The sequence below is a fragment of the Pseudomonas sp. Hp2 genome (assembly GCF_006386585.1).
Taxonomy (GTDB): domain Bacteria; phylum Pseudomonadota; class Gammaproteobacteria; order Xanthomonadales; family Xanthomonadaceae; genus Pseudomonas_S; species Pseudomonas_S boreopolis.
Genome location: NZ_VAHJ01000002.1, coordinates 113552 through 227034, shown reverse-complemented (window position 1 = coordinate 227034; position 113483 = coordinate 113552). Strand labels below are relative to the sequence as shown.

99 protein-coding genes, 1 other RNA gene and 2 pseudogenes (2 of these 102 running past the window's edge) are annotated in these 113483 nt (G+C 68.7%); 54 read left to right on the top strand and 48 right to left on the bottom strand.

Annotated features, from left to right (window positions below; all coding sequences use genetic code 11):
* From FD678_RS05985 to FD678_RS05975, 3 genes and pseudogenes are all read left to right on the top strand, one after another.
* Positions 1-14, top strand: partial view of a short chain dehydrogenase gene (locus FD678_RS05985; RefSeq protein WP_140720392.1) — the final stretch only. 586 nt of this gene lie to the left of the window's left edge; 14 of the gene's 600 nt are visible here — the last part of the coding sequence; the start codon falls outside the window, past its left edge; it ends in the stop codon at positions 12-14.
* A gap of 17 nt (positions 15-31) precedes the next feature.
* A pseudogene (gene metH, locus FD678_RS05980) lies at positions 32-2782 on the top strand (methionine synthase); the annotation flags it as partial.
* A 5-nt stretch (positions 2783-2787) separates the two neighbouring features.
* Entirely contained in the window at positions 2788-3684 is an 897-nt protein-coding gene (locus FD678_RS05975; RefSeq protein ID WP_140720387.1) for an NAD-dependent epimerase/dehydratase family protein, read from the top strand.
* 55 nt (positions 3685-3739) lie between these two features.
* Here FD678_RS05975 and FD678_RS05970 read toward each other — a convergent pair whose 3' ends face one another.
* The 8 genes and pseudogenes from FD678_RS05970 to FD678_RS05935 form a co-directional block, all read right to left on the bottom strand.
* Positions 3740-4981 (bottom strand): AGE family epimerase/isomerase, encoded by a 1242-nt coding sequence (locus FD678_RS05970; protein WP_140720385.1) that lies wholly within the window; start codon positions 4979-4981, stop codon positions 3740-3742.
* Positions 4978-5970, bottom strand: coding sequence for a carbohydrate kinase family protein (locus tag FD678_RS05965; RefSeq protein ID WP_218569543.1), 993 nt, complete (start codon positions 5968-5970; stop codon positions 4978-4980). The genes FD678_RS05970 and FD678_RS05965 overlap by 4 nt, the downstream gene beginning before the upstream one ends.
* Positions 5967-7253 carry an L-fucose:H+ symporter permease gene (fucP, locus tag FD678_RS05960; protein ID WP_140720381.1) on the bottom strand — a complete coding sequence of 429 codons (1287 nt, stop codon included), beginning with the start codon at positions 7251-7253 and terminating at the stop codon, positions 5967-5969. The genes FD678_RS05965 and fucP overlap by 4 nt, the downstream gene beginning before the upstream one ends.
* Positions 7254-7629: 376 nt before the next feature.
* Positions 7630-7791, bottom strand: a pseudogene (locus FD678_RS05955) (acyltransferase family protein); the annotation flags it as partial.
* A gap of 78 nt (positions 7792-7869) precedes the next feature.
* Positions 7870-8475 (bottom strand): DUF2058 domain-containing protein, encoded by a 606-nt coding sequence (locus tag FD678_RS05950; RefSeq protein ID WP_140720379.1) that lies wholly within the window; start codon positions 8473-8475, stop codon positions 7870-7872.
* 124 nt (positions 8476-8599) lie between these two features.
* Positions 8600-8836, bottom strand: a complete 237-nt coding sequence (locus tag FD678_RS05945) for a SlyX family protein (protein ID WP_140721874.1) — start codon at positions 8834-8836, stop codon at positions 8600-8602.
* Between the two features lie 189 nt (positions 8837-9025).
* Positions 9026-9868 carry an FKBP-type peptidyl-prolyl cis-trans isomerase gene (locus FD678_RS05940; protein ID WP_218569542.1) on the bottom strand — a complete coding sequence of 281 codons (843 nt, stop codon included), beginning with the start codon at positions 9866-9868 and terminating at the stop codon, positions 9026-9028.
* 271 nt (positions 9869-10139) lie between these two features.
* Positions 10140-10712, bottom strand: coding sequence for a glutathione peroxidase (locus tag FD678_RS05935; RefSeq protein ID WP_140720375.1), 573 nt, complete (start codon positions 10710-10712; stop codon positions 10140-10142).
* A gap of 378 nt (positions 10713-11090) precedes the next feature.
* Between FD678_RS05935 and FD678_RS05925 the strand changes: the two genes are divergently transcribed.
* From FD678_RS05925 to FD678_RS05895, 7 genes are all read left to right on the top strand, one after another.
* Positions 11091-11453: a GntR family transcriptional regulator gene (locus FD678_RS05925; protein WP_140720371.1), complete on the top strand. Its 363-nt coding sequence runs from the start codon at positions 11091-11093 to the stop codon at positions 11451-11453.
* Positions 11450-12322, top strand: a complete 873-nt coding sequence (locus tag FD678_RS05920) for an ABC transporter ATP-binding protein (protein ID WP_140720369.1) — start codon at positions 11450-11452, stop codon at positions 12320-12322. Before FD678_RS05925 ends, FD678_RS05920 begins: the two co-directional genes overlap by 4 nt.
* Positions 12319-13314: an ABC transporter permease gene (locus tag FD678_RS05915; protein WP_140720367.1), complete on the top strand. Its 996-nt coding sequence runs from the start codon at positions 12319-12321 to the stop codon at positions 13312-13314. Before FD678_RS05920 ends, FD678_RS05915 begins: the two co-directional genes overlap by 4 nt.
* A gap of 58 nt (positions 13315-13372) precedes the next feature.
* The gene (locus FD678_RS05910; protein WP_140720365.1) at positions 13373-14194 is read left to right on the top strand and encodes a DUF4097 family beta strand repeat-containing protein; all 822 of its coding nucleotides are present in this window, start codon (positions 13373-13375) and stop codon (positions 14192-14194) included.
* Between the two features lie 32 nt (positions 14195-14226).
* Entirely contained in the window at positions 14227-14766 is a 540-nt protein-coding gene (locus tag FD678_RS05905; protein WP_140720363.1) for a DUF2884 family protein, read from the top strand.
* Between the two features lie 92 nt (positions 14767-14858).
* Positions 14859-15698, top strand: a complete 840-nt coding sequence (locus FD678_RS05900) for a DUF5694 domain-containing protein (RefSeq protein ID WP_140720347.1) — start codon at positions 14859-14861, stop codon at positions 15696-15698.
* Positions 15699-15875: 177 nt separating this feature from the next.
* The gene (locus FD678_RS05895) at positions 15876-16301 is read left to right on the top strand and encodes a hypothetical protein (protein WP_140720344.1); all 426 of its coding nucleotides are present in this window, start codon (positions 15876-15878) and stop codon (positions 16299-16301) included.
* Between the two features lie 154 nt (positions 16302-16455).
* On the opposite strand, the gene FD678_RS05890 is transcribed toward FD678_RS05895, so the two are convergent.
* Complete coding sequence (locus tag FD678_RS05890; protein WP_140720342.1) at positions 16456-17871, bottom strand: class II fumarate hydratase; 1416 nt, start codon at positions 17869-17871, stop codon at positions 16456-16458.
* Between the two features lie 503 nt (positions 17872-18374).
* Between FD678_RS05890 and FD678_RS05885 the strand changes: the two genes are divergently transcribed.
* Complete coding sequence (locus tag FD678_RS05885; RefSeq protein ID WP_140720340.1) at positions 18375-19691, top strand: hemolysin family protein; 1317 nt, start codon at positions 18375-18377, stop codon at positions 19689-19691.
* 175 nt (positions 19692-19866) lie between these two features.
* On the opposite strand, the gene FD678_RS05880 is transcribed toward FD678_RS05885, so the two are convergent.
* Positions 19867-20802: a CAP domain-containing protein gene (locus FD678_RS05880; protein ID WP_140720337.1), complete on the bottom strand. Its 936-nt coding sequence runs from the start codon at positions 20800-20802 to the stop codon at positions 19867-19869.
* A 131-nt stretch (positions 20803-20933) separates the two neighbouring features.
* Between FD678_RS05880 and purB the strand changes: the two genes are divergently transcribed.
* From purB to FD678_RS05845, 7 genes are all read left to right on the top strand, one after another.
* Positions 20934-22301, top strand: coding sequence for an adenylosuccinate lyase (gene purB / locus FD678_RS05875; protein WP_140720335.1), 1368 nt, complete (start codon positions 20934-20936; stop codon positions 22299-22301).
* A gap of 80 nt (positions 22302-22381) precedes the next feature.
* Positions 22382-22786: a VOC family protein gene (locus FD678_RS05870; RefSeq protein ID WP_140721871.1), complete on the top strand. Its 405-nt coding sequence runs from the start codon at positions 22382-22384 to the stop codon at positions 22784-22786.
* Positions 22787-22873: 87 nt separating this feature from the next.
* Positions 22874-24094 carry a ribosomal protein uL16 3-hydroxylase gene (locus FD678_RS05865; RefSeq protein WP_140720333.1) on the top strand — a complete coding sequence of 407 codons (1221 nt, stop codon included), beginning with the start codon at positions 22874-22876 and terminating at the stop codon, positions 24092-24094.
* A gap of 388 nt (positions 24095-24482) precedes the next feature.
* Positions 24483-27317 (top strand): 2-oxoglutarate dehydrogenase E1 component, encoded by a 2835-nt coding sequence (locus tag FD678_RS05860; RefSeq protein WP_218569603.1) that lies wholly within the window; start codon positions 24483-24485, stop codon positions 27315-27317.
* Positions 27318-27369: 52 nt separating this feature from the next.
* Entirely contained in the window at positions 27370-28584 is a 1215-nt protein-coding gene (gene sucB, locus FD678_RS05855; protein ID WP_140720328.1) for a dihydrolipoyllysine-residue succinyltransferase, read from the top strand.
* A gap of 104 nt (positions 28585-28688) precedes the next feature.
* Entirely contained in the window at positions 28689-30131 is a 1443-nt protein-coding gene (lpdA, locus tag FD678_RS05850; RefSeq protein WP_140720326.1) for a dihydrolipoyl dehydrogenase, read from the top strand.
* A gap of 136 nt (positions 30132-30267) precedes the next feature.
* A complete protein-coding gene (locus FD678_RS05845; protein ID WP_140720324.1) occupies positions 30268-30861 on the top strand; it encodes a TIGR00730 family Rossman fold protein in 594 nt (197 codons plus the stop codon).
* Between the two features lie 413 nt (positions 30862-31274).
* On the opposite strand, the gene FD678_RS05840 is transcribed toward FD678_RS05845, so the two are convergent.
* On the bottom strand, positions 31275-34163 hold the full coding sequence (locus FD678_RS05840; RefSeq protein ID WP_140720322.1) for a bifunctional diguanylate cyclase/phosphodiesterase: 2889 nt from the start codon (positions 34161-34163) through the stop codon (positions 31275-31277).
* A 185-nt stretch (positions 34164-34348) separates the two neighbouring features.
* Between FD678_RS05840 and FD678_RS05835 the strand changes: the two genes are divergently transcribed.
* The 3 genes from FD678_RS05835 to FD678_RS05825 all read left to right on the top strand — a co-directional run bounded on the left by FD678_RS05835 (position 34349) and on the right by FD678_RS05825 (position 37062).
* Complete coding sequence (locus FD678_RS05835) at positions 34349-34945, top strand: IMPACT family protein (protein ID WP_140720320.1); 597 nt, start codon at positions 34349-34351, stop codon at positions 34943-34945.
* Complete coding sequence (locus FD678_RS05830; protein WP_140720318.1) at positions 34938-36704, top strand: ABC transporter transmembrane domain-containing protein; 1767 nt, start codon at positions 34938-34940, stop codon at positions 36702-36704. Before FD678_RS05835 ends, FD678_RS05830 begins: the two co-directional genes overlap by 8 nt.
* Before the next feature lie 166 nt (positions 36705-36870).
* Positions 36871-37062 carry a hypothetical protein gene (locus FD678_RS05825; RefSeq protein WP_140720316.1) on the top strand — a complete coding sequence of 64 codons (192 nt, stop codon included), beginning with the start codon at positions 36871-36873 and terminating at the stop codon, positions 37060-37062.
* A 181-nt stretch (positions 37063-37243) separates the two neighbouring features.
* Here FD678_RS05825 and FD678_RS05820 read toward each other — a convergent pair whose 3' ends face one another.
* The 6 genes from FD678_RS05820 to hrcA form a co-directional block, all read right to left on the bottom strand.
* Positions 37244-38356 (bottom strand): prephenate dehydrogenase, encoded by a 1113-nt coding sequence (locus tag FD678_RS05820; RefSeq protein ID WP_140720314.1) that lies wholly within the window; start codon positions 38354-38356, stop codon positions 37244-37246.
* Positions 38353-39261: a pyridoxal kinase gene (gene pdxY / locus FD678_RS05815; RefSeq protein WP_140720312.1), complete on the bottom strand. Its 909-nt coding sequence runs from the start codon at positions 39259-39261 to the stop codon at positions 38353-38355. The genes FD678_RS05820 and pdxY overlap by 4 nt, the downstream gene beginning before the upstream one ends.
* Before the next feature lie 327 nt (positions 39262-39588).
* The gene (dnaJ, locus tag FD678_RS05810) at positions 39589-40710 is read right to left on the bottom strand and encodes a molecular chaperone DnaJ (protein ID WP_140720310.1); all 1122 of its coding nucleotides are present in this window, start codon (positions 40708-40710) and stop codon (positions 39589-39591) included.
* Positions 40711-40839: 129 nt separating this feature from the next.
* Positions 40840-42762, bottom strand: coding sequence for a molecular chaperone DnaK (gene dnaK / locus FD678_RS05805; RefSeq protein WP_140720308.1), 1923 nt, complete (start codon positions 42760-42762; stop codon positions 40840-40842).
* A 132-nt stretch (positions 42763-42894) separates the two neighbouring features.
* Positions 42895-43416 carry a nucleotide exchange factor GrpE gene (grpE, locus tag FD678_RS05800; protein WP_140720306.1) on the bottom strand — a complete coding sequence of 174 codons (522 nt, stop codon included), beginning with the start codon at positions 43414-43416 and terminating at the stop codon, positions 42895-42897.
* A 96-nt stretch (positions 43417-43512) separates the two neighbouring features.
* Positions 43513-44562 (bottom strand): heat-inducible transcriptional repressor HrcA, encoded by a 1050-nt coding sequence (gene hrcA, locus FD678_RS05795; RefSeq protein WP_140720304.1) that lies wholly within the window; start codon positions 44560-44562, stop codon positions 43513-43515.
* 102 nt (positions 44563-44664) lie between these two features.
* Between hrcA and recN the strand changes: the two genes are divergently transcribed.
* A complete protein-coding gene (gene recN, locus FD678_RS05790; RefSeq protein WP_140720302.1) occupies positions 44665-46329 on the top strand; it encodes a DNA repair protein RecN in 1665 nt (554 codons plus the stop codon).
* A gap of 215 nt (positions 46330-46544) precedes the next feature.
* On the opposite strand, the gene fur is transcribed toward recN, so the two are convergent.
* Positions 46545-46955 (bottom strand): ferric iron uptake transcriptional regulator, encoded by a 411-nt coding sequence (gene fur / locus FD678_RS05785; protein ID WP_140720299.1) that lies wholly within the window; start codon positions 46953-46955, stop codon positions 46545-46547.
* Between the two features lie 112 nt (positions 46956-47067).
* Here fur and FD678_RS05780 point away from each other — a divergent pair, with 112 nt between their 5' ends.
* The gene (locus tag FD678_RS05780; RefSeq protein ID WP_140720296.1) at positions 47068-47457 is read left to right on the top strand and encodes an outer membrane protein assembly factor BamE; all 390 of its coding nucleotides are present in this window, start codon (positions 47068-47070) and stop codon (positions 47455-47457) included.
* Between the two features lie 13 nt (positions 47458-47470).
* Here the strand turns inward: FD678_RS05780 and FD678_RS05775 are convergent, their stop codons facing one another.
* Both FD678_RS05775 and FD678_RS05770 read right to left on the bottom strand, forming a co-directional pair.
* Positions 47471-47725, bottom strand: a complete 255-nt coding sequence (locus FD678_RS05775) for an RnfH family protein (protein WP_140720294.1) — start codon at positions 47723-47725, stop codon at positions 47471-47473.
* Positions 47726-47727: 2 nt separating this feature from the next.
* Positions 47728-48159, bottom strand: a complete 432-nt coding sequence (locus FD678_RS05770; protein WP_140720291.1) for a type II toxin-antitoxin system RatA family toxin — start codon at positions 48157-48159, stop codon at positions 47728-47730.
* A 50-nt stretch (positions 48160-48209) separates the two neighbouring features.
* Between FD678_RS05770 and smpB the strand changes: the two genes are divergently transcribed.
* Positions 48210-48713 carry an SsrA-binding protein SmpB gene (gene smpB, locus FD678_RS05765; protein ID WP_140720288.1) on the top strand — a complete coding sequence of 168 codons (504 nt, stop codon included), beginning with the start codon at positions 48210-48212 and terminating at the stop codon, positions 48711-48713.
* A 179-nt stretch (positions 48714-48892) separates the two neighbouring features.
* On the opposite strand, the gene FD678_RS05760 is transcribed toward smpB, so the two are convergent.
* Positions 48893-51259 carry a S8 family serine peptidase gene (locus tag FD678_RS05760; RefSeq protein WP_218569541.1) on the bottom strand — a complete coding sequence of 789 codons (2367 nt, stop codon included), beginning with the start codon at positions 51257-51259 and terminating at the stop codon, positions 48893-48895.
* Between the two features lie 242 nt (positions 51260-51501).
* Here FD678_RS05760 and ssrA point away from each other — a divergent pair.
* Positions 51502-51854: a transfer-messenger RNA gene (ssrA, locus tag FD678_RS05755) on the top strand.
* Positions 51855-52036: 182 nt separating this feature from the next.
* On the opposite strand, the gene FD678_RS05750 is transcribed toward ssrA, so the two are convergent.
* Entirely contained in the window at positions 52037-53398 is a 1362-nt protein-coding gene (locus FD678_RS05750; protein WP_218569540.1) for an alpha/beta hydrolase family protein, read from the bottom strand.
* Positions 53399-53838: 440 nt separating this feature from the next.
* Between FD678_RS05750 and FD678_RS05745 the strand changes: the two genes are divergently transcribed.
* On the top strand, positions 53839-54753 hold the full coding sequence (locus tag FD678_RS05745) for a GGDEF domain-containing protein (RefSeq protein ID WP_218569539.1): 915 nt from the start codon (positions 53839-53841) through the stop codon (positions 54751-54753).
* A gap of 47 nt (positions 54754-54800) precedes the next feature.
* A complete protein-coding gene (locus tag FD678_RS05740; RefSeq protein ID WP_140720281.1) occupies positions 54801-55091 on the top strand; it encodes a hypothetical protein in 291 nt (96 codons plus the stop codon).
* 66 nt (positions 55092-55157) lie between these two features.
* On the opposite strand, the gene FD678_RS05735 is transcribed toward FD678_RS05740, so the two are convergent.
* The 6 genes from FD678_RS05735 to FD678_RS05710 all read right to left on the bottom strand — a co-directional run bounded on the left by FD678_RS05735 (position 55158) and on the right by FD678_RS05710 (position 62873).
* Positions 55158-56579: an efflux transporter outer membrane subunit gene (locus FD678_RS05735; protein WP_218569538.1), complete on the bottom strand. Its 1422-nt coding sequence runs from the start codon at positions 56577-56579 to the stop codon at positions 55158-55160.
* On the bottom strand, positions 56579-57313 hold the full coding sequence (locus FD678_RS05730) for an SDR family oxidoreductase (RefSeq protein ID WP_140720277.1): 735 nt from the start codon (positions 57311-57313) through the stop codon (positions 56579-56581). The genes FD678_RS05735 and FD678_RS05730 overlap by 1 nt, the downstream gene beginning before the upstream one ends.
* 34 nt (positions 57314-57347) lie before the next feature.
* On the bottom strand, positions 57348-60512 hold the full coding sequence (locus tag FD678_RS05725) for an efflux RND transporter permease subunit (RefSeq protein ID WP_140720274.1): 3165 nt from the start codon (positions 60510-60512) through the stop codon (positions 57348-57350).
* Positions 60513-60691: 179 nt separating this feature from the next.
* Entirely contained in the window at positions 60692-61885 is a 1194-nt protein-coding gene (locus FD678_RS05720) for an efflux RND transporter periplasmic adaptor subunit (RefSeq protein WP_140720272.1), read from the bottom strand.
* Positions 61882-62649: an SDR family oxidoreductase gene (locus FD678_RS05715; protein ID WP_140720270.1), complete on the bottom strand. Its 768-nt coding sequence runs from the start codon at positions 62647-62649 to the stop codon at positions 61882-61884. Before FD678_RS05715 ends, FD678_RS05720 begins: the two co-directional genes overlap by 4 nt.
* The gene (locus tag FD678_RS05710) at positions 62646-62873 is read right to left on the bottom strand and encodes a hypothetical protein (RefSeq protein WP_140720268.1); all 228 of its coding nucleotides are present in this window, start codon (positions 62871-62873) and stop codon (positions 62646-62648) included. Before FD678_RS05710 ends, FD678_RS05715 begins: the two co-directional genes overlap by 4 nt.
* Before the next feature lie 139 nt (positions 62874-63012).
* Here FD678_RS05710 and FD678_RS05705 point away from each other — a divergent pair, with 139 nt between their 5' ends.
* Positions 63013-64065 carry a LysR family transcriptional regulator gene (locus FD678_RS05705; RefSeq protein ID WP_140720266.1) on the top strand — a complete coding sequence of 351 codons (1053 nt, stop codon included), beginning with the start codon at positions 63013-63015 and terminating at the stop codon, positions 64063-64065.
* A gap of 151 nt (positions 64066-64216) precedes the next feature.
* Here the strand turns inward: FD678_RS05705 and FD678_RS05700 are convergent, their stop codons facing one another.
* The 7 genes from FD678_RS05700 to FD678_RS05670 form a co-directional block, all read right to left on the bottom strand.
* Positions 64217-64936 carry an OmpA family protein gene (locus FD678_RS05700; RefSeq protein WP_140720264.1) on the bottom strand — a complete coding sequence of 240 codons (720 nt, stop codon included), beginning with the start codon at positions 64934-64936 and terminating at the stop codon, positions 64217-64219.
* A 117-nt stretch (positions 64937-65053) separates the two neighbouring features.
* Positions 65054-66484: a cryptochrome/photolyase family protein gene (locus FD678_RS05695; RefSeq protein ID WP_140720261.1), complete on the bottom strand. Its 1431-nt coding sequence runs from the start codon at positions 66482-66484 to the stop codon at positions 65054-65056.
* Positions 66485-66579: 95 nt separating this feature from the next.
* The gene (locus FD678_RS05690; protein ID WP_140720259.1) at positions 66580-67998 is read right to left on the bottom strand and encodes a replicative DNA helicase; all 1419 of its coding nucleotides are present in this window, start codon (positions 67996-67998) and stop codon (positions 66580-66582) included.
* A gap of 167 nt (positions 67999-68165) precedes the next feature.
* Entirely contained in the window at positions 68166-68720 is a 555-nt protein-coding gene (locus FD678_RS05685; protein ID WP_140720257.1) for an NADPH-dependent FMN reductase, read from the bottom strand.
* An 87-nt stretch (positions 68721-68807) separates the two neighbouring features.
* Complete coding sequence (locus tag FD678_RS05680; RefSeq protein ID WP_140720255.1) at positions 68808-69347, bottom strand: GNAT family N-acetyltransferase; 540 nt, start codon at positions 69345-69347, stop codon at positions 68808-68810.
* Between the two features lie 10 nt (positions 69348-69357).
* A complete protein-coding gene (locus FD678_RS05675; RefSeq protein ID WP_140720253.1) occupies positions 69358-70521 on the bottom strand; it encodes an acyl-CoA dehydrogenase family protein in 1164 nt (387 codons plus the stop codon).
* 128 nt (positions 70522-70649) lie between these two features.
* Entirely contained in the window at positions 70650-71483 is an 834-nt protein-coding gene (locus tag FD678_RS05670; RefSeq protein WP_140720251.1) for a glycine zipper 2TM domain-containing protein, read from the bottom strand.
* 155 nt (positions 71484-71638) lie between these two features.
* Between FD678_RS05670 and FD678_RS05665 the strand changes: the two genes are divergently transcribed.
* Together FD678_RS05665 and FD678_RS05660 are read left to right on the top strand one after the other, a co-directional pair.
* Positions 71639-71845 carry a DUF6116 family protein gene (locus tag FD678_RS05665; RefSeq protein WP_140720249.1) on the top strand — a complete coding sequence of 69 codons (207 nt, stop codon included), beginning with the start codon at positions 71639-71641 and terminating at the stop codon, positions 71843-71845.
* A 4-nt stretch (positions 71846-71849) separates the two neighbouring features.
* The gene (locus FD678_RS05660) at positions 71850-72626 is read left to right on the top strand and encodes a TatD family hydrolase (protein WP_140720247.1); all 777 of its coding nucleotides are present in this window, start codon (positions 71850-71852) and stop codon (positions 72624-72626) included.
* A 63-nt stretch (positions 72627-72689) separates the two neighbouring features.
* Here the strand turns inward: FD678_RS05660 and FD678_RS05655 are convergent, their stop codons facing one another.
* Positions 72690-73544 (bottom strand): tRNA threonylcarbamoyladenosine dehydratase, encoded by an 855-nt coding sequence (locus FD678_RS05655; protein WP_140720245.1) that lies wholly within the window; start codon positions 73542-73544, stop codon positions 72690-72692.
* A 63-nt stretch (positions 73545-73607) separates the two neighbouring features.
* Here FD678_RS05655 and FD678_RS05650 point away from each other — a divergent pair, with 63 nt between their 5' ends.
* Positions 73608-74039 carry a cytochrome c gene (locus FD678_RS05650; RefSeq protein ID WP_140720243.1) on the top strand — a complete coding sequence of 144 codons (432 nt, stop codon included), beginning with the start codon at positions 73608-73610 and terminating at the stop codon, positions 74037-74039.
* 96 nt (positions 74040-74135) lie between these two features.
* Positions 74136-74621 (top strand): glycine zipper 2TM domain-containing protein, encoded by a 486-nt coding sequence (locus FD678_RS05645; RefSeq protein WP_140720241.1) that lies wholly within the window; start codon positions 74136-74138, stop codon positions 74619-74621.
* A gap of 75 nt (positions 74622-74696) precedes the next feature.
* Here FD678_RS05645 and FD678_RS05640 read toward each other — a convergent pair whose 3' ends face one another.
* Positions 74697-74906, bottom strand: a complete 210-nt coding sequence (locus tag FD678_RS05640; protein WP_140720239.1) for a cold-shock protein — start codon at positions 74904-74906, stop codon at positions 74697-74699.
* Between the two features lie 244 nt (positions 74907-75150).
* On the opposite strand from FD678_RS05640, the gene FD678_RS05635 reads away from it, so the two are divergent.
* Positions 75151-75621 carry a DUF456 domain-containing protein gene (locus FD678_RS05635; RefSeq protein WP_218569537.1) on the top strand — a complete coding sequence of 157 codons (471 nt, stop codon included), beginning with the start codon at positions 75151-75153 and terminating at the stop codon, positions 75619-75621.
* Positions 75622-75689: 68 nt separating this feature from the next.
* The gene (locus FD678_RS05630) at positions 75690-76826 is read left to right on the top strand and encodes a phospholipase A (RefSeq protein ID WP_140720235.1); all 1137 of its coding nucleotides are present in this window, start codon (positions 75690-75692) and stop codon (positions 76824-76826) included.
* Between the two features lie 230 nt (positions 76827-77056).
* Here FD678_RS05630 and FD678_RS05625 read toward each other — a convergent pair whose 3' ends face one another.
* Both FD678_RS05625 and FD678_RS05620 read right to left on the bottom strand, forming a co-directional pair.
* Entirely contained in the window at positions 77057-77692 is a 636-nt protein-coding gene (locus FD678_RS05625; protein ID WP_140720233.1) for a glutathione S-transferase family protein, read from the bottom strand.
* A gap of 134 nt (positions 77693-77826) precedes the next feature.
* Complete coding sequence (locus FD678_RS05620) at positions 77827-79344, bottom strand: fumarate hydratase (RefSeq protein WP_177497594.1); 1518 nt, start codon at positions 79342-79344, stop codon at positions 77827-77829.
* A 127-nt stretch (positions 79345-79471) separates the two neighbouring features.
* Between FD678_RS05620 and FD678_RS05615 the strand changes: the two genes are divergently transcribed.
* From FD678_RS05615 to FD678_RS05590, 6 genes are all read left to right on the top strand, one after another.
* A complete protein-coding gene (locus FD678_RS05615) occupies positions 79472-80326 on the top strand; it encodes an RNA polymerase sigma-70 factor (protein WP_140720229.1) in 855 nt (284 codons plus the stop codon).
* Between the two features lie 333 nt (positions 80327-80659).
* Entirely contained in the window at positions 80660-81100 is a 441-nt protein-coding gene (locus FD678_RS05610; protein WP_140720227.1) for a carboxymuconolactone decarboxylase family protein, read from the top strand.
* A gap of 83 nt (positions 81101-81183) precedes the next feature.
* Positions 81184-82074, top strand: a complete 891-nt coding sequence (locus FD678_RS05605; protein ID WP_140720225.1) for a dimethylarginine dimethylaminohydrolase family protein — start codon at positions 81184-81186, stop codon at positions 82072-82074.
* Between the two features lie 188 nt (positions 82075-82262).
* Positions 82263-84125, top strand: coding sequence for an ABC transporter ATP-binding protein (locus FD678_RS05600; RefSeq protein WP_177497592.1), 1863 nt, complete (start codon positions 82263-82265; stop codon positions 84123-84125).
* A gap of 79 nt (positions 84126-84204) precedes the next feature.
* Complete coding sequence (locus FD678_RS05595) at positions 84205-85410, top strand: PQQ-dependent sugar dehydrogenase (protein WP_140720223.1); 1206 nt, start codon at positions 84205-84207, stop codon at positions 85408-85410.
* Positions 85411-85561: 151 nt separating this feature from the next.
* Complete coding sequence (locus FD678_RS05590) at positions 85562-86341, top strand: ferredoxin--NADP reductase (protein ID WP_140720221.1); 780 nt, start codon at positions 85562-85564, stop codon at positions 86339-86341.
* A gap of 122 nt (positions 86342-86463) precedes the next feature.
* Here the strand turns inward: FD678_RS05590 and FD678_RS05585 are convergent, their stop codons facing one another.
* Entirely contained in the window at positions 86464-86946 is a 483-nt protein-coding gene (locus FD678_RS05585; RefSeq protein ID WP_140720218.1) for a glutathione peroxidase, read from the bottom strand.
* A gap of 241 nt (positions 86947-87187) precedes the next feature.
* On the opposite strand from FD678_RS05585, the gene FD678_RS05580 reads away from it, so the two are divergent.
* From FD678_RS05580 to FD678_RS05535, 9 genes are all read left to right on the top strand, one after another.
* Positions 87188-87781, top strand: a complete 594-nt coding sequence (locus FD678_RS05580; protein WP_140720216.1) for a hypothetical protein — start codon at positions 87188-87190, stop codon at positions 87779-87781.
* Between the two features lie 103 nt (positions 87782-87884).
* Positions 87885-90053: a M3 family metallopeptidase gene (locus FD678_RS05575; protein ID WP_177497590.1), complete on the top strand. Its 2169-nt coding sequence runs from the start codon at positions 87885-87887 to the stop codon at positions 90051-90053.
* 225 nt (positions 90054-90278) lie between these two features.
* Complete coding sequence (locus FD678_RS05565; protein WP_140720214.1) at positions 90279-91472, top strand: tyrosine-type recombinase/integrase; 1194 nt, start codon at positions 90279-90281, stop codon at positions 91470-91472.
* A 369-nt stretch (positions 91473-91841) separates the two neighbouring features.
* The gene (locus tag FD678_RS05560) at positions 91842-92054 is read left to right on the top strand and encodes a helix-turn-helix domain-containing protein (RefSeq protein ID WP_140720212.1); all 213 of its coding nucleotides are present in this window, start codon (positions 91842-91844) and stop codon (positions 92052-92054) included.
* 14 nt (positions 92055-92068) lie between these two features.
* Positions 92069-93790: a site-specific DNA-methyltransferase gene (locus FD678_RS05555; protein WP_140720210.1), complete on the top strand. Its 1722-nt coding sequence runs from the start codon at positions 92069-92071 to the stop codon at positions 93788-93790.
* A 3-nt stretch (positions 93791-93793) separates the two neighbouring features.
* Positions 93794-96499: a DEAD/DEAH box helicase gene (locus FD678_RS05550; RefSeq protein WP_140720207.1), complete on the top strand. Its 2706-nt coding sequence runs from the start codon at positions 93794-93796 to the stop codon at positions 96497-96499.
* A 77-nt stretch (positions 96500-96576) separates the two neighbouring features.
* Entirely contained in the window at positions 96577-97653 is a 1077-nt protein-coding gene (locus FD678_RS05545) for an SIR2 family protein (RefSeq protein ID WP_177497588.1), read from the top strand.
* A 7-nt stretch (positions 97654-97660) separates the two neighbouring features.
* Complete coding sequence (locus FD678_RS05540; RefSeq protein ID WP_140720205.1) at positions 97661-99454, top strand: ATP-binding protein; 1794 nt, start codon at positions 97661-97663, stop codon at positions 99452-99454.
* Between the two features lie 38 nt (positions 99455-99492).
* Entirely contained in the window at positions 99493-101055 is a 1563-nt protein-coding gene (locus FD678_RS05535; RefSeq protein WP_140720203.1) for a Fic family protein, read from the top strand.
* 196 nt (positions 101056-101251) lie between these two features.
* Here the strand turns inward: FD678_RS05535 and FD678_RS05530 are convergent, their stop codons facing one another.
* Together FD678_RS05530 and FD678_RS05525 are read right to left on the bottom strand one after the other, a co-directional pair.
* On the bottom strand, positions 101252-101935 hold the full coding sequence (locus tag FD678_RS05530) for a hypothetical protein (RefSeq protein WP_140720201.1): 684 nt from the start codon (positions 101933-101935) through the stop codon (positions 101252-101254).
* 107 nt (positions 101936-102042) lie between these two features.
* On the bottom strand, positions 102043-103302 hold the full coding sequence (locus FD678_RS05525; RefSeq protein ID WP_218569536.1) for a S8 family serine peptidase: 1260 nt from the start codon (positions 103300-103302) through the stop codon (positions 102043-102045).
* A 153-nt stretch (positions 103303-103455) separates the two neighbouring features.
* Between FD678_RS05525 and FD678_RS05520 the strand changes: the two genes are divergently transcribed.
* Both FD678_RS05520 and FD678_RS05515 read left to right on the top strand, forming a co-directional pair.
* Entirely contained in the window at positions 103456-103971 is a 516-nt protein-coding gene (locus FD678_RS05520; protein WP_218569535.1) for an RNA polymerase sigma factor, read from the top strand.
* The gene (locus tag FD678_RS05515) at positions 103968-104693 is read left to right on the top strand and encodes an anti-sigma factor family protein (protein WP_140720199.1); all 726 of its coding nucleotides are present in this window, start codon (positions 103968-103970) and stop codon (positions 104691-104693) included. The genes FD678_RS05520 and FD678_RS05515 overlap by 4 nt, the downstream gene beginning before the upstream one ends.
* Positions 104694-104705: 12 nt before the next feature.
* On the opposite strand, the gene FD678_RS05510 is transcribed toward FD678_RS05515, so the two are convergent.
* The 4 genes from FD678_RS05510 to FD678_RS05495 are packed head-to-tail and all read right to left on the bottom strand — an operon-like array spanning position 104706 to position 107573.
* Positions 104706-105215 carry a MarR family winged helix-turn-helix transcriptional regulator gene (locus FD678_RS05510; protein ID WP_218569534.1) on the bottom strand — a complete coding sequence of 170 codons (510 nt, stop codon included), beginning with the start codon at positions 105213-105215 and terminating at the stop codon, positions 104706-104708.
* Between the two features lie 56 nt (positions 105216-105271).
* Positions 105272-106387 (bottom strand): cyclopropane fatty acyl phospholipid synthase, encoded by a 1116-nt coding sequence (cfa, locus tag FD678_RS05505; RefSeq protein WP_140720197.1) that lies wholly within the window; start codon positions 106385-106387, stop codon positions 105272-105274.
* Positions 106388-106408: 21 nt separating this feature from the next.
* A complete protein-coding gene (locus tag FD678_RS05500) occupies positions 106409-107248 on the bottom strand; it encodes a DUF3298 and DUF4163 domain-containing protein (protein ID WP_140720194.1) in 840 nt (279 codons plus the stop codon).
* Between the two features lie 37 nt (positions 107249-107285).
* On the bottom strand, positions 107286-107573 hold the full coding sequence (locus FD678_RS05495; protein WP_140720192.1) for a GNAT family N-acetyltransferase: 288 nt from the start codon (positions 107571-107573) through the stop codon (positions 107286-107288).
* 175 nt (positions 107574-107748) lie between these two features.
* Here FD678_RS05495 and FD678_RS05490 point away from each other — a divergent pair, with 175 nt between their 5' ends.
* A complete protein-coding gene (locus FD678_RS05490; protein WP_140720190.1) occupies positions 107749-107943 on the top strand; it encodes a hypothetical protein in 195 nt (64 codons plus the stop codon).
* Between the two features lie 16 nt (positions 107944-107959).
* Here FD678_RS05490 and FD678_RS05485 read toward each other — a convergent pair whose 3' ends face one another.
* On the bottom strand, positions 107960-108568 hold the full coding sequence (locus FD678_RS05485) for a rhomboid family intramembrane serine protease (RefSeq protein WP_140720187.1): 609 nt from the start codon (positions 108566-108568) through the stop codon (positions 107960-107962).
* A 15-nt stretch (positions 108569-108583) separates the two neighbouring features.
* Positions 108584-110152 carry a POT-type proton-dependent oligopeptide transporter gene (locus FD678_RS05480; RefSeq protein WP_140720185.1) on the bottom strand — a complete coding sequence of 523 codons (1569 nt, stop codon included), beginning with the start codon at positions 110150-110152 and terminating at the stop codon, positions 108584-108586.
* Positions 110153-110404: 252 nt separating this feature from the next.
* Between FD678_RS05480 and FD678_RS05475 the strand changes: the two genes are divergently transcribed.
* Entirely contained in the window at positions 110405-112177 is a 1773-nt protein-coding gene (locus tag FD678_RS05475; protein ID WP_140720183.1) for a M14 family metallopeptidase, read from the top strand.
* Positions 112178-112244: 67 nt separating this feature from the next.
* Positions 112245-113483, top strand: partial view of a beta-glucosidase family protein gene (locus FD678_RS05470; protein ID WP_140720181.1) — the 5' portion only. 996 nt of this gene lie beyond the right edge of the window; the window shows 1239 of its 2235 coding nt (coding positions 1-1239); it begins with the start codon at positions 112245-112247; the stop codon falls past the right edge of the window.

The window sequence follows — 113483 nt, the reverse complement described above, 5'->3', positions numbered from 1 at the left end:
TCAAGGTCTGGTGATGTCCTCCGCGAACGCCGTCCCCCGCTACACCCGCCTGTCCGGCCTGGAACCGCTGGTCATCACCCCGGACCTGCTGTTCGTCAACGTCGGCGAGCGCACCAACGTCACCGGCAGCGCGCAGTTCCGCAAGCTGATCAAGGAAGAACGCTACGAGGAAGCCGTGGAGGTGGCGCGCCAGCAGGTCGCCAACGGCGCGCAGATCCTCGACGTGAACATGGACGAGGGCCTGATCGATTCCGAGAAGGCGATGACGCGCTTCCTCAACCTGATCATGTCCGAGCCAGACATCGCCCGGATCCCGGTGATGGTCGACTCGTCCAAGTGGAGCGTGATCGAGGCCGGGCTGAAGTGCCTGCAGGGCAAGAGCGTGGTCAACTCGATCTCGCTCAAGGAAGGCGAGGACGTCTTCGTCGAACACGCGCGCAAGGTGCTGCGCTACGGCGCGGCGGCGGTGGTCATGGCGTTCGACGAGGCCGGCCAGGCCGACACCTGCGCGCGCAAGGTCGAGATCTGCACGCGCGCCTACCGCATCCTGACCGAGCGGGTCGGCTTCCCGCCGGAAGACATCATCTTCGACCCCAACATCTTCGCGGTCGCCACCGGCATCGAGGAGCACGACAACTACGCGGTGGACTTCATCGAGGCCACCCGCATCATCAAGCGCACGCTGCCGCACTGCCACGTTTCCGGCGGCGTCTCCAACGTCTCGTTCTCGTTCCGCGGCAACGAGCCGGTGCGCCAAGCGATCCACTCGGTGTTCCTGTACCACGCCATCGCCGCGGGCATGGACATGGGCATCGTCAACGCCGGCGCGATGCCGATCTACGACGAACTCGATCCGGAGCTGCGCGAGCGCGTGGAGGACGTGATCCTCAACCGCCGCAAGGACGCCACCGAGCGCCTGCTGGAGATCGCCGAGCGCTACAAGAAGGCAGGTTCTCGGGACTCGGGTTCCGGGGCCCGGGAAAAGCTGGCCTGGCGCGAGAAGCCGGTACGCGAGCGCCTGTCGCATGCGCTGGTGCACGGCATCGACGAGTTCATCGAGGCCGACACCGAGGAAGCGCGGCTGCAGGCCGCGCGCCCGCTCGACGTGATCGAGGGCCCGCTGATGGACGGCATGAACGTGGTCGGCGACCTGTTCGGCGCCGGCAAGATGTTCCTGCCGCAGGTGGTGAAGTCAGCGCGGGTGATGAAGAAGGCGGTGGCCTACCTGCTGCCGTTCATCGAGGCGGAGAAGCTGCGCACCGGCGATTCGGGCAAGTCCAACGGCAAGATCGTGATGGCCACGGTCAAGGGCGACGTGCACGACATCGGCAAGAACATCGTCGGCGTGGTGCTGGCCTGCAACAACTTCGAGGTGGTGGACCTGGGCGTGATGGTGCCGGCGCAGACCATCCTCGACCGGGCCCGCGCGGAGAACGCCGACATCGTCGGGCTGTCCGGGCTGATCACGCCGTCGCTGGAGGAAATGAGCCACGTCGCGCGCGAGATGCAGCGGCAGGGATTCGACATCCCGCTGATGATCGGTGGCGCCACCACCTCGCGCGCGCACACCGCGCTGAAGATCGACCCGCACTACGCCGCGCCCACTGTATGGGTGAAGGACGCCTCGCGCGCGGTCGGCGTGGCGCAGTCGCTGATCTCGCGCGACCTGCGCGAGGCCTTCGTCGCCGCCAACGATGCCGACTACGCCGAGATCCGCCAGCGCCACCGCAACCGGGGCGACGCCAAGCGGCTGGTGCCGCTGGCCCAGGCGCGCGCGCAGAAGTTCGACGGCGGCTGGGACGCCTACGTCCCGCCGGAGCCGAAACGCCCCGGCCTGCACGTGTTCGACGACTACCCCTTGCAAGAGCTGGTCGAGTACATCGACTGGACCCCGTTCTTCCAGGCCTGGGAGCTGGCCGGCAAGTTCCCGGCGATCCTGGACGACGAGATCGTCGGAACCCAGGCCAGCGAGCTGTACCGCGACGCGCGCACGATGCTGGAAAGGATCGTCGCGGAGAGATGGCTGACCGCGAAGGCGGTGTTCGGGATCTGGCCGGCGAACAGCGTCGGCGACGATGTGGAGGTGATCCTGGCGGATCACCGGGATTCGGGATTCGGGATGGGGGATTCTCAAAACCAGAATCCCGCCTCTCCCGGATCCCGGCTCCTCCTGCACTTCCTGCGCCAGCAGGTCGACAAGCCCGTCGACCGCCCGGACTTCTGCCTGGCCGACTTCATCGCGCCGAAGGATTCCGGCGTGCGGGACTGGATCGGCGCGTTCGCTGTCACCGCCGGCATCGGCATCGAGCCGCACGTTGCGCGCTTCGAGGCGGCCCACGACGACTACAACGCGATCCTGCTCAAGGCCCTGGCCGACCGCCTGGCCGAGGCATTGGCCGAGCGCCTGCACCAGCGCGTGCGTACCGAGTTCTGGGGCTACGCCGGCGACGAAGCGCTCGACAACGAAGCGCTGATCGCCGAGCGTTACCGTGGCATCCGCCCCGCCCCCGGTTATCCGGCCTGCCCCGAGCACAGCGAGAAGGCCACGCTGTTCCGCCTGCTCGACGCCGGGGCCAACGCCGGCATGAGCCTGACCGAGAGCTTCGCGATGCTGCCGACCGCGGCCGTGTCCGGCTACTACTTCAGCCATCCCAAGAGCCAGTACTTCGTGGTCGGCCGACTCTCCAAGGAACAGGTCGCCGACTACGCCCGCCGCAAGGGCGCGGACCTGGCCCAGGCCGAGCGCTGGCTGGCCTCGAACCTGGACTACGATCCGGAGTGACCGCGATGAAGATCCTGGTCACCGGCAGCGCCGGCCGGGTCGGGCGTGCCATCCACGTCCGGCTGTCTGCCGCGCACGAGGTCGTGGGGCTGGACACCACCCCGAGTTCCACCAGCGAGCTGGTCGGCGACTTCGCCGATCCGGCACTGCTGGCCAGGGCATTGGCGGGCGCGGACGCGGTGGTGCACACCGCCGCGCTGCATGCACCGCACGTCCCCTATGCGTCCGAAGCGACGTTCCGCCGGATCAACGTCGACGGCACCCGCCGCTTGCTCGATGCAGCGGCGACGGCCGGCGTGCGGCGCATCGTGTTCACCAGCACCACCGCGCTGTACGGTACCGCGGCGACGCCGGCCGGGCGCGCCGGCTGGGTCGACGAAAACCTGCCTCCGGAACCGCAGACGATCTACCACCGCACCAAGCTGGAAGCCGAGCGGCTGCTCGAGCAGGCCGCGCTCCAGGGCGGTCCTTCGCTGCGGATCGTCCGCATGTCGCGCTGCTTCCCCGAGCCGGTGCAGGTAATGGCGGCGTTCCGCCTGCACCGCGGCATCGACGTGCGCGACGTGGCCGCCGCCCATGCCGCTGCCGTCACGCACGCCGGCGCGGCGGCGGAGCGCTTCGTGGTCTCGGGCGCCACGCCGTTCCTGCCCGAGGACGCCGCGGAGCTGGCACGGGATGCGCCCAGCGTGCTGGCCAGGCGCGCGCCGGCGCTGGTGAGTCGCTACGCCGAGCGAGGCTGGGCGCTCCCGGCCGCCATCGACCGGGTCTACGATCCGGCCCGTGCCATCGTCCGGTTGGGCTGGCGTCCCCGCTTCGGCTTCGACGAGGTGTTGGCCCAGTACGATGCCGGCGTACCCGAGGTGCTGCCCTACCGCGCGGACGCGAACGTCGCGCGCGAGTGACGCCCCCCGGCGGCGGAGCCGGCAGGCCGCCGGCCCCGTCGCCCCTGCGGGTCGCTCAACCCTGCCGCGGCCGCACCACGTTCAGCACCTCGTGGCAGGCGCCCATGGTGTGGTAGTCGGTCTTGCCGGCCGGGCTCTTCTCGTCGCTGTACTTGCGGTTGTCGGCGTCGAGGATGCGGTACCACGCGCCGTGGCGGTGATCGACCATGTGCTTCCAGGAATAGTCCCAGAGCCGGTCGTACCACTGCCAGTAACGCTCATCGCCACTGCGCTCGGCCAGCAGCGCCGCCGCGGCCAGCGACTCGGCCTGCACCCAGAAATACTTGTCGTCGTCGCAGATTTCCGCGTTCGTCAGCGCGGCGCCGGCGCGCTCGGACGCGGTGGGCGCGAAGCCGTAGTACAGACCGCCGCGCTTGTCGTCCCACGAGCGCGCCACCGCGGTATCGAACAGGTGCCGCGCGACCGGCAGCAGCCAATCGGCGCGGGTGTAGCGGTCCAGGATCATCAGCAGCTTGGCCCACTCGGTCTGGTGGCCGGGCTGGAAACCCCACGGGCGGAACAGGTGCCTGGGGTTGTCGCGGTTGTAGTCCCAATCGATCTCCCATCGCGCGTCGTAGTGCTCCCACACCAGCCCGCCGGCCTTGGCGGCCTGGCGGCGGGTCATGTGGTCGGCCAGCAGCAGCGCGCGGTCGAGGTAGCGCTGCTCGCCGCTGGCCTCGTAGGCCGCCAGCATCGCCTCGCACATGTGCATGTTGGCGTTCTGGCCGCGGTAGCCGGTGAAGTTCCACTGCGCATCGGCCTCGTCCCTGTACAGGCCGTACGCCGGCTCCCAGAAGCGCTGCTCGAGCAGGTTCCAGGTCTCGTCCATCCACGTCCTCGCCTGCTCGATGCCGGCCTTGAGGCCGCACGAGTAGGCCAGCAGCACGAACGCCAGGCCGTAGCAGTGGTTCATGTCGTCCTCGACCTTGCCGTCGCGCAGGGTCCAGGCGTAGCCGCCGGTGGCGGGGTTGCGGTGCACGTCGCGCAGGTAGGCCAGGCCGTGGCCGACCGCGTCCAGGTATTCGGCATTGCCGAACTCGCGGTACGCCATCGCGTAGTTGAAGACGAAGCGCGTGCTGCTGACCAGGTGGCGGTGGCCGGCGTCGTAGACGCTGCCGTCGTCGCGGAAGTAGTGGAAGAAGCCGCCGGCCGGATCGATGCAGCGCGGGTGGTAGAACGCCATCGTGTCGGCGATGTGGCTGCGCAGGAAATCGGCCGAACGGAAGTCCGGCGCGGGATGCTCGGGAAGTGGGGTCATGGTTGTTCCTGGATCAAGGTATCGACATCGGCGAGCGTCGGCATCGCCGCGAAAGCGCCCTTGCGGGTGACCGCGAGGGCACCGACCGCGGCAGCGAAACGCAGCGCCTGCGCGATCGCCTCCCGGTCGGCGCAAAAGCCGTCCAGCGCCGCCGCGCCCTGCAGCCGCCGCGCGAGCTGGTAGAGCAAGCCACCGACGAAGGCGTCGCCGGCAGCCGTGGTGTCCTGCACCTTCACGCGGAAGGCCGGCACTTCGCCGCGTTCCGCGCGCGTGGCCCAGCGCAGCGCGCTGCCGCCGTCCGTCACCAGCAGCAGTCGTGCGCGGCCCTGCCAGAGCTTCCGCTCGACGGCCGCCGCATCGGCCCCGAGCGTGCCGGCCAGGTAGTCCAGTTCCTCGCGCGAGAGCTTGACCACGTCGGCCAGGGCCAGCGCCTGCCACAGCCACGGCGCCGGATCCACCCCGGCGGGCCACAGCATCGGCCGCAGGTTGAGATCGAAACTGACGATCGCGCCGGCCGCCTGCGCGCGTCGCATGCCTTCCAGCGTGACCTCGGCGATGCCCGGCTCGGTCATGCTGTTGGAACACACGTGCAGCACCGCCGCCCCTTCGAACAGGCCCGCGGCGAAATGCTCGGCGCGGAACAGCAGGTCAGCCGCCGGCGGCCGGTAGAAGCTGAAGCTGCGCTCGCCGTGCTCGTCGAGGGCGACGAACGCCAGCGCGGTCTTGGCCTCGCGGGTGCGCACCACGCCATCGGTGGCGACCCCGGCCTCGCGCAGGCTCTGCAGCAGGAAATCGCCGAACATGTCCTCGCCCAGCATGCCGGCGAAATGGCTGTCGCCGCCGAGCCGGGCGACGGCCACGGCGACGTTGGCCGGTGCCCCGCCGGCGAACTGCAGGAACGCGCGCGGCGCGTCGGCGGTGGCCGGCGACTGCGCCAGCATGTCGATCAGCGCCTCGCCGAAACAGACGATCTTGTTCGCTCCGCTCACGCGCCAGCCTCCTTGGCCAGCTCGCCGCGCAGGCGCGAACCCCATACGCCGTAGAACACGATGTACAGGTAGCACAGCGCCGGCAGCAGGAACGACGGATGCAGGCCGATGTGGTCGGCCAGCTGGCCCTGCAGGTACGGCACGATCGCGCCGCCGACGATGGCCATGACCAGCAGGCTCGATGCGCGCCCGGTCAGCGGGCCGAGCCGCTCGATGCCCAGCGCGAAGATGGTCGGGAACATGATCGAGTTGAACAGCCCGATCGCCACCAGCGAATACACCGCGACCATGCCGGTCGTGGACACCGAGACGATCAGCAGCAGCGCGTTGACCAGCGCGAACAGCGACAGCAGCAGGCGCGGCGAGATCTTCGCCAGCAACGCCGAACCGATGAAGCGGCCGATCATCGCCATGGTCCAGTACGCCGACACGTAATGGGTCGCCTGCGCTTCGCTGAAGCCGCCGATCTGCGGCATCGAGAAATAATTGACCATCAGGCTGCCGATCGACACCTCGGCCCCGACGTAGAAGAAGATCGCCAGCACGCCGAACGCCACGTGCGGATGCCTCAACGCCTCGCCCAGCGTGTGGTGGTGGCCGGCGTCGCCCTTCTCGGTGGCCTCGGTCAGCGACGGCAGGCGGAACAGGAAGACGAACACCGCCAGCAGGAACAGCACGACCGCCAGGCCCAGGTACGGCCCCTGCACCGATTGCGCCTCCTGCACGCGGTAGGCGACCTGCTCGGCCTGCGGCAGCTGCGCGAGCTGGTCGCCGCTCATCACCGTGTTGGACAGGATCAGCCAACCGCCGATCAGCGGCGCGATCGCGGTGCCCAGCGAGTTGAACGCCTGCGCCAGCGTCAGCCGGCTCGACGCGCTGCGCTCCGGCCCCAGCAGCGAGACGTACGGGTTGGCCGCCACCTGCAGCACGGTGATGCCGGTGGCCAGCACGAACAGCGCGCCGAGGAAGGCGCTGTAGACGCGCAGCTCCGCCGCCGGCCAGAAGCCCAGCGCGCCGATGCCGGCGATCGCCAGTCCGGCGACGATGCCGTTCTTGTAGCCCAGTCGCGCCACCAGCCGTTCGGCCGGCAACGCCATCAGGAAATAGGCGCCGAAGAAGGTGAACTGCACGAGCATCGCGCGCGCGAAGTTCAGCTCGAACACCGACTTCAGGTGCGGGATGAGGATGTCGTTGAGACAGGTCAGGAAGCCCCACATGAAGAAGATCGTGGTGACGACCGTCAGTGCGACGCGATGGGTGACGGAGCGTTGGGTGGTAGTCATCGGGATACCGGCCGGGTGGAAAGGACACCCGCACGAGGACGTGCGGCGCTGGGTGATGGAGTGGTTCGAGGTGGTCCGCCGCGGGCGCGCAGGCACGGAGCTGCCCTGGAAGGCAGCGTCCGGGACGGTACGGCGGGGACTTTCGGGCGCTGCAACAGGAATCCCGCCGCCCCACCCCGTCGGTCCAGGCCCCGACCCGTGCGGGTCATGCAGGATTACGCCACGGCGGGGGCAAGAAAATGGCACGGAGCATCGCGGTCGGCAGGCCTATCGTTTGGATCGATCCAATTAGACGGGTTCGCTCGCCCGGACGCATGCCGCACCGCACCATTTCATTGTATGGACGGCGCTCCCCCTCGAAACGCGGGCCTCAGCTTGCGCTGACCACGAAGCCGGAAATGACGAAGAACACGTCCACGCCGGTGAAGCCGCCGGGCAGCCAGCGGGCATCGAGGTGGTAGGCGACGACCGCCAGCACCGCGATCGCGCGCAAGCCGTCGATATGGGCGAAATAGCCATTCCCCTGGCGTGGGTTCATCCCTGCCTCGTCGATCAATGGGTCATCGTTCGGGCCGGACGAGGACGGCCGGCGATCGTTGCCTGGATGGGGCGGCGTCTACCAGACCAGATCGTCCGGTACCTGGTACTTGGGATCGGCGTACGGATCCTCCTCGGCCGGCGCGTCGGGATCCACCTTCAACGCGACCGCGGGCGCGAAGATCGCCTCGGCCTCGGCCAGCACCTGGGCGGTCACCAGCAGGTAGCGGCCATTGAGCTGCACCACGCCCAGCTCGCCGGCATTGAGCGCCTTGAGCTGGTCGGCAGTCACGTAGATGCGCTTAATCTTGCCGCCGTAGGGAAAGTGCCGGGCAATCTCGGCGTCCGCCTGGTTGAGGGCCTTGTCCTTGAGCATCGCTTCCAGCTTCGCGCGCGCCTCTCGGCGCTGGCGCGCCTCTTCCTGCTTGATGCGCTCGGCCTCGATGCGCTCGTCCTTTTCCTTCTGCGCGCGGATCGCATAGGCCTTGGCCAAGTCGATGTCCTCGCGCTCGCGCGGCTTGCCGCCGTGCGGGCGCTTGCCCTTCGCGTGCGCCGGATGCGGCTTGCCGCCTGCCGGCCTGGCGCCCTTGTCGGGGCGTGGACCGCGCTGTTCGGGTTTGCGTTCGGGCTTGGGGGCCGGCTTGAAGCCAAGGCCAAGCAACTGGTCGCGCAGGGAATTGCTCATGGGACGGACAACTCGATGGAACGTCGATGGGACTCGGCGGCCTGGCCGGCCGCGGCGGCCGGGCGGACCCGGTTGGGGCGCCATGGACACCGGGACGGATGCGCATCCCGAGCCCGCGGCGTGCCTAGTAATGCGGTGGCGGCGGCTCGTCCGCCGGATCGGAATACAGGGCCGAGCGCACCTTGCCGAGATCGTCCAGCAGGTGCCGGATCACCTCGGCGTTGCGCGCGCTGGCCATGCGCGCGTCGGCCAGCGCCTCGCTCAGCTCGGCCAGGGCCTGCTCCTGGAACGACAGGCGCATTTCCAGTTCCACCAGCCGCGCCTCGATGGCCTGCTCGCGCGGCGTCATTTCCTCGTGCATGCAGCGAACGACCTCGTCCAATTGCGTCTCGGGCCACGGGGCCCCGTCGATGTCCGGGCGGATCGTACCGATTGCCGCCGGCCAACACCATGCGGCCCCGGTACGCCCGGCCTCCCTGGGAGCCTGCACCGGCCACCGACGGGACCGTCGCCGGTCCCGTCGGTCGCGCGGACAGGGCCTCGCGCGGGATTACGGCAGGATGCCCAGCAGTTCCACGTCGAAGGTCAGGGTCGAATCCGGGCCGATCGGGCCGCCCGGCGTGCCATCGGGACCGTAGGCCAGGTTCGACGGGATCCAGAAGCGGTACTTGGAGCCCACCGGCATCAGCTGCAGGCCCTCGGTCCAGCCCTTGACCACTTGGCCGAGGCCGAACTCGGCCGGTTCGCCGCGCCCGTAGGAGCTGTCGAACACCGTGCCGTCGAGCAGCTTGCCCTCGTAGTTCACGCGCACCTTGCTGGTGGCGGTCGGGCGCTCGCCGCTGCCCTGGCGCAGCACCATGTACTGCAGGCCCGAGGCCGTGGTGATCACGCCCTTCTCGTTCTTGTTCTTGGCCAGGAAGGCATTGCCCTCCTCGCGATTCTTGCTGGCCGCCGCCGCTTGCTTGGCGGCGCCGAAGGCCTGCAGCGTCGCGGCCGCTTCCTGCTGGGTCAGCGCCGGCGTGCCCTTCTCGAACACGGTGCGCACCGCCTGCATCAGCACCGGCAGCTCGATGTCGTCCTGGATGCGCGCCAGCGACGGGCCGACCGCGCGGTCGCCCAGCATCAGGCCCACGTTCTCCTTGGACACCGCCGGCGGCTGGCTGCCCGGCGCCATGCCCGGGACCTGCTGGCCGTTGCGCACCGCGAGCGCGGTACGCAGCGCGGTGTCGGTGGCCTGGGTCTGCTCGTCCGAGAGCAGCGGCTTGCCGCCCTTGAAGGCGTTCTCGATCGCGCGCTGCATGGCGGCCAGGTCGATGTCCTGGGCGATCGGCTCGAACGAGCGCGCCACGTCCAGGCCAATGGCATAGCTGACCTTCTGTCGGTCGGTAGTCAAAGTCTGAGTCTCCTTGCTGGCCGCCGGGGCGGCGGGTTGTTGCGACATTGCAGGCATGGAAACCGACATTGCCACGATCATCAGCGACGCTGCCGCGCCGCGCATTGCCATCTTCATTCGCTGCGATTCCTGGGTGATGAGAACAGCGCCGCCGCCGGCGCAAGTCTGATGTAAATCCCGGCACAGGGATGTGCCGTGCTGTTGTGGGGGACCCACGTCATTGTCGCATGCAGGCGCGGCCGAAGTAGAGCGCCCGGCGCGATGCCGCGGCTCAGCGCGGGCGAGCGGGCGCCGGCGCCCTGAGCTCGCGCTCGATCGCGGCCAGCAAGGCCGGATCGTCGGGACGCACCTTGCTCGGGAACTGCGCCACGACCCGGCCGTCCCGCGCGATCAGGTACTTGTGGAAGTTCCAGCCCGGCACCACGCCGGTGTCGCGGGCCAGGGCCTTGTACAGCGGCGTGGCCTCGCCGCCGACCACGTGCACCTTTTCGAACATCGGGAACTTGACCCCGTAGGTGAGCGTGCAGAACTCCTGGATCTCCTTCTCCGACCCCGGCTCCTGGCCCTTGAAGTCGTTGGAAGGGAAGCCCAGCACCGAGAACCCCTGGGGGGCGAAGCGCTGCTGCAGCGCCTCCAGCCCCTCGTACTGCGGCGTGAAACCGCACTTGCTGGCGGTATTGACCACCAGCAGCACCTTGCCACCGTAACGGGCGTTCAGGTTGACCGGCGTCTTGCCGGCCAGCGGCCGGTAGTCCAGGTCGAGCAGCGTCGCGGCCGACGCCGTCCCGGCGATTGCGAAAAACCCTGCGAATACAACGCTCAACAGCTTCTTGAATACGCTCATGCGGACCCCGGTGCGGAGGTGGCGGGACCGGGCCGCCCCTGTCTTTGGTTGGGTATGACAGCGGGTTGACACCCTGCGTGTCGGTGTTATAGTCACATACAACACCAGTCATCCAGCGCAGGGGGCACCATGTACTCCAGGCTCTTCAAGCGACCGTTTCCGTTGTTGCTGTGTAGCGCCGTACTGCTTTCCGCGGGATACCTGGGAGCCGCTTCCGGTCGGGTCACGGACACCGGCGCCGATTATGGCGCCTCGGAAACGGATCAGGAAAACGCGACGCCCCCCGGGGCCCCGGAGCGGCCTGCACGCCGCCAGCGCGCCTCGATGTCGATGCCCTACTTCTCCTTCGCGCAGATCCTGCGCCCACGGAGCTGACCTATGAGTGACATCCAGTGGAGCGACGGCGCTCCGATCTACCGCCAACTGAAGGAACGCGTCATCGCGATGATGCTGGACGGCATCCTGAAGCCGGGCGATGCCCTGCCCTCGGTACGGCAGGTGGCCGCCGAGTACCAGCTCAATCCGATCACTGTCTCGCGCGCCTACCAGGAACTGGCCGACGAGAACCTGGTGGAAAAGCGCCGCGGGCTGGGCATGTTCATGACCGAGGAAGCGGCGCTCAAGCTGCGTGGCAGCGAGCGCGAGCGCTTCCTCAACGAGGAATGGCCGGCCGTGCTGGAGCGCATCCAGCGGCTGGGATTGAGTCTGGAAGAATTGCTGCCCCCGGGGAAATCCTCATGAACGCCGCACCCGAACACGTCGTATCCGCCCATGGCCTGCGCAAGGCCTACAAGAACAAGCTGGCCCTGGACGGCGCCTCGTTCCAGATCGGCGCCGGCCGCATCGTCGGCCTGATCGGCCCCAACGGCGCCGGCAAGACCACCGCGCTGAAGGCGATCCTGGGCCTGACCCCGTACGAGGGCGAACTGAGCGTGCTGGGCCTGGACCCGCACACCCATCGCGACCGGCTGATGAACGAGGTGTGCTTCATCGCCGACGTGGCGGTGCTGCCGCGCTGGCTGCGGGTCGGCGAGGCGATCGACTTCGTCGCCGGCGTGCACCCGCGCTTCGACCGCGCCAAGTGCGAGCGCTTCCTCGCCAACACCCAGCTCAACTCGAAGCTGCGCGTGCGCGAACTGTCCAAGGGCATGATCGTGCAGCTGCACCTGGCGCTGGTGATGGCGATCGACGCGCGCCTGCTGGTGCTGGACGAACCGACGCTCGGCCTGGACATCCTCTACCGCAAGCAGTTCTACCAGCGCCTGCTGGAGGACTACTTCGACGAGCAGAAGACCATCCTGGTCACCACCCACCAGGTCGAGGAGATCGAGCACATCCTCAGCGACGTGATGTTCATCCGCGACGGCAAGGTGGTGCTGTCGGCCGAGATGGAACACCTCTCCGACCGCTACACCGAGCTGCTGGTGGCCGGCGAGCGCGTGGACGAGGCCCGCGCGCTGCGCCCGATCGACGAGCGCGGCCTGCCCTTCGGCAAGACCGTGATGCTGTTCGACGGCGTCCCCAAGGACCGGCTCGCCGCCCTCGGCGAGACCCGCACGCCCGGCCTCGCCGACCTGTTCGTCGCCATCATGAAGGGGACCTACGCATGAACGCCGTTTCGCTGAAGACGTCCAAGGGCAGCACGTTCGCCTGGCTGCTCAGGCGCGAGTTCTGGGAGAACCGCGGCGGATTCCTCTGGGCGCAGGTGATCACCGGCGGCATCGCGGTGTTCTTCGCCGCGCTCGGCGCGGTGATCAGCGTGATCAGCGCAAGCCACAACATGGTCATCGAGGACGGCAAGGTCCGGATCGACGACGTGCAGGAGTACACCCGCACGCTGGGCTCGATCGGCGACGGCCTCCTGCTGGGCGGCATCGGCATCGCCTCGATCGTGCTCGCCTTCGTGGTGTTCTTCTACGCGCTGGGCAGCCTGTACGACGATCGCCGCGACCGCAGCATCCTGTTCTGGAAGTCGCTGCCGATCTCCGACACCCAGGCCGTGCTCGCCAAGGCCGCCTGGGCCTTGCTGCTCGCGCCGCTGATCGCGATCGTCATCGGCCTGTTGGTCGGCATCGCGCTGTGGCTGATCGCGATGCTGGGAGCGGCCGCCGCCGGCATGCCCAATCCGTGGGCGATGGCGACCCATTCGCATCCGTTCCGGGTGCTCGGACTGGTGGCGATGACCGTGCCGATGGGGCTGCTGTGGTCGCTGCCGACGGTTGGCTGGCTGATGTTCTGCTCGGCCTGGGCAGGCAGCAAGCCGTTCCTGTGGGCGGTCCTGGTGCCCTTGCTGGCCTGCGTGATGATCAGCATCCTCGCCGCGATGCCGGGCGTGCACCTGCCGCTGGGCTGGATCTGGTACATCGTCGCCTATCGCGGCCTGCTGAGCGTGTGGCCGGGTTCCTGGTCGCCGCGCGGCCTGCAGGGCAGTTCGATCGACAGCGACGCCCTCCATGGTCCGGCCGACCTGCTGAGCTGGGCCTTCCAGCACGGCAACCCGGCCAAGGTCTACGGCAGCCCCGATATCTGGATCGGCGCGGTCGTGGGCATCGCCTTCATCGCCGCCGCCATCTACCTGCGCCGCCGCAACGGCGAGATCTGATCCTCCTGCACCGAGATGCGGGGCCGTCGAAGGCCCCGCCACGACCAAGGACATGACCATGCGACTGTTGCTTACCGCTTCCCTGCTGATGCTGGCCGCACCGGCGATGGCCGAGGACCAGTGCAAGTTCAGCGAGCCGCGCTCGCTGGCCCTCGACCTGGCCGGCGCCAGGTCGGTGCTGTTCAAGGTCAACGCCAACGACCTGCACCTGCAGGCCGCCCCCGGCACCGGCAGCGCGCTGAAAGGCCGCGCCTGCGCCTCGAACGAGGACCTGCTGAAGGACCTCAAGGTGACGCAGAGGCGCGAGGGCGACCGCCTGGTCGTCGAGCTCGCCAACGACCGGCCGCTCAAGCTCACGTTGGGCCACAGCTATTCGTACCTCGACATCCAGGCCACCGTGCCGGAAGCGCTGCTGGTGCAGCTCGACGTCGGCTCCGGCGACGCCTGGTCCACCGGCGGCACCGTGCTGAGCGCGGACGTGGGCTCCGGCGACGTCGACATCCGCAACGTCAAGGGCATGGTCACCGCCAAGACCGGCTCGGGCGACCTGAAGCTGCAGGACATCGGCGGCCTCAAGCTGCTCGACGTCGGCTCCGGCGACGTCACCGCCCGCACCGTGCGCGGTCCGGTCGAGGTCGGCGAAGTCGGCTCCGGCGACGTGAAGATCTCCAGCGTCGCAGGCTCGGTCCGCATCGGCCGGATCGGTTCCGGCGACATCGAGCTCGCCGACGTCGACGGCAGCGTCACCGTCGATTCGATCGGATCGGGCGACCTGGGCGTGCGCAACGTATCCGGGAACCTGGAGCTGAGGCGCAAGGGCAGCGGCGACGTGCACCACAGCGGCGTGCGCGGCAGCGTGTCGCTTCCGCGCAAGGATTGAGCGTTCCCACGAACCCACAAGGCATCGTCCCCATGAAACTCCATCGACTCGTCCCGCTCCTGGTACTGACCGTCGCGCTCGCCACCGCCTGCAACCAGTCCGAGACCGCCCGCGTGCAAAGCAAGGACGGCGGCCACAGCATCCTGTTCCGCGACGGCAGCCTCGTGCTCGATGCCGACGGCCTGCCTTCGGCCACGATCACCGCCAGCGGCGACCTGCTGATCGACGGCAAGGCGGTGACGCTGACCGACGCGCAGCGCCAGCTGGCCCTGGACTATCGCAGCCAGCTCGGCGCGATCGCCCAGCAGGGCGTCGAAATCGGCAAGCAGGGCGCCCTGCTCGGCGTGCAGGCCGCCGGCGATGCGCTGAAGGGCGTGCTCAGCGGCGACACCGACAAGATCGGCGAGAAGGTCGAAGCCCAGGCCGACAGGATCAAGGAGCAGGCGCTGAAGATCTGCGACCACCTCGACCGGCTGAAGGCCGCGCAGGACGCCCTCGCCGTCCAGGTACCGGCGTTCAAGCCGTACGCCCACCTCGACACGGACAGCGCCACGGACTGCCGCAAAGGCTGAGCCAGGACCGGGCGACCGCTCCCCACGAAGCCCGCGCGGCTGGGTGTGCGCCGGCGGCGGACTTGCCACCCCCTCATCTCATGGAGATAGAGATGCGTTCGAAGCTCCTCGCCATCCTGTTCGCCGCTTTCGCGGCTTCCGCCATCACCCAGGCCAACGCCCAGTCGGTCACGCCGTATGCCGACTACCTGTTCATCGGCAGCTACCACATGAACAACCCCGGGCGCGACGTGCACAACACCCAGGCGGACGACGTGCTGTCGGAGCGGCGGCAACGCGAGATTGCGGAGGCCGCCAGCCTGATCGAACGCTACCGGCCGACCAGGATCATGCTTGAGGTGGATGGCGAGCAGCAGGAGAAGATCCGCCAGAACTATGCCGAGTCCTGCAAGGGCTCGCGCCCGCTGGGCAGGAGCGAAGCCGAACAGCTCGGGTTCCGGATCGCCTGCAGCCAGGGGCTCGAGCCCGACAAGATCTACGCCGTCGATTCGGACGGCATGGGTGCCATCAAGGACGAGGAGAGCATCAACTACCCGAAGGCCATCGAACGCCATCAGCAGCAGAAACAATACGAGGCGTTTCTGGCGGAAGGAAAAATCTGGGCTGACAACGATCAACGCGTTCTCAACCAGGGTTCCATCCTGGACATGCTGAAGAACCTCAACTCGGACCAATGGCTCCGCAAGAACGCCAGGAGCTACTACCTCGTCGGCCTGTTCGGCACGCCTGACGACCCGATCGGCGCGAATTGGGTGCAGTACTGGTTCGGAAGAAACCTGGCGATCTTCAACAACATCGCCAGGAATACCGCCGAGGGCGACCGCATCCTGGTCATCTACGGGGCCGGACACGGCAACTACTTGCGACAAATGGCCGCAGAATCCGGCATCTATCGCATCCACGAGCCGCTGGACTTGCTTTCGGCCCAGTGAGGCAACCGGCGTGGGCCGGCGACATGCCAGCCCCTGAACGCAGGAGCGGCTTTTGTGGGGAGCGGCTTTAGCCGCGATGGGGCGTTGCCGGTAACGCCCCATCGCGGCTAAAGCCGCTCCCACAAAAAACGGACGGGACCCATAGAATGGCGCAATCTTCCTCCGCGCCGTTCTCCCATGAAGAAACTCCTCCTTCTTTGCCTGGCCGCGCTCCTGCTGCCCGCGCTGGTCGCCTGCGGCCGTTCGTCCTCCGACCGCGCCGAGCGCTCCAAGCCGCGCGTCTCGATCAGCAGCGGCGCCGTGCTGCTGCGCCGCGCGCCGGCCGCCAATGCGCAGATCAGCCCCGACGGCACCCTGCGCATCGACGACATCGTGCTGCCGCAGCAGGCGCCCAACCGCGCCAAGCTGCAATTGCTGTTCGGCCACCTGCAGATGCTGCGCCAGCAAGCGCTGGCCGAGGCCAAGCCCGATCCGGACTATCGCGCGATCCCGGTGCGGTCCACGCCCGAGATCGACCAGCTCAGCGGCGAGTTGCTGCAGGCGATCCCGCCGTTGCAGCCGTACCGCGAGAGTTTCGGCAACCTGCAGGCCGAGCGGCATTGAGGCAGCGCCTGCTCCCCTCCCGGGGAGCGCAGTTCCTTCTCTCACCGGGAGAAGGTGGCGCGAAGCGCCGGATGAGGGTGCGGACGCCGCTTCGCCCGTACCCCTACCCCAACCCCTCTCCCTGAGGGAGAGGGGCCTCAATCGGAGCGCAGCCTCAACCGCCGCCGCCGGCGCCTGCGTGGATGCCGCCTTCCGTCAGCGCGGCCGGATCCAGCAGCCGGCGCAGTTCGGCCTCGGACAGGCCGCTGTCCTCCTTGGCCACGTCCAGCACCGGCCGGTTCTCCTTGTAGGCGCGCTTGGCGATCGCCGCGGCCTTCTCGTAGCCGATCACCGGGTTCAACGCGGTCACCAGGATCGGATTGCGATCCAGCGCGCGCTTGACGTTGTCCTCGCGCACCTTCAGCCCGGCGATCGCCTTGTCGGCCAGCAGCGTCGAGACGTTCGCCAGCAGCCGGATCGAATCCAGCAGGTTGGCGGCGATCAGCGGCAGCGCCACGTTGAGCTGGAAGTTGCCGGTCTGCCCCGCCACGGTGATCGCGGCGTGGTGGCCGATCACCTGCGCGGCGGCCATCACCGTCGCTTCCGGGATCACCGGGTTGACCTTGCCCGGCATGATCGACGAGCCCGGCTGCAACGCGGGCAGCTCGATCTCGCCGAGGCCGGCGAGCGGCCCGGAATTCATCCAGCGCAGGTCGTTCGCGATCTTGATCAGGGCCACCGCCAGCGCGTTGAGCTGGCCGGACAACTCGACCGCGTCGTCCTGCGCGGCCAGCCCTTCGAACTTGTTCCCGGCGCTCTCGAACTTGGTTCCGGCCAGCGCGGTCAGCGCCTTGGCGACCTTGCCGCCGAAGCGCGGGTCGGCATTGATGCCGGTGCCGATCGCAGTGCCGCCCAGCGGCAGCCGGCGCAGGCGCTTGAGGCTGTCCTCGATGCGCTCCTGCGCCGACGCCAGCTGCGCCGACCAGGCGCGGAACTCCTGCCCGAAGGTCAGCGGCATCGCGTCCATCAGGTGGGTGCGGCCGGTCTTGACCACCTTGTCCAGGCTCCTGGCGCGCTTGTCGATGGTCTTGCGCAGGTGCTTGAGCGCCGGCAGCAGCTGTTCCACCACGCCCAGCTGCGCGGAGACGCGGATCGCCGTCGGCACCACGTCGTTGGAGCTCTGGCCCAGGTTGACGTGGTCGTTGGGATGGATGCCGCCCTTGCCCGCGTCCTTGGACGATCGCGACGCCAGCGTCGCGATCACCTCGTTGGCGTTCATGTTCGACGAGGTGCCCGAACCGGTCTGGTAGATGTCGATCGGGAAATGCGCGTCGTGGCGGCCTTCCGCCACGTCCAGCGCGGCGGCCTGGATCGCCTTGGACGCCGCCTTCGGCAACAGGCCGAGTTCGGCGTTGACCTGCGCGGCGGCGGCCTTGATCAGGCCCAGCGCACGGATGAAGCCGCGCGGCATCGGCTGGCCGGACACGGGGAAGTTCTGCACGGCGCGCTGGGTCTGCGCGCCCCACAGCGCATCGGCGGGCACCTGCAGCTCGCCCATGCTGTCGTGTTCGGTCCGGAAACGTTCTTTCATCGGAAACTCCCAGGTTGCGGAATGACGGGACTCGAACCGGAACGATCCTCCCTACGCCCCAATGCTTGGTGAAACGGGGCTCGGGCGTCCGGCAAGGTCGCGGCTGGCGAAGGGCGGGCGTGACCTGCGAAGCATAGCGCCGGGGCGTCCGGTAGGGCGTGTCGTTATGTCCGAGCAGGTCGCGCCGTCGCTGCGCGTGCCGGGTGCGCGCAGCGGCTGCCCCGTGGGTTGGGCCTGGAAAGCCGCCATCCGGCGCCGCGCGGCTTGACCTGACGGCCAGTCAGGCGCCGCGCCATGCAACACCGGCTGACGGCTTTCCAGACCCAACGCGGCCTACTCGGGACATGACGACACGCCCTACAATCGGGATTCCGCACGATTCCATCCCCTTGCATGGACGACGACCCCGACTGTCGATACCGACGACGCAACTCCTCCCGCTTCCGCCCTCGCACCGCTTGCGACGCGCCCCTCGGAACCGCCCCGGCACGAGGTGACGCGCGATGATCGGCAACCTGCTTCTCCTGCTGCTGGCCCTGCTGCTGGTGGCGCTCAACGGCTTCTTCGTCGCCGCCGAATTCGCCCTGGTCAAACTGCGCCATACCCAGGCCGTCGGCCTGGCGCGCGACCAGGGCTGGCGCGGCCGCCTGCTGCTCAGCGTGCACGGCCACCTGGACGCCTACCTATCGGCCTGCCAGCTCGGCATCACGCTCGCTTCGCTCGGCCTGGGCTGGGTCGGCGAGCCCGCCTTCGCCCACCTGCTGCAACCGCTGTTCGACGCGATCGGGCTGGCGCCGGAAACCGCGAGCATGGTCGCCTTCGTGGTCGCCTTCGGCACGATCTCGTTCCTGCACATCGTGCTCGGCGAACTGGCGCCCAAGTCGATGGCGATCCGCCGCCCCGACCAGATGTCGCTGTGGACCGCGGCGCCGCTGTACCTGTTCTACTGGCTGATGTACCCGGCGATCCAGCTGCTCAATGCCAGCGCAAACGGGTTGCTGCGCGCGCTCGGCTGGGAACGGCCCGGCCACCAATCGCACCGCTACAGCCGCGAGGAACTCAAGCTGATCGTCGGCCGCCAGCAGCCGGACCAGCCGCACGACGACGGCCTGTCGCTGATGAGCTCGGCGCTGGAACTGCCCGACCTGGTCGCCGGCGACCTGATGCGCAGCCGCGACCACCTGCGCGCGTTGCGCGAAGGCATGGACTTGCCGCAGGTGCTGGCCGAGTTCGCCGAATCCCGCTACAGCCGTTATCCGTGGTTCGCGCGCGACGGCGAGGACGTGCTCGGCGTGCTGCACACCAAGGACCTGCTGGTGGCGATGGCGGCCGGCAATCAAGCGCCGGAACCGGCCGGCCTGCTGCGCGCACCCACGCTGGTGCCCGTGCAGGCGCCGGTGCCGCAGGTGCTGGAACGCTTCCGTAGCGGCGCCACGCATCTGGCGCTGTGCACCGACGAGCATGGCCGGGTGATGGGTTTCTTCACCCTGGAAGACCTGCTGGAAGTGGTGGTCGGCGAGATCGAGGACGAGCACCTGCACGCCAGCACCGACGCCCCGACCCGCACCGGCGACGGCTCGTTGCGGGTGGCCGGCAGCATTTCGCTGTTCCGGCTGGAGCGGCTGCTCGGCCAGGACATCGCGGCGCCTGACCACATCAACTCGGTCGGCGGCTTGATCGTGCACACCCTGCAGCGCCTGCCCGAGCAGGACGAGAGCGTGGAACTGGACGGCCTGCGGCTGACCGTGCGCCGGCTGGCCGGGCACCGCATCCAGGCCGTGGACGTGGCCCGGCAAGCAGCGTTGGACCTCGCCGAGTAGCGGCACCGTCGTGCCGGAAGGCGGCTCGGCAAGACGCGGTTCTTCCGGCTCGCGTTTTTCGCCATCGGCATACCCACCGTCGTCCCCGCGCAGGCGGGGACGACGAAGTTGGAGATTGCCCGAACCGATGCCGGCCCGGTCCGGCCCGATCGAAACCGCCGCTTCCGCACGCCCCTTACGGCACGACCCGGAACCCGTAGCGGAATTCGCGCAGCTCACCGGCCACGCCCACCCCATCGACCACCACGTCGTAACGGATACCCGGGCGCAGCCCGGCCACGCGGAACTGCAGGTTGTTCGGCAGGCCGTAGTACTCGTTGTCGTAGCGCAGGGCCAGCAGCGGCAGCACGTTGCCGTCCGGATCGCGCACCTGCACCCGGGCCTGCCGGTAGTCCACCTCGTGGTTGGCGCCGCCGGGACGGCTGGGATCGACCAGCAGCGAGAACGAGAGCCAGGCGTTCGGATCGAAGTAGCGCCCCGGGTAATCGCCGACCGGCCAGGCCACCACCTCGCCGCCCCCGCGCAGGGGTTCGGCATTGGAGCCGCGTTCCAGTCGCAGCGCCGCCGCTCCGCTCTGCATGCCGTTGGCGAGCGGCCCGGCCACCCAGGCGAAGGCGACCTCGCGCAGGAACGGATCGAGCAGCCAGCGCCGGTGGCCCAGTCCGTCGGCGACCAGGTTGTTGGTATCGCTCAGCCAGCGGGCGACGATGTCGTCCGCGCTCCCCATCGCCGGCAGCGGGGACACGGCGCCGCCGTAGAGCAGGCTGGTACGCGCGCCCTGCTGGGCCAGCGGCGATGCGCAGCGCCAGTCCGGCGCGGGCATGTGGCTGAGGGCGCCATTGGCGGCCATCACCAGGGCCGCGGCGTCGGCCTGGGCCTGCAGCTGGGGCGCATAGGCCACCGGGGCCAGGCCGTGCAGGGTGCGCAGCTGGTTGACCAGGTCCAGCACCCGCTGCCGGGTCGCCTCGCTCAGCCGGCCGGGCTCGCAGGTGGGGATATCGGGACGGACCTGGTATGGCAGGGCGATCGCCGCCGGTACGGCGGCCTGGAGCGGGGAAATCAGGAACGACGCGGACAGCAACGGCAAACGGACGAATACGTGGCGGTACATGGAAGGACATGGAGGGGAATGCGGGCACCACGCACGACGGGCGCCGCGCCATGCCGGTATCCGCCGGCACGGCCGCCGCCCGCGCCGGGCGGCGTAGAATACGCGCCCCGCCCGTTTCCAGCTCCTGCCCCATGTCGGATTCCGCCCTGCTCGCCCTGTCCCCGCTCGACGGCCGCTACGCCACCAAGGTCGACGCCCTGCGCCCGATCTTTTCCGAGTACGGCCTGATCCGCGCCCGCGTGAAGGTCGAGATCGAATGGCTGCTGGCGCTGGCCGCCGAGCCCGGCATCGCCGAGCTGAAGGACTTCAGCGAGGCCGGCAAGGCCAGGCTGCGCGCCCTGGCCTCCGGCTTTTCCGTCGAGCACGCCGCCCGCGTGAAGCAGATCGAGCGCACCACCAACCACGACGTCAAGGCGGTGGAGTACTTCATCAAGGAGCAGCTCAAGGACGATGCCGAGCTCGGCCCGGCGCTGGAGTTCGTGCACTTCGCCTGCACCAGCGAGGACATCAACAACCTGTCCTACGGGCTGATGCTGGACCAGGCCCGCCGCGAGGTGCTGGTGCCGGCGCTGCAAGGCATCGCCGCCTCGCTGCGCGCCCTCGCCCACGCCCAGGCCGGCCAGCCGATGCTCTCGCGCACCCACGGCCAGACCGCCTCGCCGACCACGCTCGGCAAGGAGATCGCCAACGTCGTGGCGCGCCTGGAACGCCAGGTCGGGCAGATCGGCGCGGTCGAGCTGACCGGCAAGATCAACGGCGCGGTCGGCAACTACAACGCGCACGTCGCCAGCTACCCGGACGTGGACTGGCCGGCCTTCGCGCAGCGCTTCGTCGAAGGCCTGGGCCTGGTGTTCAACCCGTACACCACCCAGATCGAGCCGCACGACAACGTCGCCGAGATCGGCGACGCGACCCGTCGCGCCAACACCATCCTGGTCGACCTGGCGCGCGACATCTGGGGCTACATCTCGCTGGGCTACTTCAAGCAGAAGCTCAAGGAAGGCGAAGTCGGCTCCTCGACCATGCCGCACAAGGTCAACCCGATCGACTTCGAGAACGCCGAGGGCAACTTCGGCCTGGCCAACGCCCTGTTCGAGCATTTCTCGGCCAAGCTGCCGATCAGCCGCTGGCAGCGCGACCTCACCGACTCGACCGTGCTGCGCGCGCTCGGCACCGCGTTCGGCCACACCCAGGTGGCGCTGGAATCGCTGGCCAAGGGCCTGGGCAAGCTGGAAGTGAACCCGCAGCGCCTGGACGCCGACCTCGACGCCGCCTGGGAAGTGCTGGCCGAGGCGGTGCAGACCGTCATGCGCCGCCACGGCCTGCCCAATCCGTACGAACAGCTCAAGGCCCTGACCCGCGGCCAGGGCATCACCGCCGAATCGATGCGCGCCTTCGTCGAGTCGCTTGAACTGCCCGCGGCCGACAAGCAGCGCCTGCGCGAACTGACGCCCGGCGCCTACACCGGCCTGGCCGAGCGACTGGCGCGCGCGATCTGAATCCACGGCATGGCCCGCCCGCGCGGGCCATGCCGTTTCCCGGGCACGCCGGTCCCGGCCACGACCGCGAGGAAGCGAAGATGCAGTTGCTGGTCAACCTCGACGTCCCCGACCTGGCCCGGGCCGAAGCCGTCTATCGGCAGGCCTTCGGCCTGGCCACCGGCCGCCGCCTCGGGAGCGGGTGCCTGGAACTGCTCGGCGCCGCCGTGCCGGTCTACCTGCTGGAGCAGCCGCCCGGCACCATCGCCGCCATGGACCGGCCGCGCGACTACGCCCGCCACTGGACGCCGCTGCATCTGGACGTGGTCGTGGACGATCTCGACGCCGTCCTGGACCGCGCGCTACGCGCCGGCTTCATCCAGGAAGGCGGCATCCGCGAGGCGGCCTGGGGCCGGCTCGTGCGGCTCGCCGATCCGTTCGGCCACGGCTGGTGCCTGCTGCAGTTCCTCGGCCGCGGCTACGACGAGATCGCCGATCCCGCCTGACGGCGGCGCCCACGGCGCAAGCCAGGCCGCCTCGTGCTGGGCGACAATGGCGCCCCCATGGCGCCGCGCGCCTTCCGCGACCTTGCAATGAAGAAGACTTCCAATCCTCTGCCCTTCGAGATCCAGGCCACCCGCCAGCACCCGCTGGGCATGCCCGCCGACCGCTTCCTGCGCGACTACTGGCACAAGCGGCCGCTGCTGGTCCGCAATGCCTTCCCGGATTTCCGGACCCCGGTGACGCCCGAGGACCTGGCCGGCCTGGCCTGCGAGGACGGCGTGCTCGCCCGCCTGATCCGCCACGACCGGGGCAGCGACGACTGGAGCGTGCGCAGCGGCCCGTTCCAGGAAGAGGATTTCCCGGGCCTGCCCGACCACGACTGGACCCTGCTGGTGCAGGACGTCGACAAGTGGGACCCGGACGTGCGCATCCTGCTGGAGCAGTTCCGCTTCCTGCCGCGCTGGCGCATCGACGACGTCATGATCAGCTTCGCCGCCACCGGCGGCTCGGTCGGCGCGCACGTGGACCACTACGACGTGTTCCTGCTGCAGGCCCACGGCCACCGCCGCTGGCAGATCGACGCGAGCGCCGCGATGGGCCGCAAGGCACCCGACCTGGCCTTCCGCGACGACGTGGACATCAAGCTGCTGCGCACGTTCCGCCCGACCCACGACTGGGTGCTGGCGCCCGGCGACATGCTCTACCTGCCGCCGCTGGTGCCGCACCACGGCGTCGCCGAGGATCCGTGCCTGACCTTCTCGATCGGCATGCGCGCGCCCTCGTCGGCGGAGCTGATCGGCGACTACCTGGACACCCTCGTCGCCGAAGCGGACGAGGCCGTCCGCTACCACGACGAGGACCTCGCCGTGCCGGCCGACCCCTGGGAAATCGACACCGCGGCGATGGGCCGGGCGATCGCGGCGCTCAATGCGCTGCGCATGAACGATCCGGACAAGCTCGGCGACTGGTTCGGCCGCTTCATCACCACCTACCGCGCCTCGGGCGAGGTGATGCCCGCGCCGGACGCGCCCGACCGCGCCGCGCTCGAGCGGGCCCTGGCCGAAGGCTTGTCGCTGCACCGCCATCCCTGGTCGCGCGTGGCCTGGCGCCGGGCCAAACGCGGGGCCACGCTGTTCTGCACGGGCCTGTCGTACCCGCTCACCGTCGCCGATGCGCAACTGCTGGCGGAGCGGGAGACCCTCGACGCCGGCGACTACGCGCGGCTCTCGGAGAAGGGCCGGGCCGCGCTCGCGGACCTGGTCGCGGCCGGGCACTACCAGCCTGCCGGCACCGAAGACGAGGCCGGTTGACCGTCGCCCGGATGCCGCCGCCGTTCCCGCGAAGCGCCTCCGCGGGAACGGCGCCGCTCGAGCCCGCTCGCCTGTCTGCCTCCTGACCGGGCGGATTACTACTTTGGTCCAACGCACCCGGATTCCTGCCGCATCCCGTGCAGGCCAGCGGCGCGACCCGGGCCGCCATCCGCTCCCGGCGAAGCGAAAAAAGCAGGGTTATCCGCGCGTTTCCCGCCGGCTGCGTCCGGTCTGGCCGCGCCTTCCACGATATCCGCGCCATATCGCCCCATACCTGTTCCACACATCTGCGCTGTAGATGCGGGGGTATACTTTTTCGGCTTCATCCAGGCCCGGCGCGTGCCGTACCGGGCGCAGACCGCATCCAAGCCATCCCACCCGACCTACGATCGTGGACAATCTACTAAAGCAGTTCGCGCAGTCTTCGCAGCTCGCCGGCGGCAATGCCGCCTATATCGAGGACCTCTACGAGCAGTACCTCGTCTCCCCCGACAGCATCGATCCCAAGTGGAAAGCCTACTTCGACGGTTTCAAGGGCCGCGAAGCCGGCGACATCCCGCACTCGGCGGTCGTCGCCCACATCGCCGAAGCGGCCAAGCAGGCCCTGAACGACGGCATCGGCGGGGGGAGCGGTCCGAGCGACGAACGCGAACGCAACGTCGGTCGCCTGATCACCGCCTACCGCTCGCGCGGCCACCTCGGCGCCCGCCTGGACCCCCTCGGCCTGACCCCGCCGCTCAACCCGCCGGACCTGGACCTGCCCTTCCATAACCTGTCGCAGTCGGACCTGGACACCGAGTTCAGCACCGGCGGCGTCGGCGGCCAGCCGCGCATGAAGCTGCGCGACCTGTTCGCGCGCCTGAAGAGCACCTACAACGGCAGCATCGGCTCGGAGTTCATGTACATCTCCGACGTCGAGCAGCGCCAGTGGATCTACCAGCGCCTGGAGCAGGACGGCGGCAGGTACAAGGCCAGCGCCGAGACCCGCAAGCGCATGCTCGAGCGGCTCACCGCCGCCGAGGGTCTGGAGCGCTACCTGCACACCAAGTACGTCGGCCAGAAGCGCTTCTCGCTGGAAGGCGGCGACTCGCTGATCCCGATGATGGACGTGCTGGTGCGCCGCGCCGGCGAGGAGCGCGTGCGCGACGTGGTGATCGGCATGGCCCACCGCGGCCGCCTGAACGTGCTGATCAACACGCTCGGCAAGAACCCGCGCAAGCTGTTCGACGAGTTCGAGGGCAAGTTCGAGCACGCCCACGACGACCGTGCCCACACCGGCGACGTGAAGTACCACATGGGCTTCTCCGCCGACGTGGCCACCCCGGGCGGCCCGCTGCACCTGGCGCTGGCGTTCAACCCCTCGCACCTGGAGATCGTCGACCCGGTCGTCGCCGGTTCGGTGCGCTCGCGCCAGGAGCGCTACGGCGATGCCGACCGCAGCCGCGTGCTGCCGATCCTGATCCACGGCGACGCCGCCCTGGCCGGCCAGGGCGTGGTGATGGAACTGCTGCAGATGTCGCAGGCGCGCGGTTTCGCCATCGGCGGCACCTTGCACATCGTGATCAACAACCAGGTCGGCTTCACCACCAGCCGCGTCGACGACGCGCGCTCGACCCTGTACTGCACCGACGTGGCCAAGATGGTCGAAGCGCCGGTGTTCCATGTCAACGGCGACGACCCGGACGCGGTGGCCTACGTCACCGAGCTGGCCTACGACTTCCGCCAGAAGTTCAAGAAGGACGTCTTCATCGACCTGGTCTGCTACCGCCGCTGGGGCCACAACGAGGCCGACGAGCCGGCGGTCACGCAGCCGGTGATGTACCAGATCATCCGCAAGCACCAGACCACCCGCGAGCTGTACGCGGCGCAACTGGAGAAGGACGGCGTGATCCAGCCGGGCGAGGCCCAGGCGCTGGTCGACGCCTACCGCGGCAAGCTCGATTCGGGCGAGTACACCACCGAGCTGGCGCCGCGCCGCGAGGACGAGTTCGCGATCGACTGGTCCAAGTACCTGACCGGCAGCCTGAAGGACAAGATCGACACCGGCTACGACAAGTCCAAGCTGGTCAAGCTGGCCGAGGTCATCAACACGATCCCGGCCGGGATCGAGATGCACAACCGCGTCAAGAAGATCTACGAAGACCGCGCCAAGATGAGCACCGGCGACCTGCCGGCCGACTGGGGCTTCGCCGAGAACCTGGCCTACGCCACCCTGCTCGAGGAAGGCCACCGCCTGCGCCTGGTGGGCGAGGACGCCGGCCGCGGCACGTTCTTCCACCGCCACGCGATCATCCACGACCAGAAGACCGACGAGTACTACCTGCCGCTGCGCCAGCTGGTGCAGAACCCGGACGACGCCACCGTGATCGACTCGCTGCTCAGCGAGGAGGCGGTGATGGGCTTCGAGTACGGCTACTCGACCACCGACCCGAACACGCTGTGCATCTGGGAAGCGCAGTTCGGCGACTTCGCCAACGGCGCCCAGGTCGTGATCGACCAGTTCATCGCCGCCGGCGAGGCCAAGTGGAGCCGCCTCAGCGGCCTGGTGCTGCTGCTGCCGCACGGCTACGAAGGCCAGGGTCCGGAGCACAGCTCGGCGCGCCTGGAGCGCTTCCTGCAGTTGTGCGCGATGGAGAACATGCTGGTCTGCACCCCGACCACGCCGGCCCAGTGCTTCCACATGCTGCGCCGCCAGCTGTGCATGACCACCCGCAAGCCGCTGGTGGTGATGTCGCCCAAGTCGCTGCTGCGCCACAAGCTGGCCGTGTCCACCCTGGACGAGCTGGCCACCGGCGAGTTCCAGCACATCATCGGCGACGCCGTGGCCGATCCGGCCAAGGTCAAGCGCGTGGTGGTCTGCTCGGGCAAGGTCTACTACGACCTGCTGGAAGACGCCCAGAAGCGCGGCCAGGACGACGTGGCGATCATCCGCGTGGAGCAGCTGTACCCGTTCCCGCGCGCCCTGCTCGCCGCCGAGCTGGCCAAGTACGGCAACGCCACCGACGTGGTGTGGGCGCAGGAAGAGCCCCAGAACCAGGGCGCCTGGTACCAGATCAAGCACCACCTGCAGGCCGTCCTGCCGAAGGGCCGCGAGCTGCACTACGCCGGCCGCGCGCGCTCGGCCTCCCCGGCCGCCGGCCACATGGCCGAGCACGTCGAGGAGCTCAAGCAGCTGCTGGCCGACGCGCTGGTCAATCCGTTCAACGACCAGGTCGCTGAATAAGAATCCCCCTTCACCTTTCCCAAGAAACAAGAAACCCTAGGACGCCCCGCAAATGGCCACCGAAGTCAAAGTCCCGGTACTGCCCGAATCCGTCTCCGACGCCACCATCGCCAGCTGGCACAAGAAGGCCGGCGAAGCGGTCAAGCGCGACGAGAACCTGGTCGACCTGGAGACCGACAAGGTCGTTCTGGAAGTCCCGTCGCCCGTCGACGGCGTGCTGAAGGAAATCAAGTTCGACACCGGCAGCACCGTGACCAGCAACACCGTGCTGGCGATCATCGAGGAAGGCGCCACTGCCGCCGCGGCCCCGGCCGCGCCGGCCGCCGAGGAGAAGAAGGCCGAGGCCCCGGCTCCTGCCGCGGCCCCCGCTCCGGCCAAGGCGGCCGCCGCCCCGGCCCCGGCCGCCAAGTCGGCCGCCGACGGCCTGCCGCCGGGCGCCCGCTTCACCGCGATCACCGAGGGCGTGGACCCGGCCGAGGTCGAAGGCACCGGCCGCCGCGGCGCGGTGACCAAGGAGGACATCGTCAACTACGCCCGCAACGGCGGGGCCGGCAAGGCCGCCGGCGCGCGCCCGGAAGAGCGCGTGCCGATGACCCGCATCCGCAAGCGCATCGCCGAGCGCCTGATGCAGTCGAAGAACTCGACCGCGATGCTGACCACCTTCAACGAGGTCAACCTCGCCAAGGTCTCGGCCGCGCGCAAGGAACTGCAGGAAGAGTTCCAGAAGGCGCACGGCATCAAGCTCGGCTTCATGAGCTTCTTCGTGAAGGCCGCCGCCAACGCCCTGCAGCGCTTCCCGCTGGTCAACGCCTCGATCGACGGCGACGACATCATCTACCACGGCTACAGCGACATCTCCATCGCCGTGTCGACCGACAAGGGCCTGGTGACGCCGGTGCTGCGCAACGTCGAGCGCATGTCCTTCGCCGACATCGAGAAGGGCATCGCCGACTACGCCAAGAAGGCGCGCGAAGGCAAGCTGAGCCTGGAGGAACTGCAGGGCGGCACCTTCACCGTCACCAACGGCGGCACCTTCGGCTCGCTGCTGTCGACCCCGATCGTCAACCCGCCGCAGAGCGCGATCCTGGGCATGCACGCGATCAAGGAGCGCCCGATCGCCGAGAACGGCCAGGTCGTGATCGCCCCGATGATGTACCTGGCGCTGTCCTACGACCACCGCATCATCGACGGCAAGGACTCGGTGCAGTTCCTGGTCGACATCAAGAACCAGCTGGAGAACCCGGGCCGGATGCTGTTCGGCCTGTGATAAAGCCGTGATTCGTGATTCGTGAATGGTGATTCGCAAAGGCGACGCCATTCCCGCTTCAACGAATCACGAATCACGAATCACGAATCACGTGAGCCAATGAAATGAGCGAACAACAGCAATACGACGTCATCGTCATCGGTGCCGGCCCGGCCGGCTACCACGCCGCCATCCGCGCCGCCCAGCTGGGCATGAAGGTCGCCTGCGTCGACGCGGCGCTCGGCAAGGACGGCAAGCCCGCCCTCGGCGGTACCTGCCTGCGCGTGGGCTGCATCCCGTCCAAGGCGCTGCTGGATTCCTCGCGCCAGTACTGGAACATGGGCCACCTGTTCGGCGAGCACGGCATCACCTTCAAGGACGCCAAGATCGACGTGGCGGCGATGGTCGGCCGCAAGGACAAGATCGTGAAGCAGTTCACCGGCGGCATCGCGATGCTGTTCAAGGCGAACAAGGTCACGCCGTACTACGGCTTCGCCCAGCTGCAGCCGGGCAACGTGGTCAAGGTCAAGCAGCACGAAGGTGGCGAGGTCGAGCTGAAGGCCGCCAACGTGATCCTGGCCGCCGGCTCGGATTCGATCGAGCTGCCGTTCGCCAAGTTCGACGGCGAGACCATCGTCGACAACGTCGGCGCGCTGGACTTCACCGAAGTGCCCAAGCGCCTGGCGGTGATCGGCGCCGGCGTGATCGGCCTGGAGCTGGGCAGCGTGTGGAAGCGCCTGGGCGCCGAGGTCACCATCCTCGAGGCGCTGCCGGACTTCCTGGCCGCCGCCGACGCCGAGGTCGCCAAGACCGCGGCCAAGGAGTTCAAGAAGCAGGGCCTGGACATCAAGCTGGGCGCCAAGGTCAGCAAGACCGAGGTCACCGGCAAGGGGGCCAACAAGGAAGTGGTCGTCACCTACGCCGACGCCGAGGGCGAGAAGACCCTGACCGTGGACAAGCTGCTGGTGGCCGTCGGCCGCCGCGCCGCCACCAAGGGCCTGCTGGCCGAAGGCACCGGCGTCAAGCTCAACGAGCGCGGCCAGATCGAGGTCGACGAGCACTGCCACACCGGCGTCGACGGGGTCTGGGCGATCGGCGACTGCGTGCGCGGCCCGATGCTGGCGCACAAGGGCTTCGAGGAAGGCATCGCCGTGGCCGAGCTGATCGCCGGCCTGCCTGGCCACGTCAACTTCGACACGATCCCGTGGGTGATCTACACCGAGCCGGAAATCGCCTGGGTCGGCAAGACCGAGCAGCAGCTCAAGGCCGAAGGCGTGCCGTACAAGGCCGGCAGCTTCCCGTTCGCGGCCGTCGGCCGTGCGGTGGCGATGGCCGAGCCGGCCGGCTTCGTGAAGGTGCTGGCGCATGCCGAGACCGACCGCGTGCTGGGCCTGCACCTGGTCGGCGTCAACGTCTCCGAGCTGGTCCACGAGGGCGTGCTGACGATGGAGTTCAGCGGCTCGGCCGACGACCTGGCGCGCATCTGCCACGCCCACCCGACCCTGTCGGAGGCGATCCACGATGCCGCGATGGCGGTGTCCAAGCGCGCCATCCACAAGGCGAACTGAAGCCGGGATCCGTGTTTCGGGATTGGGGATTCGCCAGAGCCCCCATTCCCGGATCGCCCTCCCGGACTTCCCCGACGCCGGGCCCAGGCCCGGCGTCCGCTTTTACGAATCCCCTATCCCCAACCCCGAATCCCCGATGAAAAGCATCTGCGTCTACTGCGGCTCCAACGCCGGCAACAAGCCCATCTACGCCGAGCGAGCCATCGCGCTGGGCCAGCGCATCGCCCGCGACGGCCTGCGGCTGGTCTATGGCGGCGGCAACGTCGGCTTGATGGGGCTCGTCGCCAACGCGGTGCTCGAAGCCGGCGGCGAAGTCACCGGCGTGATCCCTCAGCAGCTCGCCGACTGGGAAGTCGCGCACCGCGGGCTGACCGAACTGCAGGTCGTCGGCTCGATGCACGAGCGCAAGATGCGCATGTTCGACCTGTCCGACGCGTTCGTCGCCCTGCCCGGCGGCTTCGGCACGATGGACGAGATGTTCGAGATGCTGACCTGGCGCCAGCTCGGCATCGGCAACAAGCCCTGCGCGTTCCTGGACGTGGAGGATTTCTATGCGCCGCTGATCGGCATGATCGACCGCATGGTCGAAGAACGCTTCCTGCATCCGGCGCAGCGCGCCGACCTCTGGCACGGCTCGGACATCGACGCGATGCTGGAATGGATGCGGGGGTACACGCCGGCGCAGGCGGACAAGTGGATCGACGAGAAGCGCCAGAAAGCGCTCCGTTGAGCCAAGCGATACGATCCCGGCGCGTGGCGACGCGCCAACCCGTTCGGCGCCTCCCTGCCACTGCGGCGCGGATCGACGAGAAGCGCCAGAAAGCGCTCCGTTGAGCCAGGCGGTACGATCCCGGCGCGTGGCGACGCGCCAACCCGTTCGGCGCCTCCCTGCCACTGCGGCGCGGATCGACGAGAAGCGCCAGAAAGCGCTCCGTTGAGCCAGGCGATACGATCCCGGCGCGTGGCGACGCGCCAACCCGTTCGGCGCCTCCCTGCCACTGCGGCGCGGATCGACGAGAAACGCCGCAAGGCGCTGCGCTGATCCCCGGGGCGATGGCGATTGCGGGAGGGCGTCCGGTCCCGGCGCCCTGCCGGCAAGGCCCGCCGGGGCCGAAGCCCCTCCCCCACGAGGAATCCGGCCCGCTACGCCGGCGCGCCCACCATCTCCGGCGCCGGCACGCCCAGCAGGTAGCCCTGCCCGTAGTGGCACCCGAACTCGCGCAGCGTCTGCAGCTGGCGCACGGTCTCGATGCCCTCGCCGACCGTCTCGATCCCCAGCGTGGCCGCCAGCGCCAGGATGCTGCGCACCAGCGCCAGCGAATCCTGCCCCTCGTTCGCGTGCAGGTTCGCGACGAAGCTGCGATCGATCTTCAGCGCCGAGATCGGGAAGCGGTGCAGGTACGACAGCGCCGAGTAGCCGGTGCCGAAGTCGTCCAGCTGCACCAGCACGCCGCGCGCGCGCAGCTGGTTCAGCGTTTCCAGGATGCGCGGCGCATCCTCCAGCAAGGCCACCTCGGTGATCTCCAGGCGCAGCCGGGCGGGGTCGGCGCCTGCGGCGTCGACCAGCCCCAGCAGGCGCCCGACGAAATCCGAGGAACGGAAATGCAGCGGCGACACGTTGACCGAGATGTAGCCGGCGCGGGTACCGGCCAGGTGCTTGATCACCTGTTCGTACAACTGCCAGTCCACGTACTCGATCAGGCCGCTGTCCTCGCCCAGGTGGATGAAGGCGTCCGGTCGCAGCAGGCCGCGGCTCTCGTGGTTCCAGCGCAGCAGCGCCTCGTAGCCGACCACCCGGCCGTCGTCGAGGCGCACGATCGGCTGGTAATAGGGTTGGAAATCGTGGTTCTTCAGCGCGCGTCGGATATCGGCCTCGAGGTCCAGGCTGCGCATCGCCTCCTCGCGCATCGCCTCGTCGAACACGGCGAAGCGCTCGTGCGCCTGCAGCTTGGCGCGATACATCGCCGCGTCGGCGTCGCGCAGCAGTTCCTCTCCGCTGCGGTAGTGGCTGTTCCAGAACGCGACGCCCACGCTGCCCGACGGGAACAGCTCGCGCCCGGCCACCCACATCGGCTGGCCGAGCACGTGGTTCAACCGGCGCGCCAGTTCGCTCGCCGCCTCGACGCCTTTCGGGCAGTCCATCAGGATCGCGAATTCGTCGCCGCCTAGCCGGGCCACCACGTCCTCGGCCCGCACCGTGGCGACGATGCGCTGGGCGACCTCCACCAGCATCTGGTCGCCGGCCACGTGCCCCACGCTGTCGTTGACCAGCTTGAAGCGGTCCAGGTCCAGGAACAGCACGGCGAAGGGAGCATCGCCCTCCGCGGCGCGGCTGATCGCGTCGTCCAGGCGCTCGAGCAGGTGGGCGCGATTGGGCAGGCCGGTCAACGCGTCGTGCAGGGCCTGGTGGGTCAGGCGCTGCTCGGCGCGGATGCGCTCGGCGATCTGGCCGATCAGTTGCTCGTTGAGCTGCGCCAGTTCGCGGGTACGCTCCTGCACGCGCAGCTCCAGCTCCGCATGCGCCTGGCGCAACCGGGCCTGGCTGCGCTGCCGGGCCAGGCCGTTGCCGATGTTGTTCGCCGCGAACGCGAGCAGCCGCTGGTCGTCCAGCGAGTAGCTCACCTCGTCGGAGTAGCTCTGCACCACCACCGCGCCGACGACCTCGTCATCGATGAACAACGGCACCCCCAGCCAGCTGGCCGCCTGCTGCCCGAACCCCGACACCTCGCCCGCGGCGGCCAGCGCGTCGATCTGCTCGCGGTCGGCCAGCAGCGCGCTGTGCTTGGCGATGACGTACTCGGTCAGGCCCTTGCTGAAACGGCGCGGCGGGCGCTCGCCGTTGTGCTCGTCCACCGAATAGGGAAACTCCAGGTGCTGGCCGCTCTCGTCGACCAGGGCGATGTAGAAGTTGCGCGCGTCCAGCAGGCCGCTGACCACGCCGTGGACCTCGGCATAGAACTGCTCCTGGCTTTCCGAGGCCACCGCCAGCTCGGAGATGCGGAACAGCGCCATCTGCAGCGTCTCGGCGCGCTTGCGCTCGGCGATCTCCTCCTGCAGGTTGCGGTTGGCGCGCTGCAGTTCCGCGGTGCGTTCCTCGACCCGCTGCGCGAGCTGGGCCTGCGCCTGGTGCCGGTCCAGCGCGGTCTGCACGTGCTGGGCGACGAAGACCAGCAGGCTGCGGTCCTGCTCGGTGTAGGCGATCTGCTCGTCGTAGCTCTGCACGACGATCGCGCCGGACACATGGCCGTCGCGCAGCATGGGCACGCCGAGCCAATCGTGGCTGTCCGGGCCGCGGTCGGCGTCGGCGGGCATGCCCAGCCCCTGCGCCAGGCGGTTCGACGGCCCCCACAGCGGGATGCCCTGCTCCAGCAGCGCGAACGTCAGGCTGCTCGGGAAATCCGCGTGCGTATAACGCTGGTGCGGATCCGGCGCGAAGCTGTCCTGGGTATCGGCGAAGTAGACGAACCGCATGCTCTCGTCGAACGGATCGTATTCGACGATGAAGAAGTTCTCGGCGTACATCAGCGAGGCCACGACCCGGTGGATGCGTTGCAGCATCTGCGGAAGCTCGAGCTGCGCGCCGGACAGGTCGGCGATCTCGTACAACGCCTGCTGCAGGCGCTTGGATTTTTCCAGCTCGCTGACCTGCGACTCCAGGTGCGATCGCTCGTGCGCCGCCTCGGTGGCGGCCCGGATCGCCTCCAGCCAGCCCGGCGGCGGCCGCCCGTCGGGCAGCGCGCCGCACTCCCAGGCCACGGCGAAGAGCACGTCGCCCGCGTCCGAGCGCCAGGCATGCGCCGTGCGCGCGTCGGCCCCGGCATGTCCCGCCAGCACCTCGGCGAGCGCGCTGCGCAGCGAAGCGGACGCCGGATGGAAGCCAGCCTCGCTACGCCCGGAAGCGACCTCGTGCCAGGCCACCGCGACCATGCCATGGCCCGGCAACAGGCCCGCCAGCGCCCTGGCCACCCGTTGGCAGGCCTCGGACGGCCGGAGCCAGGACGTGCTGTTGCCTGTAGCGATATGGCTGCCCATCCCTTCCTTTCATTCGTGTTCCGGTGCTCTCCCCGGCCGCGAGCATAACGTCTCGCCTGGGCCCTGGCAGCCATGCAACCAGGCGGCATCCACCGGCGCGTGCCGCCCTCCCGGACGGGACGCGCCGGGCCGCCAGCCACGCGGCGCCCCTCTCAAAGCGCAGCGCGCGCTCTAGAATCGAAGCGATGCCCGACACCCTCGTCCACCCCGTCCAGCATGCCCAGGACGTCAAGCACAGCCGCTTCCTCGCCCGCGCCGCTCCCATCGACAGCGGCCAGGCGGCGCTGATCTTTATCCGGGAAGCCTCGGACGCCGAGGCCACCCACAACTGCTGGGCCTATCGCTGCGGCGGCGACTACCGTTCCAGCGACGACGGCGAGCCGGCGGGAACCGCCGGCCGGCCGATCCTTGCCGCGATCGACGGGCAAGGCTTCGACCGCGTCGCGGTGGTGGTCGCCCGCTGGTTCGGCGGGGTCAAGCTCGGCGCGGGCGGGCTGGTGCGCGCCTATGGCGGCACCGCCGCCGAATGCCTGCGGCTGGCGCCGCGCTCGCCGCTGGTGCCGATGCGCCGGTTGCGGCTGCATTGCCGCTTCGACGACATCGGCCTGGTGCATGCCCTGCTGCCCGCGCATGCGGCGGCCAAGCTGGACGAAACCTTCGACGCCGACGGCCTGCGATTGCGCGTCCAGTTGCCGGCGGACCAGGAGGACGCCTTGAAAACCCGCCTGCGCGACGCCACCCGCAATCGCATCGGCATTTCCGAAGAACGGACAGATGAATGACTCCCCCGGCAGGTCGACGAAGTCGCTGAAGCAACTGGGCAGCCTGCGCACGCTGTGGCCGTTCGTGCGCCGCCACCTGCGCCTGTTCGTGCTGTGGCTGGTGGCGCTGGCCCTGTCCTCGGCCGCCACCTTGAGCCTGCCGACCGCGGTCAAGCAGGTCATCGACCATGGCTTCTCCGGCGGCGGCCAGATCAATCGCACCTTCGTGCTGCTGTTCGGGGTGGCGGTGGTGCTGGCGTTCGCCACCGCCGCGCGCTTCTACTTCGTGTCGCTGCTCGGCGAGAAAGTCGTCGCCGACCTGCGCAACCGGCTGTACGCGCACCTGATCGGCCTGGATGCCGGTTTCCACGACCGCAACCGCAGCGGCGAGCTGGTCTCGCGCCTGTCGGCCGACAGCGAACTGTTGCGCAGCGTGATCGGCTCGACCATGTCGGTGGCGCTGCGCAGCACGGTCACGGTGGTCGGCAGCCTGGCCATGCTGTTCGTCACCAGCCCGCGGCTGGCGGCGTACTCGCTGGTCGGCATCCCGCTGGCGGTGCTGCCGATCGTGCTCGGCGCGCGCCGCCTGCAGAAGATCTCGCGCGCCAGCCAGGACCGCGTGGCCGACGCCAACACCCTGGCCGCGGAAACGCTCGGCGCGGTCCGCACCGTGCAGGCGCATGCGCGCGAATCCTACGAACGCAAGCGCTTCGGCGCCGCGCTGGACGCCTCGGTGCAGACCGCGCGGCGGCGCATCCGCACCCAGGCCCTGGTCACGGCCATCGCGATCGTGCTGGTGTTCGGCGCGATCGTGCTGGTGCTGTGGTCGGGCGCGCACGACGTGATCGACGGCCGCATGACGCCCGGCACGCTCGGCCAGTTCGTGCTGTATGCGTTGATCGGCGGCGGCTCGGTCGGCGCGCTGGCGGAAGTGTGGAACGAGCTGCAGCGCGCCGCCGGCGGCATGGGCCGCATCGCCGAGCTGCTGCAGGAACGCCCCGGCGTCGTCGCCCCGGCATCGCCGCGCGGCCTGCCCGAGCCCCTGCGCGGCGAGATCCGCTTCGACAACGTGGTGTTCCACTACCCGCAACGGCCCGATCACGCGGCGCTGGACGGCTTCGATCTGCACGTGCGGCCGGGCGAGACCGTGGCGCTGGTCGGCCCGTCGGGGGCCGGCAAGAGCACGGTGCTGTCGCTGCTGCTGCGCTTCCACGATCCGGACAGCGGCAAGGTCCTGGTGGAAGGCCACGACCTCCGGGAATTCGACCCGGCCGCGCTGCGCGAGCGCATCGCCCTGGTGCCGCAGCAGCCGGCGCTGTTCGCCGCCAGCGCGGCCGACAACATCCGCTATGGCCGCCTCGACGCCAGCGATGCCGAGCTGCAGGCCGCGGCGGAGGCCGCCGAGGCCGACGAGTTCATCCGCGCCCTGCCCGAAGGCTATGCCAGCGAACTGGGCGAACGCGGCGCGCGCCTGTCCGGCGGCCAGCAGCAGCGCATCGCGATCGCGCGGGCGCTGTTGAAGGACGCGCCGATCCTGTTGCTCGACGAGGCGACCAGCGCCCTGGACGCGCAAAGCGAACGCGCCGTGCAGCAGGCGCTGGAACGGCTGATGGCGGGCCGCACCACGCTGGTGATCGCCCACCGGCTGGCCACCGTGCTCAAGGCCGACCGCATCGTGGTGATGGACCATGGCCGCATCATCGCCCAGGGCACGCATGCCGAGCTGCTGGCGCAAGGCGGCCTGTACGCCGAACTCGCGCGCCTGCAGTTCATCGATTGAGCCCGCCGGGGCATCCGCGCCACGGGCCAAGCGCCGGCAGCGGGCTCGACAGGGCCCGCAGAAACCGAACGCGGCCTGTCCGGGCCGGGTGACGCGCCCTTAACGCCGGCCTTCGCATGCTCGCGTTGCCGGCATCGCCGGCGGCAATCGATCCAGGAGGTGCGCAATGTCTTTCCGCCAGTTCCCCGCTGTCGCTCCGGATGGCGAGACCTACGTGATCATCGAGTTCCGCGACGAATCGAACAACGCCGGCGAACAGCCTTCGCCGCGCTACGAGCTGGCCGATGGCCGGCACCTGGTACGCCAGGGCCAGCAGTACACCACCACCGGCGGCGAACTCCGGCTGTCCGCGGCCTGAGCGGACGCCGGCCATTTTTCGCCATCCGTCTTGACACGCCCGCGCCGCAAGGCGCGCGGCGCGTTATCCACATGCTTGTCCGCATTTCATCCACAGCCGGTGTGGATGAAATGCGCGACAACGGCGTTTGCCCGCGGCTCCTCTGTGGGAGCGGGCAAAGAGAGATGGCAGTGCGACCACTTCAACGCGACAGCACCCGCCCGATGCCGCTCTCGTCGATCTCGCGCGCGGCGCGCGCCAGGGCCGCGGCGTCGCTGCCATGGTCGAAGCCGATGCGGAAATGCAGCTCGCCCGCCGGCGTGCGCGAGGAATGGATCGAGGAGAGATTGATCGCGTGCCGCTCGAATACGTGCAGCAGCACGCGCAGCGAGCCGGGCTGGTCCTCGGGCAGGTAGACGCTCAACGCGCGCGCCTCGGTCAGGTCGGCCAGCAGGTACCCCACGCGCTCGTAGCTGTAGTTGCCGCCTTCCAGCGCCTGCGCGCCGATCGCGGCCTTGTTGTCGTGCAGGAAGATCTCGCGGAAACGGGCGCGCGCCGCATCGTCGCCGCGGGCGACCAGCGCGCGCAGTTCCTGCAGGTGCGAAAGCAACCGGTCGAGCATCTCGCCGACGTGCTGGTTGCCGAACTGGATGTCCTCGTAGATCGCCGGATTGAGCGAGAGGATGCGCGCGATGATCGCCGTGTCCAGCTCGAACGAGGCGGAACGGAACGGCATCAGGGCCGGCAGCTGGCCGAGCAGCGGCGCGTAGTCGCGCAGCACCCCGGCCTGGGCCAGGTGGGTCGCATGCACCATCGCCTGCACCAGCGCCATCACCCGATCGTGGTGTTCGGGCGTGGCGGGCACGCATTCGGCCTCGAGCGCGTCGCACAGCGTCTGCAGCCATGCGCGCCAGGCATCGAGCCGCGCCTCGCAGACCACCATCACCCGGCCCTTGAGCGTGGGCGACTTCGGCGGCGCGGTCATCGGATGCAGGCCGACCACCTCGGCCTGCGATTCCAGCATCGCCGCCACCGGCCCCTGCTTGATCGAGGTGATGTCCAGCCACAGCCGGCCGCGCTCGCGGCCGGCGGCCAGCACCGCGTAGCGGCGGATCAGCGCTTCGGTCTGGCGGATCGGCGCCGAGAACACCAGCACGTCGGCGCGGTCCACCAGCGCCTGCTCGTCGAGCGAGGCCGGATCGGCCGGATCGTGCCCGACCACCTCCAGCTGCATGCGTTCGCGCAGGAATCGCTGCAACCACCGGCCATAGGCACCGGCGCTGCCGACGATGCCGACGACGGGACGCGCCGTCATGCCAGGCGCTCGACGGCGAAGCGCCCCGGCGTGGACAGTGCCGCCGGCGCGGCGGCGAGCACGTCGAACTCCTCGTAGCCATCGGCCAGGGTCGCCTCCAGCGCCGCGTGCACGCCCGACAGCGCGCGCCCGGCCGCCGATTCGAACGACTCGCCCTGCAGCAGGAAACCGATCAACAGCGACATCAGCACGTCGCCGGTACCGGCCACGTCCACCGGCAGGTACGGGGTCGCCCAGCGCCAGACCGCGTCGCGGCTCACCGCCAGCGTCACCAGCTGGCCTTCGGCGCCGGCCACGCTGTGCGCGAGCACCCACTCCGGGCCGCGCTCGAGCAACTCGCGCGACGCGGCGATCGCATCGTCCTGCGCCAGGCTGTCGCGGCCGCTCAGGCGGCCCAGCTCGTACGCATTGGGCGTCACCAGCCAGGCCTTGGGCAGCAGCCGCTCGACGAACACCTTTTCCAGCGCGGGCTCCACGTAGGGCCCGGTGTGGGTATCGCCAATCACCGGGTCCAGGCAGTAGCGCAGCTGCGGCGCCAGGTCCTGCAGGCCATCGAGCCAGTCGGCGAACGCCTCGCCGTTGGCGAGGCTGCCGAGATAGCCGGAGACCAGCAACTTGGCGCGCTGCGGCAGGCCGCGCTCGCTCGCGCCCAGCAACAGGTCGGAGAACCAGTCCACCGGCAGGATGCGCCCGCGCAGGGTCGAATAGAACGGCGCATTGCTGAGCAGCGTGGTCGGGATCTCCGCCACGCGCACGCCCAGCGCGCGCAGCGGGGGGATCGCCGCGCTGTTGCCGGCGTGGCCGTAGACCAGTTGCGACTGGACGGAGATGACGTCGACCGGCGCGGGCCCATCGGGGCGCTGGCGACGGCCGTGGACGAGGTGTCCGGGTTGCGATCGGCTCATCGCCGCATTGTAGGCGCGCGCAGGCGGCACGGCACGTTCGCCTTTGCATTTCGCAGGAGCGACTTCAGTCGCGGCGGGGCTTTACCGAAAGCTTCTTCGCGACTGAAGCCGCTCCTACGAAGAGCGAAAACAGCCGGCACTTCGGGAAAGCCCGTCGGGACTGAAGTCCCTCCCACCAGAATGTCGTCGACTCGATGGGCGTCTGGAGCAAAGCCCCCCTTCCGTTAAGGGGGGCGCGCCGACAGGCCGGGGACGGGCAAGGCAGAAGCGGGGCCCGCGGTTTTGCGAAGCAAAAGCATGGGGGTGCAGCCCGCGCAGCGGGATGCACTACGACGTCATCCGGTCCCAGAAACTCTTCACCCCGTCCATGAAGGTCGCCGATTTCGGCGAATGCTTGCGCGCCTCCTCGCCGACGAACGTGGCCTCGAACTGCTCCAGCAGCCTGCGCTGCTCCGCGGTGAGGTTGACCGGCGTCTCCACCACGACGCGGCAGTACAGGTCGCCCGGCACGCGGCTGCGCACCGACTTGACGCCCTTGCCGCGCAGGCGGAACAGCTTGCCGGTCTGGGTCTCGGCCGGGATGCGGATCTCGGCTTCGCCGTCCAGCGTCGCCACGCGCACGCTATCGCCGAGCGCCGCCTGGGCGATGCGGATCGGCACTTCGCAGTGCAGGTCGTCGCCGTCGCGCTGGAAGATCGCGTGCTCGCGCACGCGCACTTCGACGTACAGGTCGCCGGGCGGCGCGCCGGGCGGCCCAGCCTCGCCCTCGCCGGCCAGGCGGATGCGGTCCCCCGTGTCCACGCCGGCCGGGATCTTGACCGACAGGACCTTCTCTTCCTCGACGCGGCCGGCGCCGTGGCAGGTCTTGCAGGGATTGCGGATGATGCTGCCCCGCCCGGCGCAATGCGGGCAGGTCTGCTGCATCGCGAAGATGCCGCGCTGCACGCGCACGTTGCCGCGGCCGCCGCAGGTGGTGCAGGTCTCGACCTTGCCGTCCTCCGAGCCGCTGCCGTCGCATTGCCGGCATTCGGCCAGGGTCGGGATCTCGATGCGGCGCTCGACGCCGGCCACCGCTTCCTCCAGCTCCAGCTCCATCACGTAGCCGATGTCGGCGCCGCGGCGCGCCTGGCGCGCGCCGGCGGCTCCACCGAAGATGTTGCCGAAGATGTCGCCGAAGATGTCGCCCATGTCCGGGCCGCCCGGACCGCCGCCGCCCATGCCGTGTTCGAAAGCGGCATGGCCGTGCGCGTCGTACATCCGGCGCTTGCCGGCGTCGGCGAGGACCTCGTAGGCCTCCTTGCATTCCTTGAAGGCCGCCTCGGCCGCCGCATCGCCCGGATTGCGGTCGGGGTGGTACTTCATCGCGCAGCGGCGATAGGCCTTCTTCAGCTCCTCGTCGCTGGCGTTGCGGGCGACGCCCAGCACCTCGTAGTAGTCGCGCTTGCTCATGTGGACGTGATTCGTGATGGGTGATTGGTGATTCGAAAAAGCATCGGTATCGCCATCAGCCGGGATTCCGGCGCCCGGAGGAGCGAGGCATGGCCCCGCTCCTTCGAATCACGAATCCCGAATCACGAATCACGGCTTCTTGTCGTCCTTGACCTCGGTGAACTCGGCGTCCACCACGTCGTCGTTCGCCTTGGCCTGCGGGCCGGCATCGCCGCCGCCGGCGGCACCCTGCTCGGCCGCCGCGGCCGCCGCGTACAGCGACTGGCCGGCCTCTTCCAGCGCCTTGGTCTTGGCCTCGATCTGGGCCTTGTCGTCGCCCTTCATCGCGGTCTCCAGCTCCGCCAGCGCGCCCTCGACCTTGCCGATCACGTCGCCCGGCACCTTGCTGCCGTGCTCGTTGATCGCGCTGCGGGTCGCATGGATCAGCCCGTCGGCCTGGTTGCGGGCCTGCACCAGCTCCTGGAACTTCTTGTCCTCGTCGCGGTGCGCCTCGGCGTCGGCCACCATCCGCGCGATCTCGTCCTCGGACAGGCCCGAGCCGGCCTTGATCTCGACCTTCTGCTCCTTGTTGGTCTTCTTGTCCTTGGCCGACACGTGCAGGATGCCGTTGGCGTCGATGTCGAAGGACACCTCGATCTGCGGCAGGCCGCGCGGCGCCGGCTCGATGCCGGTCAGGTCGAACTTGGCCAGCGACTTGTTGAAGCGGGCCTGCTCGCGCTCGCCCTGCAGCACGTGCACGGTGACCGCGGACTGGTTGTCCTCGGCGGTGGAGAACACCTGCGAGGCCTTGGTCGGGATCGTGGTGTTCTTCTCGATGATCTTGGTGAACACGCCGCCCAGTGTCTCGATGCCCAGGCTCAGCGGGGTCACGTCGAGCAGCAGCACGTCCTTGACGTCGCCGGCCAGCACGCCGCCCTGCACCGCCGCGCCCAGCGCCACGGCTTCGTCCGGGTTGACGTCCTTGCGCGGCTCCTTGCCGAAGAACTCGGCCACGGCCTGCTGCACCTTCGGCATGCGGGTCTGGCCGCCGACCAGGATCACCTCGCTGATGTCGCTGGCGCGCAGGCCGGCGTCGTTCAGCGCCACGCGGCACGGCTCGATCGACTTCTTGATCAGGTCCTCGACCAGCGCTTCCAGCTTGGCGCGGGTCAGCTTGATGTTCAGGTGCTTCGGGCCGGAGGCGTCGGCGGTGACGTACGGCAGGTTGACCTCGGTCTGCTGCGAGGATGACAGCTCGATCTTGGCGCGCTCGGCCGCGTCCTTCAGGCGCTGCAGCGCCAGCGGGTCCTTGCGCAGGTCGATGCCCTGGTCCTTCTGGAACTCGTCGACCAGGTACTCGATCACGCGGTTGTCGAAGTCCTCGCCGCCCAGGAAGGTGTCGCCGTTGGTGGCCAGCACCTCGAACTGCTTCTCGCCGTCGACCTCGGCGATCTCGATGATCGACACGTCGAAGGTGCCGCCGCCCAGGTCGTACACGGCGATCTTGCGGTCGCCGCCGGCCTTGTCCAGGCCATAGGCCAGCGCCGCGGCGGTCGGCTCGTTGATGATGCGCTTGACGTCCAGGCCGGCGATGCGGCCGGCGTCCTTGGTCGCCTGGCGCTGGCTGTCGTTGAAGTAGGCCGGCACGGTGATCACCGCCTCGGTCACCTTCTCGCCCAGGAAGTCCTCGGCGGTCTTCTTCATCTTCTCCAGCACCTTGGCGGAGATCTCCTGCGGCGCCAGCTTCTTGCCGTCGCTGGTCTGCACCCAGGCGTCGCCGTTGTCGTGCGCGAGGATGGTGTACGGGACGTGCGCGATGTCCTTCTGCACCTCGCCGTCGGTGAACTTGCGGCCGATCAGGCGCTTCACCGCGTAGAAGGTGTTCTTGGGGTTGGTGACGGCCTGGCGCTTGGCCGAGGCGCCGACCAGCACTTCGCCGTCCTTGGTGTAGGCGACGATCGACGGGGTGGTGCGATCGCCTTCCGAGTTCTCGATGACGCGGGCCTTGCCGCCGTCCATGATCGCCACGCACGAGTTGGTGGTGCCGAGGTCGATACCGATGATCTTGCCCATGTGGGATGGCTCCTGAAGAGTGTTCTTAACTGTCTGTCCGGCCCGCGCCGGTTCTGGTCCAGATGTGGGGATGGCGCGAACCCATTCAAGCCATCCGCACGAAACTGCGTTGCATGGACGGTGCCGCGCCGATCAGTCGTGGCGCGCGACCACCACCAAGGCCGGGCGCAGCAGGCGCTCGTTGAGCAGGTAGCCCTTCTGGAACACCTGCAGCACGCTGCCGGGGGCCACCCCCTCGGGCGCCTCGGCCTGGCTGATGGCCTGGTGGTGTTCCGGGTTGAACGGCTGGCCGGCCGGGTCCAGCAGGGTCAGGCCGTTGTCGGCGGCGACCTTCAGCAGCTGCTTGTAGGTCAGCTCCAGGCCGTCGCGCAGCGGGCTCGGTTCGTTGCCGGCGGCGGCCAGCCCGGCATCCAGGCTGTCGAACACCGGCAGCAGCTCGCCCAGCAGCTTCTCGTTGGCGAACTTGCGCGCGTTCTCCACGTCGCGGGCGATGCGCTTGCGCTGGTTCTCCAGGTCGGCCCGTTCGCGCAGCGCGTCGGCCTTGAGCAGGGCGATCTCGCTGCGCAGCGCCTCGACCTCGGCCTGGAGCGGATCGGCCGGCGCCTGGTTCTGGGATGGGTCTTCGGAATCGAATTCGGGGTGGTCTTGGTTCATGAACAATTCCCGGGCGGGAGGAACACCCGCCCCACCGGCTCCCTATGTGGGCGTATCGACGGGTTTCAAGCGATCGATCGGAACCAGAGGCCGCGCCTATCGCGGTGGCGGCTCCATCGCGGCCCCCAGCATCTCGGCGGTGACCTGGACCAGCGGGATCAGCCGGTCGTAGGCCATCCGTTTCGGCCCGATCACCCCGAGCACGCCCAGCACCTGGCCATGGGCGGCGTACGGCGCGGTGACCAGCGAGACATCCTCGAGCGACACCACGCCGGTCTCCTCGCCGATGAAGATCTGCACGCCCGGGGCCTGGATCGTGCGCTCCAGCAGTTGGAGGATCTCGCGCTTGCTGGCGAAGGCCTCGAACAGCTCGCGCAGGCGGTCCAGGTCGGACAGGTCCTGCACGCCCATCAGCCGGGTCTGCCCGGCCAGCAGCATGTCGTCGCTGGCGGCCGGGGCCAGCACCTCGCCGGCCAGGTCGACGCTGTGCGACAGCAGCTGCTCCATCTCGTCCTTGGCCACGCGCAGCTCGCGCAGCAGCGTGGCGCGGATGTCGGCCAGGGTACGCCCGGCGAAATGCGCGTTGAGGTAGTTGGCGACCCGCTCCAGTTCGGCCGGCCCGTAGGCCCGCCGCGGCTCGATCACCCGGTTCTGCACCTCGTTGTCGGCGAACACCACGATCGCCAGCACCTTGCGCGCGTCGATGCCGACGAAGTCGATGTGCTTGAAGGCGAACTGCTCGCGCCGCGGCGCGCTGACCACGCCGACGAAGTGGCTCATCGCCGACAGCATCTGCGAGGCGCTGCCCAGCAGCGACTGGGTCCCGGCCCCGGCCGGCAGCTCCGCGCGCAGCCGGCGCACCTCGTCCTCGCCCGGCGGCTGCATCTGCACCAGGCTGTCGACGAACACCCGGTAGCCGTGCGCGGTCGGCACGCGGCCGGCCGAGGTGTGCGGCGAGCTGAGCAGGCCGATGTCCTCCAGGTCCGCCAGGATGTTGCGGATCGTCGCCGAACTGACGTCCAGCCCGGCGTGTTGGGCCAGGGTCTTGGACCCGACCGGCTCGCCGTCGCGGATGTAGCGCGAGATCAGCGTCCGCAGCAACTGGCGGGCGCGGGGATCGAGCGAGGGCGTGGAAGATGCGCGCATGGGATCAGTCTGTGAGACGAAGCATAGATAATGTCTGCCCGGAGCGTTGGCAAGCCGCGCCTGCCCCGCCCTCCCCAGAACCCAGACCGTCCCGACGCCTGCATGCTCAGACATCTCTCGATCAAGGATTTCGCCGTCGTCCGCGCCACCGAGCTGGAATTCGGCCCAGGCATGACCGTGGTCTCCGGCGAGACCGGCGCCGGCAAGTCGCTGATGGTGGACGCGCTCGGGTTCCTGTCCGGGCTGCGCGCCGACAGCGGCGTGGTCCGCCACGGGGCCGAGCGGGCCGAACTGTCGGCCGAATTCATGTTGCCGCCCGGGCACCCCGCCCAGCGCTGGCTGCGCGAGAACGAACTGGACGACGACGGCCAGTGCCAGCTGCGCCGGATCATCCGCGCCGATGGCGGTTCGCGCGCCTGGATCAACGGCCGCCCCGCCCCGCTGTCGCAACTGGCCGAACTGGCCGGCCACCTGGTCGAGATCCATGGCCAGCACGAGCACCAGGCCCTGCTTTCCCGCACCAGCCAGCTGGACCTGCTGGACGCCTACGCCCGCAATGCCGGCGAACGCGAGCAGGTGCGCCGGGCCAGCCAGCGCTGGCAGGCCCTGCTGGACGAGCGCGAGGCACTCTCGGCCCAGGGCGACGTGTCCGACCGGATCGGCTACCTGGGGCACCAGCTCGCCGAACTGGAACGCGAGGACCTGGAGCCGGCCTCGATCGCGGCGCTCGACGCGAACCACCGCCGCCAGGCCCATGCCGCGGCGCTGATCGACGCCTGCGGCCAGGCCGCCGACCGCCTCAACGGCGACGAGGGCGAGTCCGCCCTTGGCCTGCTGCAGGCATGCCGCCATGCCCTGTCCCGGGTAGCCGAGCACGAACCCCGCCTGGCCGAGGTCGACACCCTGCTCGACGGCGCGGCGATCCAGCTCGACGAAGCGCTGTCCCTGCTCGACCGGATCCGCGACGACCTGGACGCCGACCCGGCCCAGTTCGAGGCGATGGAGCGGCGCATGGCCCGCCTGCATGACCTGGCGCGCAAGCACCGCGTCGCCCCCGACCAGTTGGCCGAGCAGCGCGACCGGCTCGCCGCCGAGGTCGAGTCGCTGCGCGGCGCCGATGCCCGGCTGCAGAAGATCGACGACCTGATCGCCGAGGCCAGCGGCGAGTGGCGCCAGGCCGCCGCCGCGCTTTCGGCCACCCGCGCCCGCGCCGCCGCCGCGCTGGGCGAGGCCACCACCGCGCTGATCGGCGAGCTGGGCATGGGCGGCGGCCGCTTCCTGATCGAACTGCAGCCGCAGGACGCGCTGCGACCGGACCCGAACGGCGCCGAGCGCGTGGAGTTCCTGGTGGCGGCCAACGCCGGCCAGCCGCCCCGGCCGCTGCGCAAGGTCGCCTCGGGCGGCGAGCTGTCGCGCGTGTCGCTGGCGATCGAGGTCGCCGCGCTCGGCCTCGACGCGGTGCCGACCATGGTGTTCGACGAGGTCGACTCGGGCATCGGCGGCGCGGTCGCCGACATCGTCGGCCAGAAGCTGCGCGCCCTCGGCGAGCAGCGCCAGGTGCTGTGCGTCACCCACCTGCCCCAGGTCGCCGCCAAGGGACATGCCCACTACCGGGTCAGCAAGGCCCCGGTGGACGGCATGACCCAGAGCTCGGTCGAGCTGCTCGACGCCGGCGCCCGCCAGGAAGAGCTGGCGCGCATGCTCGGCGGCGTGGAAGTGAGCAAGGAAGCGCGCGCGGCCGCGCGCAAGCTGCTGCAAGAGGTCTGACCCCCCACTGCTTCCCCAGGAGCGGCTTCCGTGGGAGCGGCTTCAGCCGCGATGGGGCTTGCATGCAGGTCCCTCTGCGGCAGCCTGCACATCCCTGTGCAGGGGTTCAAACGGGAAAACCCATCGCGGCTGAAGCCGCTCCCACGGAAGCCGGCCCTTCGAATGCGGAAGGCGGCCGACCGGCCGCCTTCGCGTATCCCGGTAAGACCCGCCCCTCAGCGCGCGCGCTTCTTGCGCACGTACAGCACGAGGGAATGGTCCTCCAGCTCGTAGCCGTGCTCGGCGGCGATCTTGTGCTGCAGCGCCTCGATCTCGTTGCTCTCGAACTCGATGATCTTGCCGGTGTCCACGTCCACCATGTGGTCGTGGTGGCCGCCCCGGTCCAGCTCGTAGACGGCCTGCCCGCCTTCGAAGTTGTGCTTGAGCACCAGCCCCGCGGCCTCGAACTGGGTCAGGACCCGGTACACCGTGGCCAGGCCGATCTCGTCGCCGTGCTCCAGCAGCTGCCGGTAGATGTCCTCGGCGCTCAGGTGGTGCTGGGCGCTCTTCTGCTCCAGCAGCTCGAGGATGCGCACGCGCGGGTGGGTGACCTTCAGGCCGACTTTGCGCAGGTCGTGGGATTCCATGGAGTCTCCGGTGTTCCTATTCATTGGCGATTTAGCGCCAGCTGCCGGGGATGGGTCGCGGCGACCGTGGGGAGTGTATCATCGCGGTGATTTTCACTCCGTACCGTCCCCGATGCGCAATCTCCTGCTGGTCGCCGCCGTTGCCCTGTCCACCGCCGGCTGCGGCATCATCTACAAGCAGCCCATCTATCAGGGCAACCTGATCAAGAAGGAAGCCGTGGATCAGCTGCAGGTCGGCCAGAGCAAGCAGGCCGTGATGGCGCTGCTGGGAACGCCGTCGATCCCGGACCCGTTCCACGCCCAGCGCTGGGACTACACGTCCACCCAGCGCACCGACCGGCTGGCGCGCACGGAGATCAAGAACTTCACGGTGTTCTTCGAGAACGACCGGGTGGTCCGCTGGGAAGGCGACTACTTCCCCAACCAGGACGAGCAGCTGGCCAAGTCGGCGCGCAAGCAGTTCGGCCCGAACCTGGCCAAGGACAAGAAGAAGGGGCGCTGACCCTTCGCCCGGGTCAGGGGGCCCGGGCGCGCCTGCGCCGGGCTTCCTTGGGGTCCACCAGCAGCGGCCTGAGCAGTTCCAGCCGGTCGCCGTCGCGCAGCGGCTGGTCCGTCCGGGCCAGGACCCCGTGGATGGCGCAGGCCCGGCTCTCCCCGCCAGGGTCGAGCGCCGCGGCTTCGACCGCATCGGCCACGACGGCGCCCTCCGGCAGCTCGACGGAGCGCTCCAGGTAGCGGTCCGGCCACGCGATGACCACGTCCACGCGCATGGCTAGCCCTCTTCGCGGTCGGCCACGCGCACGAAGTCGTTGACCATGCGGTCGGCCAGCCCCTGCAGGCCCAGGGCCAGCGCCGGCCCCAGCAGGCGCGAGGTCGGCTCGAAGTCGAGCACCAAGCTGACCTTGCACGCGTTCTCGTCCAGCGCGTGGAAGTCCCAGCGGCCTTCCAGGCGCTTGAACGGGCCGTCGCGGAGCTTCATATCGATGCGATGCGGCCGGTCCAGCGTGTTCTCGGTGGTGAACCAGGTGCGGAACGAGCCCAACCCCAGGTCCAATCGCGCCACCATGCGCCCATCGCCCTGCTCCAGCAGCTGGGCGGCATCGCACCAGACGAAGCGGCGGGGATAGGCGGCGACATCGTTGACCAGGTCGAACATGCGCACGGCGCTGTGTTCGACCAGGGCGCTACGGCGGACAGTAGGCATGGATCAGGGCACGGATCGTTCGGCGGCGCCGAATCGGAGACAATAGAGAGATGAGCAAGAAACCCGCCAAGGATAAAGCAAACGGCGCGACGGCCAACAAGACCATCGCCCTGAACAAGCGCGCCCGCTACGACTACCACATCGTGGAGCGCTACGAGGCCGGCATGGCCCTGCAAGGATGGGAGGTGAAGGCGATCCGCGCCGGCCGCGCCAACCTCACCGACGGCTACGCCTACGTGCGCAACGGCGAGATCTTCCTGATCGGGGCGCAGATCACCCCGTTGATCCAGGCTTCCACGCACGTGGTGGCCGAGGACCGGCGCACCCGCAAGCTGCTGCTGCACCGGCGCGAGATCGACAAGCTGATCGGCGGCGTGGAGCGCGACGGCTACACGCTGGTGCCGACGGCGATGTACTGGAGCAAGAACAAGGTCAAGCTCGAGATCGCGCTGGCCAAGGGCAAGCAGTCCCACGACAAGCGCGAAGCCACCAAGGAGCGCGATTGGCAGCGCGACAAGCAGCGGATCATGCGCCAGCACAACCGGGATGCGTGAGAGGCCCGGGCTCGGGGCTGGCGCCTGCCGTTCCCTTCTCCCGTACACGGCAGAAGGTGCCCCGAAGGGGCGGATGAGGGTGCAGGCGAAGCCGCACCCCTCACCCCAACCTCTCTCCCGTGCACGGGAGAGGGGCTTTCGACCTTCTTGCTTTGCCGGGTCCCCAGTCCCGAGCCCCCTCAGGTCTCTCCGAGCATCCGCATCAGATTGGGCACCCCGCGCCCCTGCATGTAGGGATCGCGCTGCAGGTCGGTGCAGGTCCGCAGCATCAATTGCTTGACGCGGTCCGGGAAGCCGATGAATTCGCGGCGCACCGACAGGAACCCCGCCACCAGGCCGGCCACGTGCGGGGCCGCCATGCTGGTGCCGCTCATCTCGACCATCAGGCTGAGCGGATCGTCGGCGCGGAAATCGTAGTGCGCCGAGATGATCTTCTCGCCCGGCGCCACCACGTCCGGCTTCTGCCGGCCATCGGCGGTCGGACCGCGCGAGGAGAAGTACGACACGCCGTAATTGTGCGGCTGGCTCTTGTGCACCGATCCCACCGCGATCGCCTCCTCCAGGTTGGCCGGATCGCCGATGCTCAGGTCCATGTTGGTCGGATAGGCCTCGCCATCGCCCTGCACCAGCCATGCCATGCCTTCGTTGCCGGCGGCCAGCACCACCACCACGCCCTGCCGCCACAGCCGGCGCAACTCGTTGCACATCGGCGTGAACCCGCAGCCGTAGCTTTCCGGGTCGAAATACCCGCCCAGGCTCAGGTTGACGCCATGGATGACCAGCCCGCCGGCGCGCTCGTTGATCTCGGCCACCTGCTGGATGCCCTTGATGATCCACGAATCCCGGCCGTTGCCCTCGTCGTCGAGCACCTTGAAGCCGTACAGCTGCGTTTCCGGCGCGACGCCGGCGAACTCCACCGGCGGCAACGGCTTGCCGTTGCGGTCGGGCAGCGAGGCCATGCTGCGCCCGGCGATGATCCCCGCCACGTGGGTACCGTGGCCGTTGCCGTCCAGCCGCGCGAAGCGCTCCCCGTCGGCGCGCACCAGCCGCCTGGGCCGGCCGCGCTGCGTGCAGTCCCACTGTTCGACCACGCTGTCGCGCACGCCCGGCTCGAAGAAATGCGGATGCCCCGCGGCGATGCCGGTATCGAGCACCGCCCAGCCGATCCGCTGTCCCAGCGCCCGGTAGGCGATCCGCGCCGCATCGGCGTGGATCACGCTCGACGACTCGCGGATCAGCGCGCGCTTGCCGGCATCGCGCCACAACCGCCAGACGCCGAGCGAACGATACTCGTCGCGCAATACCTCGATCTCGAAACGGGTCAGCCGCGCCGACACGAAACGCTGCAAGTGGTCCTCCAGCTCGATCGCATCGTCCAGGCGCTCGCCCTTCAGCCCGGTGGTGCGCCCGGCCAGTTCGCGCAGGCGCGCCACCAGCCGCGCGCGCGCATGTTCGGCATCGATGCCGGGCAGCAGCTTGTCCAGCTCGATCAGCACTTCGTGCCGATGGTCGGGCCCGTGCGCCTCGAGTTGTTCGGAAAGATCCTTGATCAGCACGGCGCTGGACACCGGCTGGTCGAAGCCGACGCCCACCGCGTTGCGCACTTCCGCCCGCACCTGCGGGATCGACAGGTAGCCCGAGCCGGAATGCGGGTTGCTGCGCCAGTCCGGATTGATCCGGTCGCCGTCGATGTTCGCGAAACGATCCCGGGCGCCGGCGATGTCGTCGCCGAGGTCCTCGTCCAGCGCCACCGGATCGCGGCGCTCGGCGACGTTCACCCAGCGCCGCACGCAATCCGGGAACGGCAGCTTCCTGGTGCCGGTCCAGCGCTTGAACATGCTGCGCACCACCGGCAGCCCCAACGGCGAGCCGATGGTGACGAACAACGAGACTTCGATGCCCTCGTCCTTCAACTGGCGCAGCACGTCGTAGGCGATCATCGAGCCCTGGCTGTGCGCCACCACCACGAACGGCCCGCCGCCGGAGCGCAGGCGCTCGAGCAGGCTCTGCTGCATCGCCTCGCGCCGCGCGGGCACGAAGAAGAAGTCGTGCACGTCCTGCAGCAGCGCCGCCGATACCAGCCTCAGCAGCACGCGATTGACCACGTCGATCGCGCCGCGGGCCTGCGGCCCGGCGTTCGCGCCCTGCCCTTGCCCCAGCTCGTCCAGCAGGCGGTACAGATCCTGGCGCTCCTGCGGCGAATCGGCCAATCCATCGGCCAGGGCATGCAGGTCCTGCCCGGTCGGCAGCAGCCCGAGCGCGCCGAGCACGCGCTGCTCGGATGGACTGGGCGCCGGCCCTTCGTCGCGGTCCGTGCAGGTCCCCGGTTCGGGCACCGGGTAGCGTTCGCGGTTGACCCAGTAGGCCATCCGGGTGCGCTCGCCCATCGGCCGCCCGAACAGCGCGTTGTCCCACTGGCAACGCAGCACCTCGGCCGGCGGCTTGTTGCCGATGCCATGGATGTACACCACGGTGCGCGCCTGGCCCTGGGCCAGGGCCAAGGCCGCCTTGGCCGACACCGCCTGCCCCGGCGTCGCCGCGCTCACGCGGCTCCCCCGCGTTTTCGCGCCGCCGCTCGCCTGCGCCTTCCCGGTACCGCCCTTGCTGCCGCGTGAAGTCCCCGTCTTCTTTCCTGCCGCCATCGCGTCTCCTCCTTCGCCGCCTGCCCGATGTTCGCCCCGGGCTCATCGACGGCGCTGAAGCCACTTTAAGCAGGCACTGTCGCAATACTTGTGACCGGCACCCCCGATCACTACACTTCGAGGGTCAGCGCTTTATGTTTCTCCCCGGGGGTGCACTGGTTTCGACGGGAGTCGCGAAGTCGCTTGGCGCATGCCGAGGGGGCAGCTTTCCTCGTAAATCCAGCGGCAAAAATCTAGTTGCCAACGACGACAACTACGCTCTGGCCGCTTAAGGCCTAAGCCCCGAAACTGCTTGTGTCCGTGCTCGCAGCGTAGGGTCACTATCACGGAACCGCCGGTGGTGGCTGCCCGTCAGCTACCGGTTAAACAAAGCGGGCTGGTTCTCGGGTGCGCTTTGCCGATCGTGCTGCCCGGGGACGAGACTTAACGAGCGGATAAGCATGTAGGGCCGAGGATGGAGTGCTTTCGGACGGCGGTTCGATTCCGCCCACCTCCACCAATGGACGGACCGATCGGGTCCAGGAAAGGCCGGGAACCCACGCATCCAAAGGGTTTCCGGCCTTTTTCATGTGCGACGCAGCGCGAGCGCGACGAGCCGCGCGATGTTGGGGGGGCATGTATCGGGGGTTATCTCGACGTCCTCGGCCGTTGATACCCCCACTCTTCCGATCTCGTCCTTTCTCAGTGCCCCGCACAGGACGCGCCCGCGCAAGGCACGGCTTCGCCGTAGCGCGGCTGCAGCCCGGTGCCGCGGATGAAGTCGGCCATCAGGCGGAAATAGCCGTCGGGCTGGCGCGTGGAGACGCGTTCGCCGTCCGCCTGCGTCTCGAAGTCGTACATGCCGTGGTCGGCACCGGGGAACACCGCGCTCGTGATCGGCCTGCCCGCGCGCTGCAGGGCGGCCAGCCGGCGCAACGTTTCGTGCGGCGGCGCGTCCCGGTCCTGTCCGCCCAGTACCCACAATTGGGGCGTGTCCAGGGTCTCCAGCACCGGCATCGGGTCGTAGTGCACGGGCACGCCGTGGACCAGCTGCGGCGCATCGCGGCGGATGGTGTCCGGATCGGTGGCGAGCAGGTACCAGGTGAAGTTGCCGCGCACGAAGGGATACCAAGGGGCCTTTCCGTACTTGGCCTTCACCGCGGCCAATGGCTCGTAGCCGTCGGTGAAGTCGCTTTCGAGCAACCTGGCGGTGGCGTCCGCGATTTCCATCGCACCGGCCATGGCGTCCTCGCCGAAGCCTGCGCGCGCCATGTCGAAGGCGATCGCTTCGCGGTCTTCGTCCAGCGGCGAGACGGCCAGGCCGAAGCTGACGACGACGAAGTCGACCGGGGCGATCCGCGCCGCCAGCGGGGCGACCCAACCGCCTTGGCTACCACCCTGGTAGCCGATGCACCCGGCGCGATCGCCGGCGAGGCGCCGGGCTTCGCGCATGGCGTGGATCGCATCGATCGCGAGCGTGAGATAGTCCTGCGTGTAGCGCCCGCCGGACGCGCCGGTGCCGCGCTTGTCGTAGGCGAACACCCCGATCCCGGCACTCGCGAACTCGCGCTGGAGCGAATAATGCTGCAGCGCCGGGTCGCGCTCGGCACCGTGCACCAGCACCACCAGCGGCACGGGACCGTCGCCCGGCGGCAGGGTCAGCCGGCCGGCCAGGGCGACGCCGCTGCCGGCGAACCGGGTTTCGATCTCCACCAGCGGTATGCGCTGCCCCGGCAGATCGTCGAAACGCACGCGGCCGTGCCTGCAGTCGAAGCGAAGCCGGTGTCCGTCGGGCCGCTCCGTCCAGCCCAGGGTGCTGGTCCACGTCCCGTCGGCCTCCGGCGTCAACGCACCGGTGCGCCCGTCGGCCATGCGCCAACGCAGCCGCTGGCCGGCACCCGGGCCGATGTCGAGCGCGCGGCCATCGTCCAGGCGATAGCCGCCGATCTCGCAACGCGGCGCCGCAACCGGGTGCCCGGACGCCATCGCAAGCGCCGGACCCGAAATCCATGACGCGGCGAGCGCCAGCACGGCCAAGCCGCCCATGGAACGCAATGCATTCAAGTCGCTTCCTCCCTCTTCTCCTGCTCGCGGGCAGGCTGCCATCGATCGCGATCGCCGAGCCACCGGCAACCGACGAAACCCCGATGACAGCGACGAACCGCGCCGAAAACGGGACGGCGCCCTCCCTCGGCAGTGGCCGCCCGCGATCCCGTTACCGTATGATGGCCCGCCTCGCCCGAGGCGCCCGGCAAGGAAGCGGACCGCCGGATTCTCCTTGTGCTTCAACCGATTGCGCCGCTCGACGCGCTCCGATCGGTTCGAGCGAAGGAACCGGCCTGGCGACGGATCGGTCCTTTCCGGCACCGGGAACCGTCGAGCGTCTTCGCCCGCTCCATTCACCCTCTTCTCAACCTGCCCTCCAGACCTGATCCGTGATCGTCCAGTTGAGACGGGACCCCCGGCTGGGATTCATCCGCGTACTGGGTCCGCTCGCCACCGGCTTGTTGTCCCTGTACGCGCTGTACCTGGTGATGGCCGGGCAATGGCTGGGGGCGGGCCTGTCGGCGGTGCTCGCGTCGCTGGCCGGCGTGCAGTCGTGGCACATGCGCGATCGCGAGGAGGCCCGCGGGGCCGGCGGACGCTTCGCCCTGCTCAACGTGGCGGCGTGCCTGCTGGCGTTGGCGGTATCCGGGCATGCGGCGCTGCCCTGGCTGTTCCCGGTGCTGATGACCAACCATTTCCTGTGCACGCCGGCCCGGGCCACGCTGGCCAGCCTGCCGCTGCTGCTGATGCTGCTGCTGTTCCCGGGCCTGGCCGGCGGCTTCGGCGAGCACTTCTCGGCCATCGCGGTCACCGTGCTGACGATGGCGATCGGCCACGCGCTGTCGCTGCGGATGAACAACGACCGGGTCGAACTGGAGGAACTGGCATCGCTCGACGCGCTGACCGGCCTGCCCAACCGCCGGATGCTCGAACGCGCGCTGACCCGCCAGGTCAACGAACGCCGCGAGCGCGAGCGCCTGAACGGGCTGGTGATCCTCGATGTCGACCACTTCAAGGAAGTCAACGACCTCTACGGGCACGCCGCGGGCGATGCGGCCCTGGCCGACCTGGCGGCCATCCTGCGCTTCGAGGTGCGCGAGCGCGACCGGGTGTTCCGGTTCGGCGGCGAGGAATTCGTGGTGCTGCTGCGGGTCGAGTCGGTCGAGCAGCTCGAAGCCGCCACCGAACGGCTGCGCAGGGCCATCCGCAGCGCCCTGCGCGGCCCGGGCGGCCGCATCACCAGTTCGCTGGGCGCCGCGCTCTACAACGGCGAGACCCACTGGCAGGATTGGTTCTCGCGCGCGGACGCCGCGCTGTACATCGCCAAGAACAACGGGCGCGACAACTACTGCATCGCCGACAACCTGATGTGACCGCGGCCCGCGCGGCCGCGCTCAGGCGCGGCTCCGGTTAGCACAAGTTGGAGCGCCCCCTGCTCACCACGAACCTGATCCTGGCCGAGCCCTTGATGTTCCTGGACGCGAACGAGCAAGACCTGGCCCGGCAGGCGCGCAGCATGGTAGCCGCGGCATTGCGCGCCGACGGGAACCTGCCGGAGGCGGACCAGGATACGGCGATCGGCGACATGGCCGGCATCGTCAAGGGCATGATGCTGTCGGCCGCGGCGCGTGGCGCGATGGAGGCGCCCGACCTGGAGCAGCGGATACTGCGCGCCGTCCGCGCCTACGTCCGCGCGACCGCCGCCGCGTAGCCTCCCGGATACCGGCCGCGCCGATGCGGAAAGGGCCGGTCCGTCGCCGGACCGGCCCTTTCGCGTTCAACGGCTCGCCACGCTCGCCGTTCCTTCCTCCGCCTGCGGCTGTCGCCAGCCGCCCAGCGCCTTGTAGACCGCCACCACGCCGACGTTGACCGATGCCTCGGCTTGCGCCAGCGCGTCGTCCGCGGTCAGGCGCGTGCGCTGGGCGTCGAGCAGGGTCAGGAAATCCTCCGAACCCTCGCGATAGCGGATCTGCGCCAGCGCCTCCGCGCGCCGGGCCGCCTCGGCCTGCTCCACCACGATCGCCAGCCGCGACTGCTGTCGAGCATAGGCGGTCATCGCGTTCTCGGTGTCCTCCAGCGCCAGCAGCACGCTCTGCTCGTACTGCGCCAGCGCGCCGTCGGCCTGCGCCTTGCTCGCGCGCAGCCGTGCGCGCACGGTGCCGAAGTCGAACGCCGCCCAGCTGATCGACGGCGTCAGCGACCAGGCCTTGCTGCCGCTGCGGGTCAGCGAAGCGGCGTCGCCGGAAAGGAAACCGACGAAACCGCTCAGGCTGATGCGCGGGAACAGGTCCGCGGTGGCCACGCCGACCCGCGCGGTGGCGGCAGCGAGCCGGCGCTCCGCTTCGCGCACGTCCGGGCGCTGGCGCAGCAGCTCGGCGCTGTCGCCCAGCGCCAGGGCGCGTGCGTAGGCGGGCGTCGGCCGCGGCGCGAGCGTCTCGTCCAGGGAATCCGGCGCGCGCCCCAGCAGCACCGCCAGGCGGCGGCGATACTGCGCCTGCGCGACTTCGAGCAGCGGGATGTCGGCCTCGATGGCCTTCAACCGCGCGCGGCTGCTCTGCACGTCGAGTTCGCTGCCCGAACCCAGGTTCCAGCGGGTCTCGGTCAGGCGCTGGGTGTCGCGCAGGTTGTCGAGCGTGGTGCGCGCGACCTCGATGCGCTTCTGCACGCCGCGCAGCTCGAAGTAGTTGCGCGCGACCTCCGCCGCGACGGTGACCTGGGCGTCGTCGAGATTGGCCTGCTCCGCTTCCAGGTCGGCGCGCGCCGCTTGCGCGGCCCGGCGCTGGCGGCCGAACAGGTCCAGCTCCCAGCCCGCGTCGAAGCCCAGCGTCGCGGTCTCGCTCATCACCCGCTCGCCGCCGGCCGCGGCCGACTGCTCGTGGCGACGGTCGTAGCTGCCGCCCGCGGTGACGTGCGGCAACTGGTCGAGGCGGCGCTCGACGAACACCGCGCGCGCTTCCTGCACGCGGGACACGGCGATGCGCAGGTCGTGGTTGGCCACCATCGCGTCGCGCACGAGCTGCTCGAGCACCGGGTCGCCGAACTGCGCCCACCAGGCGCCGACCGGGGATTCGGCGCTGAAGGCCGGATCCTTCGCTTCGGGCAACACCGTGGCCTGCGGCAGCGGCGCCACGTAGTCCGGGCCGACGGTGACGCAGCCGGCCAGCAGGGTGCTGGCCAACGCGAGAGTCAAGGTACGCATCACCATGGCAGCACCTGTCCCATGTGAGTGAAACTGCCGTTCGGCCCGTCGCTGCCGACCAGCGCCATCTGCACGCTGCTGCGCGCGCCGTCCTCCACGCCCAGCTCGCCCTGGCCGCCGTTCATGTCGGTCTTCACGTAGCCGGGGTGGATCGCGTTGACCTTGATCGGGGTGTCGCGCAGTTCGTAGGCCAGCTGCACCGTCCATGCGTTGAGCGCGCTCTTGGAGGCGTTGTAGGCCGGCACCTTGAAGTCGTAGATCGGCGAGGACGGATCGCTGTGCAAGGTGTTCGAGCCGAGGATGCTCGACACGTTGACGATGCGCCCGGCCTGCGAACGGCGCAGCAGCGGCAGGAACGCGCGGGTGACGGCGACCACCGCGAACACGTTGGTGTCGAAGGTGCGGCGCCAGACGTCCAGGGTCTGCTCGGACGGCTTGCGTCCGAGCTCGTCCAGCACGATGCCGGCATTGTTGACCAGGATGTCCAGGCGCCCGTGGCGCTGCTCGACGGTGCCGACGGCGGCGGCGATGCTGATCTCGTCCACCACGTCGAGCTGGATCGCCTCCACCGGCAGGCCCTCGGCCTGCAGCTTCAGCGCCGCCGCCACCGCGTCGTCGCGCTTGCGCCCGGCCAGCAGCGTGTGCACGCCGGCCTCAGCCAGCTGGCGCACGGTCTCCAGGCCGATGCCGCGGGTCGCGCCGGTGACGAGGGCGATCTTGTTGTTGTCGTTCATGGATTGAATCCTTGGATGTGGGGTTGGACCGACGTCACGCGTGGCTGTGCAGCGAGGGCGCCGGCGAATGCGACACCAGCGGCCGGCCGGCCAGCTTGCGCAGCGCGACGTAGAACACCGGCGTCAGGAACAAGCCGAACAGGGTCACGCCCAGCATGCCGGCGAACACGGTGATGCCCGTGGCCGTGCGCACCTCGGCGCCCGCGCCATGCGAGAACACCAGCGGCACGGTGCCGGCGATGAAGGCGATCGAGGTCATCACGATCGGGCGCAGGCGCAGGCGGCAGGCTTCCAGCGCCGACTCGACGATGCCCTTGCCCTGCAACTCCAGCTCGCGGGCGAACTCGACGATCAGGATCGCGTTCTTGCACGCCAGGCCCATCAGCACCACCAGGCCGACCTGCACGAACACGTTGTTGTCGCCTCCGGTGAGCCACACGCCCAGCAGCGCCGAGAGCAGGCACATCGGCACGATCAGGATCACCGCCAGCGGCAGCGTCCAGCTCTCGTACAGCGCGGCCAGCACCAGGAACGCCAGCAGTACCGCCAGCGGGAACACCACCAGCGCCGCGTTGCCCTGGGTCGCCTGCTGGTAGCTCAGGTCGGTCCACTCGATCGCCATGCCGGCAGGCAGCACCTGCGCGGCCAGCTCGGTCAGCTTCTGCATCGCCTCGGCCGAGGACAGCACGCGCGCATCGGCTTCGCCGGCCAGGTCGGCCGCGGTGTAGCCGTTGTAGCGCAGCACCGGGTCGGGACCGTAGGTCTGCTTGATGGTGACCATCGAGCCGATCGGCACCATCTCGCCGCGGTCGTTGCGGGTACGCAGGCGGGCGATGTCCTCGACGCTGTCGCGGAACGGCGCGTCGGCCTGCGCGATCACCTGCCAGGTACGGCCGAACTGGTTGAAGTCGTTGACGTAGGCCGAGCCCAGGTAGGTCTGCAGCGTGTCGAACAGGCTGGTCAACGCCACGCCCTGCGCCTTGGCCTTGGTGCGATCGACCTCGGCGTCCAGCTGCGGCACGTTGGCCTGGTAGGTACCGATCGGGAAGCTCATGCCCGGCACCTGCGACACCGCGCCCTGCAGCGCGCTGACCGCGTTCTGCAGCGCGCCGTAGCCCAGGTTGGCGCGGTCCTCGATGAACAGCTGGTAGCCGTTGCCGTTGCCCAGGCCGAGGATCGGCGGCGGCATGAACGCGAACGTCATGCCCTCGCCCAGCGCGGAGATCTTCTGGTTGATCTCGGCGTTGATCTCGAGCGCGGTGCGCTTCCGCTCCGAGAACGGCTTGAGCGGCAGGAACACCACGCCGGTATTGGGCGTGTTGGTGAACTGCAGCGCATTGAGGCCCGGGAACGAGATCGAATGCGCCACGCCGTCGGTCTTCATCGCGATGTCGGCGACCTTGCGCAGCAGCGCGTCGGTGCGTTCGATCGAGGAGCCTTCCGGCAGCTTCACGCCGGCGATCAGGTACATCTTGTCCTGGGTCGGGATGAAGCCGGCCGGCACCGCCTTGAACATCAGCCCGGTCGCCAGCAGCAGGCCCACGTAGACCACGAACACCACGCCGCGGCGGCCGAGGATGCGCGAGACCGAACCCTGGTAGCGGTTGGCATTGGTGTTGAAGAAACGGTTGAACGGACGGAACACCCAGCCGAACAGGCGCTCGATCAGGCGCGACGGCGCGTCCTTCGGCGCGTCGTGCGACTTGAGCAGGCGCGCGGCCAGCGCCGGCGACAGGGTCAGCGAGTTGATCGCCGAGATCACCGTGGAGATGGCGATCGTCACCGCGAACTGCTTGTAGAACTGGCCGGTCACGCCCGACAGGAACGCCATGGGCACGAACACCGCGCACAGCACCAGCGCGATCGCGATGATCGGGCCGGACACTTCCTTCATCGCCTGGTGCGCGGCCGCAAGCGGCGGCAGGCCTTCCTCGATGTTGCGCTCGACGTTCTCGACCACCACGATCGCGTCGTCGACCACGATGCCGATCGCCAGCACCAGGCCGAACAGCGTCAACGTATTGATCGAGAAGCCCAGCACGTACAGCGCGGCGAACGTGCCCACCACCGACACCGGCACCGCGATCAGCGGAATGATCGAGGCGCGCCAGGTCTGCAGGAACAGGATCACCACCAGCACGACCAGCACCACCGCTTCCAGCAGGGTGTGCACCACTGCGCTGATCGAGTCGCGCACGAAGATCGTGGTGTCGTACACCGCCTCGTACTTCACGCCCTGCGGGAAGCGCTGGGTCAGCTCGTCCATCTTGGCGATGACCTGGTCGCGGATCTGCAGCGCGTTGGCGCCCGGCGCCTGGAAGATGCCGATGCCGACCGCGTTCTTGCCGTCCAGCTGCGAGCGCAGCGTGTAGTCGCCGGCGCCCAGCTCCAGGCGGGCCACGTCGCGCAGGCGCACCACCTGGCCGTCGCTGCCGGTCTTGAGCACGATGTCGCCGAACTCCTGCTCGGTACGCAGGCGGCCCTGTGCGTTGATCAGCGTCAGGAAGTCGCTATGCGGCATCGGCTCGGCGCCGAGCTGGCCGGCGGACACCTGCACGTTCTGCTCGCGCATGGCGCCGACCACGTCGCTGGCGGTCATGCCCAGCGCGGCGATCCGCTCCGGGTCGAGCCAGGCGCGCATCGCGTAGTCGCCGCCGCCGAAGATCTGCGCGTCGCCCACGCCCTGGATGCGCGCGAGCTCGTCCTTGACGTGCAGGCGCGCGTAGTTGCGCAGGTACAGCGTGTCGTAGCGGCCGTCCGGCGAGGTCAGGTGCACCACCATCAGGAAGGTCGGCGACTGCTTCTGCGTGGTCACGCCCTGCCGCCGCACGTCCTCGGGCAGGCGCGCCTGCGCCTGCGCCACGCGGTTCTGCACCTTGACCGCCGCGTCGTCCGGATCGGTGCCCGGGCGGAACGTGATGGTCATCTGCAGCACGCCGTCCGAACCGGCGACCGACTTGATGTACATCATGTTCTCCACGCCGTTGATCGCTTCCTCCAGCGGCGTGGCGACGGTCTCGGCGATGACCTTGGGGTTGGCGCCCGGATAGACCGTGCGCACCACCACCGAGGGCGGCACCACGTCGGGATACTCGCCGATGGGCAGCAGCGGGATCGAGATCAGGCCCGCGGCGAAGATGATGATCGACAGCACGGCCGCGAATATCGGCCTGTCGATGAAGAAACGGGAAAAGTCCATGGATTGGATTCCTGGAAAATGGCAAGACGGTGCCCTTCTCCCACAGGGGAGAAGGCGGCCCGCAGGGACGGATGAGGACGCGGGGGAAGCCTCGTGCGACCAGGCCCCCGGCAGGGGTCGCCCCCCGTACCCTCACCCCGCCCCTCTCCCGGCGGGAGAGGGGCTTCAACCTCGCGGGTTCAATTCAATGCGGCGGTGGTCCGCTCCGCCTTCGGTGCGATGACGCTCGGCTTGACCTGCACCGGCATGCCCGGCATGAAGACCTTCTGCACGCCGTCCACGATCACCCGGTCGCCGGCCGCCAGGCCCTGCTGCACGATGCGCAGGCCCTCGGCGGTACGGCCGAGCTGCACGTCGCGCCGCTGCGCCTTGCCGTCCTTGTCGACCACGTACACGTACTTGCGGTCCTGGTCGGTGAGCACGGCCTTGTCGTCGATCAGCACGGCCTTGAACTCGCCGCTGCCGGGCAGCTGCACGCGGGCGAACAGGCCCGGCGTGAAGCGGCGCTCGGCGTTGTCGAGCACGGCGCGGACGCGGATGGTGCCGGTGCTGCGCTCGAGCTGGTTGTCGAGGAAGTCGACCTGCCCTTCGTGGGCAAAGCCGTCCTCGCCCATCAGCGCGACCCGCACCGGCAGGCGCGCCTCGCGCTCGCTCGGCCGCACGCCCTCGCGGGCCATCCGCGAGTAGTTCAGGAAGGTCGCTTCGTCCGCGTCGAAATAGACATAGACCTTGTCCTGGGACACCAACGTGGTCAGCACGCTGGCGCCGTCGCCGGCGGTGACCAGGTTGCCGGCGGTCACCATCGCGCGGCCGGCACGGCCGTCGATCGGCGCGCGCACCTGGGTCCATTCCAGGTTGAGCCGCGCCTGCTCCACCGCCGCCTGCGCGGCGGCCACGTCGGCACCGGCCTGGTCGGCCGCGGCGCGGCGCTGTTCCCAGCTCTCGGTCGAGATCGCCTGCTGCTCGGCCAGCTTCTTCGCACGGGCGGCCTCGCTGCGCGACAGCTCGGCCTGGGTGCGGGCGCGGGCGAGATCGGCGGTGGCCCGGGCGAGTTCGGCGCGGTAGGGGCGCGCGTCGATGATGAACAACACGTCGCCCTTCTTCACTTCCTGGCCTTCGACGTAGTTGACCTTCTCGATGTAGCCGGACACGCGCGGGCGCAGCTGGACGCTCTCGACCGCCTCGATGCGGCCGCTGAACTCGTCCCACTGGCGGATCGGCTTGATCAGTACCGGGGCGGCACCGACCTGCGGCGCCGGCGGAGCGCCCTGCTCCGCGGCCTGCGAACCGCATCCGGCCAGCACGGCGGCGATCACCGCCGCCGCGAGCGCATGGCGCACGGAGAATCGGAACGGGGTGGCGTTCTGGTTCATTGGGAAACCTCTTGGGTGGGAAGGGGGAGGGAAACGCCGGCCATCAATCCGGTGACCGGCAGGGATGCGAGCAAGCGATCGACGCCGACCACGACCTGGCCGGGCACGCCGCGGCCGGCCAGCAGCGATACCGCGCTGCGGCCGACCGTGGGCGGGTCCAGCCACTCGCGGCAGGCTTCGGTGGGTTGCGCCGGGTTGCGCACGGGCTGGTCCACGGACAGCAACTGCACGCGCACGCCGAGCGGCTGCGCTTCCTCGTGCAGCACGTGGGCCAGCATCCGCGTGGCCGACGCCACGATCGATATGTCGCCGTGGCCGGCCCACGCGCGCAGGGCGCACGGTCCGCCCACCAGCACGTAGCGGCCGCCGAAATCGGCCAGCAGCGGCAGCAGGTGGCGGGCCGCGGCCAGGTGCGGCAGCAGGTCGTTCTGCAGCCGCTTCAACAGCGCCGAGGCCGGCCGGTCGAGCAGCCGCCCCTTGCTGAGCGGGCTGCCGATGCACGCCACCACCGCGGCCAGCGGGCGCGAGCGGTCGGCGATGCGGTTGGCGAGCGCCTCGGCGGCAGCATCGCCGGCCACCGAGCCCGCCATCGTGTCCAGGGCGGGAGCGTCCGCGAAACGGTCCTTCAGCGCCTTCAGGCGCAACGCGCTGCGCCCGATCGCCAGCACCGGGCTGCCGGCCTCCAGCAGCGCCTGCACGACGCCACCGCCGACCAGGCCGGTGGCGCCGAGCACGGCGACCTCCGGCTGGAGCATCCCGCTCATGGGACTTTTACTCCCACATCCAGGACAATCGGAATGTGGAACGAGGACGAATCCCGGTTGTTGCCGCGCACGCGGCGGCCGCTGCGCTGCAGCCGGGGCGGCAAGGTGAATTCGCGGAAGCCCTGGGGAATCCTGGGTTCCGCGGGAATCTCGATCGGGTCGAAGGCGCTTTCGAGCGCCTCATCACGGCGCGGCTTGAGGCCGAGCCAGGCACGAAGTCCCATGGCGGCAATCTCGGGGGGAAGAAGGATTGGACGCAAGTTACGCCCCTAACCCGCACTTGATTAGTCCGGATTAAGGGGAATAATCATCCCTGTCACGGTCCAATCCCCTGTCACGCCCCAATCCCCATCGGAGTCCGCCATGGCCCACGATCTCAACGACAGCCTGATCTTCGTCAAGGTGGTCGAACAAGGCAGCTTCATCGCCGCAGCCAATGCGCTGGGCCTGCCCAAGACCACCGTCAGCCGCAAGGTGCAGGAACTCGAGCAGCGCCTCGGCGCGCGCCTGCTGCACCGGACCACCCGCCGCATCGGCCTCACCGAGGCCGGCTCGGTGTACCACGACCACTGCCGGCGCATCGCGCGGGAGCTGGAGGAAGCCGAGAGCGCGGTCAGCCAGTTGCAGTCCGGCCCGCGCGGCTGGCTGCGCTTCACCGTGCCCTACTCGATCGGCATCAACTGGATCGCCCCGCTGCTCGGCGAGTTCCATGCGCAGTATCCGGAAATCCAGCTGGACATGCACCTGGGCAACGAGAAGCTGGACCTGATCGCCGGCGAGGCCGACCTGGCGCTGCGGGTCGGCGCCCTGCCCGACTCCAACCTGGTCGCCCGCAAGCTCGGCAGCCTGCGCAGCCAGGTGTTCGCCAGCCCCACCTACATCGAGCGCTACGGCGAGCCGCTGCACCCGGACGAACTGCAGTTCCACCGCACGCTGGCCATGCGCAAGAACCGCAACGTCCACAGCAACCGCTTCTTCTGGCCGCTCAGCGACGGCGGCGAACTGCGCGAGTTCCCGATCAACCCGCTGGTGGTGGCCAACGATCCCACCGCATTGAACGGCGCGATGGTATGCGGCGAAGGCCTGATGCTGACCGGCGACGTGATGGCCAAGCCCTTCATCGAGTCGGGCATGGTGCGGCGCGTGCTGGCCGGCTGGACCGGGCCCGAGTACGACTTCAACGCGGTCTTCGCCGGTGGCCGGCTGATTTCGCCCAAGGTGCGCGCCTTCGTCGACTTCCTGGTCGAACGCCTCAACTTCGACGCCAACTACATGTTGACGCAGTGCCCGGCCGCGAAGCTGGCGGCGCAGGCGAAGTCCGCCGAAACGGCCCAGGCGGCGCAGCCGGTCGACCAGGAGGAGGACGCCGACCTGCAGGCCGAGGGCAAGCGCATCCTGGAGAAGGTCACGGCCTGAACGGAGCGCAGGGGCGCACAGGCGAGCGTCCTGGTGCGATCCCTGCCTCCCGCGCCCCGGCGACGCCGCGGCCGCGCACCTCCCCGCCGGGCGTCCATAAACGCGCCGGGCCGCACGTGCGGCCCGGCGTTCCACTACGTCGGCGACGGCGTTACTGCATGCCGGTGCTGCTGCCGTCGGCCCGCAGCGGGATCAGGCGGATCTCGACGCGGCGGTTCTTGGCACGGCCGGCGTCGGTGCTGTTGTCGGCGATCGGATAGCGCTTGCCGGCGCCGACCACTTCCATGCGCTCGCGCTGCACGCCCTGCGCGGTCAGGTACTGCGCGACCGAATTGGCGCGGTCTTCCGACAGCTTCTGGTTGAACGCATCGCTGCCGACGCTGTCGGTATGGCCGGTCACCTCGATCATCGTCTGGTTGTATTCCTTCAGCGTCGAGGCCACGCCGTTGAGCGCGGAATAGAACTCCGGCTTGAGCGTGGACTTGCCGAAGTCGAAGGTCACCCCGTCCGGCAGGTTGAGCGTGATGTTGTCGCCTTCGCGCTTCACGTCGATGCCGGTGTTGGCGGTGCGCTCGCGCAGCGCGCGCTCCTGGCGATCCTGGTAGTTGCCGATCGCCGCGCCGGACAGCGCGCCGATGCCGGCGCCGATCATCGCGTGCTGGCGGCGCTCGGTGGCGCTGTTGCCGGTGATCAGGCCGGCGGCGGCACCGATGGCGGCGCCGATCAGCGCACCACGGCCGGTCTTGTTCTGCTGCTGGGTCGGATTGCCGTATTGGTCCTGCTGCACGTAGGAACCACCGGTCGCGCAGGCGGACAGGGCGATGGCGCTGACCAGCGCCACGGACAGGCACTTGCTGGCGGATCGGTACATTCGTCTTCTCCTTATTGGCCGGCGCTTCCGGCATTCATGAAGGCGGTCAGCATAAACAGCCCGGCGCGAGGGCGACATGATGAAACCGTGATCCCCGCACGCTGCGTTCACGCGTATTCAGGAAAGCCCCCGCCCGCGCAGGCGGGCGTACGCGGCCAGGGCCCGCTCGCGCCCTTGCGCCAGCTCGACGATCGGCACGGCCGGATAGCCCGGCGCGTGGCGTGCCCGCAATTCGGGATGCTGCCAGGGAGCCGGGCGCGCATGCGCCGGCAGCGCCGCCAGTTCCGGCACCCACCGCGCGATGTAGTGCGCGTGCGGGTCGAACTTCCGCGCCTGCGCGACCGGATTGAAGATGCGGAAGTACGGTGCCGCGTCCGCCCCGGTGCCTGCCACCCATTGCCAGCCCAGGGTATTCCCGGCGAGGTCGGCATCGACCAGCGTGTCCCAGAACCAGCGCGCGCCTTCCAGCCAATGGACGCGCAGGTGCTTGCACAGGAAGCTGGCGACGATCATGCGCACGCGGTTGTGCATGTAGCCGGTATGCCAGAGCTCGCGCATGCCCGCGTCCACGATCGGGATTCCGGTATGTCCTCGCTGCCACGCGCGCAGTTCGTCGGCCGGCGGAACCGCCCATTCGAACCGGTCGAAGCGCGGATCGAGGTTGCGGGTCGCGCTTTCCGGGAAATGGTGCAGCAGGTGGTAGCCGAACTCGCGCCAGCCGAGTTCGCGGACATAGCCGTCGATGTCGGCCGCCAGCGGCGCACGGCGATGCCGCTCGAGTTCCGCGCAGATCCGCCATGGCGCGATCTCGCCGAAATGCAGGTGCGGCGACAGCCGCGAGGTACCCGCGCGGTCGGGCCTGTCGCGCCCGTCGCGGTAGCCGCGCAACGCACCGTCGACGAAGACCTCCAGCGCCTCGTGGGCGCCGGCCTGGCCCGGCCGCCAGCTTTCCCAGAACCCGGAGTCCCAGCGCGGCGAAGGCGCCAAGCCCAGCGCCTCGATCGCCTCGCCGGCCAGCGCCTCCGGTACCGGCGGCAATCGATCCGGCGCCTTCCATGGCAACGGCAGGTGCCACTGCGCCAGGGCGGTGCGCCAGAACGGCGTGAATACCCGATACGGGCCGCCCTGCCGCGTGCGCAGTTCCCAGGGCTCGAACAGCAGGCTGCCGTTGAAGCTCTCGGCCACGAGGCCCGCCTCGCGCAATGCCCGCTTGATGGCCGCATCGCGCGACTGGGTGGCGGGTTCGTACTTGCGGTTCCAGTACACCGCCGCGGCGCCGCAACGCGCCGCGAGCCTGCGCAGCGCCGCATCGCTCGGTCCGCGCAGCACCAGCAGCCGCGAACCGCGCCGCCGCAGGTCCTCGTCCAAGGCGAGCAGCGAACGGTGCAGCCATGCGCCGGATGCCGCGCCCCGCGGCCAATCGCCCTCTTCCGCAGGCGCGTGCACGTACACCGGCACCGGAACGTGCCCGGCTTCGAGCGCCGCGCGCAGGGCCGGTTGGTCGTCCAGGCGCAGGTCGCGACGGAACCAGACGAGTGCGAGGGACATCTACGCTCCGGATGCCGGGGGGAAAAGTCCAAGGCCGGTCGAGGCGGCCCGGCCGCCTTCGACGCCGTCCCGGAGGCCGGCCACCAGGAAACCGGCTACTCGAAGGCGCCGATGTTGTCGTGGCTGAGGTTGTCGAAGCGGGTGTATTCGCCGAAGAACTTGAGCTTGCACGAACCGGTCGGACCGCCGCGGTGCTTGCCGATGATGATCTCGGCCAGGCCCTTGTCCGGCGAATTCTCCTTGTTGTAGTACTCGTCGCGGTAGATGAACACGATCATGTCGGCGTCCTGCTCGATGGCGCCCGATTCGCGCAGGTCGGCCATCACCGGGCGCTTGTCGGTGCGCGTTTCCAGCGAGCGGTTGAGCTGCGAGAGCGCGATCACCGGCACGTTGAGTTCCTTGGCCAGGCCCTTGAGCGACCGGCTGATCTCGGAGATCTCGGTCGCGCGGTTCTCGCTGTTGCCCGGCACCGACATCAGCTGCAGGTAGTCGATCACCACCAGCCCGAGGTCGTGCTCGCGCTTGAGGCGGCGGCACTTGGAGCGCAGCACTTCCGGCGACACGCCCGGCGTGTCGTCGATGAAGATCTTGGTCTCCTTGAGCATCTTGATCGCGCCGGTGACGCGCGCCCAGTCCTCGTCCTCGAGCTGGCCGGTGCGCAGCCGCTGCGCGTTGATGCGGCCGTTGGACGAGATCAGGCGCATCGCCAGCTGCGCGGCCGACATTTCCATCGAGAACACCGCCACGCCCTTCTTCGACTTGATCGCCGCGTACTCGGCGATGTTCAGCGCGAAGGTGGTCTTGCCCATCGCCGGGCGCGCGGCCAGGATGATCAGGTCGGTCGGCTGCAGGCCGGCGGTCATCGCATCGAACTCGCTGTAGCCGGTCGGCAGGCCGGTGATGTTGCCGCCGTTCTCGAACCGGTTGCGCAGCTCCTCGAAGGCGTCCTTCAGCGCGCCGGGCATCGCCACGAAGTCGGTGCGCCCGCGCGCGCCCTGCTCGGCGATCGCGAACACCGACTTCTCCGCCGCCGCGAGCAGCTCGGCGCTGTCGCGCCCTTCCGGCTGGAAACCGTCGTTGACGATGTCGGTACCGACCTGGATCAGCTGCCGCAGCACCGCCTTGTCGCGCACGATCTCGGCGTAGGCGGCGATGTTCGCCGCCGACGGCGTGGTGCTGGCCAGCTCGATCAGGTAGGCGCCGTCGCCGATCAGCTCCAGCTTGCCCTGCGACTCGAACCATTCGGTCAGCGTGACCGCGTCGAACGGCCGGTCGCGCTCGGACAGCTCGCGGATCGCGCGGTAGATCAGCTGGTGGTCGCGCCGGTAGAAATCGTTCTCGGTGAGCTGGTCGTTGACCCGGTCGAAAGCCTCCGGCGCCAGCATCAACCCGCCCAGCACCGCCTGCTCGGCTTCCACCGAATGCGGCGGCACGCGCAACTGGTCGATCCGCTGCTCGCGGAAATCGTCGCGGTCGTTGCCGCGGTTGTTGCGAAAGCCGGGACGCGCAGACATGGTTACGGGCTCGTGACGCAGGGATGGGGGCAGGAAGGATAGTCATCCCTGCCCTTTCCGGCCATGCACAACCCTGTGGATAAGCGGTGCGCAGCCGGTGCACACATCTACGCCCCTGCCGTCGCACCGACCGAGACGGCGCCACGTCCGCCCCGTCGCCGCCGCGGTCAGCCGCGATGACGGTCCAGCCAGTGCAGGAACTTGTCGACGAACCCCTGCAGGAACTTGCGGGTGCCTTCGTCGGCGATCCCGCCCTGCGCATCGAAGAACCCGTCCTTGTACTGCAGGAACACTTCCGGCTGGCCCAGCACCGGCATGTCCAGGTAGGCCAGCACGTTGCGCAGGTGCTGCTGCGCCAGCGAGGTGCCGATCGCGCCGATCGAGATGCCCAGCAGCGCCGCCGGCTTGCCGGCGAAGGCGCTGTCGCCATAGGGGCGCGACCCCAGGTCGATGGCGTTCTTGAGCACGCCGGGAATCGAGCGGTTGTACTCCGGCGTGACGAACAGCACCGCGTCGGCGGCGCGGACCTGTTGCTTCAGGCGCTTGCCCTGCGCCGGATAGTCGCCGTCGTGGTCCTGGTTGTACAGCGGCAGGTCGCCGATCTCGACGTGCTCGAACGCGGCCCGGTCGCCGGCCAGCTTCTCGATCGCGGCGGCGAGCCGCCGGTTGTAGGATTCCTTGCGCAGGCTGCCGACCAGCACCGCGATCCGGGGCTTGCTCATGGGTATTCCTCCGAGGCGGACAGGAGGCCCCACCATAGGCCGCGGGACGGCCAGGCCAGGTGAAACGCCCGCGCCGGCCCGGGCCGCTCAGCGACGCGCCCGCCACTCCTCGCGGCTCTGCCCCCAGATCTCGACCTCCTGCTCGTGGTACGGCTCGGGCAGCCGTCCCATCCGCAGCAGGCGCGAGCCGAGCTTCTCGGCGACGCGCTTGGAGTTCGCGTTGCCCGGCGCGATGGTATGGATCACCTCGTCCCAGCCCAGCCGCTCGAACGCCCAGTCGATGGCCGCCGTGGCGGCCTCCGGGGCATAGCCTCGCCCCCAAACCGCGCGGCTCAGGCTCCAGCCGACCTCGGTCCCCGGCCAACCGTGCGGCTGCCAGGGGCCGACCCGGCCGATCCACTCGCCGCTCGCCTTCTCGATCACCGAGAACATGGCGAAGCCCTGGAGGTGCCAACTGCCGACCAGGGCCGCCAGGGAACGCCAGGCCACCGAAGGCGCCTGCACGCCGCCGATGTGGCGCATGGTTTCCTCGTCGGAAGCGAATCGCGCGAGGGCCTCGAAGTCCTCGGCCGCCGGGGGCCGCAGCACCAGCCGCTCGGTCTCGATCCGGATGTCCTCCATCGCCATGGGATGCTCCTCAGAATGCGTTGATGCCGGTCAGCGCGCGGCCGACCACGAGTTGGTGCACGGTCTCGGTTCCCTCGTAGGTGATCACCGACTCCAGGTTGAGCGCATGCCGGATCGCCGCATGCTCGGTGGTGATGCCCGCCGCGCCGAGCAGGTCGCGGCATTCGCGCGCCACGTCCAGCGCCATCCGGCAGTTGTTCCATTTCGCCAGCGACACCTGCACGGGCTGCAGGGCGCCGGCTTCCTTCAGTCGCCCCAACTGCAGCGCCAGCAACTGCGCGGTGGTGATGCGGCGCGCGATGTCGGCCAGCTTGACCTGGGTGCTCTGGGTCGCCGCCAGCGGCCGCCCGAACAGCACCCGCTCGCCGCAGTAGGCCAGCGCTTCGCGCAGGCAGGCGATCGCCGAACCGACCGGTCCCCAGGCGATGCCGTAGCGCGCCTGGTTGAGGCAGCCGAGCGGCGCCTTGAGCCCGCTCGCTTCGGGCAACCGGTTGCGCTCGGGCACGCGCACGTCGTCCAGGAACAGCGCCGAGGTGACCGAAGCCCGCAGGCTCATCTTGTGCTTGATGTCCTCGGCCGCGAATCCCGGCACGCCGCGCTCGACGATGAAGCCGCGCACGCCGTCGTCGGTCTGCGCCCATATGATCGCCAGGTCGGCGATGCTGCCGTTGGTGATCCACATCTTGCTGCCGCTCAGGCGCCAATCGCCGCCGTCGCGCACAGCCCGGGTGCGCATGCTGGCCGGGTCCGAGCCGCCATGCGCCTCGGTGAGGCCGAAACAGCCGATCGCGCGCCCGGCCGCCATCTCCGGCAGCCAGCGGCGCCTGTGCTCCTCGCTGCCGTAGGCGTGGATCGCATGCATGCACAACGAGGACTGCACGCTGACGAAGCTGCGCAGCGCGCTGTCGCCGCGCTCCAGTTCCTGGCAGATCAGGCCGTAGGCCACGGCCCCCAGCCCGGCCCCGCCGTACTCGGCGGGCAAGGTCGGTCCGAGCAGCCCGAGCGCCGCGATGTCCGGCACCAGTTCCCGCGGGAAGCGCCCCTGGTCGAACGCGTCGCCGATCGCCGGCAGCACCCGCTCGTCGGTGAAGCGCGCCACCGCATCCTGCACGGCCCGCTCGTCCTCACTCAACAGCGAGCGCATATCGAACAGATCATCCGTTTGCAACGACATCGCAGGCCAATCCCCGGGGAATCGCCGCATTGTATCGCCGCGTTCCATCCGTGCAGCGCGCCGCACGGCGCCGGAAACGGGAAGAGCCGGCATTGCCGGCTCTTCCCTCGACGCGTTTCGGGACGAACTTACTGCTGGTTGGCCGGAGCGGATTCCAGCGCAGCGGTCTGGGTGACCAGTTGCCCGTCGATGACCGGCAGGCGATCGCTGGCCGGCTTGCTGTTCATGCGCACGGTCTTTTCCTGGCCGTTGTAGCGGTACGTCACGTCGTAGCCGACCACGTTGTCGGCGTTGCCCATCGCGATGCGGCTACCCGGCTTGCTGTCCATGCGCATCGTGCCGGTGGTGCCATCGGCATTGCGGTAGGTCACGTTGTAGCCGACCACGCGCGAGGACTCCGAAGTCGCGTTCTCGGTGTGGCACTGGCGCTCGGTGCGGCTGACCACGTTGTTGTCGGCATGCCGCTGCTGGATCGCGCGACCGGCGAAGGCGCCGCCCACGGCACCGGCGACGGTGGCCAGCTTGCGGCCGTCGCCGCCGCCGACCTGGTTGCCGAGCACGCCGCCGATGAGCGCGCCGGCGGCGGTGCCGGCGATGTTGTTCGGGTCCTTGCGCGGCACGTGTTCCTGCACGACCACGTCGTTGCACACCTCGCGCGGCGTGCTGGTGGTGCTGGTCTCGCGCACCGGTTCGGTGCCGATCACGGTCGCATAGACCTTTTCCTTGCTGGTCACCGGATCGACCTTGACCACGTCGGCGTATTCCAGGACACCGCCGCCCTTCACGGCGGAAGAGGCCGCGTCATCGGCCGCCAGCGAGTTGTCCAGGGTCGGCCGGACTTCGGCGGACGGGGCGACGACATCGTCGGACTTGCCGCGGTTGTTCATGAAGGCAGCCGTGGCCACGCCCCCTACCAGCAGTGCGCCAGCAGCGACCAGTATAGTTGTCGTATTGCTCTTCATTTCGAGCTCCTTGTGCGGACGTTCCGCGTGTGTCTTCGTGCCAGCGCATTGCAGCACGCGCTACCTGAACAGATCCACCTCTCGGTCAGGAATGTCGTCGAAAAGTTCCCGTACCGTTTTCCTTCCAGACAGCCAGATTCCACCGAGGTCGAACCATGCCTCATCTTGCCACCACGCCGATCCTGAATTGGGCGCGGCAACTGCGCCATCCGACGCTGTTCAAGCTCACCGCCGCCCTGTTCCTGCTCGACCTGTGCCTGCCCGATCCGGTGCCGTTCCTCGACGAGATCCTGCTCGGCCTGGGCACGCTGCTGCTGGCGAGCTGGCGCACCCGGCGCACAGCGCCGAGCCCGCGCGCTTGATGCCATGCACCTCGTCGACAGCCATTGCCACCTCGACGCCGAGGAATTCGATCCCGACCGCGACGCGGTGCTGGCGCGGGCGCGCCGCGCCGGCGTGAACGACCAGCTCGTGCCCGCGGTCGCGGCCGCCGGCTGGCCCAAGTTGCGCGAGATCTGCGCCGCGTCGCCCGGCCTGCATCCGGCCTACGGCCTGCACCCGATGTTCCTGGACGCCCATCGCCACGCGCACCTGGACCAGCTGCGCGCATGGATAGAACGCGAACGCCCGCGCGCGATCGGGGAGTGCGGGCTCGACTTCTATGTCGAAGGACTCGACGCCGGCGAACAGCGCCTCTATTTCCGGCGCCAGCTGGAACTGGCGGCCGAGTACGACCTGCCGGTGATCGTGCACGCACGCCGCGCGGTCGAGGAAGTCATCGCCACGATCAAGTCGGTGGGCCGCCTGCGCGGGGTGGTCCACAGTTTTTCGGGCAGCCCCGAACAGGCGGCGCAACTGTGGAAACTCGGCTTCATGATCGGCCTGGGCGGACCGGTGACCTATCCACGCGCGCACCGGCTGCGCCGCCTGGTCGCCGGCATGCCGCTGGAACAGCTGCTGCTGGAAACCGACGCCCCGGACCAGCCCGATGCCGGGATCCGCGGCCAGCGCAACGAGCCTGCGCGGCTGGGCGCGGTCCTGGCCTGCATCGCCGGACTGCGCGGCGAACCGGAGCAGGCGATCGCGCGGCAGACCACGGCCAACGCACGCAGGTTGTTCGGGTTGCCGGACGGACCAGGCTGACCGAGCGATCGTCCCGGGAGGCCCGTGGCGTGCGCGAGGTCGCGGCGGCTGCCGCGACCGCCATCACCCCGCGACGTCCATCGCGTGCGGTTGCCCGGCCATCGCTTCCTGCCGGTTCCCGGCCTCGCCGGCGCGCGCCTTCAACAGCATCTCCAGCGCCTTGCCGACCGCGGCGAACGCGAAGGCGCCGGTGATGTGCGTGGCCGCGCCCAGGCCGGCACCGCAGTCCAGCTTCAGCGCCGCGTCGGCGCCCAGCTGCGGACGGATGCCGCATACGCTGCCGTCGGCCTGCGGATACTTCACGTTCTCGAGCGAATACACCGCAGGCACGCCGAAGTAGCGCTGCGGGTTCTTGGGGAAATTGAATTCGCCACGCAGCTTCTTGCGGATCAGCGCCAGCATCGCGTCGTGCTCGGTACGCGAGACGTCGCGCACGCGCACCAGCGTGGGATCGGTACGCCCGCCGGCCGCGCCGACGGTGATCAGCGGCAACTTGCGCCGCCGGCACCAGGCGATGGTCTCGACCTTGACCCGGAAACTGTCGCAGGCATCGATCACCAGGTCGAACCCCTGCCCGAGCAGTTCGGCCATGTTGCCGGCGGTGAGGAACGCCTCGACCGGCACCGCGTCGATCTCCGGATTGATCGCCCGGCAGCGCTCGGCCATGGCCTGCGCCTTGTTGCGGCCGTACTGGCCGGCCACCGCCGGCAGTTGCCGGTTGGTGTTGGACACGCAGATATCGTCGGCATCGATGAGGGTCAGGTGGCCGACGGCCGAGCGCGCCAGCGCTTCGACCACCCACGAGCCCACGCCGCCCATGCCGACGACGGCCACGCGGCACGCCGACAGCTTCTCCACCGATCCCACGCCATAGAGCCGGTCGACGCCGGCGAAGCGTTCACGCCATTGAGTTTTCATCGCACTATTTTACCGACCGGCGGGCCGCGGCCCGCCCTCGTCCACTTCCGGGAGCCCGCAAGGATGTCCAGCCAGCCCAAGCCGCCGTCCACCGCCTATCGCTATCTGTTCATGGCCTTGCTCGGCCTGTTGGTGGGCGTCGTCGCCACCGTGATGGTGGCCCGCGCCCTGCAGGCGCGCCGCGATCCGTTCCCGGACAGCCTGATGCAGGTGATGGCCAAGCAGACCGACCTGCTCGCGGCGAACCATGCGCGCAACCGCTGCACGGTGCCCGACAGCCTGCCCCGGCTGCAGTCCCTGCGCGCGCTGTCCAACGACCTGGAAACGGCCTTCCCCGGCCTGAAGGACGATCGCCGCTTCACCCAGCATGCCGCCGCCCTGCGGGCCCGCCTGGACCAGGCGCTCTCGCGGGCGCCCGGCGACTGCGCGGCCCTGCAGGCCTTCAACGAGGGGATCGGCGAGGCTTGTAAGGCCTGCCACCAGGATTTCCGCTGAATAGCGGCCGGCCGGATTGGCGTTGCGTTCACCTGGCACCGGAGAGGATGGCGACGCTGCGGCGCCGCCGCTCCCATGGAACCACCGGAGAATCCCATGAACACCCGACTGCTCGTCATCGGCCTCGCCGCTACCACCGCACTGGCCGGCTGCGCCACCACCCAGCCCAATTACGGCGGGAACTACGGGGGCGGTTACAACGGCGGCTACAACCAGGGTTATTCGCAGGGACGTTGCGCCGACTGCGGCATCGTGACCCGCATCGACCCGGTGCAGTCCAACCGCAGCGCGCCGACCGGCACCGGCGCGGTGCTCGGCGGCATCGTCGGCGCGGTGGCCGGCCGCGTGATCTCGAAGGAGACCGGCGGCAGCAAGGGCAACAAGAACGTGTCGACGGTCGCCGGCGCCGCCGCGGGCGCGCTGGCCGGCAACGCGATCCAGAACAACGTCACCAGCGACTCCTACGACATCCAGGTCCGGATGGACGATGGCCGCGTCATCGTGGTCAACCAGAAGGACCTGGGCGGCATCCAGGAGAACACCTACGTGCGCGTCGTCAACGGGCGCGTCGTGCTGCGCTGAACCGGCGGCCCTGTCCCGGCACAGCAAAAAGGCCCGCTTGCGGGCCTTTTTGCCGTCTGGGCTTTGGCGCGGCGATCAGGCAGGCTGGACGGCATCCGCCTGCAGTCCCTTCTGGCCCTGCACGACGGTGAAGGTCACCTTCTGGCCTTCCTTCAGGCTCTTGAAGCCCTGGATCTGGATGGCGCGGAAGTGCACGAACACGTCTTCGCCATTCTCGCGGCTGATGAAGCCGAAGCCCTTGGCATCGTTGAACCACTTGACGGTACCGGTCTCACGGTCTGACATCTCGACTTACTCCCTGGATCACACAATTGATTGGTTGATGGCAGTGTTGGCTGGTTGCAAGGAGGAAGCGAGGTGCAAGGATGTAGCGGATCGATGATCTACCCATCAGGCCACGATTCACGGTGACCTTGCCAAGCGCAGCGGTTGCAACTTAACCCGTGCCGAACCAAATTGCAATCACCCCGAGCCCATTCTGTCAACCCCCAAAACGGATACCCGCGCACCCGCCATGGACTATTCATTCATGTATTACCTGATAGGCGCCCTCCTGGTGGTCGCCGGCTTCCTGGGCGTGGTCCTGCCGGCCCTGCCTGGGCTGCCGCTGGTCTTCGCCGGCCTGCTGCTGGCGGCCTGGGGCGACGGTTTCGAGCGGGTGGGCTGGCTGCCGCTGGCCGCGATCGGGGCACTGGCCCTGCTCTCGCTGCTGGTCGATTTCCTGGCCAACGTCTACGGGGCCCAACGGCTCGGCGCCAGCCCCAAGGCCTTGTGGGGGTCCGTGATCGGCACCTTCGCCGGCCTGTTCTTCCTGCCGGTCGGCCTGTTCGTCGGGCCGTTCGTCGGCGCCTGGGCGGGCGAGTACTGGCACAGCCGCACGCTCGGCAAGGCCACCCGCGTGGGCCTGGGCACCTGGCTCGGGATCCTGCTGGGCGCCGCGTCGAAGCTGGCGCTGGGCTTCTGCATGCTGGGCGTGTTCGCGGTCGCCTGGTTCTTCTGAGCGGGCGGCATTCCACCTTCACCGCCAGTACGCCACTCTATCGGCCATCCTCCGACCAGCGCCCCGACATGACCCATCCGCGCCCCCTGCTGATGCTCGCCCTCGCCGCCGCGCCCCTCGCCCACGCCCAGGAGTCCTCGCCGCAACCGGCGACCGCCCAGGCCTGCACTTCCATCGACTCGAACGCGGCGCGCCTGGCCTGCTACGACCGGGCGCTGGGCTATACCGCCAAGGACACCCGCGAGGCCGACCTGGCCGCCGACCAGGCCCGGACCGAGCAGAAGGCCGCCCGGGACCAGGCCGGCAGGGCCGCCGCGCGCAGCCCGGTCGGGGAATTCTTCAAGTCCGAGCACGACACGCCCGCCCTGGACGCCATCGCCAATGCGGGCCGCGGCTCGCTGCTGGACAGCCGCTGGGAGCTGGCCAAGGATTCCAAGCTCGGCACCTTCCAGCTGCGCGCCTACAAGCCGGTCTACCTGTTGCCGGCGTTCTGGACCAGCAAGGTCAACGAGCTGCCGTCCTCGCCGAACCCCAGCAACACCGTCACCACGCCGCAGCCGCTGGACAACACCGAGCTGAAGTTCCAGCTCAGCTTCAAGACCAAGGTGGCCGAGGACCTGTTCGGCGACAACGGCGACATCTGGGTCGGCTATACTCAGAGTTCGCGCTGGCAGGCCTACAACTCGGAGGAATCGCGGCCGTTCCGCGAGACCAACTACGAACCGGAAGCGATGCTGGTGTTCCGCAGCAACTACGGCATCGCCGGCTGGCGCGGCCGGCTGACCGGGATCAGCCTCAACCACATGTCCAACGGCCGCAGCGACCCGCTGTCGCGCAGCTGGAACCGGGTGATCCTCAATTTCGGCCTGGACCGCGAGAACTGGGCGCTGATGCTGCGGCCGTGGTTCCGCATCAAGGAGGACGCCAGGGACGACAACAACCCGGACATCGAGGACTACATGGGCCGCGGCGACGCCACGCTGGTCTGGAACAGGAACGGGCACGAGGTGTCGCTGATGGCCCGGCACTCGCTGCGCGGCGGCGACCGCTCGCACGGCGCGCTCCAGCTCGACTACGGCTTCCCGATCAGCAACCTGCTGCGCGGCCACCTCCAGGTGTTCGACGGCTATGGCGAGAGCATGATCGACTACAACCACAAGGCCACCTACGTGGGCGTGGGTGTGTCGTTGCTGGAGTGGTATTGAGACCCGACGGCGCGCCTTGAAGCACTTTTTGCCTTTGTGGGAGCGGCTTCAGCCGCGATGGGTTTTTCTCATTCGCGCCCCTGCACAGGGATGTGCAGGCTGTTGCAGAGGGATCTGCCTCATTTGAACCCCCGCACATGGGATCTGCATGAAAGCCCCGTCGCGGCTGAAGCCGCTCCCACAAGAGCCGCTCCTACAGGCAGCGCTTCCGGGGCGGAGGGCTCCCCCTCTCAGGTCCAGTCGGTCAGTCCCTCGCGGCGATAGGCTTCCTTGAACGCCGGGCGCGCCTTCATCCGGTCGGCCAAGGCCTTCAGCGCCGGCCACGTATCGGTGGGGCGCGGCATGTTGCGCGACCAGCGCATCAGCATGGTGAACACGAAATCCGCGGCGGAAAGCCTTTCGCCGAGCAGGTACGGGCCGTGCATCCGCAGGTGGTCGTCGACCTGCTGCCATGCGGCTTCGAGCGCGGCGCGCGACGATGCCTTGACCTCGTCGGCGTTCTCCTCGCCCGCCGGCTCGTCCGGATAGAACCAGCCCCGGTAGGCCGGCATCAGCGTATAGGCGCCGAAGAACATCCAGCGATAGTAGGCGGCCCGTTCCGGCGTGCCGATCGCGGGCGCGAGGCCGGCCCGGGGATGCAGGTCGGCCAGGTGCATCGCGATCGCCGCCGATTCGGTCAGCACCTGCCCGTCCATGACCAGCGTCGGCACCCTGCCTTGCGGATTGAGGGCCAGGTACTCCGGCGACTTCTGCTCGCGCTTGTCGAAGTCGAGCATGCGCAGCTCGTGCTCGATGCCGAGCTCGATCAGCAGCCAGTGGACGACCAGCGAGGCCGTGCTTCGGGAGCCGTAGAGAATGACTGACATGCGTGGATTTTCCCGGAATCTGAAATCGTCGTTCCCGCGAAGGCGGGAACCCAGTGGCGTTTACCTTTCCGAAAAGACTGCAGCGATCTGGACGAAAGCCCCTGGATTCCCGCCTTCGCGGGAACGACTGGGACTTACGCCACCACCACCGGGATCTTGCCGATGCGGGCCTGCCATTCGCGCGGGCCGGTCTTGTGCACCGACTCGCCGGTCGCGTCGACGGCCACGGTCACCGGCATGTCCTTGACCTCGAACTCGTAGATCGCCTCCATGCCCAGGTCCTCGAAGGCGAGCACGCGGCTGGCCTTGATCGCCTTGGACACCAGGTAGGCCGAACCGCCGACCGCCATCAGGTAGACCGCCTTGTTGTCGCGGATCGCCTCGATCGCCGCGTCGCCGCGCTCGGCCTTGCCGACCATGCCGAGCAGGCCGGTCTGCTCCAGCATCTGCCGGGTGAACTTGTCCATGCGCGTGGCGGTGGTGGGGCCGGCCGGGCCGACCACCTCGTCGCGTACCGGGTCGACCGGGCCGACGTAGTAGATGAAGCGGTTGGTGAAGTCGACCGGCAGCTTCTCGCCCTTGTTGAGCATGTCGACCATGCGCTTGTGCGCGGCGTCGCGGCCGGTCAGCAGCTTGCCGTTGAGCAGCAGCACCTCGCCCGGCTTGAACTGCGCCACGTCCTCGCGGGTGATCGTATCGAGGTCGACCCGGCGCGCGTTCTGCGGGTTGTAGGTCAGCTCGGGCCAGTCCTCCAGCGACGGCGGCTCCAGCGCGACCGGGCCGCTGCCGTCCAGGGTGAAATGCGCATGCCGGGTGGCCGCGCAGTTGGGGATCATCGCCACCGGCAGGTTGGCCGCGTGGGTCGGGTAGTCCTTGATCTTGATGTCCAGCACCGTGGTCAGGCCGCCCAGGCCCTGCGCGCCGATGCCCAGCGCGTTGACCTTCTCGTACAGCTCCAGGCGCAGCTCCTCGATGCGGTTGGACGCGCCGCGGGCCTGCAGCTCGGTGATGTCGATCGGCTCCATCAGCGCTTCCTTGGCCAGCAGCATCGCCTTTTCGGCGGTACCGCCGATGCCGATGCCGAGCATGCCCGGCGGGCACCAGCCGGCGCCCATGGTCGGCACGGTCTTGAGCACCCAGTCCACGATCGAATCGGACGGGTTGAGCATGGCGAACTTGCTCTTGGCCTCCGAGCCGCCGCCCTTGGCCGCGACGATCACCTCGACGTGGTCGCCCGGGACGACCTTCACGTTGACCACCGCCGGGGTGTTGTCCCGGGTGTTCTGGCGCTTGCCGGCCGGATCGGCCAGCACCGAGGCGCGCAGCTTGTTGTCCGGATGGTTGTAGGCGCGGCGCACGCCTTCGTTGACCATGTCCTCGACGCCCATCGTGGCGTCGTCCCAGCGCACGTTCATGCCGATCTCGAGGAAGACGGTAACGATGCCGGTGTCCTGGCAGATCGGTCGATGCCCTTCGGCGCACATGCGCGAGTTGATCAGGATCTGCGCGATCGCGTCCTTGGCCGCCGGCGACTGCTCGCGCTCGTAGGCCGCGGACAGGTTCTTGATGTAGTCGACCGGGTGGTAGTAGCTGATGTACTGCAGCGCGTCGGCGACGCTCTGGATGAGGTCTTCCTGCTTGATCGATGTCACGGCTGGCTCTTCGGCTCGCGGGGGAGAAAACCCGCCCATTTTAGAGCAAAGTGGCGGCCGGGCCGGCTGTCACGCCGGCACGCGCTGTTCCGTCCTGGGGCGGCCCACCCGAACGGACGACATGCCCATGAACACCGACACCGTCTTCGAGCAGCACCGCCCGCGCCTGTTCAGCCTCGCCTACCGCCTGCTGGGCGCGCGCACCGAGGCCGAGGACGTGGTGCAGGACGCCTGGCTGCGCTGGCACGGCGCCGATCGCGCCGGCATCGTGGACCCGGAAGCCTGGCTGGTCACCGCTACCACCCGGCTCGGCCTGGATCGCCTGCGGGCGGCGCGCACCGCCCGCAGCCGCTACACCGGCCCGTGGCTGCCCGAGCCCCTGGAGATCAGCGAGGAACCCGGACCGCAGGAACTGCGCGAGCGCGCCGAGCAGGTCTCGCTGGCGTTGCTGGCGGCGATGGAACGGCTCGGTCCGGAGGAGCGTGCCGCCTTCCTGCTGAAGGAGGCCTTCGACTACGACTACGCGCGCATCGCCGAGCTGCTCGGCCACAGCGAGGCCAACTGCCGGCAGATGGTGCACCGCGCGCGGACGCGGCTGCAGGCGGAGCGACCGCGCTTCCCGGTCGACCGGCAACATCACCGGGAGCTGCTGGAGCGCTTCATGATCGCCTCGCAGGCCGGCGACATGACCGCGATCACCGCGCTGCTCGACAGCAATGCGCGGCTGGTTTCCGACGGCGGCGGCAAGGTCACCGCCGCACTGCGTCCGCTGCTGGGCGCCGAGCGCATTGCCCGCCTGTACTGGGCGGTGGCGCGCCGCAAGCTGGGGCTTGTCGCGCGAATGGGCACGGTCAACGGCGAACCGGCGATCCTGCGCTTCCGCGACGGGAGACTGCACTCGACCACGCTCGCAGTGATCGACGGCGATCGCATCGTCGAATTGCTCAACGTGATGAATCCGGACAAGTTGCCGCGGGCCTGACGGCGCCCTGGATGATCGCCCGGACCCTCATCCGCCCTTCGGGCACCTCGCTTCGCGCCCCGGGCATCGGGCGTGTGCGATCCCGTGGTTCACAAGCAATACGCCTTCACCCCGGCGAGAGGAAAGCCTTCACCATCCGATCGAACCGTGCAGGCAAAGCCCGTCGGGACTGAAGTCCCTCCCACAGTCATCCTTCACCGCGACCTGCGCCTCCAGAAATCGGAACCATTACCGATCACCAAGCCATCTCCCCACCCTGTCACGCCGCGTTTTTCCCGCGCGTCCTGGATGTCGAAAGCGGCCATCGCGGCCGCTCATTCCAGGAGAAACCCCATGAAGTTCAACCGCATCGACTACACCCGCCACGTCCCCACCGCGGTCAAGAGCATGTCCGCGGCCAGCGCGTCCCTCCACGACGGCAGCATCGGCTCCGAGCTGGTGGAGCTGCTGTTCCTGCGGGTGTCGCAGATCAACGGCTGCGCCTTCTGCATGGACATGCACGCCACCGCGCTGCGCAAGGGCGGCATGGACCCGCGCAAGCTCGATACCGTCGCCGGCTGGCACGACAGCCGCTTCTTCGATGGCCGCGAACGCGCCGCGCTGGCCTGGGCCGAGGCCCTGACCCGGCTGCCCACGGCCGCCCCGGCGGACGCCCTGTACGAGGCGCTGCGCGAGCACTACGACGACCAGGGCATTTCCGAGATCACCATGGCGGTGGCGGTGATCAACGCCTGGAACCGCCTCGGCGTCGGCCTGCAGCCGCAGCTGCCCTGATCCCGCGCCCGTCCTGGCATCTGCCATCTGCGCGCAACACGCCGCCGCTAGCGTCATGTCTCCTGGCGCGCAGAGACGAATCGATGGACGACAAGCACGACCTGCCGGTCCTGGCCGGCGAGACCCTCACGTCGCTGGCGGCGGCCTGGTCCGCCGCCTCGCTCCGCCACCACCTGCTGCTGTGCGCACCTGAACACTTCGCCGTCGACTACGTCATCAATCCCTGGATGGCGGCGCACGTGCACGGCGCCAACCCGGGCAGGGCCTGGACGCAATGGCAGGCGCTGCAGGAACTGCTGGCGATGCATGCGGACGTCGACCTGCTGGCGCCCGCGCCGGGCCTGCCCGACCTGGTGTTCACCGCCAACGCCGGCCTGGTGCGCGGCAACGACTTCATCCCCAGCCGGTTCCGCCATCCGGAGCGGCGCGGCGAGGAACCGCTGTGCATCGAGTGGTTCCGCCGCGCCGGCTTCCGCATCCGCCCGCTGCCGGACACGGTGATGTTCGAAGGCGCCGGCGATGCGCTGTTCGAGCGTGGCCACCAGGCGCGGCTGTGGCTGGGTCACGGCCACCGCAGCGACGCCGCGGCGGCGCCGGAGCTGGAGCGCATGCTGGACATGGAAGTGGTGCCGCTGCGGCTGGTGGATGCGCGCTTCTACCACCTGGACACCTGCTTCTGCCCGCTGCGCGACGGTCGCCTGCTGTACTACCCCGCCGCGTTCGACGAACGGGCGCAGGAGGAGATCGCCAGGCGCGTGCCGCCGCACCTGCGCATCGCGGTCGCCGAGGAGGATGCGCTGGCCTTCGCCTGCAACGCGGTGGACCTGGACGACACCGTGGTCATGCATCGCGCCAGTCCCGCCCTGCAGCAGGCGCTGGCCGGTTTCGGCTATGCCGTCGCGCAAACGCCGCTGGACGAGTTCCTCAAGTCCGGCGGCTCGGCCAAGTGCCTCACCTTGCGCCTGGACGAGTAATCCGCCCGCATTTCCGCGGTGCCTCATGCTCATGTGGGAGCGGCTTCAGCCGCGACGGGCTTTATCGGTAGGGCCTTGTCGCGACTGCAGTCGCTCCCACAGTTGTATCCTCCGCCCCAGGAGGCGGAGACGCCTCCGCGCAAAATTGCCGCATTCCCGCCCGGCGGCACGCGCGGCACAATCGCGGCATGACACCCCATGCCGCGTCGCCTTCACGCCATCCCAGCCTGCGCGAACGCTTCGATGCGATGCGCAACATCCCGCCGTTCCTGCGCGAGATATGGCGGACCAGCCGTCTCCTGACGCTGGCCAGCCTGGGCCTGCGCCTGGTCCGGGCATTGACCCCGATCGCGACGCTCTACGTCGGCAAACTGATCATCGACGAGGCCATCCGCCTGGCCGGCACGCAGCCCGGGCTGCGTTCGCTGCCGGAGGCGCTGGCGGGCGGGCAGCTCGACCGCCTGCTGGAACTGCTCGCGCTGGAACTGCTGCTGGCGGTCGGCTCGGACCTGCTCGGCCGGCTGGTCGGCTACGCCGACACGCTGCTGTCGGAGCTGTTCAACAACAGCACCAGCATCCGGCTGATGGAACACGCCGCGCGGCTGGACCTGGAGGATTTCGAAGACCCGGACCTGCAGGACCGGCTGGACCGTGCGCGGCGCCAGAGCATGGGCCGCATGAGCCTGATGAGCCAGCTGTTCGGCCAGGTGCAGGACACCATCACCGTGGCCAGCTTCGCGGTCGGCCTGCTGGTCTACGCGCCCTGGCTGATCGTGCTGCTCGCGCTCGCGCTGGTGCCCGCCTTCGTCGGCGAGGCGCATTTCAACGCGCTGAACTATTCGCTCAATTACCAGTGGACGCCGGAGCGGCGCCAGCTCGACTACCTGCGCCAGGTCGGCGCCAGCGTCGAGACCGCCAAGGAAGTGAAGATCTTCAACCTGCACCGCTTCCTGATCGAACGCTACCGGGAGCTGGCGGAGAAACTGCACCTGGCCAACCGCGCGCTGGCGCGCCGGCGCGCCTTCTGGGGAACGCTGCTGGCCGCGCTGGGCACGCTGGGGTACTACACGGCGTACGGCTACATCGCCTGGCGCACGATCCGCGGTGACTTCAGCATCGGCGACCTGACCTTCCTGGCCGGCAGCTTCCTGCGCCTGCGGCAGTTGCTGGAAGGCCTGCTGATCGGCTTCTCGCAGGTCGCCGGCCAGGCGCTGTACCTGGACGACCTGTTCTCGTTCTTCGAGATCGAGCCGGAGATCGTCTCGCGGCCCGGCGCCCTGCCGGTGCCGCAGCCGATCCGGCACGGCTTCGTGTTCGAGGATGTCGGCTTCCGCTATCCCGACGCGGAACGCTGGGCGGTGCGCCACCTCGATTTCGAGCTGCGCGCCGGCGAGGTGCTGGCGCTGGTCGGCGAGAACGGCGCCGGCAAGACCACGCTGGTGAAGCTGCTGGCCCGCCTGTACGACCCGGACGAGGGCCGCATCCTGCTGGACGGGCGCGACCTGCGCGACTACGACCTGGACGACCTGCGCGCCAACATGGGCGTGATCTTCCAGGACTTCGTGCGCTATCACCTCTCCGCCGGCGAGAACATCGGCGTGGGCAGGGTCGAGTCGATGCACGACCGGCCGCGCATCGAGGCCGCGGCGCGGCGCGCGCTGGCGGACGACATGATCGAGGCGCTGCCGCGCCGCTACGAGCAGGTGATCGGCCGCCGCTTCAAGCAGGGCGTGGACCTGTCCGGCGGGCAATGGCAGAAGATCGCCATCGCGCGCGCCTACCTGCGCGACGCCCAGGTGATGATCCTCGACGAGCCGACCGCCGCGCTGGACGCGCGCGCCGAGTTCGAGGTATTCCAGCGTTTCAAGGAACTGTCGCGGCAACGCACCGCGGTGCTGATCTCGCACCGCTTCTCCAGCGTGCGCATGGCCGACCGTATCCTGGTGCTCGCCGACGGCCGGATCGAGGCCAGCGGCAGCCACGAGCAGCTCATGGCCCAGGGCGGGCGCTACGCGGAGTTGTTCGAACTGCAGGCGGCTGGCTATCGCTAGAACGCGCGTCGGGGGGCTTCGCACCCGCGCCGGCGTTCGTAATACGCTCTACGCCCCGACGACGACCGAGACCCGACCGATGTCCCTGGCCGCCCTCCTGCCTTCGCGCCCAGCCCGCCTGGGCCTGCTGATCGCCACCGCCCTGCTCGCCGCCTGCGGCAACGAAACCAACGCGCCGTCCCGGCCCCAGGGCCAGGCCGCTGCCGCCGCCCCGGCGCGGGCCCTGGCCAGCCAGCTCGGACCGATCCAGGTGCGCGAACTGGCGAGCGGCCTCGCCCATCCCTGGGCGGTGGCGCTGCTGCCGGACGGCGGCTTCCTGGTGACCGAACGCGGCGGCACCCTGCGCCGGATCGGCGCCGACGGCCAGGTATCGGCACCGCTCGCCGGCGTGCCGGCGGTCTACGCGCGCGGCCAGGGTGGCTTGCTCGACGTGGTCCTGGCCCCGGATTTCGCGCAGAGCCGGCGCATCTACCTCAGTTACGCCGAACCCGGCGAAGGCGTGCTCGCCGGCACCGCGGTGGCCAGCGCCACCCTGGGCGAGGCCGGGCTCGGCGACGTGCGGGTGATCTACCGCCAGGAGCCGAAGGTCAACAGCGAGAACCACTTCGGCTCGCGCTTGGCTTTCGACGGCCAGGGACACCTGTTCGTCAGCCAGGGCGAACGCACCTTGCGGATGATGTCGCAGGAACTGGACAAACTGCAGGGCAAGCTGGTCCGGCTCGATCCCGACGGCGGCGTGCCGGCCGACAACCCCTTCGTCGGCAACGACCAGGCGCGGCCCGAGATTTGGAGCTACGGCCACCGCAACTCGCAGGGCCTCGCGTTCGACCCGCGGACCGGCAAGCTGTGGGAAAGCGAGCATGGCCCGCGCGGCGGCGACGAGCTGAACCTGCCCGAGCCGGGCAAGAACTACGGCTGGCCGCTGATCACCCATGGCATCGACTACTCCGGCCAGCCGATCGCCGAGGCCGTGGGCAATGCGCGCGAAGGCCTCGAAGCCCCGCATCACGTCTGGGAGGTATCGCCCGGCCTGAGCGGGATGGCCTTCTACACCGGCCATCCCGGCAGCGCCTGGAACGACAGCCTGCTGCTGGGCTCGCTGGCGCAGCGCAACCTGATCCGGCTGAGCCTGGACGGCGATCGCATCGCCGGCGAGGAACGCCTGCTGGACGAGATCGGCGAACGCGTGCGCGACGTGCGCGTGGGCAGCGACGGCAAGGTCTACGTGGTCACCGACGAGCCCGACGGCAAGTTGCTGCAGATCACCCCGCCCGAGGCCTCCTGAGCCGCCGGAAGGCGCGTGAGGACCCAACAATGCCGGCGGCGCCATCGGGGTTGGAACCCTTCGGGGAGCCAGCCGTCCGGCCGGCATTAATGAGAGCTTCTCTCATTTAGGGTAGAATCGGTCCGGTTTCCTCCCCAATCCGATCAACGGCATGTCTTCCGCTTTTGGCGCCGAAACGGTGCTCGATGTCCGTCACTGGACGGACGCCTACTTCAGCTTCACCACCACCCGCGATTCCGGCTTCCGCTTCGAGAACGGCCAGTTCGTGATGATCGGCCTGGAGACCGAGACCCGGCCGCTGCTGCGCGCCTATTCGATCGCCAGCGCCAACTGGGAGGAGCAGCTGGAGTTCTTCAGCATCAAGGTCCAGGACGGCCCGCTCACCTCGCGCCTGCAGCACATCAAGCCGGGCGACAAGGTCCTGGTCGGCAAGAAGCCCACCGGCACCCTGTTGATCAGCGACCTGCACCCGGGCCGCCACCTGTACCTGCTGGGCACCGGCACCGGGCTGGCGCCGTGGCTGTCGGTGATCAAGGACCCGGAGACCTACGAGCGCTTCGACAAGGTGATCCTGACCCATGGCGTGCGCTACGAGAAGGATCTCGCCTATCGCGAGCACTTCGAGAAGGAACTGCCGCAGCACGAGTTCCTCGGCGAGATCATCCGCGAGAAGCTGCTGTACTACCCGGCGGTGACCCGCGAGGCGTTCCCCAACCGCGGCCGCCTGACCCAGCTGATCGAAAGCGGCGCGATGCAGCGCACGCTGGGCCTGCCGGAGATCGACCCGGCCAACGACCGCTTCATGATCTGCGGCAGCCCGCAGATGCTGGCCGACCTGCGCACGCTGCTCGATTCGCGCGGCTTCGAGGCCTCGCCCCGCATCGGCTCGCCGGGCCACTACGTGTTCGAGCGCGCGTTCGTCGAGAAGTGACTTCGTCGGTCGCTGGGTTTTCCCGCATCAATTCTTCCGCGTCATCCCCGCGCAAGCGGGGATCCAGCGTCTTGAAGCCTGCGTGAAAGTCACTGGGTCCCCGCCTGCGCGGGGACGACGAGCTATCCCAGTGCCCGCTCGATGTCGCGCGCCAGCCTGCGCGGCGGCGTGGCCGAGGCATAGCGGTCCAGCACCTGGCCATCGCGGCCGACCAGGAACTTGGTGAAGTTCCACTTGATCGCGCGCGTGCCGAGCAGGCCGGCGCGCTGCCGGACCAGCCACTGCCAGAGTGGATGCGCACCCGGCCCGTTGACCTCGACCTTGGCGAACATCGGGAAGCTCACCGCGTAGTTCAGCGCGCAGAAACGCGCGATCTCCTGCTCGCTGCCCGGTTCCTGGTGGCCGAACTGGTCGCACGGGAATCCCAGCACCACCAGCCCCTGCGCGCTGTAGCGCTGCCACAGCGCCTCCAGTTCGCTGTACTGCGGGGTGAAGCCGCAGCGCGAAGCCACGTTGACGATCAACAGTACCTTGCCCGCGTAGTCGGACAGCGGCTGCGGATGGCCCTCGATCGCGTTGGCGGTGAAATCGAATGCGCTGGCCATCGGCTCCGTCCCTTCCGGATTGACGCGCATGGTAGCGGAATGGCCGTCGAGGGTCGTGGCCGGCCAGGAGCATGGCCCCCTTGCGCCGGGGGGCATGCTCCTGGCCGGCCGCATCGCGGCAGCTGGAATCGCGGGCGGTCGTCATCGCCTTGGCTCGTATCGGCCCGAGCCCCCCGGCATAGCCCGTTGAACCGGCACGCGGGCAACGGCACCATCGGCGCGAGCCCCGCCGGAACCGTGCATGAATCCCGTCGCCGATCCTGTTGCCGCCGCCGGCTTCACCCACATGCGTATCGTGCTCGGCATGGTGGTCGGCCTGGGCCTGACTCACCTGCTGCGGCAATTCGCCCGCATGATCGAGCATCCCGGGCGCAAGCGCCTGTATTGGGTGCACCTCGTGTGGGTGGCCGCGATGTTCTTCTACCTGCTTTCGTTCTGGTGGTGGGAGTACCGCTTGTCGCACCTGGTGCAATGGGACTTCAACCTGTACCTGTTCGTCACCCTGTACGCGCTTCTGCTGTACCTGCTGTGCACGCTGGTGTTCCCGGAGAACATCGACGAGTACGCCGACTGGCGCGATTACTTCTACCGCCGTCGCCACTGGTTCTTTGGCCTGCTTGCCCTGGCCTATCTGGTGGACCTCGGCGACACCCTGGTCAAGGGCCGGGCCTACTTCGCCGGTTTCGGGCCGGAAATGTGGCTGCGCAGCCTGGCCTATGCCGCGTTCAGCCTGATGGCCATGGCCACCGCCAACCCGCGCTACCACGCGATCTTCGCCGTGGCGGGGCTGGCCTACCAGTTGGCCTTCATCGTGCGCCAGTTCGAACGGCTGTAGCTGCCACGGCAAGGACCCGGCGCCGAGTCTCATGCCTTTCGTCACGGGCGAGCCGGCGGCGCCATCGGGTAGCCTCGGGGCTTTACCGCAATAGGAGCTCCGCTTGACCACCCGCCTCGCTCTTGCCCTTGCCGTCTCGCTGGGCCTGACCATGCCTTCCTACAGCATCGCCGCACCGGCCACCGTCCAGGCCGCCGACCAGGCCAATCCTTTCTTCAAGGAAAGCCCGCTGCCGCTGCACTACCCGCAGTTCGACAAGATCAAGGACAGCGACTTCGCGCCCGCCTTCGACGCCGGCATGGCCGAGCAACTGAAGGAAGTGGACAAGATCGCCGGCAACAAGGCCAAGCCGACCTTCGAGAACACCATCATCGCGCTGGAGAAGAGCGGCCAGGTGCTCGATCGCGCCACCACCGTGTTCTTCAACCTGGTGGGTACCGACACCAACGACACCCGCAAGCAGCTGCAGGCCGACTATTCGGCCAAGTTCGCCGCGCACCGCGACGCGATCTCGCTCAACGGCAAGCTGTTCGCGCGCATCCAGGCGCTCTACGACCAGCGCGACAGGCTCGGCCTGGACGCCCAGGGCAAGCGCCTGGTCGAGAAGTACTACACCGACTTCGTGCGCGCCGGCGCCAAGCTTTCCGATGCCGACAAGGCGACGATGAAGGCGATGAACGCCGAACTGGCCAGCCTGGGCACCCAGTTCAGCCAGAACGTGCTGAACGAGGTCAACGCCTCGGCCGTGGTCGTCGACGACGTCAAGGAACTCGACGGCCTGTCCGACGAACAGATCGCCGCCGCCGCGGAAGCCGCCAAGGCCCGCAAGCTCGACGGCAAGTACGTGATCGCCCTGCTCAACACCACCGGCCAGCCGCCGCTGGCGCAACTGAAGAACCGCGCGCTGCGCCAGCGCATCTACGAGGCCTCGATCAACCGCGGCAGCCGCGGCGGCCAGTACGACAACACCGCGCTGGTGGCGCGGATCATGAAGCTGCGCGCGGACAAGGCCAAGCTGCTGGGCTATCCGAACTTCGCCGCCTACTCGCTGGAGAACCAGACCGCCAAGACGCCCGAGGCGGTCAACGCCATGCTCGGCAAGCTGGCCCCGGCCGCGGTCGCCAACGCCAAGCGCGAGGCCGCCGACCTGCAGGCGATGATCGACAAGGAGCAGAAGGCCGCCGGCAAGCCGACCTTCAAGCTCGAGGCCTGGGACTGGGCCTACTACAGCGAGAAGGTGCGCCAGGCCAAGTACGACTTCGACGAATCCCAGCTCAAGCCGTACTTCGAGATGAAGAACGTGCTGGAGAACGGCGTGTTCTACGCCGCCAACCAGGAGTACGGGCTGACCTTCAAGGAACGCCACGACCTGCCCAAGTACCGCGATGACACCTTCGTCTACGACGTGTTCGACGCCGACGGCAGCCAGCTGGCGATCTTCATCTTCGACCCGTACGCGCGCGCCTCCAAGCGCGGCGGCGCCTGGATGAACTCCTACGTCTCGCAGTCGGAGCTGACCGGCGACAAGCCGGTGGTCGCCAACCACCTCAACATCCCCAAGCCGCCGCAGGGCCAGCCGACGCTGCTGACCTGGGACGAGGTGACGACCATGTTCCACGAGTTCGGCCATGCCCTGCACGGCATGTTCTCGAACGTGAAATACCCCTACTTCTCGGGCACCTCGGTGCCGCGCGACTTCGTCGAGTTCCCCTCGCAGGTCAACGAGATGTGGGCGGACTGGCCGTCGATCCTCGGCAACTACGCCAAGCACTACCAGACCGGCGCGGCGATGCCGCAGGCCCTGCTGGACAAGGTGGTCGCCGCGGCCAAGTTCAACCAGGGCTTCGCCACCACCGAGTACCTGGGCGCGGCGATGCTCGACCAGAACTGGCACCAGATCGGCGCCGACCAGGTGCCCGACGCCGGCGGCGTGATGGCGTTCGAGGCGCAGGCGCTGGCCAAGGACGGGATCGCCTACCCGCCGGTGCCGCCGCGCTACCGCACCCCGTACTTCAGCCACATCATGGGCGGCTACGCGGCCGGCTACTACGCCTACATCTGGTCGGAAGTGCTCGACGCCAACACCCAGAAGTGGTTCCGCGACCATGGCGGCCTGAGCCGCGCCAACGGCGACCGGTTCCGCCAGACCCTGCTGTCGCGCGGCGGCAGCGCCGATGCGATGGAACTGTTCCGCAACTTCGCCGGGCACGACCCGCAGATCGAGCCGCTGCTCGAAAAGCGCGGCCTGACCAGCGAGGGCGGCACCCAGTAAGCGACCCGCTCCACGAAGCCGCCCGGCCTGCGCCGGGCGGCTTTTTTCATTTCACGATGACTCCAGCATCGCATTTCGCCGGACTACGCCACCACCCGATACAGCAGGTTTATCAACGGGTTAGGCGAGTTCAACCTATGCCGGTGCTTTCCGAAACCTGACCCGGTTTTCCCGCTGATGGCTCCCATCAGGCCCTTGGAAATCGGGCGGTTGCGAGGAGTCATCATGGCAAAGATCAAGCTCACCAAGTCCACCGTCGATGCTGCGCGCGCCCAAGCGCAGGCCGTAGAACTGCGCGACACGCTGGTTCCGGGCTTCCTGTGCAAGATTACCCCGGCAGGCCGCAAGGTGTTCATGCTCCAGTACCGCACGAATGCGGGCGAGCGCCGCAAGCCCGCCTTGGGCCAGTACGGGGAACTCACCGTCGAGCAGGCGCGCTCATTGGCACAGGAATGGCTGGCGCAGGTGCGCCGTGGCGGCGATCCCGGCGCAGCCAAGGCCGAGGCACGCCAGGCGCCCACCGTTGCCGAGTTGTGCAAGAAGTTCATGGCCGACTACTCCAGCAAGCGCAACAAGCCCAGCACGCAGCTCGGCTATCAACGCGTCATCGACCGCTGCATCATTCCCTTGCTGGGCCGCAAGAAGGTGCAGGACGTGAAGCGCCCCGATGTGGTGGACGTGATGGAGAAGCTCGCATACAAGCCGACCGAGGCGAACAAGGCCTTCAGCATCCTGCGCAAGATGTTCAACTTGGCCGAGGTGTGGGGCCATCGGTCCGACGGTAGCAATCCTTGCCGGCATGTGCCGACCTATCCCGCAGGCAAATCCACCCACCTCATCAGCGACGAGGACATGGGCAAGCTGTTCCGGCAACTCGACAGGATCGAAGCCGAGGGCTTGGAGAACTACGTGATTCCGCTGGCGATCCGGCTCCAATTCGAGTTTGCCGGTCGCCGTTCGGAAATCATTGCGCTCGAATGGGCGTGGGTCGATCTGGAGAACCGGCGCGTGGTGTGGCCGGACAGCAAGACCGGCGGCATGTCCAAGCCCATGAGCGAGGAAGCCTATCGGCTGCTTTCAACCGCGCCCCGGCAGAAGGACAGCCCCTATGTGCTGCCGTCCCCACGCCACCCGAATCGGCATCTGACCGAGGGCGAGTATTACGGAGGCTGGTGCCGCGCGCTCAAGGCGGCGGGCGCGACGCACGTCGGCACGCACGGCATCCGTCACCGGTCGGCCACCGACATTGCGAACTCGGGCATCCCGGTGAAGGTCGGCATGGCGCTGACCGCGCACAAGACCGTGGCGATGTTCATGCGCTACGTCCACACCGAAGACAAGCCGGTGCGGGAAGCGGCGGAAGCGGTGGCGAACCGGCGCAAAGCGGTGGTCATGGGAATGCGGCCAACCGCGCAATAAGGTGCAACTGCCGGGTCATGAAACCCACCGTGCAACGTGCAGACAAACAGGCATTGCCGCACCGTTTCCGCGTCCACTTCGTGTGCCTGGAAGAGCGGAGGTGGAAGGCAAGATAAAAGGTCGCGGCACTTCGCCGCGAGGAAAGCGGGTCTGCACATGGGGTTGGCGCGGCACGCTCAAGCCGGGGCATCGTGCTGCGAGGGCACGAAATGCCGCTTGGGCATTGGCGAAAGTGCGTGCCTGTCACGGAGGGCAGGCTGTCCGGCAGATGCCAAGCATTTCGTGGCCAGCTCTACGTTTACATGCTAGATTGCGTCTTTACGATTTAATGCGACTTTGTGCCGCCAATTCATTGGCGCTGGAGCAGCCGTGACCGAGCCTTGGGTATCCGTTGAGCAGATCGCCGAACACTTGGGCGTGACGCGCGATTCCATCTACCGCTGGATCGACCGCAAGGGCCTGCCCGCACACCGCGTGGGGCGGCTGTGGAAGTTCCAGGTGTCCGAGGTGGACGAATGGGTGCGCGCCGGCGGCGCGGATGAAGAACAAAACGCGGGCGGTCCCCCTGCCCGCAAGAACTGAAGGTCACGAGGCGCATGCCCACATTGAACTGGATCGGCAAGGAAGCCGTCGTCAAGCATCACAAGGAAGTGCCGTTCCGGCTGCTGGAGCCGGTGCCCGAGCTTTCCTGTGGCACGGGCGATGGCCGCGACAGCGGCAACCTGATCGTGCAGGGCGACAACCTGCACGCGCTCAAGGCGCTGCTGCCGCGATACGCGGGCCAGGTGAAGTGCATCTACATCGACCCGCCCTACAACACCGGCAACGAGGGCTGGGTCTACAACGACAACGTCAACAGCCCGGAGATTCGCAAGTGGCTGGGCGAGGTGGTCGGCAAGGAAGGCGAAACCCTGGACCGGCATGACCGCTGGCTGTCAATGATGTACCCGCGTCTCGTGCTGCTGAAGCAGTTTCTGCGCGACGACGGCGCGATCTTCGTGTCCATCGACGACAACGAGGTCGGCAACCTTCAGGCCCTGATGCGCGAGGTCTTCGGTGCCGCGAACGAGGTCGCCACCATCGTCTGGGAAAAGGGCAAGAAGGGCGACTCGAAGCTTGTATCCGTCACGCACGAATACATCGTCGCCTTCGCTCGCAACAAGGCGCTGCTCAAGGAACGCAAGGTTCGCTGGCGGCGCAAGAAGCCGGGCATCGACGCCGTGCTGGAGCACTACGAAGGCTTGCGCAAGAAGCACGGTGATGACCACGCCGCGATCCGCAAGGAAATGATGGCTTGGTATCGCGCCCTGCCCAAGGGCGATCCGCGCAAGGGCCACAAGCACTACAACTGGTCCGACAAGCGTGGGCTTTACTTCGCGGCGGACTTCGCGGGACCCGATGACGGTCGCGAGAACCGCCCGCGCTATCCGATCCCGCACCCAATCACCAAGCAGCCTTGCGCGATGCCCTCGACCGGCTGGCGGTGGGAAGAGGACACCACGAAGGCGGCACTGGCCGAAGACCCACCTCGCATCCACTTCGGCAAAGACCACACCACGATTCCCAACCGCAAGAGCTACCTGTTCGAGATCGACGAAGAACCGATGATGAGTGTGTTCTACAAGGACGGCCGGGCGGCAACGCTGGAGGTCGAAGCGATCCTTGGCGCTGGTGCGTTTCCGTTTCCGAAGGACTCCGAGGTCATCGCCGATCTCGTTGGGATGGTGGCCGAGCCCGGTGACCTTGTGCTCGATAGCTTTGGCGGTTCCGGGACCACGGCGCACGCTGTGCTGAGATTGAATCAGCACTCGAAGGAGCCTGTGCGGTTCATCCTCGTCGAACTCGACGACGACGTGGCAAGGAACAAGACCCGCGAGCGCGTCCGCAAGGCCATCGAAGGCTACACACCGCTCGCCGGCAAGAAGCGTGCCCCGGTCGAAGGCCTCGGCGGCGGTTTCCAGTTCTGCCGCCTGTCGGCGGAACCGTTGTTCGACGCCGAAGGCCAGATCCGCCGCGACGTGAGCTTCGCGCAACTGGCCGAGTTCGTCTGGTTCGCCGAGACCGGCACCGGCTACACCGGGAAGGCCGATTCGCCGCTGCTCGGCGTGCACGAGGGCCGCGCGATCTACCTGCTCTACAACGGCATCCTCAAGGACCGCTCGGTCGCGGGCGGCAATGTGCTCACGGGCCCGGTGTTCGATGTGCTGCCGAAATTCGCCGGCCCGAAAGTGATCTACGCCGCCGCCAACCGCATGGGCGGCCGCGCCGCGCGAGAGGGCATCACCTTCAAGCAGACCCCTTACGCGCTGGAGGTGTAAACCATGACCACGTTCGTACCCAAGACCTACCAGCAACAGGTGCTCGACAGCATCGAGGCCTATTTCAAGGCCTGCCACGAGCTGCCGTCGCCGTCGATCGCGTTCACCGCCACCACCGAACAGCTGTGGGGCCGTGGCAATGCCTACCACCCGCTCTCGGGCTTTCCGGGCGACATGCCGTACTTCTGCCTGCGCGTGCCCACCGGCGGCGGCAAGACCTGGCTGGCCGCCAAGAGCGTGGCGCTGGTCAACACGCATCTGCTGCGCTGCGAGCACAGCGTGATCCTGTGGCTGGTGCCCAGCAAGCCGATCCGCGAGCAGACCTTGCGCGCGTTGCGTGACCGTCTGCATCCGTACCATACGGCGCTGCGCGAGGCGGGGCCGGTCACGGTGATGGACCTGGACGAGGCCAAGAGCGTGACCCGCGCCACGCTGGACACCTCGACGACCATCATCGTTGCCACCCGGCAGGCGTTTCAGGTGGAAGAGGAGGAATCGCGCAAGGTGTACCAGAGCAGCGGCGCGCTGATGCATCATTTCGACAACCTGTCGCCCACCCAGCGCGACGGTTTGTTGAGCGAGGGTGAAGGCGCGGAACGCACCATTCCCTGCTCGCTGGCCAACGTGCTGCGTTTGCGCCGGCCGTTCGTGGTGGTCGACGAGGCGCACAACAGCCGTACCGAACTGGCGTTCGACATGCTGGCGCGATTCCGCCCCAGTGGCGTGATGGAGTTGACCGCCACCCCCGACCTGGAGCGCACACCCAGCAACGTGTTGCACAGCGTGTCGGCCGCCGAGTTGAAGGCGGAGGAAATGATCAAGCTGCCCGTGGTGCTGGAAACCGAGCCCAACTGGCAGCAATGTCTGGCCGACGCTATCGGCCGGCGCGATGCCCTGCACAAGCTGGCCGACGAGGAACGCCGCGCGGGCAGCCCCTACCTGCGGCCGCTGGTGTTGATTCAGTCGGAGCCGCGACGCACCGGGGTGGAGACGCTGGACTTCGAGCGCGTGCGCAACGAGTTGATCGCCAACCACGGCATCCCGGCCAGCGAGATCGTCGTCGCCACCGGTGAAGAGAAGGGCCTGGAGCAGATCGACGCCGACTACAAGCTGGGCATCGCCGACCCGGCCTGCCCGGTGAAGTTCGTCATCACGCAGAAGGCCTTGGCCGAGGGCTGGGACTGCCCGTTCGCCTACATCCTGGTGAGCATGGCCTCGCTGTCCTCGGCCACGGCGGTGGAGCAGTTGCTCGGGCGCGTATTGCGGCAGCCCGACGCCAGCCATCGGCAGGCCAAGGCCTTGAATCAGTCCTATGCCTTCGTGGTGTCGCACAACTTCGCCGAGACGGCCGGCGCGTTGCGAGACCGCCTCGTCGCGGGCGCGGGCTTCGAACGACGCGAGGTGACGGAGTTCGTCACCGCCGCGAAAGCCGAGCAGGCGCGGCTGGACTTGGAGGGACACGCCGGGCGCGTGGTCGTTCGGCCGGTGGCGATCACGCTGACGGAGAAGCCCGACCTCAAGAGCGTGCCGAAGCCGGTGCGCGACAAGGTGAGCTGGGATGGAAAGCTCAACACGCTGACTATCAATACACCGCTGACCGAGGACGAGGCGGACGTTCTCAAAGCATCGGTCACCGCTGATTCGGCCGTCGCCGCCATCGTCGAGGCCGCCGAGATCAGCCGCACCACGGCCATCGAGTTCTTCCAGACGCCCGCCGAACTGGGCGAGCGTTTTCGCGTGCCGCAGCTTGCCTTGCGTGTGCAGGGCGAGCTGCAGATGTTCGATGACCCCGAGGTGCTGGACTACCCGTGGGATTTGTCGACTTACGACGCTGCGCCGACCGGCGACGACCTCACGGCACTGGGCGCGGGCCTGAAGGTATCGGAAGGTGGAGAGATCGATGTCGACGGCGACAGCGGCAAGGTCATCTCGCGCTTCCTGCCCGATCTGCAGCGCGACCTGGGGCTGGTCTACCAGCCCGAGCACTGGGATGAAGTGCGGCTTGCGACCTGGCTCTGCCGGAACCTGCCCGAGCCTTCCCTCACCCATGCCAGCAAGCAAGCCTTCGTGGCGAAGTGGCTGACCGAGCTGTTGCGCCGGGAAGGCTTCACGCTGGCGCGGGCCAATCTGCAGAAGTTCCTGCTTCGCAATCTGTTGGAAGCGCGCATCCGCGACCTGCGCAGGCAGGCTGTGGGCAAGGCGTTCCAGCAGGCGCTGTTCGGCGACGATGCCGCGTCGCGCGTGGCGGTGACCGATCAATACGCCTTCGAGTTTCACGCCCAGGCCTACGCGCCCAGCCGCGACTACGACGGCCGCTTCGGCCACTTCGATTTCCGCAAGCACTTCTACGGGCGCGTCGGCGACTTCGACAGCAAGGAGGAGTTCGAGTGCGCCTGCTGGCTGGATGTTCAGGCGCAGCAGGGACGCATCCAGTTCTGGGTGCGCAACCTCGTTCGGCGCGAAGGCAGCTCGTTCTTCCTGCAGAAGGCCGACGGGCGTTTCTACCCGGACTTCCTGTGTCAGCTGCCTGGTGCCACAGGCAACGCCGGCCCGATCCTGGCCGTCGAATACAAGGGCGCGGATCGCTGGGTCAGCGCGGAGGATGACCGGCTGATCGGTGGCCTGTGGGCGAACCTGTCTGAGGGGCGCTGCCGATTCGTGATGATCAAAGACAAGCGGTGGGAGTGGATCGAGGAGAAATTGCGATGAGCAACTTCCTCGCCGCCAATTTCGCGCTGCTGCCCGCGACGCTGGAGCGGGTGTTTGCCGGAAGCGACTAAGCCGATATGACAGCCACCGAATTGCCCAACGACTTCTTTGCAGAGATACAAGGGGTTTTCCGCAAAACCCCGGTGCTGCTCTTTGGTTCTGGATTTTCCTGCGGCTACGGCCTTCCTGGCATGGGAGCCTTGGCGGAGCACTTGGCAACCGCTGTCCACGGTGTGCTGACCACCGATGAAGCAAAAAATACTTGGGCACAATCAGCCGATGCGGTAAAGACCAATCTGGAGACGGGCCTGAATGGCATTGCGGTCGGAAAGCCGGAATGGGAAGAGATCGTTTCAGCCATACGCGGAGAAACCGCGAAGCTTATTCTGGATAAGACCATCGCCGCAGAAACGACGATTCTGGGTGAGGAGGTAGCAGGCGGTCACGCGCCGTCACGCCTCCTGAATCGCTTGTTCAACGGCTCGCCGCAGAACGCGGAAAGCATCCACGTCATCACGACCAACTACGACACCTTGCTGGAGTTGTTCTGCGATCTGGCGGAGCTTCCGCTGGACACGGGCTTCACAGGGTTCCGTCGGCGTAAACCGCGACCTCGCCCGCTTTTCCAGACGCAATACAGCCGTGTTCTGGTGGCTGAAAAACGCCAGCAGCAGGTCGATCATCGCCTTTGCAAAACTGTTCGCCTGTACAAGCCGCATGGCTCGATTAGTTGGCTGACCACTGACGATGGGCCAGTGGAAGTCCTCAACGATGTTTCCGTCGCAGGGCGAGCCATCGTCGTGCCCGGCCCTGCGAAATATCAGGACACATTGGTCAACACGCTGTTCGATGCCATGCGTGCCGAAATGAACGAGGTGCTTACCAAGGCCGAAGCCTTGTTGTGCATAGGTTTTGGGTTCAACGATGAACATTTGCAGGGTGTCATCAAGCAGCGTTTGACAGCGGGGATGCCCGTCATCATCGTCACGCGCGACGCGACCCCGAACATCGAGCAACTACTCCGCGATCATTTCCATCTGATCGCCCTATTCAAGTCGGGCGACGGGGCGGTTTGTCACTGGAAGGGTCAAACGCTGCAATCCTCGGAGCCGCTCTGGCAGCTTGATGATTTCCTGAAAAAATTCCTGGAGTGAGGCGGCGATGAGCATTTTCAATTTCACCGAAGAACAATCCCTGGGCGAAGTCCGCAGCGTCGAAACCTCACGAATCACCGTGCGAGTGACCGACGGGCAGCGCCTGCAAAAAGCGCGTGTCGGTCGCTTGGTTGCCATCCAGTCGATGGGGGACGAATGGCTGATCGGCATCATTGAGCGCGTTTGGCGGCACCCGGTCGAATTGCCGACCTTCTCGGAGGGCGAAGGAGTCCCCGATCTGACGAGCGTGTCTCAAGAGGAGAACGGCGTGTCGATCAGCTTGGTCGGTACCTATCGCGCCCGTGACGGACAGCGCAAGGACACCTTCACGCGAGCCGTTTTCATCTTGCCCGAAATCAACCGGCCCGTGTTCCCCATCGAGGAGAAGTCCCTCGAAGACTTCATGGGCATCTTGAGCACATCGTCCAAGACGGATGCGGTCACCCCGCTCAAGGTCGGAACTTACACGCTGGATGGCAAGGCCAGCGCCTACATCGACGGGGACAAACTTTTCCAGCGGCACGCGGCGCTGCTGGGGAGCACAGGGTCGGGAAAATCCTTCACCGTGGCCTCCATTCTGGAGCAGTCTGCGCTGTTGCCTCACGCGAATATTGTTGTGCTCGACCTGCATGGCGAATATTCGAGTATGAAATTCGCCTCGCATTACCGCATCGCAGGCATCGGCGACATCAAGACCAAGAACGACGGCGCAATCTTCCTGCCCTTCTGGCTGTTGACCTACGACGAAATGCAGTCGGTGTTTGTGGATCGCTCCGGTGACAACGCTCCCAATCAGGCGCTTGCGCTGATGGATTCGGTCGTGGAGATGAAGCGCACTGCCATCAATGCGCTTGGCAAACCAGAGCTTCTCGAAGGCTTCACAGTCGATACGCCGGTGCCATACAAGTTGAATGACTTGGTGGAATCTTTGGACAAGAAGAACGATGAGGTTATTCCTACGGGCGAGGAGTACGTCAGCGGCGCGAAAAAGGGGCAGCCCAAAACAGAAAAAGGCCCGTTGAATGGCAAGCTCTCGCGCTTCCTCATTCGCCTGAAGACCAAAATGAACGACCGTCGTTATGCGTTCATGTATCAAGCGCCGGAGGAATACGAGGCTTACGAAGCATTGCACGTGCTGGCGAACAAGCTGCTCGGCACGGGCAATGTCAAAGACGACGTCAATCCTGGCATCAAGATCATCGACTTCTCCGAGGTTCCCTCCGACATCCTGCCGGTAGTCGTGGGCTTGGTCGGGCGGTTGATCTACCAGATTCAGTTCTGGAGCAGCCCGGGTGAAGACGGCGATGCACGGCATCCCATCGTGATCGTTTGCGACGAAGCCCACCTGTACCTGCCCAGCAGCGCGGCGTCCACCGGCCCGTTGGAAAAGCGGGCTTTGGAGAACTACGAGCGCATCGCCAAAGAGGGACGCAAATACGGCGTTGGCCTGATGGTGGTCAGCCAGCGCCCCTCGGATGTCAGCACGACCATTCTCAGTCAGTGCAGCAACATCATCAGCTTGCGTCTTGCCAACAAGACCGACCAATCGGTCGTGAAGCAACTTTTGCCGGAAAGCTTGGAGGGACTGATGGAAGTCCTGCCGACTCTGGATGTGGGCGAAGCCGTTGTGGTGGGCGATGCTACCTTGCTGCCAACCCGAATCAAGATGTCGAAGCCCAAGCACGAGCCACGCAGCGCGACGATTCCGTTCTGGGCACGCTGGGCCAAGCCCAAGGCGGAAGTCGATCTGGTCGCCGCAGTAGAAAACATGCGCCGCCAATCACGCGATAACGGGAAATAGAACACCCGTACTGCGCTCGCAAGCAGTGGTAATTGCCGATGACGATTTCAAACAGCAAACTCCCCATCAACCTCAACGACCTGCTGCGCCAGCGCACGGTCGAGGGCGAGCGCATCGAGTACAAGGCCGGCTGGAACCCGGACGCGATCATCCGCACCCTATGCGCCTTCGCCAACGACTTCGAGAATCTGGGCGGCGGCTATGTGGTGATCGGGCAGGACTGCGATGCCAATGGCCAGCCCGTCTTTCCGCCGGTCGGCCTGCCCGACGACCAACTCGACAAAATCCAGCGCGAACTGCTGGCGCACTGCCAGTTGATCCAGCCGCCGTATTTCCCGGTGTTGAGCCTTGAAGTCGTCGAGGGCCGCAACCTGATCGTGCTGCAAGCGCCGGGCGGGCAGACGCGACCCTATAAGGCGCCGGAAGCTGTCACGGCAAGCAAGAAAACCTGGCGCTACTACATCCGCCGCTACAGCAGCACGGTCGAGGCCAAGGGCGACACCGAGCAGGAGTTGTTGAGCCTGGCGGCGAAGGTGCCGTTCGACGACCGCTTCAACCAATTCGCGCGCGTCGACGATCTTTCCAAACCCTTGATGCAAGCGTTCTTGCAGGAAGTCGGCAGCGCGCTGGCGGAGGATGCGCCGGGGCTTTCCGTCGAGGCGCTGGCGCGGCAGATGAACGTGGCGGGCGGCCCCGCCGAATCGCCCTGGCCCAAGAACGTGGGTCTGCTGTTCTTCAACGAAACGCCGGAGCGGTTCTTTCCCGGCGTGCAGATCGACGTGGTCTGGTTCCCCGAAGGCGCGGGCGGCGACCGCTTCGACGAGAAAATCTTCAAAGGGCCGTTGGCGCGGATGACGCGCGAGGCGCTGGGCTACATCCAGCGCAACTTTCTGCGCGAGACAGTCATCAAGCATCCCGACCGTGCCGAGGCCACGCGGATCTGGAATTTCCCGTTCGCCGCCATCGAAGAGGCCGTGGTCAACGCGGTCTATCACCGTTCCTACGAGGAGCGCGAGCCCATCGAGGTGCGCATCAGCCACGATGAACTGACCGTCCTCAGCTTCCCCGGCCCGGATCGGTCGATCAGGATGGAAGACCTGAAAGCAGGCCGTGCGGTCAGCCGACGCTACCGCAACCGGCGTATCGGCGAGTTCCTGAAGGAGCTGGACATGACCGAGGGGCGCTCCACCGGCATTCCGAAAATCCTGAAGGAAATGGCGGCCAATGGCTCGCCCGCGCCGCTGTTCGAGACGGATGACGACCGGCTTTCGTTCGTGATCCGGCTGCCGAGGCATCCGCTGGCGCTGACGACCGACCAAGTTACCGACCAAGTCACAGGTGAAGTCACAGGTGAAGTCACAGGTGAAGTCGAACGCTTGCTGCGTGCCGTGGTGGGTGAGATGTCCCGCCAGGAAGTCCAGTCTGCGCTCCGTCTCAAGGGGGCGGATAACTTCAGAAAGACATATCTGCTGCCAGCCCTTGCGTCGGGATTGGTCGAAATGACCCTGCCCGACAAGCCGCGCAGCAGCAAACAACGATACCGGCTGACGGAGGCAGGGAGACGCTGGCTGGCGCTGCGGCCCGATGGTTCTTCGAGCTAAGCCCGAACCGTCATGCGCCGCAGCGCGCCATGACTTGGAACGTAACGGCTCCCACCTGACCCTTGCTCCAATCCAACCCAGGGACTCCACGCGTGCGGCGCAAAGCGTAACTTCCTGTCATGCCGAAGTTTTTCAAGCCAAGCGCATGGCCTGGAAAGCTTGACAGCGGACATTTTTCATGCCTGGCGGCAGGTCGTCAATGCTGGACCTCTCCGCCTGCCGACACCGAGGCGTTCGCCGAGAAGCCGTCCTGCGATGCGCCTGCCCCCGCGCCGGCGCTGCCGCCGAGCCTGGCCGTGCCGCGCGCCGGTGCCGCAGGCGCGGACGCGCGGCCGGCATCTTCGCTGCCCTTCGTGCCGCGGCTGCCGGCATCGCCGCGGCCTGTGTCGCCGGCCGTGGCGTCCTGCGGCACGCCGTCGCTAGAAGCCAGCGCCGCGTTTCCTTGCGCGGTCGCGCTGCCGGCCACCGACTGCAGCGCGCCTGCCGCGTGGCTTGCCACCGACGCGGAAACCGAATGGGCGACGTCGCCTGCCGCGCTCGCCTGGCCGAGCGCGGCCTGGGCGGCCGACGATCCCGAGGCCTGGACCTGGGCGACGCCCTGCCGGGCCTGGGCCGCGGCCGATTCCGCAGCGGCTCGGCCGCGCTGGCGCGCCTGCGACACGCCGTCGCGCAGCGTGCCGCGCGCCTGGTCCACTCCGTTGCGCAGGCCGCCGGTGTCCAGGGTGCCGCCGACGGTACCGCCCAGGTTGCCGGACACGCCTCCCAGCGAACCGCCCAGCCCGGCCCCGCCGCTGCCGCCCAGCAACTGGGCCATGGCGAAGGGACTGGCGACGCACAGCGCGGCAGCCAGGGCCGCGCGACGGATGGAAACTTGCTTCATGGGGCTCTCCTTCTCACGGTGCCGCGGCACATCCGCGGCTCTCATGGGGAACTACGGAGCGGCGCGCCCGCTTCTTCCCCAACCTGTCGAGCCCCGACAGCTCGCATTCATCCTGCCGGGCCCGGCGACAATCCGCCGAGCAAGCCCTGGCCGTACGTCGGATCGGGCCCGGGCGTCCCCAGGTCCTGCGCCTCGGCGGCCAGCGCGGTGCGGACCGCTGCCGCGGCCTGCGGGTCCGGCGCGCGCAAGCGCAACGCCGCCAGCCGCGCTACCCGCGGCGCCGCGAACGAGGTCCCGCGCACCTCCGCCCAACCTCCTCCCGGCGCGGCCGCGGACACGCGGCTGCCGAGCGCGGCGAACGCCACCTGCGGGCCACGGCAGGCCTCGGGGAGCACCCGCCCGCGCGGATCGACCGCGGTCACCCCGACCACGCCCGGATAGGCCGCCGGATACAGGGGCGGCGCGGAGGGCCCATCGTTCCCCACCGCGGCCACCAGCAGGTGGCCGCGGGCGACCAGGCCTGCCACCGCCCTCTGCAGCACCCCGTTGGCCGGGCCGGTCAGGCTGACGTTGACCACCGGCACGTCCTCGCGCGCCATCCAGGCCAGCGCCTCCGCCAGCGCCACCACCGAACCGCCGGCGGCCCGTCCGCAGTAGACGTCCGCCGCGTACAGGCGGCTGCCGGCGGGCGCGCCGGCCCGTCCGCCCAGCAGCAGCGAGGCCACGGCGGTGGCATGCGCCTGCGCCACCGGCGTACCTTCGCAGCCATGGGCGATCACGTCGGCCGTCCGCAGCGCCGGGTGCCGCGGGTCCACGCCGCTGTCGACCAATCCCACCCGGTAGGGCGCCGTTGCGACCGGCATGGCCGCCGGCGGCGGCACGGGCACGGGCGCCTCCGCCTGCGCATCCAGGTAGACATGGTTGAAGTCGTACTGCCCGGCGGGATCGAGCGCCCTCAACCGTTTCAGCGCCTGCGCCGTCGACATGCCCGGCGGCGCCTGCAGCACCACCAGGGTCAGACCCAGTTCTTCCAGGCGCCGCTCTTGGCCGACCGAGAAACCCGCCGCCCGCGCCGCTTCCAGCGCCTGCGGCGCCGGCGCGACCGCCACCACCTCGCTGCGCACCACCGGCGCGCCGGCCGGATCGCGGTCCAGCTCCCGGCGATGGCGTCGCAACAGGACGTCGACCCGCTCCACGCGTGCGCTCGAAGCCACCTCGTCTCCCAGCTGCCGCACCGGCGCGAGCAGGCGATCGCCTACCCCGCCCATCCCGCCGGGCAGCGTCACCGGCGGCAGGGCGACCTGCGCCCGCGCCGCGCCGGCCACGGCCAGCAGGCCGAGCCAAAGCATCCCTCGCGCGCCCTTCATGCAGTGGTTCTCCTGGCCGGAACGTGGAAGCGAGGCGCGCCCGCGCCGCGCGCGGCCGGTCCCCGTTGGCCGATAGAATGCGGGGGCCGCGCCGACCGGGCATGAACGCAGCGACGAGGCGCGGGAAGAAAACGCCGGGGAGAAACGTATTCCATGAGCATGCAGCGCGATGCCGCCGCGGCGGTGCGCGAAGGCCTGGCCGCCCTGCTGCCGCGCCTGCGCCGTTTCGCCCGGGTGATGACCGGCAACGTGCACGATGCCGACGACCTGGTGCAGGCCGCGATCGAGCGCGCCCTGCGCCATGCCGGGCAGTGGCGGCCGGAGGCCGGGCTGGAAGGATGGCTGTTCGGCATCGTCCGCAACGCCTGGATCGACGAGGTCCGGGCGAGGCAGCGCCGGCAGCAGGTGCTGGTCCCGGAACAGGCCGGCGAGCACGTCGGCGACGATTCGGCGCAGCGGCAGGACGCGCGCATGACGGTGCAGGCGGCGATGGCGCGGCTGCCGGAGGACCAGCGCATGGCGGTGGCGCTGGTGCTGGTGGAAGGCCTGTCCTACCGGGAGGCCGCCGAGATCCTGCAGGTCCCGGTCGGCACCCTGACCAGCCGGCTGGCGCGCGGGCGCGATGCCTTGCAGGCCCTGCTGGGCGAAGAAACGGAGCGGTTCCCATGATCCCGAACGACGAGACCCTGATGGCTTACGCGGACGGCGAACTGCCGCCCGGGGAGCGTGCCGGCGTGGAGGCCGCCCTGGCGGCGGACCCGTCCCTGGCCGCACGGGTGGAACGGTTGCGGCGGCAGCGCCTGCAGCTGCGGCAGGCCTACGACGACGTCCTGGACGAGCCGGTGCCGCCCGCATTGCTGGCGGCGCTGGATGCGCCGGCCGGCGCGGCCGCGGCGGCTCCGCGCGAGGCCGCGCGCCGCGCGCCGCGTCCGGCATGGCCGCGCTGGCGGAGCGGGCTCGCCCTGGCGGCCGCGCTGGTGCTGGGCATCGCGCTGGGACGCGGCTTCCTGGCTCCCGCCCCGATGTTCGCCGCGAGCGCGGCGGGACTGCAGGCGGCAGGACCGCTGCGCGATGCGCTGGACCGGCGCCTGGCCAGCGAGACCGCGGCGGGACCGGTGCGGCTGCCGCTCAGCTTCCGCACCGGCGCCGGCCAGTACTGCCGGGCGTTCGTGCTGGCGCGGCAGCGGCAGGCCGGCCTGGCCTGCCGCGATGCCGGAGGCTGGCGGATCAACGTACTGGAGGACACCGCCGGCGGCGGCGATGCCCAGGGACTGCGGATGGCCGGCTCGACGCTGCCTCCGGCGCTGCTGCAGGCGATCGACGCGCGCATCGCCGGCGAATCGCTCGACGCCCAGGGCGAGCGGCAGGCCCGCGACGCGCGCTGGCGCTGAACCGGCTTCCGCCTAGCCGACGCGCTCCAACCCGGCGAGCATCTTCTTGAGCAGCGCTTCCAGCTGCAGCTGCTCCTTGTCGCGCAACGCGGACACTTCCATGTCGAGCAGGCTGCACAGGTCGGGCAGCATGCTCTCGATCAGCGCCTCGCCGGCCGGCTCCAGGGTCAGCACCACCTTGCGCCGGTCCTCGGTGCTGCCGGCGCGCCGGATGAAGCCCTTCTCGCACAGCTGGTTGGTCAGGCGGGTGACGTTGGCCATCTTCTCGCCCGCCGCCTCGGCCACCTCGCTCGGCGTGAGCGAGCGCTCCGGGGTACCGAGCAGCATCATCAGGATGTCGTACTCGGGGTGGCTGATCCCGTACGGGCGCAACAGCAGGTTGGCGTTGGCGTGGATGCGCTTGTACAGGTGCTTGATCAACCGGACCAGGATCGCAGGCTCGCGCGGGAACGCCGGATAGCGTTCGCAGGTGACCTCCACTCGTCGTTCGGTTGGATCGAAGCTGCCCATTGTCACCGTCATCGCCGTGGAGTTGCCCCATGTTACAGGCAGCGGGGCCCCGGCGCGGGTGCCGTTCGTCAGCGCGGGGCGCGGTAGCTGCCGGGCAGGCCTTCCGGCGACAGCACGACCTGCCACAGCTGGGCGTGCCGGCAGCGGAAGGTGGCCATGGAACCGGCCAGGTAGAAGCGCCACATCCGGCGGAAACGCTCGTCGTAGCGCGCGTCCAGCCGGTCCCAGGCGGCCTCGATGTTGCGCCGCCAGGCCTGCAGGGTGCGGTCGTAGTCGGGGCCGAAGTTGTGCCAGTCCTCCATCACGAACAGGCCTTCGTAGGCCTGGGCGATCTGGCGCGCCGACGGCAGCATCGAGTTGGGGAAGATGTACTTCGCGATCCACGGATCGGTGCGGTGCCGGCTGACGTTGGTGCCGATGGTATGCAGCACGAACAGGCCGTCCGGCGCCAGGCACCGCCGCGCCACCTCGAAGTAGGTGCGGTAGTTCTTGTCGCCGACGTGCTCGAACATGCCGATCGACATGATCGCGTCGAAGCGCTCGTCGAGCTCGCGGTAGTCCTGCAGCCGGATCTCGATCGGCAGCCCGCGGCACAGCGCGCGCGCGTACTCGGCCTGCTCGCGCGAGATCGTCACGCCGACGCCGCTGACGCCGTAGCGCTCGGCCGCGAACTTCAGCGCCTCGCCCCAGCCGCACCCGATGTCGAGCACGCGCTGGCCCGGCTGCAGGCGCAGCTTGCGGCAGATCAGGTCGAGCTTGGCCTCCTGCGCGTCGTCGAGGTTGTCCGCCTGCGCCCAGTAGCCGCAGCTGTAGACCAGCCGGCGCCCCAGCATCGCCTGGTACAGGTCGTTGCCGAGGTCGTAGTGGCGGCGGCCGACCTCGTAGCTGCGCTCGCCCTGCTGCTGGTTGAAGATCCTCGCCAGCAGGGCGTCGCGGATCTCGCCCAGGCCGTGGACGCGCTCGTCCAGGCGCGCCCGCATCAGGTGGTAGAGGAAGACGTCGAGCTGGTTGGCGTCCCACCAGCCGTCCATGTAGCTTTCGCCCAGCCCCAGCGAGCCCTGCGCAAGCACCCGTGCATGGAAGTGGGCATCGTGGACCTGGATGTCCTGCGGCCGCGTGCCGCCGATGACCACGTCGGCCTCTGCCAACAATTGTTCGACGCGATGCTGAAGTCGCTCCGGCACGCCTGCTCCTCCGGATCAGGATCAATCTTTGGAGAAGAGCCCAGCATACTCCTGCGCGACCAGCGGACGCAGCACGCTCGCGGGCACGTCGGCGGTCTGCGTGCCGTCCGAATACGGCCCGACCTGGTAGGGCGGGAACACGAAGCGCAGCGCGGCGATGCGCCCGGCGCCATCGACCAGCGGCTCGAACTGCGCGAAGTTCGCGGCCTTGGCGGTGGTGCCCTCGGCGATCATCTTGTCGGCCGAGCGCAGCAGCGAGGCCGTCTCATCCGGCGCCAGCTTGTCGGCCTGCGCGCGGGCGGCGGCGGCCTCGTGCAGGCGCGCGGCGACGTACTGGCCCACCACGCCCCAGTTGCGCTCGTCGGGGACCAGCGCCTCGGCGGTCAACTGCTTCTGCGGTTCCTTGAGCCAGACGAAGCGCGCGACCAGCGGCTCGCCGTGCGCGCCGCCGGTGTAGCGGCTGCCATTGGCGGCGACCGCGACCAGCGCCGGCGTGTCGGCGAGCTTGTCGAAGCTCAGCGACAGCTCGTACGGCGCGCTCGGCCGGTCGTTGCCCAATCCCTCCAGGGCGCGCATCAATTCCGCGCGCGCGGCGTCGGCGTAGCCGCGGATCAGCCTGGCCAGCCCGGGCTGGTCCTCCAGGCCCTTGGGGAAGCTCACCCCGATCACGTAGGACGGCGTGTGTTCGATGATGTCGGCGAGCTTGGCCGGCGCCTCCGCTGCAGCGGCCGCCGCTGCGGTGTCCGGCGCAGGCGACGCCGGGGCCGCCGCCTGCCCGTCCCGTGCCGGCTGCGGCTCGCGCTGGCACCCCGCCACGCCGATCAGCGCGATCCAGATGATCCATCCCGCGATGTTGCGCATGTCGCTTCCCCTTCGCCTCGCTTCCGTCCGGTTCCGTTCAGGCCAACAGGTCCCGTTGCTCGGGGTGCCGCCTGAAGTACGCCTCCGCGTAGGAACACTCCGGCCTGACCTTCCAGCCATTGGCACGGGCCGTCGCCAGCGCCGCGGCGGTGAGCTGGCCGGCGATGCCGCGCCCGCCGATCGGCTCGGGCACGCCCGTGTGCAGGATCGCCATCGTGCCGGCCGCGAGCCGGTACTCGAGCACGGCCTCGTGCCCCCCCACGTGGGTGACGAAACGGAATCGCCCGGGCTCGTGCCGGACCTGGGATTCCCCTGCTGTACTCATGAGTTCCCCCGCCAAGCGATGCGGGATTCTGTCCGATCCGGCGCATTCAGCGCGTGAACGCGGACGCGCCGGCACGCGCAGGCGCGGGGCCTCGCTGCCGGTTTCACGCCGGCGAGACGGCGCATCGGTTGGCATGGCGGCCAAGGGGGAACCCGAGCCTCGCTGGGAGCTCGCCATGGGCGTTCCGGAAACTCCCGCCGCCGACCACGACCAGGACCTGCTGGAGGACCTGTTCCGGCTGGTCGTGAGCGGACAGACCGGCGGCAGCGACTACGCATCGCTCGACGCCGAGATCTACGGCCGCCTGCTGCAGGCCTATGCCGGCCCCGCCCATGCCGGCGGCCAACGCCCGCCGGGCCACGGCGCCTGAACGGCGCTGCCCGGGCTCAACCGAATCGTGGGTTGGCGAGCTGCTCCAGGAAGATGTCCAGCACCTCCGGGCGCATGATCAGCATGAACATCACGCCGAAGGCGGCGCCGGCCAGGTGCGCGCTGTGGTTGATGCGATCGCCGCCGCGGCGGTCCATCCAGATGCTGTAGCCGACGTAGAACACCGCGTAGATGATCGCCGGCGCCGGGATGAAGAACACCAGGATGATCGTCCAGGGCGCCAGCAGGATGTAGGCGAACAGCACCGCCGATACCGCGCCCGAGGCGCCCAGGCTCAGGTAGTTCGGGTTCTTCTGGTTCTTGATGTAGCTCGGCATGATCGAGACCACCAGCGCCGCCAGGTAGAACAGCGGATAGGTCAGCACGCTGCCGGTGGCCATCGTCATCACCCGCTCGATCGGCCGCCCGAAGAAATACAGCGTGATCATGTTGAAGATCAGGTGGGCGAAGTCGGCATGGATGAAGCCGTAGGTCACCAGCCGGTCGTACTGCCGGTTGCGGTCGATCGCCGGCGGCCACAGGATCAGGCGATCGGCCAGCTTGCGGTTGTTGAACGCCATCCACGAGACGACGGCGGTGATGGCGATGAGGATCAGCGTGATCATGGATGGCGGGCTCGATCAGGCGGCGCGGTAGTTGTCCACGGCGCGGTAGCTGCGGGCGTACAGGCCGAAAGCCAATGCCGCCAGGAACGCGAACGCCGCGAAGAAGAACATCAGGAAGGCGGCCTCGCTCAGGCCGGTACGGGCGATATGGCCGGTGACGGCGTCGTTGCGCACCGCCACGTTGGACAGCAGCACCCACAGGTTGCCCACCGTGGTGGTCAGGTACCAGAAGCTCATCACCACGCCCTTCATCGATGCCGGCGCCTGGCTGTAGGCGAATTCGATGCCGGTGGCCGACACCAGTACCTCGCCCAGGGTCAACAGGGCATAGGGCAGGATCTGCCAGGCGATGTGCATCGGGTCGCCGCCGTCCATCTCGACCTGGATCAGGCCCACCACCACCCAGGCCAAACCGCTGAAGGCGATGCCGGCGGTCATGCGGCGCAATGCGGTGGGCTCGTACCCCAGCTTGCGCAGCGAGGGGTACAGCACGAGGTTGTTGAACGGGATCAGCAGCATCACCAGCAACGGATTGAGCGCCTGCATCTGCGAGGCGGTGAACCACGGGGGCATCACCATCTCGCGCCCCTGCAGCACCCAGGTCGAAGCCTTCTGGTCGAACAACGAGAAGAACGGCGTGACCAGCGCGAACACGATCAGCACCCGCAGCAGGGACCGCACGCCGTCCACCGCTTCGTCCGGATGCACGCCGCGCGCACGCTCCAGCTGCCACCAGGTACCGCCACCCACGCCGACCAGCAGCAGCACCAGCGCCAGGCACAGGCAGATCACGATGCCCAGCGTGCCCGCGAAGGCGAAGCTGGACAGGGCCAGCAACACCGACAGCACCGCCAGGACCAGGCCCGGCCGCGCCTGCCCCGGCGTGCGCGACAGCAGCGCGGTGCGCACCACGCGCGAGAAGGCATGCGGATCCTCGGGCGGCGGCGGCACATGGACATAGCGCTTGCGACCCAGCCAGAACACGAAGGTGGCCACGAACATCAACAGGCCCGGGATGCCGAATGCCCAGGCCGGGCCCAGGTTCTTCAGCGCCAGCGGGATCAGCAGCGACGCAAACAGCGAACCGAAGTTGATGATCCAGTAGAAGGCGTCGAAGGCGATCTTGGCCAGGTGCTTGTTGCGCTGGTCGAACTGGTCGCCCATGAACGAGGCCACCAGCGGCTTGATGCCGCCGGCGCCGAAGGCAATCAACCCCAGGCCCAGGAAGAAGCCGCCGCGATGGTCCTCGAACAATGCCAGGCAGGCGTGGCCGGCGCAGTACACCAGGCTGAACCACAGGATGGTGTTGTACTTGCCGAAGAAGCGGTCGGCCAGCCAGCCGCCCAGCAACGGGAAGAAGTACACCCCGATCATGAAGCTGTGCATGATGTGCTTCGCCTCGGCCTCGCGGCCGGGGGCAGTCACTTCCTGCAGCAGCAGCGAGGTGATCAGGAACTGCACCAGGATGTTGCGCATCCCGTAGAAGCTGAAGCGCTCGCAGGCCTCGTTGCCGATGATGTAGGGAATCTGGCGCGGCATGCGCGCACGCGGGTCGGCACTGGCGGCCTGGACAGGGGTCGTCATTGTCGGTCGATCGCGGGTATAAAGCCGCAAGCCTACCGTATCCGGGCGGGTGCCGGTGCCGGGCCTCGCCATCGCGCAGCCTGTGGGAGCGACTTCGGTCGCGACGGGCTTTCCCGGTACGGCTCCATCGCGACCGAAGTCGCTCCCACAGACTTCCGCACGGGAGGCGGATGCGTTCCATGCCGCATTGCGGATTGGCCCGCCCGCCGCGGTGGGATAGATTTGAGCGTTCCCCCTGCTTGGACCGACCGGATGGCCCGCCTGACGCGCCTGGCCCTGTGCCTGTTGTTGACCGCCACCAGCCAGCCCGCGCTGTCCGCGGATGCCGCGCTGTCCACCGTCGCCGAGCGCAGCGGCTTCCGCCAGACCGGCCGCTACGAGGAAGTGGTCGCGCTGTGCGATGGGTTCGCCCGGCGCTATCCGCAGGCGGTGCGCTGCATCGAGTTCGGCACCACGCCTGAAGGCCGGCCGATGAAGGCGCTGGTCGCCTCCACCGCCGGCGCGCTCGAGCCGGCCGCGGCCGCGCAGCGCGGATTGCCGGTGGTGCTGGTCCAGGGCGGCATCCATGCCGGCGAGATCGACGGCAAGGACGCCGGGTTCCTGGCGTTGCGCGAGATCCTCGAGGGCAGCGCGGGCAAGGGCGTGCTGGACAAGGCGGTGCTGTTGTTCGTGCCGGTGTTCAACGTGGACGGCCACGAACGCTTCGGCGCCTGGAACCGCCCCAACCAGCGCGGCCCGGAGCAGATGGGCTGGCGCACCACCGCGCAGAACCTCAATCTCAACCGCGACTACCTCAAGGCCGACGCGCCGGAGATGCAGGCGATGCTGCGGCTGGTGCAGGCCTGGGATCCGCTGATGTACGTGGACCTGCACGCCACCGACGGCGCGCAGTTCGAGCACGACGTGTCGATCCAGGTCGAGCCGGTGCATGCCGGCGACGCCACGCTGCGCCGCGACGGCACGCGCTGGCGCGACGCTGTGATCGCCGACCTCGCCCGCCAGGGCTCGCTGCCGCTGCCCTACTACCCTTCGTTCGTGGTCAACGACGATCCGTCCTCGGGCTTCGAGGACAGCGTGCCGCCGCCGCGTTTCTCGCACGGCTATTTCCTGCTGCGCAACCGCTTCGGCATGCTGGTCGAGACGCATTCGTGGAAGGAATACCCGGTGCGCGTGCGGATCACCCGCAACACGATCCTGTCGGTGCTCGACCAGGCCGCGCGCAACGGCGCGCAGTGGCGCGCCGACGCGCTCGCCGCCGATGCCCGCGCCGCGCAACTGGCCGGCCAGCCCGAACCGCTGACCTGGGTGGCGGACAAGCAGGCACGCACCGTGGCCTTCCGCGGCTATGCCTACACCCGCACGCCGTCGGACATCTCCGGCGCACTGATGACGCGCTACGACGAGAGCAAGCCGCAGGTCTGGCACGTGCCGCTGCGCGACCGGCTCGAGCCCGGCGTGGTCGTCGATGCGCCCGGGGCCGGTTATCTCGTGCCCGCCGCGCACGCGGCCTGGGTCGGCGAGAAGCTCCGGCTGCACGGCGTCGACTACCGCGTGCTGGACCGGGGCGCCACCCGCGACGTGCTCGCCTTCCGCGCCACGAGCTCGGCATTCTCCGCGCAGTCCGTCGAAGGCCACCAGCGCCTGTCGGTCGAGGGCCAATGGAAGCCGGAGCGGCGCGAGGTCGGGGCCGGCGCGTTGTTCGTGCCGATCGCGCAGCCGAAGGCGCGGCTGGCGATGGCGCTGCTGGAACCGCAGGCGCCGGACTCGCTGCTGCAATGGGGCGAGTTCAACGACGCCTTCGAACGCAAGGAGTACATGGAGGACTACGTCGCCGAGGACGTGGCCCGCCGGATGCTCGCCGCCGACCCGGCATTGAAGGCCGAGTTCGACAAGCGCCTCGCCGGGGACGCCGCCTTCGCCGGCAGCCCGCGCGCGCGGCTGGAGTTCTTCTACCGGCGCCATCCCTCGTGGGACGAGCGCTACCAGCTCTACCCGGTACTGCGTACCGACACCGCGCCGGACTGACCGCGCGCCCTCATCCCCGTTTTTCGTTCGACACCGCCAGGAAGGAACGGCCTTGACCCGCATCAGCATGAAAACGATTACACCCCCATGCCGGCTCCTGCTCGCGACGGCCGTCGCGCTGGCCGGCCCAGCCCTGCCGGCAACGGCCCCGGCGCAACCCGCGCCGGCCGCGCAGCCCTGGATGGACACCGGCCTGGATGCCGACCAGCGCGCAACGCTGCTGGTGGCGCGGATGACCCAGGACGAGAAATTCCAGATGCTGCGCAGCTACTTCGGGCTGGACAGCGACAAGACCAAGCGTCCGCCCGGCGCGCTCGGCTCGGCCGGCTACGTGCCGGGCATCGAGCGGCTGGGCATCCCGGCGCAGCAACTGGCCGATGCCGGCCTGGGCGTGACCAACCCCGGCGGCGTGCGTCCCGGGGACTACGCCACCGCCCTGCCCTCCGGCCCGGCGACCGCGTCCACCTGGAACCGCGAACTCGCCTTCGCCGGCGGCAGGACCATGGGCCGCGAAGCGTGGCAGCAGGGCTTCAACGTGCTGCTGGCCGGCAGCGTCAACCTGCAGCGCGACCCGCGCAACGGCCGCAACTTCGAATACGCCGGCGAGGACCCGCTGCTGGCCGGCACGATGGTGGGCGAGTCGATCCGCGGCATCCAGAGCGAGCACGTGGTCTCGACCATGAAGCACTTCGCGATGAACGACCTGGAGACGCGCCGCAACTTCCACAGCGCGCAGGTCGGCGAACAGGCGATGCACGAGTCGGACCTGCTCGCGTTCGAGATCGCGCTCGACGTCGGCCATCCCGGCTCGGTGATGTGCGCCTACAACAAGATCAACGGCACCTACGGATGCGAGCACGGCTACCTGCTCGACCAGGTGCTCAAGCGGGAATGGAAGTTCCCCGGCTACGTGATGTCCGACTGGGGCGGCGTGCACAGCGGCTCCAAGGCGGCGCTGGCCGGCCTGGACCAGCAGTCGGCCGGCGAAGTCTTCGACGCGGCGGTGTACTTCGACCAGCCGCTGCGCATGGCGGTCGCCGCCGGCGTGGTGCCGCAGGCGCGGCTGGACGACATGGTCCACCGCATCCTGCGCAGCTTCTTCGCGGTCGGCGCGTTCGACCGCCCGCCGCAGCGCCAGCCGATCGACGGCCAGGCCGGCCTGCTTGCCGCACAGCGGGTCGCCGAGGAAGGCGCCGTGCTGCTGCGCAACGAGGATGGCGCCTTGCCGCTGAAGCGCGGCGCCGGGCGGCTGCTGGTCGTCGGCGGCCACGCCGACAAGGGCGTGCTCGCCGGCGGCGGCTCCTCG

Excerpts from the sequence above, each read along its gene's own strand:
- FD678_RS05975 (WP_140720387.1), top strand. The coding sequence starts at position 2,788 with ATGAAGATCCTGGTCACCGGCAGCGCCGGCCGGGTCGGGCGTGCCATC.
- FD678_RS05970 (WP_140720385.1), bottom strand. The coding sequence starts at position 4,981 with ATGACCCCACTTCCCGAGCATCCCGCGCCGGACTTCCGTTCGGCCGAT.
- fucP (WP_140720381.1), bottom strand. The coding sequence starts at position 7,253 with ATGACTACCACCCAACGCTCCGTCACCCATCGCGTCGCACTGACGGTC.
- FD678_RS05950 (WP_140720379.1), bottom strand. The coding sequence starts at position 8,475 with ATGAGCAATTCCCTGCGCGACCAGTTGCTTGGCCTTGGCTTCAAGCCG.
- FD678_RS05945 (WP_140721874.1), bottom strand. The coding sequence starts at position 8,836 with ATGCACGAGGAAATGACGCCGCGCGAGCAGGCCATCGAGGCGCGGCTG.
- FD678_RS05935 (WP_140720375.1), bottom strand. The coding sequence starts at position 10,712 with ATGAGCGTATTCAAGAAGCTGTTGAGCGTTGTATTCGCAGGGTTTTTC.
- FD678_RS05925 (WP_140720371.1), top strand. The coding sequence starts at position 11,091 with ATGAGTGACATCCAGTGGAGCGACGGCGCTCCGATCTACCGCCAACTG.
- FD678_RS05920 (WP_140720369.1), top strand. The coding sequence starts at position 11,450 with ATGAACGCCGCACCCGAACACGTCGTATCCGCCCATGGCCTGCGCAAG.
- FD678_RS05915 (WP_140720367.1), top strand. The coding sequence starts at position 12,319 with ATGAACGCCGTTTCGCTGAAGACGTCCAAGGGCAGCACGTTCGCCTGG.
- FD678_RS05910 (WP_140720365.1), top strand. The coding sequence starts at position 13,373 with ATGCGACTGTTGCTTACCGCTTCCCTGCTGATGCTGGCCGCACCGGCG.
- FD678_RS05905 (WP_140720363.1), top strand. The coding sequence starts at position 14,227 with ATGAAACTCCATCGACTCGTCCCGCTCCTGGTACTGACCGTCGCGCTC.
- FD678_RS05900 (WP_140720347.1), top strand. The coding sequence starts at position 14,859 with ATGCGTTCGAAGCTCCTCGCCATCCTGTTCGCCGCTTTCGCGGCTTCC.
- FD678_RS05895 (WP_140720344.1), top strand. The coding sequence starts at position 15,876 with ATGAAGAAACTCCTCCTTCTTTGCCTGGCCGCGCTCCTGCTGCCCGCG.
- FD678_RS05890 (WP_140720342.1), bottom strand. The coding sequence starts at position 17,871 with ATGAAAGAACGTTTCCGGACCGAACACGACAGCATGGGCGAGCTGCAG.
- FD678_RS05885 (WP_140720340.1), top strand. The coding sequence starts at position 18,375 with ATGATCGGCAACCTGCTTCTCCTGCTGCTGGCCCTGCTGCTGGTGGCG.
- FD678_RS05880 (WP_140720337.1), bottom strand. The coding sequence starts at position 20,802 with ATGTACCGCCACGTATTCGTCCGTTTGCCGTTGCTGTCCGCGTCGTTC.
- purB (WP_140720335.1), top strand. The coding sequence starts at position 20,934 with ATGTCGGATTCCGCCCTGCTCGCCCTGTCCCCGCTCGACGGCCGCTAC.
- FD678_RS05870 (WP_140721871.1), top strand. The coding sequence starts at position 22,382 with ATGCAGTTGCTGGTCAACCTCGACGTCCCCGACCTGGCCCGGGCCGAA.
- FD678_RS05865 (WP_140720333.1), top strand. The coding sequence starts at position 22,874 with ATGAAGAAGACTTCCAATCCTCTGCCCTTCGAGATCCAGGCCACCCGC.
- sucB (WP_140720328.1), top strand. The coding sequence starts at position 27,370 with ATGGCCACCGAAGTCAAAGTCCCGGTACTGCCCGAATCCGTCTCCGAC.
- lpdA (WP_140720326.1), top strand. The coding sequence starts at position 28,689 with ATGAGCGAACAACAGCAATACGACGTCATCGTCATCGGTGCCGGCCCG.
- FD678_RS05845 (WP_140720324.1), top strand. The coding sequence starts at position 30,268 with ATGAAAAGCATCTGCGTCTACTGCGGCTCCAACGCCGGCAACAAGCCC.
- FD678_RS05840 (WP_140720322.1), bottom strand. The coding sequence starts at position 34,163 with ATGGGCAGCCATATCGCTACAGGCAACAGCACGTCCTGGCTCCGGCCG.
- FD678_RS05835 (WP_140720320.1), top strand. The coding sequence starts at position 34,349 with ATGCCCGACACCCTCGTCCACCCCGTCCAGCATGCCCAGGACGTCAAG.
- FD678_RS05830 (WP_140720318.1), top strand. The coding sequence starts at position 34,938 with ATGAATGACTCCCCCGGCAGGTCGACGAAGTCGCTGAAGCAACTGGGC.
- FD678_RS05825 (WP_140720316.1), top strand. The coding sequence starts at position 36,871 with ATGTCTTTCCGCCAGTTCCCCGCTGTCGCTCCGGATGGCGAGACCTAC.
- FD678_RS05820 (WP_140720314.1), bottom strand. The coding sequence starts at position 38,356 with ATGACGGCGCGTCCCGTCGTCGGCATCGTCGGCAGCGCCGGTGCCTAT.
- pdxY (WP_140720312.1), bottom strand. The coding sequence starts at position 39,261 with ATGAGCCGATCGCAACCCGGACACCTCGTCCACGGCCGTCGCCAGCGC.
- dnaJ (WP_140720310.1), bottom strand. The coding sequence starts at position 40,710 with ATGAGCAAGCGCGACTACTACGAGGTGCTGGGCGTCGCCCGCAACGCC.
- dnaK (WP_140720308.1), bottom strand. The coding sequence starts at position 42,762 with ATGGGCAAGATCATCGGTATCGACCTCGGCACCACCAACTCGTGCGTG.
- grpE (WP_140720306.1), bottom strand. The coding sequence starts at position 43,416 with ATGAACCAAGACCACCCCGAATTCGATTCCGAAGACCCATCCCAGAAC.
- hrcA (WP_140720304.1), bottom strand. The coding sequence starts at position 44,562 with ATGCGCGCATCTTCCACGCCCTCGCTCGATCCCCGCGCCCGCCAGTTG.
- recN (WP_140720302.1), top strand. The coding sequence starts at position 44,665 with ATGCTCAGACATCTCTCGATCAAGGATTTCGCCGTCGTCCGCGCCACC.
- fur (WP_140720299.1), bottom strand. The coding sequence starts at position 46,955 with ATGGAATCCCACGACCTGCGCAAAGTCGGCCTGAAGGTCACCCACCCG.
- FD678_RS05780 (WP_140720296.1), top strand. The coding sequence starts at position 47,068 with ATGCGCAATCTCCTGCTGGTCGCCGCCGTTGCCCTGTCCACCGCCGGC.
- FD678_RS05775 (WP_140720294.1), bottom strand. The coding sequence starts at position 47,725 with ATGCGCGTGGACGTGGTCATCGCGTGGCCGGACCGCTACCTGGAGCGC.
- FD678_RS05770 (WP_140720291.1), bottom strand. The coding sequence starts at position 48,159 with ATGCCTACTGTCCGCCGTAGCGCCCTGGTCGAACACAGCGCCGTGCGC.
- smpB (WP_140720288.1), top strand. The coding sequence starts at position 48,210 with ATGAGCAAGAAACCCGCCAAGGATAAAGCAAACGGCGCGACGGCCAAC.
- FD678_RS05735 (WP_218569538.1), bottom strand. The coding sequence starts at position 56,579 with ATGCGTACCTTGACTCTCGCGTTGGCCAGCACCCTGCTGGCCGGCTGC.
- FD678_RS05730 (WP_140720277.1), bottom strand. The coding sequence starts at position 57,313 with ATGAACGACAACAACAAGATCGCCCTCGTCACCGGCGCGACCCGCGGC.
- FD678_RS05725 (WP_140720274.1), bottom strand. The coding sequence starts at position 60,512 with ATGGACTTTTCCCGTTTCTTCATCGACAGGCCGATATTCGCGGCCGTG.
- FD678_RS05720 (WP_140720272.1), bottom strand. The coding sequence starts at position 61,885 with ATGAACCAGAACGCCACCCCGTTCCGATTCTCCGTGCGCCATGCGCTC.
- FD678_RS05715 (WP_140720270.1), bottom strand. The coding sequence starts at position 62,649 with ATGAGCGGGATGCTCCAGCCGGAGGTCGCCGTGCTCGGCGCCACCGGC.
- FD678_RS05710 (WP_140720268.1), bottom strand. The coding sequence starts at position 62,873 with ATGGGACTTCGTGCCTGGCTCGGCCTCAAGCCGCGCCGTGATGAGGCG.
- FD678_RS05705 (WP_140720266.1), top strand. The coding sequence starts at position 63,013 with ATGGCCCACGATCTCAACGACAGCCTGATCTTCGTCAAGGTGGTCGAA.
- FD678_RS05700 (WP_140720264.1), bottom strand. The coding sequence starts at position 64,936 with ATGTACCGATCCGCCAGCAAGTGCCTGTCCGTGGCGCTGGTCAGCGCC.
- FD678_RS05695 (WP_140720261.1), bottom strand. The coding sequence starts at position 66,484 with ATGTCCCTCGCACTCGTCTGGTTCCGTCGCGACCTGCGCCTGGACGAC.
- FD678_RS05690 (WP_140720259.1), bottom strand. The coding sequence starts at position 67,998 with ATGTCTGCGCGTCCCGGCTTTCGCAACAACCGCGGCAACGACCGCGAC.
- FD678_RS05685 (WP_140720257.1), bottom strand. The coding sequence starts at position 68,720 with ATGAGCAAGCCCCGGATCGCGGTGCTGGTCGGCAGCCTGCGCAAGGAA.
- FD678_RS05680 (WP_140720255.1), bottom strand. The coding sequence starts at position 69,347 with ATGGCGATGGAGGACATCCGGATCGAGACCGAGCGGCTGGTGCTGCGG.
- FD678_RS05675 (WP_140720253.1), bottom strand. The coding sequence starts at position 70,521 with ATGTCGTTGCAAACGGATGATCTGTTCGATATGCGCTCGCTGTTGAGT.
- FD678_RS05670 (WP_140720251.1), bottom strand. The coding sequence starts at position 71,483 with ATGAAGAGCAATACGACAACTATACTGGTCGCTGCTGGCGCACTGCTG.
- FD678_RS05665 (WP_140720249.1), top strand. The coding sequence starts at position 71,639 with ATGCCTCATCTTGCCACCACGCCGATCCTGAATTGGGCGCGGCAACTG.
- FD678_RS05660 (WP_140720247.1), top strand. The coding sequence starts at position 71,850 with ATGCACCTCGTCGACAGCCATTGCCACCTCGACGCCGAGGAATTCGAT.
- FD678_RS05655 (WP_140720245.1), bottom strand. The coding sequence starts at position 73,544 with ATGAAAACTCAATGGCGTGAACGCTTCGCCGGCGTCGACCGGCTCTAT.
- FD678_RS05650 (WP_140720243.1), top strand. The coding sequence starts at position 73,608 with ATGTCCAGCCAGCCCAAGCCGCCGTCCACCGCCTATCGCTATCTGTTC.
- FD678_RS05645 (WP_140720241.1), top strand. The coding sequence starts at position 74,136 with ATGAACACCCGACTGCTCGTCATCGGCCTCGCCGCTACCACCGCACTG.
- FD678_RS05640 (WP_140720239.1), bottom strand. The coding sequence starts at position 74,906 with ATGTCAGACCGTGAGACCGGTACCGTCAAGTGGTTCAACGATGCCAAG.
- FD678_RS05635 (WP_218569537.1), top strand. The coding sequence starts at position 75,151 with ATGTATTACCTGATAGGCGCCCTCCTGGTGGTCGCCGGCTTCCTGGGC.
- FD678_RS05630 (WP_140720235.1), top strand. The coding sequence starts at position 75,690 with ATGACCCATCCGCGCCCCCTGCTGATGCTCGCCCTCGCCGCCGCGCCC.
- FD678_RS05625 (WP_140720233.1), bottom strand. The coding sequence starts at position 77,692 with ATGTCAGTCATTCTCTACGGCTCCCGAAGCACGGCCTCGCTGGTCGTC.
- FD678_RS05615 (WP_140720229.1), top strand. The coding sequence starts at position 79,472 with ATGAACACCGACACCGTCTTCGAGCAGCACCGCCCGCGCCTGTTCAGC.
- FD678_RS05610 (WP_140720227.1), top strand. The coding sequence starts at position 80,660 with ATGAAGTTCAACCGCATCGACTACACCCGCCACGTCCCCACCGCGGTC.
- FD678_RS05605 (WP_140720225.1), top strand. The coding sequence starts at position 81,184 with ATGGACGACAAGCACGACCTGCCGGTCCTGGCCGGCGAGACCCTCACG.
- FD678_RS05600 (WP_177497592.1), top strand. The coding sequence starts at position 82,263 with ATGACACCCCATGCCGCGTCGCCTTCACGCCATCCCAGCCTGCGCGAA.
- FD678_RS05595 (WP_140720223.1), top strand. The coding sequence starts at position 84,205 with ATGTCCCTGGCCGCCCTCCTGCCTTCGCGCCCAGCCCGCCTGGGCCTG.
- FD678_RS05590 (WP_140720221.1), top strand. The coding sequence starts at position 85,562 with ATGTCTTCCGCTTTTGGCGCCGAAACGGTGCTCGATGTCCGTCACTGG.
- FD678_RS05585 (WP_140720218.1), bottom strand. The coding sequence starts at position 86,946 with ATGGCCAGCGCATTCGATTTCACCGCCAACGCGATCGAGGGCCATCCG.
- FD678_RS05580 (WP_140720216.1), top strand. The coding sequence starts at position 87,188 with ATGAATCCCGTCGCCGATCCTGTTGCCGCCGCCGGCTTCACCCACATG.
- FD678_RS05565 (WP_140720214.1), top strand. The coding sequence starts at position 90,279 with ATGGCAAAGATCAAGCTCACCAAGTCCACCGTCGATGCTGCGCGCGCC.
- FD678_RS05555 (WP_140720210.1), top strand. The coding sequence starts at position 92,069 with ATGCCCACATTGAACTGGATCGGCAAGGAAGCCGTCGTCAAGCATCAC.
- FD678_RS05550 (WP_140720207.1), top strand. The coding sequence starts at position 93,794 with ATGACCACGTTCGTACCCAAGACCTACCAGCAACAGGTGCTCGACAGC.
- FD678_RS05545 (WP_177497588.1), top strand. The coding sequence starts at position 96,577 with ATGACAGCCACCGAATTGCCCAACGACTTCTTTGCAGAGATACAAGGG.
- FD678_RS05540 (WP_140720205.1), top strand. The coding sequence starts at position 97,661 with ATGAGCATTTTCAATTTCACCGAAGAACAATCCCTGGGCGAAGTCCGC.
- FD678_RS05535 (WP_140720203.1), top strand. The coding sequence starts at position 99,493 with ATGACGATTTCAAACAGCAAACTCCCCATCAACCTCAACGACCTGCTG.
- FD678_RS05530 (WP_140720201.1), bottom strand. The coding sequence starts at position 101,935 with ATGAAGCAAGTTTCCATCCGTCGCGCGGCCCTGGCTGCCGCGCTGTGC.
- FD678_RS05525 (WP_218569536.1), bottom strand. The coding sequence starts at position 103,302 with ATGAAGGGCGCGCGAGGGATGCTTTGGCTCGGCCTGCTGGCCGTGGCC.
- FD678_RS05520 (WP_218569535.1), top strand. The coding sequence starts at position 103,456 with ATGAGCATGCAGCGCGATGCCGCCGCGGCGGTGCGCGAAGGCCTGGCC.
- FD678_RS05515 (WP_140720199.1), top strand. The coding sequence starts at position 103,968 with ATGATCCCGAACGACGAGACCCTGATGGCTTACGCGGACGGCGAACTG.
- FD678_RS05510 (WP_218569534.1), bottom strand. The coding sequence starts at position 105,215 with ATGACGGTGACAATGGGCAGCTTCGATCCAACCGAACGACGAGTGGAG.
- FD678_RS05500 (WP_140720194.1), bottom strand. The coding sequence starts at position 107,248 with ATGCGCAACATCGCGGGATGGATCATCTGGATCGCGCTGATCGGCGTG.
- FD678_RS05495 (WP_140720192.1), bottom strand. The coding sequence starts at position 107,573 with ATGAGTACAGCAGGGGAATCCCAGGTCCGGCACGAGCCCGGGCGATTC.
- FD678_RS05490 (WP_140720190.1), top strand. The coding sequence starts at position 107,749 with ATGGGCGTTCCGGAAACTCCCGCCGCCGACCACGACCAGGACCTGCTG.
- FD678_RS05485 (WP_140720187.1), bottom strand. The coding sequence starts at position 108,568 with ATGATCACGCTGATCCTCATCGCCATCACCGCCGTCGTCTCGTGGATG.
- FD678_RS05480 (WP_140720185.1), bottom strand. The coding sequence starts at position 110,152 with ATGACGACCCCTGTCCAGGCCGCCAGTGCCGACCCGCGTGCGCGCATG.
- FD678_RS05475 (WP_140720183.1), top strand. The coding sequence starts at position 110,405 with ATGGCCCGCCTGACGCGCCTGGCCCTGTGCCTGTTGTTGACCGCCACC.